Origin of the sequence: Nonomuraea rosea, from assembly GCF_039539705.1 — a bacterium.
GTDB classification, from domain to species: Bacteria; Actinomycetota; Actinomycetes; order Streptosporangiales; family Streptosporangiaceae; genus Nonomuraea; species Nonomuraea rosea.
Map to the genome: position 1 here is coordinate 1 of NZ_BAABDQ010000052.1, position 90,933 is coordinate 90,933.

Here is a 90,933-nt window from a genome sequence, read left to right on the forward strand (position 1 = left end):
CGCCGCCGCCTGACTCGAACGCCGGAGGCTTGCTGTGGTGCCCCCCTTCGGCCTCGTCCTCCACGGTGAACTCGCCGCTCTGCCAGTCGGGGGCGTACAGCGGCGGGAACCGGTGGATCTGGTCGGCGGGCACGTGGAAGCCGGTGTCGGTCATGCCCAGCGGCTCGAAGATGCGCTCGCGCAGGAACGTCTCGAACGACTGGCCGGTGACCCGGGCGACCAGCACGCCGAGCACGTCGTCGCTGAGGTTGTACATCCACCGCTCGCCGGGCTGGGAGGCCAGCGGGAGCGTGGCCAGGCGGCGCATCCACTCATCCGGGTCCGAGCCCGGCAGCAGCCAGCCGTCCTCCTGGCCGTAGACCCCCCGCTCGAAGAACGCCCCCATGATCGGGGCGGTCTTCGCCGTCAGATCCAAGCCCAGCCCGCACGTGGAGGTCAGCAGGTCGCGTACGGTGATCGGCCGGCGCGCGGGGACGGTGTCGTCCAGCGGGCCGTCGGGCCGCTTGAGCACCTGCCGGTCGGCGAGCTCGGGCAGCCACCGATCGACCGGGTCGTCCAGCCGCAGCCGGCACTCGTCCAGCAGGACCATCGTCGCCGACGCCGCGACCGGCTTGGTCGTGGAGGCCATCCGGAAGATGGTGTCGCGGCGCATCGGCGCGCCGCCCTCATGGCGCATCGTCCCGAGCGCCTCGACGTGCGTCTCCTCGCCCCGGCCGACCAGGGCGACCAGGCCGGGGATCTTCCCCGACTCGACATGCCGTGCCAGCACCTCACGCACTCTGCGCAGCCCCGCTGCGGAGAAACCGCTCGTTCCCATCATGAATCTCCTTGGTTCTTCATGCATCGCTGAACGTCTGCGACAGTACATTGCATTCATATTTTCGTCAACATGCAGGATTTGATAATCAGCCTGTTCAAGGCCATATATTGCAATGAATATGGAGCTGATTGCAATAGATGATCAAGACTCGTGTTGCAATGGACTGCGAGTGATTGCATACTGTGCGGACGCGGAAGATGGGAGGCGAGCACCGATGCCCGGAGACAGACTCACCGACGAGGACCGTCGGCACATCGCCGCAGGGCTGGCCGAGGGGCTCGGATACACCGAGATCGGCCGGCGTCTCGGGCGGCCCGGCTCGACCATCATGCGGGAGGTCGCCCGCAACGGCGGACCCGGCGACTACGGGTCGCAGCGGGCGCAGGAGGCCACCCAGGAGCGTGCGCGCCGTCACAGGAAGGCCAAGCCGCCACCGCCGCCGATCGGCGACAGCAGCCATGGACGCGACCCCCAAGCAGTCCAGAACGTCACGGAATCCTTCGCCACACTCCTTGAGCAGCAGGGGATGCCCCGGATGGCGGCCAGGGTGCTGGCCTGCCTGTACGTCACCGACTCCGGCAACCTCACCGCCGCCGACCTGGTCCAGCGGCTTCGCGTCAGCCCCGCGTCGATCTCGCAGACCATCGCCCTCCTCGAACAGCAAGGACTGCTCAAGCGGGAACGAGCCCCCGGCGGGCGCCGCGAACGCTACGTCGTCGACGACGAGCTCTGGGTCCGGTCCACCCTCGCGGCTCTGCAGATGAACGAGACCCTTGCCGCCGCATCGCAGCGCGCGGCGGAGGTCCTCGGGGCCGCGACCCCGGCCGGCGCCCGCTTCAGCGTCGCCGTGGAGTTCCTGCTCCTGGTGAACGCGAGCCTCGGGCAGGTCATGCAGCAGTGGCAGCAGAACGAGGCCGACCGGAGACGCCGGGCACCGGTCATGACCTACCGCGGCTTCCGGCGGGGCCGGTCGGATGGGTGACAAGGGAGCGCGTCAAGATCGCGGAGTGGTGCGCAGCGTTCGCGCAGGGGTCGCGTCAGAACGTCGCCACCCCGATCGTCGTCCGCTTGCCCGAAGCGGTGCGGAACAGCGTTGACGGTGGCCGGGGGGCTGCCCCGGCCACCGATCGGGGATCAGTCGACAGCGGGACCGGCGATGGGCGTGTAGCCGCCGAACTGGCTGCCCGGCTGGCCGTTGACGTAAGGCCGGAAGTTGGACGCCAGCGCGCCGGAGGTCAGGCGGGCCAGCAGGGTCTGGTCGTACGGGCCGCCGTTGGGGGCGGTGGCGAAGGCCGCGGGATTGCCGGTCGCCTCGCCGTCGACCCGCTCGAAGCCGACGACGCGGTCACGGCGGTAGGCGTAGACGGCGTTGTCGGGACCCCGGACGTACAGGAAGTTGGTGGCGAGTGCGATGTCGCTGGTCGCGGTGAGGCCGTCCAGCGGCTGCCAGGTCGCGCCGGTGGTGACGAGGTTCATGGTGTACACCCGGTTGTCCTCGCCCCGGGCCGCGATCTCGTAGGCGTTGATGCCGAAATCGTCGCGGATGGCGATGTTGCTGTTGACCCGCAGGTCGCCGATCGGCTGGAAGGCGGTGGCGGTGTTCGCGCTCACATTGCTGAAGTAGACGCGGTTGTCGCTGCCCCGGACGAAGACGCGGACGTTGAAGGGAAGAGTGAGGAATCCGCGGCTGGCGGTGACGTCGCTGGTGGCGAAGCCGCCGAGGCTGCGCCAGCCCACCCAGGCGCCGTTGCGGCGGACGTTCGTCCACACCGCGCCGTCGGTGCCCCGGGCGAAGAGCTTGACGCTGGCGGGCGGCTCGTCGAAGGCGACGATCGCCTCGACCTCGCCGGTCACGGTCAGGCCGGGCACCGTGGAGTAGCCGGTGACCACGCCGGACGGGGTGATGGTGTTGGTGTAGACCTGGTCATCGGTGCCGCGGACGTAGAACTCGGTACCGGACGTGGTCACCACGACGTTCGGGTCGCCGATGATCACCCCTCCCAGCGACTGGAACGGGCCGAAGACGCCGCCCGAAAACGTGCTGTACAGCAGGGAGCCGTCCGCGCCGCGCGCCGCCACTCCCTTCGCCGACCGGGTGAGGGTGTAGTCGTGGGCCACCCGCGGCGTGCTCAGGTTGGGCAGGTCGGCGGCGTAGGCGGGCGGAGGAGGACCGGCCGCCGCGGCGGGAGAACCGAGGGCCAGCAGGCCCACCGCGGCTGCCAGGGCGACACCCGTCGCAAGCGGCCGGCGCAGCCAATGGCGTAACTGCTTCATCGCAGAGTCCCTTCATCGACTTGGCGAATCGGACTCTGATTCGTCGGCGTCCCACGAGTGGATCAAAATCTTTCGACGGCGGCCCCCGCCGCGCGGGGCCGGTGCGGAATCTGAGCCCCAGCCGGCGCTGGAAACCCCGTGCCGGATCAGCGGCCCCTAATGCGACTTGCTCGCAATTGCGACTTATGGGCAGAATGTGATGTTCGCTCGCATCATGGCCTACCGACCTCTCACCTCCGGAGACTCACCCACATGAGCCGCCCGATCCGAGCCTTGCCGATCATGCGAAGGTCGCTCGTCCTGGCGGCGGCGCTGACGCTGACCGCCTGCTCACCAGCCCCCGTCACCCAGGGGGCCAAGCCGGCGGCGGCGCAGGCCGGCTTCCCCGTCACGGTCGAGAACTGCGGGCGCAAGCTCACCTTCGACAAGCCGCCCGCCAAGGTCGTGACCGGCTACCACCCCTCCCTGGAGACCCTGCTCGCCCTCGGACTGGGCGACCGGATCGCCGGGCGCACGAACTTCGCGGAAAGCCCGTTCCTACCGGGCCAGAAAGAGCAGTACGACAAGATCCCGGAGATCGCGCCGACGATCATGCTCCCGCAGAAGGAGGTCATGCTCGCCCAGGGCGCGGACTTCGTCCTGGACAACGCGATGGCCGGTTTCGACGCCGCCGGCGGCTACGCCACGGTGGAGGAGCTGGACGCGGCCGGCTCGCCGCCGTACATCCTGGGCGGCTGGTGCAGCCCCGAGGAGGTGCTGCGGTTCACCATCGACGACACCTTCACCGACCTGCGCAACCTCGGCAAGATCTTCGGCGTCTCCGACCGCGCGGAGAAGCTGGCCGGCGAGCTGCGGGGACAGCTGGCCGAGGTGAAGAAGCGCGTCGCGGGCCGCACCCCGGTCAAGGTGCTGGCCACCGACGGCGGCAAGGGCCCGGTCAACGCCTACGGCGGGTCCGGGATCACCGACCAGATGATCACCCTGGCCGGCGGCGTGAACGTGCTGGCCGCCGTCAAGGGCGACTACACCGAGGTCAGCGCCGAGCAGGTCAGCGCGTCCCAGCCGGAGGCGGTCCTGGTCAGCGACTACGCCACCCTGCGCGGCGAGGACATGCCGAGCTCGCCGGCCAAGGCCGAAGAGGCGTTCGCCATCGCGAAGAACAGCCCGGCCGCCAAGGACAAGCGCTACCTCGCCCTCCCCGTGGCCGCCCAGCACCCCGGCTACCGCAACATCCTGGCCATCACCGACATCGCCCGCTTCCTGCACCCCGGCGCCTTCACCCAGTGACCAGCACAGCTCGGCAGAGCCCGGCACGGACCGGGCTCGTGTCCAGGAACCGCCGCGCGAGCCGGTTCCTCCTGCTCGTCGTCGCGCTCATCGTCGCCGTCGTCGCCTCGACCTGGCTGGCGGTGAGCATCGGCGCGGTGCACGTCGCCCTGCCCCAGGCGTGGGGCATCGTCGCCGACCGCCTCGTCCCCGGGCTGATGCCCCGCACCTGGACCCCGGTGCAGGAGCAGATCGTGTGGGAGTTCCGGCTGCCGCGCGCGCTGCTGGCGCTCCTGGTCGGCGCCGGGCTGGCGGTGGTCGGGGCCGTGCTGCAAGCCCTGGTACGCAACCCGCTGGCGGACCCGTTCCTGCTCGGCGTCTCCTCCGGCGCCTCGTTCGGCGCGGTGCTCGTGCTGATCCTGGGCGCCTCCGCGCTGGGCGGGCTGTCCCTGTCGGCCGCCGCCTTCGCCGGGTCCCTGCTCGCGCTCGGCCTGGTGTACGCACTGGCCCAGCGGTCCGGACGGCTCACCCCGTCACGGCTGGTGCTGGCCGGGGTGGCTCTGGCGTACCTGTTCCAGGCCGCCTACAGCTACGTCCTGCAAGCCGCGCAGAGCGGGCGGGCCGCCCAGCAGGTGCTGTTCTGGCTGATGGGCAGCCTCGGCGGCGCCCGCTGGCACCTGCTGCCGCTGCCCGCCGTCGTCCTGGCCGCCGGGGTGACGTACCTGCTGCTGCAACACCGCCCGCTGAACGCGCTCGCCGCCGGGGAGGAGACGGCCGTCTCGCTCGGCGTGAACGTCAACCGCTTCCGCCTGACCCTGTTCGTGCTGACCTCGCTGCTGGTCGGCGTGCTGGTGGCCACCAGCGGCGCGATCGCGTTCGTCGGCCTCATCGTGCCGCACACCGCCCGCCTGCTCGTCGGCGCCGACCACCGCCGCGTGCTCCCCGTCACCGCCCTGCTCGGCGCCGTGTTCCTGCAGCTCGTGGACATCGCCGCGCGCACCGTCAACGCCCCGCAGGAGCTGGCGCTCAGCATCGTCACCGCGCTGTTCGGGGTGCCGTTCTTCCTGTGGCTGCTGCGCCGCCGCTCCGTCGACCGGGCGGTGAGCGTCACGTGACACCCGGCTCTTCAAGCGTGAAGCTCGACCTGAACGGCGTGTCCGTCGCGCTCGACGGCACCCCGATCGTGCACGAAGCCGACCTGCTCGTGGCCGACGGCGAGTTCGTCGCCCTCGTCGGCCCGAACGGCTGCGGCAAATCCACCCTCCTGCGCACGATCTACCGGGCCCTGCGGCCGTCGGCCGGGCTCATCGCCGTGGACGGCGACGACGTCCACCGGCTGCCCGCCCGCCAAGCCGCGCGGCGCACCGCCGTCGTCGCCCAGGAGACCCCCGCCGACCTGGACTTCACCGTGGCCGAGATCGTCGCCATGGGACGCACCCCGTACCAGGCCGACGCTCGCGCGGACGAGGACCTGTGCGCGCGGGCGCTGGAGCGCGTCGGCCTGACCGGCGCCGCCTGCCGGATCTTCGCCACCCTGTCCGGCGGCGAGAAACAACGCGTCCTGCTCGCCCGCGCCCTCGCCCAGCAGACCCGCCTGCTCCTGCTCGACGAGCCCACCTCCCACCTCGACATCCGCCACCAGCTGGAGATCCTGCACCTGGTACGCGAGCTCGGCATCGCCACCCTGGCCGTCCTGCACGACCTCAACCAGGCCGCCGCCTTCTGCGACCGCCTCTACGTCATGAACGCCGGCCGCATCGTCGCCGGCGGACCCCCCGGCCAGGTCCTCACCCCCGAGCTGATCTCCCAGGTGTACGGCGTCCGCGCCGCACACCGCACCCAGCTCGTCTTCGAACGGCTCAAGGAGGAGCAGTGATCAAGCGGCCGCCTCACCGGACGCGGCGGGTGGCACCCAGGTAGAGCAGGCACAGCAGGGCCAGCCCGGCGCACGCGGCGAGGGCCGTGGACGCGCCGGCGGGCAGCAGGAGACCGCCGAGCGCGGTGCCGAGGGCGATCCCGGCGTACAGGGCGGAGGCGTTCAGGCCGATGACCACGGCGGTCTCCTGCGGCGCCGCGTTGATCAGCCGGACCTGCTGCGCCGGGGTCTGGAACCAGGTGGTGGCGCCCCAGGCCACCATGAGCAGGGCCGTCAGCGGCAGCCAGTGCGCGCTCGCACCCGCCGCCCAGGCGGAAGCGGCGAGGGTGACGGTGAGCCCGGCGAATCCGATGGCCTGGACGGGGATGGGGCCGTACCGGTCGACCTGCGCCCCGGCGATCAGGTTGCCCAGGACCGCGCCGACGCCGTACAGGAACAGCAGCCACATCTCCTCCTCCGTACCGGCTCCCAGCGCGTGCAGGACGGGGACGGCGAAGGCGTACAGCCCGTAGCCGGCGGCCAGGCCGGCGACGGTGAGCGGCAGCACCGCGAGCACGGCCGGGTGGCGCAGCGCGGTGAGCCTGCGGCGCAAGGGGATGCGGGGGCTGCCGGGCAGGGCGGGCATGATCGCGCGCACGCCCACGGCGCCGGCCGCGCACAGCGCGGCGACCAGGCCGAGCGCCGCCCGCCAGTCCAGCGCCCGCTCGGCCAGGTTGCCCAGCGGGACGCCGAGCGCGGTGGACAGCGTCAGCCCGCCGATCACCACCGACAGCGCCCGGGCCCGCTGCGCGGGTGCGACCAGCGACGAGGCGGCGGCGCCCGCGTTCGGGGTGAACGCGGCCGCGCCGGCGGCCGCCAGGACGCGCGTGACCATCAGGACCGGGAAGTTCGGGGCCAGCGCCGAGCCGAGGTTGGCCAGTGCGAGCACGACGAGCGCGCCGGCCAGCAGGGTGCGGCGTGGCATCCGGGCCAGCACGGTGGCCAGGATCGGTGACAGCACCGCGTAGGTGATCGCGAACACCGTCGCCGACTGCCCGGCGGCGGCGACCGAGACGTGCAGCGACTCGGCCATGGCGGGCAGGAACCCGGCGACCACGTAGGCGTCGGTGCCGACGGCGAACGTGCCGAGCGCGAGGATCCGGGTGGAGCCGAGGCCACGCGGATGACGATCTATCGGGATATTCGACATCCCCATTCCTTTCACAAGAGTGCCCGGAGGCCTGGAACCGTGCTGTCAGCCGGGCATGCTCAGGTAGTTACGGCGAGCTCGCGCGGCCCCCGAGGGACTGCGTGCCATCAGGTCGGCGATGGTGTGCGAGGCGAGTTCGCGCCGCCAGGCCAGCTCCGCGCCGCGCATCACGACCGAGATCCCGCAGGGGTGCGCGAACTCCTGCCCGGCGCCGCGCCCGCCCTCTCCGCGCTGCCGGATCTCGGCGCAGCGGAACGCGTCCGTGGCGCCCTCCAGCGCGGTGACCACGTCCATCACCGTGATCCGCTCAGGCGGGCCGGCGAGCGACCATCCGCCGCGCGCCCCTGGGCTCGACGTCAGGATCCCTGCCTTGGCCAGCGCCTGGAGGCGCTTCTTCAAGTACTCCTGCGGCAGGTCGAACCATCCGGCCAGCCTGCGGATCGACACGGGGGCTTCGTCGCTCAGCCAGCCGAGCGTGACACAGCAGTGCAGCCCCCATTCGACGCCCTCGCCCATACGCATAACCGGGACTATACACATCCCGGTTCAGCCCAGGTCCGCGGGGCCGCGCTCCAGCGCGAGCTGGAGCGCGGCCTTCGAGAGAGGAGCCCGGTCTACACCTCATCGCCGATCGAGCACTCCGCGAGGATCATCGTCCACGACGCGGCGGGCAGCCGCGCCGTCAGCCGGTCACCGTCAGCCTGTACGGTCAGCGGCTGCGGAAGGGCCTCCACCCGGTGCGGGTCGTCCCCGGCGGCGATCACCGTGGCCGACACCGGCCGGACCGCCGCCGGGAGCCGGGCGGTGAGGTCGAGGTCCTGGTCGGGCGACCGGTTGACGGCGAACAGCGCCACCCGGGACCCCTCGACGGTGGCCACCGCGGACAGCGCGGGCGCCTCGCCGTACCGTTCGGTCTCCAGGAGCGGCCCGGACGGCTCCACCCGCAGCACCATGCCGCGCGCGTGCCGGGCCGTCAGCGCGAACGGGTGGAAGATCGTCTGGCGCCAGGCCGGGCCGCCGGGCTCGGTCCTGATCGGCGCGATGATGTTGGCGAGCTGCGCCTGGCAGGCGATGCTCACCCGGTCGGCGTGCCGCAGCAGCGTGATCAGGAAGTCCCCCACCACCACGGCGTCGGCGGCGGTGAAGGTGTCCTCGATCAGCTCGGGCGCCTCCTGGAACGGCAGGCGCTCGCGCCCGGCGAACCGGCTCTGGTACCAGACGTTCCACTCGTCGAAGGACAGGTTGATCTTCTTCTTGCGCCGGAGCTTCGCCCCGATGTGGTCGGCCGTGGCCACGATGGCCGAGATGTAGCGATCCATGTCCACGGCGCTGCAGAGGAAGCCGGGCAGGTCGCCGTTCTCCTCGTAGTAGTTGTGCAGCGAGAGGTAGTCGACCGCGTCGTAGGCGTGTTCGAGGACGGTGGCCTCCCACGCGCCGAACGTCGGCATCCCGCTGTTGGAGCTGCCGCACAGCACCAGCTCGATGCCGGGGTCGACGATCCGCATGGCCTTGGCGGTCTCGTTCGCGAGCCGTCCGTACTCGTGCGCGGTCTTGTGGCCGATCTGCCAGGGTCCGTCCATCTCGTTGCCGAGACACCAGAGCTTGATCCCGTACGGGTCGGTCACTCCGTGTTTGACCCGCAGGTCCGACCACTGCGTCCCCGAGGGGTGGTTGGCGTATTCGAGCAGGTCACACGCCTCCTGGAGGCCCCGGGTGCCGAGGTTGACGGCCATCATCGGCTCGACCCCGGCGGCCCGGGTCCAGGTCATGAACTCGTTGAGCCCGAACGCGTTCGTCTCGATCTGCCGCCAGGCCAGGTCCAGCCGGGAGGGGCGGTCGGGGCCGACGCCGTCCTCCCAGCGGTAGCCGGAGACGAAGTTGCCTCCCGGGTAGCGGACCACGCTCACGCCCATCTCGCGGGTCAGCTCCAGCACGTCGGTGCGGAAGCCGTTGTCGTCCGCCGCCGGGTGGCCCGGCTCGTAGATGCCGGTGTAGACGCACCGGCCCATGTGCTCGACGAACGAGCCGAACAGGCGCCGGTCGACGGGGGCGATGCGGAAAGAGGGGTCAAGGGTCAGGTGTGCTTGCGGCACAGGTCAGGCTCCTCGGTAGACGCGTACGTAGTCGAAGTCGGCGTTGACGGCCGGCTGAGCCCCTCCGTGGGCGACCAGGCCGATGCGCACGGCCGTGTCCTTGGGGAAGGTCCACACGCCGCCCCAGGTCCATGTCTTGCCGTCGCGGCTGGATCCGGCGCGGAACTCGTGCTCCCCGTTGGCCGGGTCCACGTGGTGCGCCAGCCGCAGCCAGGTGGTCTTGGCGGGCGGGCCGACGATGTTGCCGCCGTAGGACAGCCGGTCGGCGAAGGTCAGCTCGCGGCCGTACTCGACCTGGCGGGTGTTCCAGATGGCGACCTGGGACAGGCGGGCGAAGTCGTCGTCGGAGGCGTAGGCGACCAGCCCGGCCTGCTGGTAGTTGCGTACGGCGTCCTCGCCCAGGTCGAGCGTGACCTTGGTCTCCACGACGTAGTCGCCCTTGGGGGCCTCGCGCAGCAGCACCGACGCCTTGTTGCCGGCCCCGACCAGGTCGGCGCCCTGAACGGGCCAGCGCAGCACGCCCTCCTCGCTCCTGGCCGCGGCGTCCTGCCGCACCCAGGTCCAGCCGGAGCCGATCGGCCCGTCGAACTCGTCGGCGTCCAGCAGCCTGCCCGTACGCGGCGTCGGCACCGCCTTGGTGACGGCCTTGAACAGCGGGGCGGCGGAGACGTTGTCGAAGTCGGCGCCCCCGTCGGCGACCAGCCCGATCGGGCCGTTCGCGCTGCCCGTGACGGTGACGCTCGCCCGCGGGTCACGGAGCCGGTCCTCGGTCACCTCGGCGGTGATCGTCCGTCCCTTGACGGTGACGGCCAGGTTGTGCCAGGTCGCAGCCCCGCCGGGCAACGCCACCGTACGGGACGCACCGCCCGAGGCAAGCGTCAGCCCGTCGCGCGAAACGACCGCGGTCGTCCCGCCTATGCGAATCCCGGCGGACTTGTCCGTCTTGAGGTCGGTCTCGACGCGGACGTCCCCGCCGAGCGACTTACGGCTGACAAGCGTGCCCTGGCCACGGACATACCCATCCTGTACGGTCCAGCCGGCCGTGTTCCGCCAGCCCGACAGATCGCCCGCGAACCGGTCGTCCACGACCCCGCGGGTCACCGGCGTCTCCCGCGACCGCTCGGAGGGCCCGGCCCCCGCGCGCACGGCCGGCCAGCCGTCGATCCAGTCCAGCCGGTCCAGCAGCATGGGCCGCTCGTTGATCCCGTACGGCTCGTCCAGGAACGGGTCGCTTCGATCGATGGCGTGGTAGAGCATCCAGTCCTGACCGGAAAGGTCGGTGAGCTGGGCGTGGTGGCCGGTGCCGATGAAGCGGTTGCCGTTCTGGTCCAGGACAGGGGTGCCACCGGCGCGCGAGGCCAGCAGCGGCACGCCCTCGCGGTCGGTGAACGGCCCGCGTGGGCTGGTCGAGCGCCCGGCCAGCACCGAGTAGCCGGTGGTCGGCCCGGCGCAGCAGTTCGCCGAGGAGCCGAGCAGGTAGTAGTGGCCGTCGTGGCGCACCACGTACGCGCCCTCGAACTTGTTGTCGATCGCGACCTGCTGCGGCTGCCCGGTGGCGTGCAGCCCGTCGGCGGACAGCTCGGTCACCCACAGGCCGCCGAAGAACCCGCCGAAGTACAGGTATTTGCGCCCGTCCACGTCGGTGAACTGCGCGGGGTCGATCGTGTTCCAGTGCGCGTTGCCCGAGGGGCGCGGGGCGACGACCGGGGCGTCGATGTGCGTCCACGGCCCGGTCGGCGTGGGTGCCGTGGCGGCGCCGATCGAGTAGTCCCAGTTGGCGGGCGTGCTGGCGGTGTCGGTGACGGTGAAGTACATGACGTACCGGCCGTCGAGGTAGCGGATGTCCGGCGCCCAGAACAGACTGCCAGGGGCCGCGTACGACGGCAGGTTGCCCGGCCCGAACGCGTCGCCTGCGTAGGTCCAGTTGACCAGGTCGCTTGAGCGGGCGATCGGCAGCCGGTGCAGGACCTTCTCGCCTTCGCGCAGCGGGTCCGACGTGCCGTAGGAGTACCAGTAGCCGTCCTGCCCGCGGATCACCGCGGGGTCGGCGAACGTGTCGGAGAAGGAGTTCGACACCGGATTGGTGAAGAGGGAGAGGATCAGCGTGGCGATGACAGCCAAGTGCATAGATCAGCCTTTCAGGCCGCTACGAGAGATGCCTTCGATGACGTACCGCTGGGTCAGACTGAAGAGGATCAGGACGGGGATGCCGGCCAGCACCGCGCCCGCCATGATCACCGGATAGTGGATCGTGTACGCGCCCTGCAGGATCGACAGGCCCGGCGGCAGCGTGAAGTACTCGGGACTGAAGATCACGTAGATCGGCCAGATGAAGTCGTTCCAGTTGGACAGGAAGCTCAGCACGGCCAGCGTGGCCAGCGCGGGCCGCGACAGCGGCAGCGTGATCCGCCAGAAGATGTGCCAGTGGTTGGCGCCCTCCATCAGCGCGGCCTCGTCGAGCTCACGGGGCAGCCCGACGAAGAACTGCCGCAGGAAGAACACCCCGAACGCGCCCGCCGCCCCCGGCACGATGAGCGCCGTCAGGCTGTCCAGCCAGCCGAGCTGGTCGACGATCAGGAACTGCGGGATGAGGAAGACGAACCCCGGCACCAGCAGCGTGCCGACGATCATCCCGAACATCAGCTTCTTGCCGCGGAACTCCAGCCTGGCCAGCGCGTACGCGGCCAGCGACGACACCACGAGCACCAGCAGCATGTGCCCGGTGCCGGCGATGAGACTGTTGGCGAACCAGCGCAGCACCGGCGTGTCCGTGGTGCCCTGGAAGACCGTCCCGTACGCGGACGTCGTCGGCTCGGCGGGCAGCAGCGTGGGCGGCACCCGGGTGGCCTCGGTCTGCGTCTTGAACGACACGCCCAAGGCCCACACCAGCGGCCCCACGAACAGCACGGCGAGGGCCAGCAGGCCCGTGTAGCGCTTCATGACCGGGTCCTGAACAACCGGAAGTTGGCCACGCTGACCAGGATCAGCAGCAGCGTGAGCAGGTAGCTCATGGCCGAGGCGCTGCCCATCTTGTACTCCCTGAGCCCCTGCTGGAGCAGGTACATGATCGCGGTCCGCGTCTCCCCGCCCGGCGACCCCTGGGTCAGCAGGTACGACTGCCCGAACATGTTCGCCGAGGCCAGGATCGTCGTCGTCACCACGAACAGCGCGACGGGCCGCAGCCCCGGCAGCGTGACGTGGACGAACTCGCCCCACCGCCCCGCGCCGTCCACTTTCGCCGCGTCGTACAGCTCGCGCGGGATGTCCTGCATCCCGGCCAGGTAGATCACCGCGTTGAACCCGAGCGTCCACCAGACCGTCACCCCGACCAGCGCGATCCAGGCCCACGGCGTCGCGGTGGTCCAGGGGATCGGCGTGCCGAGTATCCAGTCGACCAGGCCGAGGTTCGGGTCGAGCAGCAGCCGCCACATCAGGCACACCACCGCCACGCCCAGCACGAACGGCGCGAAGAACAGCCCCCGGAACAGCGTCCTGCCCCGGAAGGGCCGGTTGAGCAGCAACGCCACCCCGAGCGGCAGCACGACCAGGAACGGCACGCTGAACACGGTGAAGATCCCGGTCGCCCGCATCGACATCCAGAAGTCGCCGTAGACGGGCGACTGGCCGTCGAACAGCGCCGTGTAGTTGTCCAGGCCGACGAACGGCTTGCCTTCGAGCAGGTAGTCCCAGTCGTGCAGGCTCACCCAGATCCCGAACAGGGCCGGGGCCAGCACGAACACGGAGAACAGGATCAGGTACGGCGCCAGGAACAGGTACGGCGTCGCCCTGCCCGACCGGGGGACGCGCACGTCCCGCATCGGCGCCTCCTCCGCCGCCCGCTTCGCCGAGATCGCGACCATCAGGCGCCGTACTTCTTCCGGTTGGCCTCAAGGATCTTGTCGGCCTTGGCGGCGGCCTCCGTGAGCGCGTCCTTGGAGCTCTTCTTGAGCAGGATCGCCGCGTTGATCGCCTGGTCGACGACCGCGGAGGCGTCCCCGATGCCCGCCACCGACGGCAGGAAGTACAGGTTGTCGATCTGGGTGCCGATCGTGGCCTGCTCCTTCAGCGCCGCGAACTCCGCGCCGTCGCGGATCGACTTGCGGGCCGGCACCTGGCCGCCCTTGGCCCACTCCAGCGAGTGGCCGCTGATCCAGTTGATGAACACCTTGGCCGCGGTCAGCTTGTTCTGGTCGGCCGTACGCTGCTTGAACACCACGAACTGGTGCGAACCCGCCCACGCCGCCGGTTTCGCCCCGATCTGGGGAAGCGGCGCGACACCCCACTCCAGGTCCTTGATCTCCTTGAGCGTGTTGATGGACCAGATGCCGTTCCAGTTGAACGCGGCCTTGCCGTTCTGCAGGGCGATGAAGTCGGCGTCCTGGCCGACGTTCTTGGGGCTGTAGCCCTTGTTGACGAGCTCGACGAGCCAGGTCAGGGCCTGCACGCCGGGGTCCTCGGCGAAGCGCGAGACGCTGGCGTCGTCGGCGAAGAGCTGGCCGCCGTTCTGGTAGAGCAACGTCCCGAACTGCATGCTCCCGGTGAACGGGAACGGCGTGGCCCAGTGCCCCTGGATGCCCGCCTTCTTCAGCGCCTCCAGCGCCGCCAGGTACTCCTCACCGGTCTTCGGCGGCTGCTCCGGGTCGAGCCCGGCCTTCTTCATGACCGTCTTGTTGTAGAACATGCCGAGCGGGTGCACGTCGAGCGGGATCGAGTAGCGCGCGCCCTTGTAGACGCCGGCCTTCCAGACCGGCGGGGAGAAGTCCGCCTCGGTGAGGCTGAGCGCGTTGGCCACGTCGTCGAGGGGCAGGACCACCTGCCGGGCCGCGTTGGTGGCGACGCTGTCGACGTGCATGATGCCGAGGTCAGGGCCTTGACCTGCGGAGACGGCCGCGGGGACCTTCGCGTAGTAGTCGGCCCACTGGTAGACGTTCATCGACACCTTGATGTTCTGGTGCTCGGCGTTGAACTGGTCCACCAGCTTCTTCATGACCGGGCCGTCGCCGCCGGTGAAGCCGTTCCAGAACTTCAGCGAGACCGAGGGACCGGTGTATTCGGTGGGCGCCGCCGTGGTGACCGGCGCCTGCGCCTGCTTGGGGCCGCCGCCTCCGCCGCAGCCCGCCGCGCCGATGGCCAGCGCACCGAGGCCCAGACCCAGTGCGCGCCGCCTGGAGAGGTTGTCGAGGGACATCCAGATCACTCCTGCCCGTGAGGTTACGGACGTTGTACATCGTTGGTTCCAACGTTGTAAATTGCCTGGCGCCAGTTCGTTACATCGTTGTAAACCAGGTAGGGTTCCGGTGGCGAAGGGGGCATGGTGCGGCCGAGGCTGAAGGACGTCGCCGAGCTGGCCGGGGTGTCGATCAAGACCGTGTCCAACGTGGTCAACGACTATCCCCATGTCAGTGGGGAGACGCGCGCCCGGGTGGAGGCGGCGATCGCCGAGCTCTCCTACCGGCCGAACCTGTCGGCGCGCAGCCTGCGCGCGGGCCGCTCAGGCGTGGTCGCGCTGGCGGTGCCCGACCTGGACAACCCCTACTTCGCCGAGCTGGCCACGAACGTCATCGAGGCGGCCGACCGGCGCGGCTGGACCGTGCTCATCGACCAGACCCAGGGCGACCGGGCCAAGGAACGCGTGGTGATCTCCGGGATCCGCGACCACCTCATCGACGGGCTGCTGTTCAGCCCGCTCGCGCTCACCGGCAAGGACCTGGCCGGGCGCGACGAGCGTACGCCGATGGTGCTGCTCGGGGAGCGCATCGGGACGGGCCGCTCGCCGTACGATCACGTCGGCATCGACAACGTGGCCGCCGCGCGGGCGGCCACCCTGCACCTGGCCGAGCGCGGCAGGCGCCGGATCGCCGCCATCGGCGTGCAGCGCACGGCCGCCGCCGCGACGGGCCGCCTGCGGCTGAAGGGCTACCAGCAGGCGCTCGCCGAGGCCGGCCTCCCCGCCGACCCGTCACTGGTCGCGCCGGCCGCACGCTGGGGGCGCGCCGACGGCGCCGAGGCCATGAGCCGCCTGCTCGACTCCGGCGCGCCGGACGCGGTCTTCTGCCTCAACGACACGCTCGCGCTGGGCGCCCTGCGGACGCTGCTCAAGCGGGGGTACGAGGTGCCGGGCGACGTGATGGTGATGGGGTTCGACGACATCCAGGACGGCCGGTTCGCCACGCCCACACTGTCGACCGTGGCGCCCGACAAGGCGCTGATCGCGCAGTCGGCGGTCGACCTGCTGGCCGAGCGGCTGAGCGGCGGGACGGACAAACCACACGAGGTGTGCGTGCCACATCGGCTGGCCTTCCGGGAGAGCACGGATGCGCCCGCCCGCGACCCGGGGCTCAGCGGGCCGGCGTGATCGGGATGATCGTCCCGTCCGCGGCGAACTCCATCCGGTCGAGACGAACGGAAAGCGCATTCCCCGACCTCTTGACAGCCCTGATGGTTACGTAAACACTCGGCGGCAACACCCCGGAAACATCGCCGCAATCGGATCCCGCCCCATCTCCGCCGCTGGATCCACGGCTGGCTGTTAGCGCTAACAGCGCATTTTCCTAGGAGGCCGAGAACGATGAGACCAGCCTTACGCCGGGCGGCCGCCGCCGTCCTGCTGATCGCCGCCACCCTCGCCGCCCGGCCGGCCGCGCCCGCCCAGGCCGCCCCGGTCACCATCACCAACGGCACCCAGTTCCGCGACACCGCGGGGAACGTGGTGCACGCCCACGGGGGCGGCGTGCTGAAGTCAGGCGCCTACTACTACTGGTTCGGCGAGAACCGCAACTCCGACAACACCTTCCGCGCCGTCTCCGTCTACCGGTCGACCGACCTGCTGACCTGGGAGTTCCGCCGCGACGTCCTCACGCGTACATCGAACTCCGAGCTCAACGTCGCCAACATCGAACGGCCGAAGGTCATCTACAACAGCTCCACCGGCCGCTACGTGATGTGGATGCACAAGGAGAACGGCACCGACTACGGCGAGGCGCGGGCCGCCGTCGCCTCATCGGCGACGATCGACGGCGACTACACCTACCACGGCAGCTTCCGCCCGCTGGGCCAGCACATGTCACGCGACATCACGCTCTTCAACGACAACGGCACGGCGTACATGATCTCGGCGGCGGACGAGAACTACGACCTGCACATCTACCGGCTCACCGCCGACTACCTCAACGTCGCCTCGCTGGTCGGCAACTTCTGGAACGACGCCCATCGCGAAGCCCCGGCGATGTTCAAGCGGGGCTCGACGTACTTCCTGCTGACCTCCGCGGCCACCGGCTGGAACCCGAACCAGGCCAGGTACGCGACGGCCGCCAGCGTCTCCGGCCCGTGGACCGGATGGACCAACACCGGCGACGGCACGACCTTCGGCTCCCAGCCGGCGTACGTCCTGCCGGTGCAGGGCACCTCGACGACGAGCTACCTCTACATGGGCGACCGATGGGCGGGCGCGTGGGGCGGGCCGGTGAACGACTCGCAGTACGTGTGGCTGCCGATCACGTTCCCGTCCGCGACGAGCATGAGCCTGAGCTGGTCCCCGCAGGTCACGATCGACGCCGCGACCGGCGTGATCACGGGCTCCGGCAGCACGCCGTCGTACCGGATCACGGCCCGGCACAGCGGCAAGGTGATGGACGTCGTCAGCGCCTCCATGGCGAACAACGCCGAGGTCAAGCAGTATCCGTGGAACGGCGGCGGCAACCAGCAGTGGCAGTTCCAGGACGCGGGCGGCGGCTACGTCCGGCTGGTGAACCAGAACAGCGGCCGATGCCTGGACGTCGCCGGCGGCTCGACCGCGGACGGCGCGAACGTCATCCAATACACCTGCGGCTCCGCCACGAACCAGCAGTGGCAGTGGGTCGCCACCGGCGGCTACTTCCAGCTCCGGGCCCGGCACAGCGGCAAATGCCTGGACGTGTCCGGAGCCTCGACCGCCGACGGGGCCGACATCCAGCAGTACGCCTGCGGCAGCGGCACCAACCAGCAGTGGACCCGCACCTCCTGACCCACCGGAGCGACCATGACCTCCATCCTGCGGCGGACGGCGCTGATCGGCCTGGTCGGCGCCCTGCTGCTCGCCCTCGGCCTCATCGCCTTCGAACGTCCCGCCAGGGCGGCCGACCCCTACACCGCCTATCTGATGGCGCACTTCACCGGCGAGAGCGCCAACGGCGAGCAGATCTACTTCGCCACCAGCACCGACGGCCTGCACTGGAGCGACCTCAACAGCTCGCTGCCCGTCCTCACCTCCCACCTCGGCGAGCTGGGGGTCCGCGACCCCGCCATCGTCCGCTCGCCGGCCGGCGACCGGTTCTACCTGATCGCCACCGACCTGCGCATCGCCGCCGGCAAGGGCTGGAGCGTCGCTCAGCACGACGGCAGCACCTCGCTCGTCGTATGGGAGTCGCCCGACCTCGTCACCTGGTCGGCGCCACGCCTGGTGAACGTCGCCGGGGCCATCCCCGACGCCGGCTGCGCGTGGGCGCCCGAGGCGATCTACGACCCGGCGACCGGCGACTACGTCGTCTACTGGGCGACGATCTCCCCGCGAAACGGCGTCGACAAGGCCCGCATCTACTACTCCCGCACCCGCGACTTCCGCACGTTCACCGCGGCGCAGCTCTCCATCGACCGGCCCGGCACCCAGGGCATCATCGACACACAGATCCTGGAGATCCCCGGCAGCGTCGGCGGCTACCGCTACGTCCGCGCATCCGGCGACGGCCAGATCACCATCGAGGGCAGCAACCAGATCCTCACCGGCTGGACCCGGCTCGGCGACATCTCCCACCTCGGCTACACCGGTGCGCAGGTCGAGGGCCCGATCCTGCACCAGTACAACGGCCGCAACGAATGGGGCCTGTGGGTCGACCAGTACGCCGCCGGCCGCGGCTACCTCCCGCTGACCACGACCAACCTCGCCGCTCCCGGCGGCTACCGCGTCCGCGCCGCCTCGGAGTACGCGCTCGGCGCCAGCCGCAAACGGCACGGCTCGATCATCGGCATCACCCAGGCGCAGCTCACCGCACTACAGGCCAAGTGGGGCGGCCCCGCCTCGGCCGGCACCCAGCGCCTGCAGTCGGCCAACTTCACCGACCGCTACGTACGGCACAGCGACTTCGACGTCCGCATCGACCCGAACGTGAGCCCGCCGGCCGACTCGCAGTGGCGCATCGTCCCGGGCCTGGCCGATCCGGCGGCGGTGTCGCTGGAGTCGTCGAACTTCCCCGGCTGGTTCCTGCGGCACTCCAGCTACGACTTCGTACTGGCCAAGCACGACGGCAGCGCCGCCTTCCGCGGGGACGCCACCTTCCGCCGGGTGGCGGGCCTGGCCGACTCCTCGGCGGCGTCGTTCCAGTCGTACAACTTCCCCGACCGCTACCTCCGCCATTCCAGCTACCTGCTCCGCCTCGACCCGATCAGCACGGCCACCGGCCGGGCCGACGCCACCTTCCGGATCACCAGCTGATGCCGGGGTCCCGGCTGCTGGCGGAGCAGGTGGTCACAGGCTGACGATCTCGTCGATCCGCAGCTCCCCTCGGGCGCTGGCCACCCGGGCGCCGTCGGCGTCCCGGGTGAGGGTGCCCCATCCCGTCGGGAGCAGCAGCGGCCACCGACCATGCTCGCGCGGCGCCAGCGTGAGCCGACGGCTCACGGCGTCGTAGGAGGCCCCCGCCAGGGCGTCGAGCACCGACCAGCCGGCCATGGCGCGCACGTAGTGGTCGCCGCACTCGATCTGGTTGTACGGGTTGCGCCGCGTGCCGTCGTAGCGGCGCCACAGGCCGTGGAGGATCGTCCAGGCCTCTTCCTCCAGCCCCTCCCAGAGGCAGTGCGCGGCGACCTGGTACTCGCTGCCGGTCCACACCTCGTCGCAATAGCGCGTGGGCACGGCGGGCCGGCCGCCGCGCGGCCAGGTGCACATGAGCAGGCCGGTGTCGTCCTCGTCGGCGAAGACCCGGTAGGGGTGCTCGAAGGAGCGGAAGCTTGCTCGGGATGAGCTCCTTCGCATGGCCGGGCGCGTCGGTGACCGCGCTGCTGAAGGACATGCCGTCGCCGAGACTCCGGTCGGTGCTGCGCAGCAGCACCTGGCTGCGCCAGTCGCCGCCGTTGCCGCCCGGCGACTGCCAGGAATGGCCACGAAAGCCCTCCTATGAGATTCCGCACAGGTGCACATGCATGCCGAGCTCGGCGAAGGCCGCTGCCTTGGCGGTCAGCGCGCGGCCGGCGCCGTCCGCGTCGTCGGCGTAGGCCACGTTGAGGTGGTTGGCCCGGTGCCGGGCCATGAACTGGTCGCGGGAGACGCCGTGCAGGACCGCGTGCATGATGGGCCACTGCGGGGTGGTGGCCTGGAGTCTGCGCTCGGTCTCCTCCTCGGGCAGCTCGACGACGGTCGCGCGGCCGAGGTCGGCATGCAGTGCGCCGTCCATGACGAACACCCGCGACCAGACGATCTCGCCCGGCTTGGAGACGCCGCTGAGGGTGCCGCCGCCGAGGGGAAAGTACATCGGCGGCTGCCGCATGCTCCACGAGCGGTCGTACCCGCCGTTGTGCGAGGCGGGGACGGCGCCCGAGATCTCGAAGACCCAGACGAACCGTCCGTCGTACTCCTCTCCCCAGCGCACGTCGTGCAGGGTGGTGGCCGGGTCGAGGCCCATCGCGGTCCACAGGCGGTTGGTGATCAGGGCGTCGACGGCGACGCCCTCGTCCACCTCGTTGAAGTGCGGCAGCGGCCGGCCCGGATAGAGCTCGCGGGATCCGTCGCGGCTGAGCACGGGTGGGCGGGCGACGTTGTTGAGCAGCCCTTCCGCCAGGTCGCTGGCCGGGACCACGTCCTTCAGGCCCTGCTGGTACTGGATCCCCACGGCGTCGAGGCCGAAGTCGTCGGCGATGCGCAGGGCGGCGATGTACATCTTGAGCTGGCTGGTCAGCTGCGCCTCGGTCAGCTCGGTGGCCTCGTCCGTACCGAGATGAAAGGTCAGGCCCGCCTCGTCGAGCCAGGTGCGGGCCTGCCGGGCCTCCTCGTCCCCGACCCTGAGCATCTCGGCGACGAGTGCGCTCTGCGAAAGCCGCTCCTTGTAGATGCCGAGCGGATTGAGCAGCTCGTCGTCGATGATGGCGTTGTACATCCCCATGCAGCCTTCGTCGAAGACGCCGATGATCGCCTTCTCGGTGGCGAGCTGCCTGGCGACGGCCTTGCCGAGGGCGACCTCCACGCCGCCGTCCGTGTGCTGGTAATCGGTCACGTGGGCGATGTCGTGGTGCAGCTCTCCGCTGTCCAGCCAGGTTTTCAGGCCGTGCCGGGACCAGGCGTCGGTGAAGTCCTCGCTCCACAGCACCGAGTACGGCCGGCCTGCCTTGGTCAGGCTCCCGGCCAGGTTGAGCAGGCCGACCAGTCCTGGCCACTGGCCGCTCCAGTTGGCCACGATCAGCACCGGGCCGCGATGGCTGCGCAGCCCGGCCAGCACGTGGTGGCTGTACTGCCAGACCGCTTCGGCCACGATGAGCGGCGCGTCGGGCGGCAGCGTCTTGAACACCTCGATGCCGGCGCGCTGGCTGTCGATGAAGCCGTGGCCCTTGGCGGGGTCGACCTCGTGACCGCGCCGTACCGACCAGCCGAGGTCGCGAAGTGCTTCCGTGAGGTGGGCTTCCAGCCTTTCCTGGACCGGCCAGCAGGTCTGGTTCGCGCTTTGCCGCAGGTCACCGCTGGCGACGGTGTAGACGACGCCGGACTCCGCCGCGGGTGGCTCGATCAGCTGGGGGAACTGGTACATGTCTGCCCTTCATCGATGCCGACGGTCGGCGAGGTCGTGCACGAGGCGTACCGTGCTGGGGTAGAGCTGCCGGTAGAGGCCGTCCGACGGAGGTGGCCCGGATCTCCTGCGGCATGCCGGTGATGTCGTGCCGACGTCGTAGAGCGGCGTGCACTGGCTGGCCGAGTGGTGGTCGAGCAGATAGGCGCCGGTGAGCTTGCGCACCAGCCAGGAGCTGGGCATGTACAGCCGGCGCGCCTTCGCGTAACGCTCTGGCTCCTCCTCGGCGACCCATGCGATCTTGGGTCCTGCGGCCTGGCTCGACAGGTCGGATCCGCACCTGCGGCGGATCTCGGCCGCGCCCAGTTCTCGTTCGAGCCTGCCGATCTGCCGGGTGGAGCGGGTGTCGACGCCGTAGAGGATGGCGGGCCGCACCGGCTCGTCCCCGGCGTCGGCGAGCAGGACGCACGGGCCCATGCCGCTCACCCCGACCGCCCCGACCTCTGCGTCGCGGCACAGCTGGCGGGCCAACCCGGCGAACTCCTGCCACCAGACCCGGGCGTCCATCTCGAGCCGCCCGGGGGCCGGCCGGTCCACGGTGTGCTCGCGTACTGCCGATCGCTGCACCGTGCCGTCCAGGCCGACGAGCATGCCCTTGCTGCTGGAGGTGCCGATGTCGACGCCGAGCACGTACATAGCAACCCCTGAGAAATCGATTGCTGATGCGCAGACGCTAATGAACCCTGTGGTCGTAGTCAACAGTGCCGCGCTGTCAATTCCGCCGGGCCGCTGCGGCCAGGCGCGCGGAGTCACGCCGCTCGCCGTCCGTCGAACGTCGGGAACGCGTTGCGGCCCAGGTCGCTCGCGGGTTGAGGCGCGACTGCCCGAACGGTGCGGCTCACGCCGACGTCAACGCCGGCTGTTGACCGCACGGTCGACCGGCACCGTCGGCGCGCAACATCCTCGATCGTCTGTCGTGGATGATGAAGCGAAAACCAGCAATCGATTACTCAGGTGAGACAGCATCACTGTCGCGCGCGGGCTCGCGCTCCGCCGACTGCGGGTAAGCGGGCCTTTCGGGTCATGGCTGCAGGGGATCGACCGGCGCGCGGGTCAGCGGGGCCGGACCGCCGTCGGGCGCGGCGGCCGGTGCGGCTTTGTCGGCCGCGGTCTTCGCCGTGCTCTGTGGTGTCGTGGTCTCGGCCGGGGTCTCGGTCGTGGCGTGTGCGGCGGTGGCCAGGGTGGTCAGGATGCGTTCGGCGTCGGTGAGCAGGCTGCCGCTGGCGGCCCAGCCTTGCGGGCGGTTGACTTGCCCGTCGCGGATCTGGTCGGTCATCTGCCCCTGGATGGCCTCGGTCTGGGCGCGGGCGGTCTCCAGCACGGTGTCCATGGGGGTCTCGAGGTCGTCCTCATGATCGGGGCGGGTGGCGGTGGTGATCACGGCAGCCAGGGTGTCGAGCAGGTCGGCGTAGTCGCGGGCGAAGTCGATGCTGATCCAGGCGGTGGCCGAGTCCACGCCGGGGCGTTGGTCGATGTGGGCCAGCGCGCGGACGATGGCGTGCACGTGCGTCCCGGTCTGGGTCATCGCCGCCAGCAGCGGGGTGTAGTCGCGCAGGCCGGACTGGCGCAGCCGGCGCAGGTTGTAGCGGCGGCTCTCGACGCCGTCGGCGATCGCCCGGCGGGCCTGGGCCAGGTGGCGGTCCAGCTCGGTGGCGCGGCGCTGCCACTCCGGCAGCTTCGACAGGTCGCAGTCGTGGCGCAGGCCGGTCGCGATGTCCTGCAGCAGGGTGACCGCTTCCCGCCCCAGATGACGCACGGCCCGGTAGGGGCGGCGCTGGTACAGCGGCGGCCACAGCAGCACGTTCACGCCCGCCCCGGTCAGCGCTCCCGCCGCGGTGGCCAGCACGTACCCGGCCAGGTAGCGGTCTTGGGAGGCGGCGCCGAACGACAGCAGCAGCACCGCGGTGGTGGCCACGTCGGAGCCGTGCCGGCCCATACGGTGCCAGCGGGAGGCGATCAGCGCGGGCGGCACCACCAGCAGCAGGCTGAGCGCGTTCAGACCGATCAGGTGGCCGATGCCGCCGGCCAGGAAGACGCCCGCGGCCACCGCGATGACCCGCCGGAGCCCGTTCGTCAACGTCCGGTACACGGTCGCGTGCACCATGATCACTGCGGTGGCGGGGGCGATCCACACCGTCTCATCGGCCAGCAGCCGATCGGCGGCGAACCACGCCAGCACGGCCGCCACCGTCGCCTTGGCGATCTGCCGGGCCTCGAACCGCTGCGGTGAATCCGGCTCGCCCAGGCCGGCCAGCTGGACGCGCATGTAGCGGAGCTCACGCCGGGCCGCGGCGCCGGCCTTCCGATACAAGCGATCAATCATGAACCGACATTTCCCCACCTTCTGCACCTTGGCAAGGGCCGGGAAATCGGCAGGAGAAGCGGCCGCGGCCCTCGGATGGTGCGGAACCACGGCCCGATCGTCGATGCCCGGGCAGGTGAAGGCCGCTCCGCTACCCGGCGCGGTAGCGCAGACCCGGGAGTGCTCGGCATCGCCGGAACGGCGCCGAGCGATGTCCGGCCTGACGCCATCCTTGGTCAGGTCAGGTCAGGTCAGGGCACCCAGCGCTTCCTCCAGGCTGTCGTACAGCGGCAGGACCTTGGCCAGGCCGGTGATCCACATGATCTTGGTGCGGGAGTAGTCGACGCCGATCAGGGCGAACGCGCCGCCAGTGGTCTGGCTGTCCTGCCAGTGGTGAATGATCAGGCCCAGGGCACGCGAATCCATGAACGTGACCCCGGACAGATCGAGGATCATCGACGGACCGGCCTGGGACAGGTACTCGGCGAACTGCTCGCGCCGAGTGGCATCCAGGAACCCCTCGACCGTGACCACGGCGATCTCGCCCACGAAGGACGTCGCCAGGTGTAACGTCGCAGATCCTAGGTCGTCCTCGGCAGACATCATCACGGCGCCATCGTATGCTCGATGAACGCAGGGCCGGACGCGTCTGGAGATCTCTGTTCGAGCTCGGACCGATCACGACCGGGGCGCAATCCGGCCCATCGGCGCCGCCTCGCGTTTGCTCACCTTGTGCGGGGATAGCGGGGCGGTTTGTGTTCCTCCCATCATTGCCTGAGTGGACGCAGCGATCATGAACATGGAGTTCGAGCTCCGGTGTCCCATCAGCGCAGACCTGGAGCTCATCCGCGCCCTGGTCCACGCCCATGCCCGCCGCGGCGGGCTACGGGGTGCGCGGTTGGAGGATCTGGTGATCGCGGTCAACGAAGCGGTCACCAACGTGCTCGACCACGGCGGGGCCGCCGGCATGGTGATCGTCCGCAACAGCGCCGAGGCCGTCGTCGTGGACATCGTCGACTTCGCCGGCCGGCTGAGTCATGAGCATCTGGCCGCGGCCAAGATCGATCCCACCGGTTCCCGGGGGTTCGGCCTGTGGGTGATCCAGCACCTGTGCGACCGCGTCGACCTGGAACAGAGCGACCAAAGCTCACGCCTGCGGCTGCACATGTGCCACCGCTCACCTGGAGACTGCCTGCCATGCCCGCGGCCAGGGCAGGAGGACTCTCGGTGGTAGGGCGTGCGGTCGATGCGTTCCCTGGCCGGCGGCGGCGACAGTTCCTGCCCTGGCGATTCCCGGCAATCGAGAACGGCCTCAAGAAGTGTGCGTCAAACGCCCTTCAGAACACGATCAAGTGCCGCCCGGCCTGCGGGTCCCCAGTTCGGCTTGCCGCCGGGGAGGCCCCGATCTCCGTTCTGCCCCATGAGCATGAGGAAGAGGCTCTTCATGGCGGCCAGCCCGCGGGCGCGCCTGATCGTTGCCTCGTCCGCGTGCGCGTACGCGTCGAAGAACCGTACGGCCGTGCCCGCGGGGAGCAGCAGCCACGCGGCGCCGAGGTCCCACGCCGGATCGCCGGCGAACAAGGCACCGAAATCGACCACGCCAGAAAGCGTCCCGTCCGAGACGACGACATTTGCGGGATGGAGGTCACCGTGCAGCCACATCGGCGGGCCCTCCCACTCGGGGGCCGCGACGGCATCGGCCCAGACGGCCCGGACGGCGCGGACATCGCCGACGGCGTCGGGGTCGATGGCCTGCAAGAACTGCTCGAAGCCGCCCGTGCACCTCTTGGGGTGAGCGCCGAGGTCCGAGCTGGCCGGGGCCTCGGCGGGCGCCTCCACATGGAGCGCCTGGAGGAAGCCCGCCAGCGTGTCGGCCGCGTGGGCGCCGCGGCTGATCGAGCCGTGGTCCAGCGGCTCGCCGGGAACCCACGTCATCACGGTCCAGTGCTTGGGGAAGCGCTCGGACGGTTCGCCGAACCGCACCGGGGTCGGCACCGGGAGCGGCAGGCGCGGGGCCAGCACGGGTAGCCATCGCCGCTCCTTGAGCTGGAGCTCCGGGGTGGGGTCCATACGCTGCATGCGCACGGCCAGCTCGTCCCCGAGACGCCACATTTGGTTGCCCCAGCCGCCCGCCACCTCGCGGATGGCCAGCCCTGCAAGGTCTGGATGTTGCTCCCGCAGCAAGCCGCGGACCAGGTCTGCGGTGATCTCGAGCTCAGCGTCGGTCATGCCAAGTCACAGTACTGAGGCGGCAGGCGGAGCGGCTCGTCTGGCTCCGCCGGCAACTCGCCCGAAGCGCTCGGCCGGCCCATGCGTGCGAGCCGGACGAGTCCGCTTCCGCACCGGCTCGGGTCAGTACCGGCGGCTCAGGCCGACCGCAGGCAGAAGGGGTGTCCGGCCGGGCTGGCGTAGACCCGGCCGCCTTTCTGTGATGCGGGGCCGGCGTCGTCCGTGGGCTGCAGCCGGCGTGCACCTGCCTCGATCGCCAGCCTGTCGGCGGTTGCGAGGTCGTCCGTCGTCAGATCGACATGCATCTGCTGCGAGTCGCCCTGTGGCCACGCCGGGGGGACCTGCCCCGGAGCCCGCTGGATCACGAACACCGGGAACCCGTCGGCCCGCAGGAAGTGGTGAGTTGCGGTCTTGGCGATCGTGCCGCCCAGCAGCCGGTGCCAGAACGCGCTCTCGGCCTCCGGTTCGGCGGCGTCGATGATCACTGCGCTGAGACTGATGTTCATGTTGTTCTCTGTCCTTTCCCTTGCCTGCTCTGGGCCTACACCACCGGGATGATGCCGCCGTCGACCCGGAACTCGGCTCCGGTGAGCCATTTGGCGCGGCCGGAGGCGAGGAACGCGATCATCTCGGCCACGTCCTCGGGGTCGCCGGGCCGGCCCATCGGCACGTTCAGGTGATTCACGATCTGCTGCCGTACCTCCTGCACGCCGACGCCTTGCCGATCGGCGAGGTGCCGGAGGTGCTCGACGGCGCCTTCCGTGGCCACGAAGCCCGGCAGGACGCACACCACGCGCACCCCGTGCTCGCCGACCTCGGTCGCCAGTTCGCGGCTGTAGGCGTTGAGCGCCGCCTTCGCCGCCGCGTAGGACGCCTCGGTGCGCTGGGGCAGGCGACTGGCGATCGACGAGACGTGCACGACCACGCCGGAGCCTCGCTCGACCATTCCCGGCACCAGGGCCCGGTCGAGCCGGACGGCACTGAGCAGGTTGATGTCCAGGTCCGCCTGCCACGACTCGTTGGAGCGCTGCAGCGTCGGCGCCGGGGCGCTGGCGGCGCCCGCATTGTTGACCAGTACGTCCACTCCGCCCACGCTGTCGAGGACCCGCCGGCCGAGCTCGGCCACCCCCTGTCGCGTCGCGAGGTCGGCGGGGATGAAGGTGGCGGGCAGATCCTTGGCGGGTGCGCTGCGGGAGGCGGTCAGCACGGTTGCGCCCGCGGCCGCGAATCGCCGGGCGGTCGCCGCGCCCAGGCCGCGGCTGCCGCCGGTGACCAGCACGCGAAGGCCGCGCAGGCCCTCTTCCGGGTACGTCATGGGAGCACTCCTTCGATAAAGTGAACCGGACTCCGGAAACTATACATAAGCGGAATCGGACTCACCTTATGGAGGTACTGGTGCCGTCATCACGTCCGCTGCGCGCTGACGCGCGGCGCAACCGCGAGGCGCTCCTGGCCGTGGCACGGGAGGCGTTCCGCACCGGTGAGGCCGACGCCCATGTGGAAGAGATCGCCCGGCGAGCCGAAGTGGCGGTCGGCACGTTCTACCGCCACTTCGAGACACGCGAAGCCCTCATCGAGGAGGTCTATCGCCAGGAGGTCGCCGAACTGTGCGCCGCACCCGCGCACCTCCTTGACCGGCACGCGCCCGACGAGGCGTTGCGCCACTTCCTGCTGCTGCTCGTGGAGCACGCGGCCGTGGGCAAGGGCATGGCGGTCGCGCTGGAGAGCATCATGGCGACGGATTCACCGATCTTCGACGACGCCCGCACACAGATGGCGCAGGCTCTCGATCAGCTCCTTCAGGCCGGCACGGCAGCCGGCACCATCCGTGGCGACGTCAGCGGACGCACACTGCTGCGCGCGCTGGGCGGCATCTGCGGCATGCACGCCACCGAGGGCTGGCAGAACGAAGCCGTGCACATCACGGCGATCCTCTTCGACGGCCTGCGTTTCGGCGCACAGAACGCGGACTGAGCCGACGCGCGTCGCACTGACCAGGCGATTCGCTACTACTGGGGTGGATGGCGCGGCCGGTACGCCACGGCGGGCGGCCCGACCTGGGCGGGCACGCAAAACCCCACCCGGCACACCCGGGTGGGGAGTTACGGTGTCGCAGGTCGGCCGCGTTCAACCGTGGGCAGCAGCGGCTGCGCGTCAGTGGCGGACGCCGCGCCTGCCGTACAGGCCGACCACCAGGATGACGCCGACGGCGGCGACGGCGATCTGAAGCAGCAACTCGATCCAGTCGATCCCGCCGGTCTCCGCCACGCCGAAGGCGCCGGCGATGAAGGTGCCGATGAAAGCGGCCACGATGCCGACCACGATGGTCAGCCAGATCGGGATGTGCTGCTTGCCGGGAACCACCAGGCGGCCCAGTGCGCCGATGATGGCGCCGATGACGATGGCGGTGATGATGCCGGTGACGGTCATGCAGGACTCCTAAAGATGGGGGGTAAAGCTGAGCATTCGTCTGCCCTGCAGAGGTCCGTGCACACCTCACCCTCACCTGCGAGACCGGGACGACACCTCAAGACTCAAGGTCACGGCGCACAGGAAGCCGGCAAGAACGGGAGGAAATTCGCCGTCTCCACCCCGGACCGCTTCAGCGGCGCCCTTGCGCCAGGTGATCCTTCTTCTAAGTTACGGCCTGCTGGACGAGCAGGAGCCGGCCGAGCCGGCCCCGCTCCCCCCGAAGGTGATCGCCACACGGTCCGCTTCGAGGGCGTCGGCTTCAGCCACGACGGGCGCCACAGCGTGCTGGACGGGGTCGACCTGGAGCCGGCCTCCGGCACGGTGACGGCGCTGGTCGGCCCCAGCGGCGCGGCAGGCCGGAGTGCCGGAAGTGGGTTTCAGCGCCCGGCCATCTTCATGTGCGCCGCCCCGTACGGTCTCCGGCCACGCCGACGCGCGGTCCGCACGCTCGGCGAGCCCACCACATATCTTGACGTACAACATCAGATCGACGTGCTGGACCTGCTGGTCCAGCTCAACCGCGAGGAGGGACGGACCATCGCCGTCGTACCGCACGACCTCAACCCGACCTGCCGCCACGCCCACCACCTGATCGCCATGCGCAAGGGGCGGATCATCGCGCAGGGAGCCTCGATGGTCGTGCCCATCGGCCGGCACCTCCGGTTCTGAGCCGCCGATGTCCATCAACTTCCATCACTCGGACGAACGCGACCCCATGACCCGTGGCCGGATCATCGGCGAACGCTGGCGCGAGGCCATCCACGGCACGGCCAAGGACTACGACTGGCTCTTCGAGGCGGCCGAGCTGGACCGGCACACCGTGCGCACCATCGCCGAGCAGGGCTGCGAGCTGCTGCACGGCTGGGCGCCCGAGCTCGCCGGAGAGCTGGCGGGCGTGGCCCGCGGCGCCGGCCTGGAGCTGTGGCGGGTCGCGGCGCTCAACTGCCGCACCGAGATCCTGGTCAGGGGCCGGATCGCGGGGCTGAAGGAGTGTACGGCCGCGGCCTGGCTGCCTCCGGGCGAGCCGCCCAGGGCGTTGCAGACCTGGGACCGGATCCCGTCGATCAGCAACTTCACCGTCCTGCGGCACACCTCGCCCGAGGAGCTGACGGTGACCTGGGACGGCGAGCGCGCGGACGGCTGGCTGGAGGTCGCGGTATGAGCTGGGACATCGCCGCCACGGGACAGCCGTCCCGCGAGATCTCCTTCACCACCTCAGAAGGCACCTGGATGAGCGTCGCCGTCACCCCCGACGGCGAGACGATCGTCTTCGACCTGCTCGGCGACCTGTACGCCATCCCCGCCGCGGGCGGCACGGCGACGCTGCTCCAGGGCGGCCCCGCCATGCACCGCATGCCGTGCGTGAGCCCCGACGGCCGCGAGATCCTCTACCTGAGCGACGCCGACGGCGACGACAACCTGTGGGCCTGCGCCATCGACGGGTCCGGGCCGCGCCAGCTCACGTGGGAGACCGACGCGATCCTGACCGACCCCATCTGGGGCCCGGACGGGCGCAGCGTGATCGCGCCCGCCATCTTCCGCGCCCACCTCAAGCTGTTCTCGTCCCAGATCCGCCTGTACGAGGGGCCCGGATCGGGCCGGCTGCTGGTGGACGTGCCGTCGAGCGGACGTGACGTGCTGGAGCCGGCGCTCTCCCCCGACGGCGCCTGGCTCTACTACAGCGAACGTCTCGTCAACCCCAAGATCTACGTGGACGCCAACCACGCCAACTTCGCGATCCGGCGCAGGCGGCTGGAGGACGGCCACACCGACACCGTGGTCGGCGGGTTCGGCGGCGCCATCAGGGCCGCGCTCTCGCCCGACGGAACCCAGCTCGCCTTCATCCGGCGCGTCATGGACAAGACGGTGCTGTTCCGGCTGGATCTCACCAGCGGCCGGCAGCAGCCGGTCTTCGACGGCCTCGACCGCGACAACCAGGCCGTCTGGGAGATCCAGGGCAACTACTACCCGAGGTTCTCCTGGTTCCCCGACAGCCGTCACGTCGCCATCTGGGCGGGCGGCGGGCTGCGGCGCATCGACATGGTCAGCGGCGGGCACACGCCGATCCCGTTCACCGCGGAGTGCCGTCACACGCTCATCGAGCCGGTCCGCGTCCGTCACGACCTGGCGCCGGACAAGGTGGTGGCGCGCGCCGTACGCCACCTGGCCGTCGCGCCCGGCGGGCAGGATGTCGCCTTCACCGCGCTCGGCCGCCTGTGGCACACCACGCGCGGCAAGGACGCCGTGACCCCCGTTGGCGACCACACCCTGCACGCGAACGAGCCCGCCTACAGCCGCGACGGCCGCCTGCTCGCCTACGTCGAGTGGGACGACGAGCACGGCAGCGTGCTGCGGACCTGCCGGCACGACCGCTGGGACGAGCCCGTCGAGGTGACGGCCTCCACCGGCGTCCTGCGCCAGCCCGCCTTCAGCCCCGACGGGACGCTCATCGCCTACCGGCTGCAGGAGCACGACGTCCTGCTCGGCGGCTCGCCCGCGCGCCCCGGCCTGTACGTCGTGAGCACCGCCGGCGGCGAGCCCCGCCACCTGGGCCCGGCGGACGACGCCCCGGCCTTCTCCCCCGACGGCTCCAGGATCTACGCGACCGTCGTCGACTCCTCGGGAGCCGAGCCGGTCGAGGTGCTCTTCAGCGTCGGCCTGCGGGGCGGGGACCGCAGGGAGCACGCGCGCACGGCCGACGTCGACACCTACGAGCTGCGGCTGAGCCCCGACCGCAGGTGGCTGGCCTTCCGGCACGCCAGCGAGTACCACGTGATCCCGTACCGGGAGACCGGTCACGTGCTGCAGGTCACGGCGGACACCCGCGAGGTGCCCTGCCACCGCCTGACCGATCACGGCGGGTACGCGCTGACCTGGGCCGCCGACGGCCGCAGCGTGCACTGGGCGGTCGGGCCCGAGCTCCACATGCGCGAGTGCGGCGAGTGGGAGCTGCCGCAGGCCCCCGCACCCGTGAACCTGAGCGTGGACGCCGACGTGCCCGGCGGCTGCGTGGCCCTCACCGGCGGCACCGTGATCACCATGCGCGGCGAGCAGGTGCACCGGCCGGGAACCGTCGTCGTCCGCGGCAACCGCATCGTCGCCGTCGGCCCGGCCGGGGACGTCGAGGTGCCCGCGGACGCCACCGTCGTCGACTGCGCCGGAACGACCCTGATGCCCGGTCTCGTGGACGGCCACGGGCACATCGACGGCGGCAACGGCAACGGCGTGACCCCGCAGAAGCAGGCCGCCCGATACGCCGCCCTGGCCTTCGGCGTCACCACGAACTTCGACCCGTTCCCCTCCGAGCTGCCGAGCTTCGAGAGCACCGAGACCACCCAGGCCGGGCTCACGCTCGGCCCGCGCTGGATCGGCACCGGCTCCGCCATCCACGGCCGCCCGCACAACGCCTTCCACCTCTACAACCCCATCGACACCTACGAGGACGCCGCCGGGGTGATCCGGCGGAAGAAGGCCCTGGGCGCGCTCAGCGTCAAGAGCTACAAATGGCCGGGCCGCCGCCACCGGCAGATGCTGGTCAAGGCCGCCCGCGAGCACGGCGTCAACATCGTGGTCGAGGGCGAGACGCACTTCTACCACAACATCAGCATGATCTTGGACGGCCACACCAACCTGGAGCACAACCTGCCGGTCGCCACGCTGTACGACGACGTGGTGCAGCTCATGGCCCTGGCCGGGGCGTCGAACACGCCCACGCTCATCGTCGCGTTCGGCGAGCTGTTCGGCGAGAACTACATGTACCAGCGGACCGAGGTGTGGAAGGACCCCCGCGTCCGCACGTACGTGCAAGCCTGCCTGAGCGGCTACAGCCCGCTCAACACACCGTACGGGGCCCCGCCCTACGCCCGCGCCATGACCACGATCCACGTCGCCGACGAACTGTACGAGATCGGCGTCCTGGCCGTCTCCCGCTCGATCAACCGGCTGGACCAGGCCGGGGTGCGGATCAACGCCGGCTCCCACGGGGAGATCCCCGGCCTGGCCATGCACTGGGAGATGGCCCTGCTGGCCGCGGGCGGGATGCCGGCGCACCGGGTGCTGCGGGCGGCCACGATCAACGTCGCGGACAGCCTCGGCGTGGGGCACCAGATCGGCTCGCTCGAACCCGGCAAGCTGGCCGACCTGATCGTGCTGCGCGACGACCCGCTCGACGACATCGCCAACTCGACGTCGGTGACGATGACGATGGTGAACGGGCGGCTGTACGACGCCCACTCGCTCGACGAGATCGCGCCGCGACGCAGGCCCAGGACGAAGTTCTCCTGGGAGACGCAGGACACGCACGGCATCGACTGGTCAGCGGCATGGGGCGGAGGGTGCTGCCTGTGACCTCCTGCGCAGCGACGCGTGCCGCCTGAACGGCCTGGCCACGATCCCCGGCGTGAGCTTCGCCTGAGGACAGGTCCTAGGCTGGCGGGGGTGACGGGATCGGCGGCGGGCGCGCGGACGCAGGAGCAGATGCGGCAGCGGAACCTGAGCGAGGTGCTGCGGCGCGTCCACAAGGACGGGGCGGTGTCACGGGCCGCGCTCAGCCGCCGGATGGGCCTCAACCGCAGCACCATCATGGACCTGACCGCCGAGCTCACCGCGGCTGGGCTCGTCCGCGAGGGCGTCCCCACCGGGCGGGGCCGCGCGGGGCGGCCGTCCATCGTCGTCATGCCCGAGCAGGAGACGCTGTACGGGCTCGCGTTCGACGTCGCCGTGGATCGGCTGCTCGCGGCCCGTGTCGGGCTCGGCGGCCGGATCCTCGACCGCCGAGCGGCCGTGCGCACCCGCGCCGGGGCCGACCTGGAGGACGTCGTCGGCGTCCTCGCCGCCTTCGGCCGCGAACTGGCCGCCGGAGCCGGTCCTGGCGCGTTGTGCGTGGGCGTCGGCGCGTCGTACTGCGGGTTGATCAGGCGCGCCGATGGCACGGTCCGGTACGGGCCGCACCTCGGCTGGGTGGACCAGGCGTTCGGCGCGGAACTCGCCGCCGGGCTCGGCCTCGGGCTTCCCGTCGAGGTGGGCAACGAGGCGCACCTGGGCGCGATCGCCGAGCACGTACGCGGCGCGGGAAGCGACGTCGACAACCTCATCTACCTGCACGGGGACGTCGGTGTCGGCGGCGGGATCATCGTCGCCGGGAAACTCCTGGACGGCGACGCGGGCTACGGCTGCGAGCTCGGGCACATGCTGGTCAACCCGTTCGACGGGCGGCCCTGCCTGTGCGGGTCGCGCGGCTGCCTGGAGGCCGAGGTGGGGGAAGAAGCGCTGCTCGAATACGCGGGACGGTCCGACGACCTCGTCGGACGCGACGGCATCCGGGCCGTCGTCGCCCTCGCCGGGAGCGGCGACGCCCGGGCGCGGGACGCCCTCGACCGCGTCGGCGACTGGCTCGGCGTCGGCGTCGTCAACCTCATCAACCTGTTCAACCCGGCGCTCGTGGTCTTCGGCGGGATGCTCCGCGACGTCTACCCGGGCGCCGCGCCACGTGTCCGCGCCCGGATCGACGCGCATGTCCTGCCGGTGTCGCGCGAACGTGTCCGCCTGGCCGTGACGGCCCTCGGTGACGACACCACGCTCGCCGGGGCTGCCGAGCTCGCCTTCGCCGGCCTCCTGGACGACCCCCTCAACACCCTGGCCACCCTCCGCTGACGCGTGTTCACGACGACCAATGTGCGCACTCCGGACCTCGGCGGCGTGGCTAGCACCGGAGACCTGACCCGTACGATCGTCGAAGCCCTCGGAAGGAAGCATGAGCGTCCCGCTGCCCAGCACGTTCCGGTCCCGCACCATCGACGCGGACGGCGTCGCCATCCACGCGGTCGTCGGGGGCGACGGGCCGCCCGTGCTGCTACTGCACGGCTACCCGCAGACGCACCTGATCTGGCACGACGTCGCGCCCGCGCTGGCGGCCCGGCACACGGTCGTGCTGACCGACCTGCGCGGGTACGGCGACAGCGCCAAGCCGGCGCCGGTCACCGACGACCTCTACTCCAAGCGGGCGATGGCCCGCGACCAGGTCAGCGTGATGCGGAAGCTGGGGTTCGACCGCTTCGCCGTCGCCGGACACGACAGGGGCGCGAGGGTCGGCCACCGGATGGCCCTCGACCACCCCGGCGTCGTCCAAGCCCTCGCCGTCCTGGACATCGTGCCGACCCGGCACACGTTCGCGCATGCCGACGCGGCGTTCGGCCTCGGCTACTTCCATTGGTTCTTCCTGGCCGCCGGCCATGGGATTCCCGAGCGGCTGATCGGCAACGACCCGGAGTTCTGGATTCGCAGCCGGATGACGGCCCGGCATTCCGGCGGCGCCGCCTACGACGAGACCGCGGTCCGCGAGTACGTCCGCTGCTTCTCCGACCCCGCCGCGATCGCCGCCTCCTGCGCCGACTACCGGGCGGCGGCCGGCGTCGACATCGAGCACGACGACGCCGACGCGGCGGCGGGCAGGCGGGTGCGCTGCCCGGTGCTGGCGCTCTGGGGCGAGCACGGCTTCGTGGGCCGTACGTACGACGTCCTGGAGGTCTGGCGCGCCTACGCCGAAGACGTCACCGGTGCGGCGCTGCCGAGCGACCACTACCTGCCGGAGGAGGTGCCGGCGCTCGTCGCGGCGGAGCTGGAGGCGTTCCTGGCCAGGGCGTGAGGCAACCGCCCCGGCCAGGCCTTGCGGGCCGGCCGTGAGCGGCACACCGGTCAGGAATCGAGAAGCGCGACCCTCGATCCGCGCCTAGCGTTACCTGCATGAACGTCACTGTCCACGCGGGCTTCCTGCCGCACGACGACCCGGGCCTCGAAGGAGAAACGCGCCGATGAGCGCCGAATCGAAAGCCGGCGAGAAGAACAAGCAGGGCGAGTCCTCCGGAGCGGGATTCTCCGGGGAAGAGCGTGCCGCCATCAAGGAGCGTGCGGCGGAGCTGCGGGCGGACGCTCGCCACAGCCGGAACGCGGACAAGGCGGCGGCCGACGAGCGGGCCGTGCTCGCGAAGATCGCCGAGATGGCGCCGCCCGACCGCGCCCTGGCCGAGCGCGTGCACGCCATCGTCACGGCCGCCGCTCCGGAACTGGCGCCGAAGCTGTGGTACGGCCAGCCCGCCTACTACAAGGAGGGGAAGGCGGTGTGCTTCTTCCGGAGCGGGCAGGTGGACAAGGAGCGCTACTCGTCGCTGGGATTCAGCGCGCAGGCGAACCTCGATGACGACGACGGCATGTGGCCGACGGCCTACGCCCTGACGGAGCTGAGCAAAGCCGGCGAGGCAGCGATCACGAGGCTGGTCAAGAAGGCCGTGAGCTGAGGGTTCCGGGATCGAAGATGATCTCCTCCCTCGTCCCCGCGCTCCCCTATCGGGAGATCTGCCCGTCCACGACGGCGCGCGTGCCGTGACGCCTGAACGTGCATCGTTTCCGCGCCCGGCTGTTCATGCTGACGCGTCCCAGCCGGCGGGGCCCGGTCTGCCCGGACCCCGCCGGCGGCGTGCGACGGCTCAGCCGGAGAAGAGCGCGCTGTGCACGTCCACCGGGTTGGCGGCATCGCCGGTGGAGACGCCGTACACGGCCGTGAAGGCGTTGCCGACCGAGACGAGGCCGGTGTAGTCACCGAGCAGGCGTCCCACGCTCGTCAGCGGGAGCTTCCGCGCGTCGAACGGTCCCTCGATGTGCTGCTCGCGCCACGACCCCGGCTTCGCGCAGTTGCTCGAACAGGTCACGGCCCACAGGTCGGTGGGCAAGGTGGCCGCGTCGGGCGTGTTGTTGCGGAAGTCGTAGTACGTGACCGCCACGGTGCCCGTCTTGGACGCGGCGACGACCGGTACGGCGGCGGAGCCGGTGGGTGTCTTGTCCAGGCGGATCGGGGTGGACCACGTCTGCCCGCCGTCCGCCGAACGCGAGTAGGACACGTGGAAGGTGCCGTCGGCCTCCTGGCTCTGCCAGACGGCGCTGACCACCTGGCTGCCCGGCTGGGTGGCCAGCAGCGGCAGGGAGGCGTTGCGTATCGGGTCACCCGAGTTGTCCGGGTCCGGGATGCGGGGGCCCACGGCGAGCGGGGCGGGGACGTTCAGTGTCGGCGCCGACCAGGTCTTGCCGCCGTCGGTCGAGCGGATGACCTGGGTGGAGCCGTCGGTGATCGTCTCGTGGTGCATGGCGATCAGCAGCGTCCCGTCCGGGAGCGGCACCAGCTGGGTGCCGATGACGCCGCTGTTGGTGGGCACGTCGTACACCTTGCTCGTGGTCCAGGTGCGTCCGTCGTCGGTCGACTTGGCCAGGTAGACCGGCTGCACCCAGTTCGGCGTGGTGCTGGTCGACTGGTCGTCGATGCGGTCCCACACCGCGTAGACCACTCCCGGGCGGTACGGGTCCGCGGTCACCGTCGGGCGGTCGTTGAAGAAGCGCGGGTTGTCGTCCCGCTGCAGGGTGGTCGGCGCGGCCCAGGTCCGGCCGCCGTCGCCGGAGCGGGCCACCAGGATGGCGGTCACGTCGCCGGCGCGGGACATCGACAACGACGCGGCCACCGCGGCGCCGGACGGCGTGATCGTGACCCAGTTGTCCGTCGTGACGGCGTAGTCCCCGCCGTTGGCGCTGGTGCCGCCGTTGCACTGGGAGAAGGCGGGCAGGTTCGTGGACTGCTGCCAGGTCAGGCCGTAGTCGTCCGACACGGCGGTGACGGCGCCGTTGCTGCCGTAGCGGTTCCAGCGATCCTGCTGGTACACCGTGACGAGGTGCTGCGGCCGGTTCGGGTCCCGCGCCACCGTGGGCAGGACTTCGGTGTTGGAGTTCAGGGTGTAACCGTCGGCCGGGGGGAGCCCGCAGTTCGCGGGCAGCGGGCTGGTACCTGAGACCGGCCGTACGATGGCGGGTCCGCCGGTCGCGGCGTCGTCCGCGGTGGCGGGCTGCGCGACGGTGCAGGCCAGCAGAATGGCCGCGGCGGGTAACAGAGCCCTGGAGCGTCGGATCACGAGCATTCCTCATCTTTGCTGTGTTGATGAAGACGTCACCGGCTCGCCGGGGGAACTTCTCCGGCGTCAGGCGTACGACGCAGGGAAGGTTACAGGTGCAAGATCAGTTTCGTCCGCCGAATGATCACAAAGACCTCTAAGCTGCTTCTGACCTTCGCTTTTGTTGCGACCGCCAAGCTGACCAGCCCCTCGACAAGGAGCCGGGACGCAGTCAGGGCGATGAAGGCCGACTCATCCATTGACCTTCGGTCATGAAGAAAGGCAAGATCTCGCCTTACGGTTCCCGGCCGCCATTCGGCGCGCCACCGTGGGTGGTTGATCGGAGGAAATGTGCCTTTATCCAGCGTTATGGTGACGGGTGTCCTGCTGGCGGGCTTGGTGACCGCCCCGCCGGTCGCGTACGCGGCTCCCGGCGAGGAGCTGCACGCCTTACGCACCGTCACCGGCCCCGGCGGTGTCACGCACGTCCACTACGACCGCGTCTACCAGGGATTACCCGTGCTCGGCGGCGACGTCATCGTGCATGGGGATCGGGCCGCCGAGAGCCGTACCCTCTCGCCGCTGACCACCCTGTCCACCACGCCTCGGTTGTCCGGCCCGGCCGCCGCCACGATCGCGGCCAAGCGCTTCCCGTACCGGCCGAGCGGCTCGCCGCGGCTGGTGATCGAGGCGCTCGGCGACGACGCCGCCGCCCGCGTGCCCGCGCTGGCCTGGGACGTGCTGCTCACCGGCACCCGGCCGGGCGGCCTGCCGACGGCCCTGCACGTTCTCGTTGACGCCGCCACCGGCGCGGTGCGCACCACGTACGACGATGTGCAGGCCGACACCGGCCACGGCTTCCACTCCGGCGACGTGCCGCTCACCACCATGATCTATTCCGACGAGCCGAACCGGAAATACCTGAGGGACCCGAGCCGGGGCAACTTCGCCACCTACGACGCCGACACCCGCCGCTTCTACACCGACCCCGACGGCGACTGGGCGGACGGCACACCGACCCATCCGCAGACCGCCGCCGTGGACGTGCAGTGGGCCACCGCGGCGACGTACGACTTCTACAAGCAGACCTTCGGCTACACCCTCCTCTACAACTCCGAGACCTCGGACGGGCCCAGCACCTTGTACGCCGGGGTGCACGAGGGCGACAACCTGTCGAACGCCTACTGGAGCGCGCAGTGCCACTGCATGCGCTTCGGCGACGGCGACAGGACTCGCACCAACTCCTACACCTCTCTCGACGTGGTCGCCCACGAGGCCACCCACTCCGTGATCGCGCGCACCGCCAAGCTCGCCTACACCGGCGAGGCCGGCGGGCTCAACGAGGCCACCGCCGACATCGCGGGGAACCTCGTGGAGTTCTTCGCCGCCAACCCCGCCGACGAGCCCGACTACCTGGTCGGCGAGAAGGTGTGGAAGGCCGGGCCGTTGCGGTACATGGACCGGCCCAGCAGGGACGGCGTGTCCGCCGACTGCTGGTCGCCCGCCGTCGGAAGCCTGGACGTGCACCGCTCCTCCGGCGTCGGCAACCACGCCTTCTACCTGCTCGCCAACGGCAGCGGCACCTCGGACTGGGGCGACAGCCCGACGTGCGACGGCACGACCGTCACCGGCGTCGGCCGCGACACCGCCGCCCGCCTGTGGTTCCACGCGCTGACCGCACAATGGACATCGGCGACCGGCTACGCCGAAGCGCGGGCCGGGATGCTCGCCGCGGCCACCGAGCTGTATGGGCAGTGCGGCGCCGAATACCGCGCCGTACAGGCCGCTTGGTCGGGGGTCGCGGTGACCGGCGCCGACCAGCCCTGTCCCTGACCGGCCCGGCGGCAGGTGGCTCATCCTGCGCCGAAGCCGGTCACCCCGCGCGACAGGTCGAACTGATGGATCCGGGTCAGCGGCCACGTCTCGTACGGGAAGGTGCGCAGCCCGGCACCGTCGAGGCACTCGGTCACGCCCTCGGCGCGTAGCCGCCCGGCCAGCAGCGCGGTCAGCCGATCGGCCTCGTGCGGACGCGCCGCCTGCAGCGGGACGAGCTCGTCCGGATCGGCGGCGAGGTCGAACAGCAGCCGGTGCCCGCCGTTGGCCAGCCAGATCAGCTTCATGCCGCCCTGCCGGACCATGGCCTTGAACCGCCGGGTGCCGGGTCGCCCGTGGTAGCCGAACAGCGTCTCGCGGGGCGGGGCCGTCCCGGTCAGCAGGCCGAGCAGGTCGCCGCCCTGCCGCAGCTCCGGCTCCCCCGCGGCGGAGGTGGCCAGGCCGAACAGGTCGGTCAGGCAGACCAGCTCGGACCGGCGCTCACCGGCCGCGATCCGGTCCGGCCAGGAGATCAGGAACGGCACCCGGGCGGAGGCCTCGAAGAAGCTCTCCTTCTGCCAGCCGTGGTGGTCGCCGAGCAGGTCGCCGTGGTCGGCGAAGAAGCAGATCACGGTGTTGCCTGCGTCCGGTCTTCGTTCGACGGCGTCGAGCAGGTCGCCGATACAGGCGTCGATGTAGCTGATCTCGCCGTAGTAGCGGGCCTTGAGCGTCCTGGCCCGGTGCGGGTCGACGTCCTCGGCGTAGACGAGGTGGTTCATCCACGGGATGTGCTGGTCGAGATGGTCGATGGCGCGGTCGCCGCACACCGGGTCGGGCATCTGGTCCGGGTCGTACATCCGGTTGTAGGGCAGCGGCGGGGCGAACGGCGGGTGGGGGCCGATGTAGGACACGACGCCGAACCAGGGCCGTCCGTCGTCGTCGCCCAGGAGCCCGATCGCCTCGCGGGTGGCCCAGGACTCGACGGTGCAGTCCGCCGGCAGCGGACTGAGCTGCGGCATGTAGTACATGTCGGTCCGCTCGCCCATCAGGGCCTCGATCCAGTCGTACTCGGGGTGCTCGCGTGCGATCCAGGAGGCGTACGCGTCACCGGCCCGCTGCTCGGGGGTGCCGTAGAACTCCTCGCTGTGCCGCTGCACGTCGTAGCCGAGCGGCGCGTCCCACGGCGTGGTGTGGAATTTGCCCACTCCCCAGGTGCGGTACCCGCGCTGCCGCATCGCCTCGGCGAGGTACGGGCCGCAGCGCTGCCGGATATCGGCGTGCCCACCGGCCGGGACGCTGTTGTCGTACACCCCGGTGCGGGTCGGCTCGCAGCCGCTGCGCAAGGTGTAGCGGGCCGGGACGCACACCGGGGTGGTGGAGTACGCGTTGTCGAAGACGGTGCCGCGGGCGGCCAGCCGGTCGAGGTTGGGCGTCGCGACCCCGGCGTTGCCGAGCGCCGCGATCGTGTCGAATCTCTGCTGGTCGGTCATGACGAACAGCACGTTCGGGCGAGTGGCCATGAAGGGGGTCTCTCCTGTCGGGACGATCGGCGGGTCGGCGGTCATCGCGTCGGGGACGGCAGCAGCCTGGCCCGATCGCCGCGCAGGGCCCTTTCTCGGGCGTTCCAGTCCTCGACCAGGCCCAGGTCGGTCAGCAGCCGATCGGCGGGCGCGAAGGTGTCCCCGGCCTGCGCCAGCAGCGCGGCGAGCCGGGCGTCGGCCTCGGCGACCCGGCCGGCCGAGGCCGGGTCCGTGGCCAGGTTGTCCCGTTGCCAGGGGTCGGTGACGTCGTCGAACAGCAGCCAGGGAAGGCCGTCGGCGGTACGCGCGTAGGTCAGCTCCTCGGTGATCAACCCTCGCCATTCGCCGATGCCCTGGTCGTAGCCGTTGTCGAAGCTGACCCAGTTGCCGATGAGCAGCTCTGGACGCAGCGGCGCACCCGACCGGAGCTCGTCGCTCAGGTCACGGCCGTAGGCTCCGATCGGGGGCAACCCGACCAGTCCGAGCAGGGTCGGCGCCAGGTCGACCAGGCCGAGCAGGCCGGTGGGCCGGGACGCGGGCACACCGGGCCCGTCGATCACCATCGGCACCCGGACGGCCTCGGCGTACGGGCTCTGCTTGGCCCGCAGGCCGTGCGCCCCGAGCAGGTCGCCGTGGTCGGAGGTGACCACGATGATCGTGTTCCGGCGGAGCCCGAGCCGGTCCAGCTCCGCCACGATGCGGCCGACCTGCGCGTCCACGGCGGTGATCGCGCTGTAGTAGAGCCGCTGCGTCTCACGCTGCCCGGGGGTGCCGGGCGTGTTCGGCGGCGGCCGCAGCAGGTCAGCCGGATAGCCGGTCCGCAGGCGCTCCGGGACCGAGTCGTACGGGTCGTGCGGCGGGTTGTAGGAGACCGTGAGGAAGAACGGGCCGTCCTGCTCCCCCAGGAACTCCACCGCGAGGTCGGTCTGCACCTCCGGCTCGTAGCCGGTGAAGTCGACCCTGGATCCGTCGCTGTCGTAGTAATGCCCGTCGAGGTGATCGTGGGAGCAGTCGACGCCGACGTAGCGCCCGATTCCCGGTCGTGCGGCCGGCTGCACCCATTTGTCCCTGGGCAGCCCGGCCAGGTGCCATTTGCCGATCCAGCCGGTCTGGTAGCCGGCGCCGGACAACGCCGTGGCCAGCGTGTCCAGCTGCGGGGTGAGCGGCAGGTCGTTGGCGACCACGCCGTTCTGGTGGGGCAGGCTGCCGGTGAGCAGGCTCGCCCGGCTCGGCCCGCAGACGGGCGAAGTGGCGCGTCCCCCGGCGACGGCGGCGCCGCCGGCCGCCAGCCGGTCCAGGTTCGGGGTGCGGACCTGGGAGGCTCTGCCCCTGGTGTCGTCGAGCCAGCCCTGCTCCTGTCCACGCCACTGGTCGGCGAGCAGGACGACCACGTTCGGCGCTGTCACGCCCGGAACTCCTGCGGGTCGAGGTCGCCGCGCTGCACGGCGGCGTCGTAGGCGGCCTGCATGCGCTGCCGCATCCCGGTGAGCGCCGGTTCGAGCGCCGCCGACGGGTCGAGCAGCAGCTTCTCCACGGTCTGGTCGACGCTCTCGCCGTCCACCTGGAGCAGGCCGCTCGGCGTCTTCGGCCACTGCCGGTCCAGCTCGCCCGGCCTGAACTGCTGCAGGAGCGCGTTGTCCTTGATCGCCGCCGAGTCCCAGACGGTGCCGTTCAGCGGAGGCGCCGCCTTGGCCGCCAGTGCCTGCTGCACCGCGTCGCCGACCATCACCTCGAACACCGCCGCGGCCTTCTCGGGGTTCTGCGAGGTCGAGGAGATCGCGTACGGGTAGCCGGCGTTCATCGGCGAGCGCACCAGCTTCTGCCCGTCGGGCACCGGCAGCGGGGCCGCGACCGCCTTGACCTTGCTGCCCAGGTCGGCCAGCGAGGAGACGATCGCGCTGCTGGTGATGTACATGCCGGCCTCGCCCTTGCCGAAGGCGTTGATCGCGACGTCGGCGGCGAGGGTCGCGGCGCCGGGGTAGGCCGTCTTGTCGGTGATCATGGCCCGGTAGAGCTCCAGCAGCGGCGCGTACTTGGCCGGCTCGTACGTCTGCGTGGCCGCGTTGAACAACCCGAACTGAGCCAGCGCCGCGTCCCCCGCCATGATCGGGACGTCGACGCTCCACTGCCGGAACCCGGTCGCCTTGATCGGGATCAGCATGCCGAACGCGTCACCGCCGCCGGCCTTGGTGATCGCGGCGGCGGCACGCCGTACCTCGGAGAAGGTCGCCGGCGGCGCGTCAGGATCCAGACCGGCCTTCTCGAACAGGTCGGCGTTGATCACCATCCGGTTGGTGAACGCGGTGGTCGGCACCGCGTACGGCACCCCGCCCCACACCAGTTCCGAGTTCTTCTGGTGGTACGGCGCGGCCTTGTCCAGCACGGCCTTGCCGACCAGGTCCGGCAGCGGACGGACCCACCCGGCCGCGACGAACGCGCCCAGTTGCGCCGAAGGGCTGTGGAACAGGTCAGGCGCCCGCTTGGTCTGGAAGCCGAGCCGGACGATCTCCTCGTACTTGTCCGTCGCCTGCGGCTCGTACCGCACCGCGATGCCGCGGGACCTGCCCTCCTTCTCGTTCCAGACACGGAAGAACTCCTGCCGGGCCTTGGCGTGCGCGCCGGCCCGGTCCCAGATCACGATCGTGGTCAGCGCACCCGGATCGGCGGACCCGCTGGAGGGCCCGCTGCCGCAACCGGCGAGGGAGAGCGCGGCGCCGGCGGCGAGCGTGCCGAGGAAACCGCGACGGGTCAAGACGGGATCGGTCATCGGAGGGCCTTTCTCAAGCGGCCGGAAGCGATCCGGCCGGTGGCATGGGGGTCGCGGGTCTTGGCGGCGCGGTCGCACAGCGTCGTCACGACCCTCGCCGTGGCCGCCGGCAGCGCGATCAGCAGAAGCGGGCCCGCGTAGGGCACCTTCGTCACGAAGAAGGGCGCCGCGGCGGCGGCGACCACCGTCGCCGTCGAGGTCAGCGCCAGCTCGATCCGCGACAGCGCCAGCAGGTAGGCGATGCGGAGGGCCGCGACGGCACGTCCGCCGGTCCGTTCGAGCAGCACCACCGACCAGGGGGCGACCAGCAGCCAGGTCGCCGCGGCCACCACGCTGGTGGTGAGCACCAGCCAGCCGTACGCGCCGCCGGGCGAGGGCCCGAGCAGGCCGACGAGCACCAGGGCCGCGACGGCGAGGTGACAACCGGCCAGCCGCAGGGCGCCCGGCAGCCGGGAGAGCACGAACCGCAGCGTCTCGCCGGGTCCGAGTGCGGCCTCGCCGGCGGCGAGCCGGCGTTGCTGGACGATCAGCCACTGGCCGGCGGCCGGGGCGGTGATCAGGGGCAGGCTCAGCAGCAACCAGCAGCAGCTGGTCCAGGCCCAGGACCACCAGCGGGACCAGCCGCGCAGCAGGGCGCCGTCCACGGCGAACAGGGTCATCCCTTCACCGACCCGTCCGTCCAGCCGCGCACGAAGTGACGCTGCAGCACGATGAAGATCACCACGATGGGCAGCAGCGCCATGTTCGCCCCCGCCAGCACGGTGTTGTACGGCGTCATGCCCTCGGCGGCGTCGTACTGCAGCGCGCTCACCCCCACGACGAGGGTGCGCAGGTCGGGTGCGGCCAGGGAGAACACCAGCGGCACCTGGTAGTTGTTCCAGGAGGCCTGGAAGCCGAGGATCACGGTGGTGGCGAGGATGGGCCGCATCATCGGGAACGCGATCCGCCAGTAGGTGCCGAACAATCCGCAGCCGTCGACGCGGGCGGCGTCTTCCATCTCGGTGCCGAGGCCGAGCACGAACGCCTTGATCAGGAAGATGTGCACCAGCATGATCCCGGCGAGCTGGACCAGCGCGATGCCGAGCAGGTTGTCCAGGCCGAGGGCCTGGGCGATCACGTACTGGGGGTAGAGCGTCGCGGTGGTCAGGCCGACGAACAGCGTGCCGACGTACAGACCCTCCAGGAAGCGCTGGCCGCGCAGCCGCCTGCGCGCCAGCACGTAGCCGGTCATGCTGGAGGCGAGCGTGTCCAGCAGCACGACGGTGGCCGTGACGACGAGGCTGTTGACGAAGTAGCGGGAGAAATTGGCCGTGGTCCACGCCTGCACGTAGGTGCCCCACTTCCAGACCTGGGGCAGGATCCCGCCGTCCCTGCTGAGGATCTGCTCCAACGGCGACACCGAGGCGAACAGGCCGAAGACCAGCGGCGAGAGCATGATCAGCGCGGCCGCCGTCAGCACCGCGTGCAGCAGCACGGTGCGGGGGCGGACGCGGCGTCCGCGGCGGGCCGGCACGTCCGGGGCGGCCGTCGTCCTGCCGGGCGTTTCCGTGATGACGGGGGTGCTCACGCCGGGGTCCTCCCGCTCCGGTTGATCCGCAGGTAGGCCACGGAGATGAGGCCGACGATCACGCTCGCGGTGACGCCGAGCGCGGCGGCGTACCCGATCTGGGGCACGGATTCCGGTTCGAAGAAGAACCGGTAGAGGTAGGTGAACATGACCTCGGTGCTTCCGGCCGGACCGCCGTCGGTGAGGGTCTTGACCAGGTCGAAGCTGCGCAGCGTCCCGATAATCGAGATCAGGACCACCACGCGCGTCACCGGGGCCAGCAGCGGCAGCACGATGTGCCGCAGCGTCGACCAGTGGCCCGCGCCTTCCAGCGCCGCGCTTTCCAGCAGCGCGTTCGGGATCGTCATCATGCCGGCGAAGAAGAGCAGCAGGTTGATGCCGAGGTGGGTCCACACGCCGACGCCGATGAGGCTGCCGAGCGCGCTGCCGGCCTCGCCCAGGAACCGGATCGGCGTCTCCAGCAGGCCCGACCCGGTGAGCAACTGGTTGACCGGCCCGCCGGTCTCCCTCAGCAGGAAGACGAAGATGATGCCGACGATCGCCGGCGACAGCACGTGCGGCAGGAACAGGATCGTCCGGTACACGGTGCCGCCGCGCACCCCGCGGAAGAACACGTAAGCCAGCACCAGGGCCAGCGGGATCTCGATGAGCAGCCGGCCCGCCCCGAACTTCAGCGTGGTCAGCACCGCCAGCCACCACTGCTCGTCGCCGATCATCCGCTGGTAGTTGGCCGTGCCGGTGAACTGCGGCGGCGAGAACCCGTTCCAGCGCTGGAAGCTGAACCAGAAGAGCCAGCCGATCGGCAGCAGCGCGAAGGCGAGATACGGCAACAGGCTCGGCAGCAGCATCAGGCGGCCGACACCGTCCTCGCGTCGATGCCATTGCGCGCGAGGTGGCTTGAACTGTCGTGGAGATCGGACAACTGCGGACATCCGTGCCCCTTCCGTGGTCGAGTCCGCCGACCTGAGCTCGCGGCTGATCCGGCCTGGCAGACTCGGTCCGGAACAATTTAGATCGATCTAAACAGCGGGTCAACAATACCCATAAAAACCCATAGGTCAACTTGGGATTAGCGGGTCAGTGACAGCCGCAGGACGCGCGGGCGTGAATCTCGGGTGCTGGCGGGGTGTCCCGGCCCTGGATCGCCATCCCCATCTCGGACAGGAGCACCCGGCCGCACACCCGGCCCAGCTCGACCGGATTCGTGGCGATGCTGCTGATCGACGGGTTCCACATCGCCGACTGGTGCAGGTCGTCGATGCCGAGCACCGCGCAGGGCCTCTCCCCGGGCGTCCCCTGGCTCAACGCCTTGACCAGGCCGTAAGCCACGTTGTCGCTGTGACACAGGACCCCGTCGGGCGGCGGCCCGGCCGTGAGCAGCTCGGTGGCGCGCCGGTAGGCGGCGTCCGTCGTGGCCTCGAACGGCTCCGACCAGACCGCGTCCCACCCGGCGCCGGCCTCGGTGACCGCCCGCTGAAAACTCTCCATCCGGCCGACCCGCGGCGAGGCCAGCGGATCACCGCCGAAGTAGGCCACCCGGCGGCAGGCATGGACGTCCAGCAGGTGCGCGGCGCCGAGCCGCCCGATGGCCGCCTCGTCCGTGCCGACGAACGGGAGATCCACTCCGTCGAGACGCCGCAGCAGCAGCACCGTCGGCAGGCCGCTGCGGCCGATGCCCGCGAAGTCGTCCGCGGTCGAGGTCAGCGCCGGGATCGAGACCACGCCGGCCGCCCGGTGCTCGACCAGGGAACGCAGGATCTGTCCCTGCAGGTCCGTCCGGTCGACCGTATTGGCGATCATGACGAAGTAGCCGACCTCGCCGAGCACCTCCTGCACGCCCAGCGAGACCTCTGCGACGAACGGGTTCATCACGTCCGGCATCACCAGCCCCACCAGATCGTTGCGCTGGGTCCGCAGATTGGCGGCGGCCTGGTTGTAGATGTAGCCCAGCCGCTCGGCCTCGGCCAGAACCGCGCTCCGCGTCGCCGCCGACACCAGCGGGCTGTCGCGCATCACCAGCGAGACGGTGGCCCGCGACAGACCGAGCGAGTTGGCCACGTCGATCATCCGTACCCGCCGCGCTCCGGGCCGGCCGCCTTCTTGCATGTCCCGCCTCCCGCACCGCGCCGTCGTCGCCTGAGCGGACTCCATGATCATCGCGTGCTCGGGCGGCCTCAGGATAGCCCGATACCGGTGGACCCGCCTGGCGCCGGCCGCGAAGAGGCCGGAGCGCGGTCAGCGCAGCGTCTGTGTCCCGATGACGGACAGCACCTGCAGCTTCTCGTAGCTCTCGCTGCCGGGACCGGCGGTGTAGACGAGCAGCGCGTGCGCCTGGCCCGGATCGATCAGCCTCTGGCAGCTGACCAGGACGGCCATCCCGGCCGCTTGACCGGGGTAGCCCTTGGCGGGTCGCCGCCGGCCGCGGTGTGGCGGCGCGTTCTCAGGTCTGCCCCGGAGTGCGCGGCAGGGTGGCGGTATAGGCCGCCCAGTCCGCCGGATGCGCCATGCTCTTCCGTACGGGCACTTTCTGGACTTTGCCCGGCTTGTCGATGACGATGCGGTTGCCTTCCATGCGTGGGCTCGCGTCTTTGGGAATAGCGAATCTGCGCTCAGCCGGGCCGAGGAGGGCGGCCACGACGATCGCCTGAGATTCGACGCGGAAATACGTCCGCCGCAGATACAGGCCGCCGATCCCGAGAGCCATCAGCCCGACGATGATCAAGGGGCTGAACGCGCCGAGAAGGAGAAGCCACACCTGTAACAGGGTCACGATCACGCCCAGTGTCAGGAATATCCAGCCCATGAGCGGGTTGTAGCGGACCTTCATCAGGCACCCGTCCTTCGTCCAGGACTCCGAAGCCCTCATGATCCTTGGTGACGATTCATGTGGCAACCAGGGATTCGTCCCGCACGCGTTCAAGCCGGTGCTGATGCTCACCCGGCCCGGCCGGAGCTCAGAGCCGGCTGCTCACCCCGCGGATGAGCTTGCGCAGCATCCAGGTGCCCAGGCCGCCGGGCACGGCGACGGCGCCGCGCAGCGCCCACTCGCTCTGGGTCAGGGCCGCGCGCGGTCCGCCGGTCGCGACGGCCTGGGTGGCCAGCGCCGAGGCCAGCCGCGCCTGCCGCCGCCGGCTCCGCTCGTACGCGCTCAGCGCCCCGGCGGGATCCGGCCCGGCGCTGGCCAGGGCGCGCAGCAGCGCCGCGACGTCTTCGAGCCCCTGCCCGGCCCCTTGCGCCAGCATGGGCGGCATGGCGTGCACCGCGTCACCGATCAGGACGCTGCGCCCGCGCCGCCAGCGGAGCGGGGCGCGGTGGCGGCGGTGCGGGAACAGCTCGATGTCCTCCTCCGTCAGCGTCTCCAGCAGCTCGGGGACGGGCGAGCCCCACGAGCCGTACCGCTGCCTGAGCGCGGCGAGCGCGACGTCCCGGCGCTCGCGGCCGTCGCCGGGGCGCAGGTGGAAGTCGATGAGCCATTGCACCATGCCGTCGCCCGAGGGGTTCATCCCGAAGTCGCCCCGAGGGCCGAGGAACAGCAGCGCCCGCGACCCGGGGTCGAAGGGGGCCTTGATCAGGCCCTGCCAGGTGGCCGTGCCGGTCGGGCGGGCGGGCTGGGAGCCGAAGAGGGCGGTACGGACCTGGGAGTTCACGCCGTCGGCCCCGATGAGCAGGTCGCCCGTGTACCGCGTGCCGTCCTCGGTCTCGACCCGTACCGACCGGCCGTCGTCGTGCAGGCCGGTGACGCGGGCGCCGAAGCGGTAGATGTCGTCCGGCAGCCCTTCGGCGAGCCGGTCGAGCAGGACCCGGCGGGGCAGCGACACCACCGGGGCGCCGAACTCGGTCGCCAGCCGTTCCAGGTCCATGACCATCACCCGGCGTCCCCGGGAGCTGCGGACCTCGATGGCCTCCAGGCGCTGCCCGGCCCCGTCCATCCGGACGCCCAGATCGTTCAGCACGGTCGTGCCGTTGTGCCAGATCATGATCGCGTATCCGGTCTCGCGTAAGGCGGGCGACCGCTCCAGCACCGTCACCTCGTGCCCGGCGGCGAGGAACCCTCTGGCCGCCGCCACCCCCGCGATGCCGGCGCCCGCGATGAGTACGCGCATCCCATCCCCTACGGCTAGTAGTACTACTAGATGTAGAGCATAGGCGGGATGATCGCCGGGCCGGGCTCCGGGTGCGGCTCATGCCGGCCTCCGGGGCGCTCCGGCGATGTGGACGCGGCCTGCGCATATGGCCGATCATGGGGCAATGTCGCTCCACACGCACCAGGCCGATCTGTTCGAGAGCTCAAGGGGTCGCTTGGAGGCGATCGCCTACCGGCTGCTGGGATCGGCCGGTGATGCGGAGGACGCGGTGCAGGATACGTACCTGCGCTGGCATGCGGCGGACCGGGACCGGATCGAGACGCCCGAGGCGTGGCTGACGAAGGTGCTCACCAATCTCTGCCTCAACCAGCTCACCTCGGCGCGGGCCAGGCGGGAGACCTACGTGGGGCAGTGGCTCCCGGAGCCGGTCCTGGACGGAGATCGGATGCTCGGTCCCGCCGACACCTTCGAGCAGCGCGAGTCGGTCTCCATGGCGATGCTCACCCTGATGGAGCGGCTGTCCCCCAATGAGCGCGTGGTGTACGTGCTGCGCGAGGCGTTCGGGTACGCGCACCGCGAGGTCGCGGAGATCCTGGACATCACCGAGTCGAACTGTCAGCAGATCTACCGGCGGGCCAGGCAACATCTGGCCGTCGAGCGATCCCGTACGGAGATCGACGCGGTCGCCGCGCGGAAGATCGTCGAGGAGTTCCTCGCCGCGGCCCTCAGCGGCGACACGGAGCCACTGATCCGGCTGCTCGCCGACGACGCGGTCAGCCTGGCCGACGGCGGCGGCAAGGTCGTCGCCCGCAGGACCCCGGTCATCGGAGCGATGGGCATCGCGAAGTACCTGCGTGCTCTGTTCGAGCCGACCGATGCCAAGCGAGCCCTCGTCAACGGCAGCCCCTCCTTCTACGCCGTCGTCGTCAACGGCGGTCCCGCCATGCTGGCCGCGGTCGGCGACCGGGTCATCGGCGTGTTCTGCCTCGATGCGACCCCCGAGGGTCTGGCGTCGCTCCACATCCACATCAACCCGGACAAACTCCAGCGCATCGCGCACCAGTGGGCGGCCGCCGGACCCCAGCGCCCGCTGGTGGAGAATTGGTGACCCAGATCACACTCGTCAGCTGTCAGGGTTCGTGCGCCTGTCCGGTTCAGGAGGTGGAAGCAACCAGATAGGAGCGAGTCCATGAAGCACCGCATCGTCGTCCTGGGAGCCGGGTACGCCGGAGCCAACACCGCCGGTCGCCTCGCCAAGCGGCTGCACCGCGACGACATCGAGATCACCTTGGTCAACGGCGACCCGGAGTTCGTCGAGCGGGTGCGCATGCACCAGCTCGCGAGCGGGCAAGATCTGCGGCTCCGCCCACTGAGCGACCTCTACGCGGGCACCGGCGTACAGGTCCGGACCGCGCGAGTCACCGCCGTCGACGTGGAGGGCAAGACCGTCGACCTCGGCGGTGAGACCCTCGCCTACGACACCCTCGTGTACGCCTTGGGCAGCGCCATCGCCGATCACGGCGTCCCCGGTGTCGCAGAGCACGCCTGCAACGTGGCCGGCAAGCAGGCCGCGCTCCGGCTGCGGGCGCGCCTGGGCGAGGCGAAGCCCGGTGAGACCGTGCTGATCGTGGGCGGCGGCCTGACCAGCATCGAGGCGGCCACCGAGATCGCCGAGGCCCACCCGGATCTTGAGGTCGCGATCGCCGCCCGCGACCGCGTCGGCGGCTGGCTCAGCGACAAGGCTCAGCGCCACCTGCGCGGCGCCTTGGACCGGCTCGGCATCACGGTCCACGACCATACCGACATCACGGCCGTCGAAGCGGACGGCGTGGTCACCGATGCGGGCAGCAGGATCCGGGCCCAGGTGACCGTGTGGACGGCGGGTTTCACCGTGCACCCGATCGCGGCGGCCTCCGCCCTTGAGGTGTCCGACGGTGGCCGGATCGTCGTCGACGCCGGCATGCGATCGGTCTCGCACCCCGATGTGTACGCCGTCGGCGACGCCGCGCTCGCCGAAGGAGCGGATGGCAAGCCGCTGCGGATGTCCTGCGCCTCGGCGAACCCGATGGCCTGGCTGGCCGCCGACGTCATCGCCGCGCGCCTGACCGGTCGCAAGGTTCCCGAGACCACGATCGGCTACTCCTTGCAGTGCATCAGCCTCGGACGCCGCGATGGAATCATCCAGCGCGTGACCCCCGGCGATCAGGTCACGTCCACCGTCTACACGGGCCGGACCGCCGCCCGCATCAAGGAGCTGATCTGCGCCAGCGCGGCCTGGAGCGTCTCCCATCCGACCATGCTGATGCCGAGCCGCCGCCGCCACCTCGCGGTCACCGCCGCGGCGGAGACGCGGCCCCTCGCCCGGTCGTGACGAACGGCGCCGCCGTCCCCTTATCCGCCTTCCTTGCCCTGACGTCCCTCGTGCCGGCGGGATCGCTCACATGGCCTGCGCAGGGCGCCCTCCGGTCATAAGAGGCTCAGCCGCAGTGCACGTTGTTGAGCTTGACGCTCGTCCATGCCGGGGAGATTCCCTCTACGTCGATACACTGGCCGGGCGCCGAGACGTACACCGGGCCGGCGTAATACTGGTAGTTGTCGGCGTCGCTGTCTTTCCCGCTGCCGCGGCCGGGTTGCCGGTCGGCGACACGCGCGGGGTGACCGTACAAACGACGCTTGTTAATCACGACATAGCATGACGTAATGGGCATTTCGCAGCTCTCCACAGATGCGCGGCAGCGGCGCAGTTCCGAGATGCGCGCGTTCCTCCGGTCGCGGCGAGCCCGGGTGACGCCCGCTGACGTGGGCATGCCGGCAGGTGAGGGCCGCCGTACGCCCGGGCTGCGGCGGGAGGAGGTGGCGGTGCTCGCCGGCGTGGGAGTGTCCTGGTACACCTGGCTCGAGCAGGGACGCGACATCAACGTCTCCGCCGACGTCCTGGACGCCGTCGCCAGGGTGCTGCGCCTGGAGCCCGCCGAGCGCGAGCACCTTCACCTCCTCGCCGGCCTCAACCCACCGCAGGCGGCGCCGTCCGAAGGCCGGGTCCCCGATGCCGTGCGGCGACTGCTGGCGGGCTGGCTGCCGCGGCCCGCGTACGTCATCGACCGGCACTGGAACGTCCTCGCGGTCAACCGTGCGGCGGAGATCGTGTTCCAGTGCACCGAGTACGACCACAACTGCCTGGTCAGCTTCTTCACCAACGCCCGCTACCGTGCGGCGGTCGTGGACTGGCACGACGCGGCACGGGCGATGGTCGGCCTGTTCCGGGCAGACGCCGCCCGCTACCCGGACGATCCCGAATTCGGCCGCCTGGCCGCCGACATGTGCGCCGCGAGCCCCGCCTTCGCCGAGATCTGGGCGGAACTCCCCGTAGGCGGCCCCACCCACGGCACCAAGGCCCTGACGATTCCCGGCCTGGGGACGCTGACCTTCGAGGCCACCACCCTGCCGCTGCCCGAGCTGCCCGGCCACCGCCTGTCGCTGCACACCCCCGCACCCGGGACGGGAACGGCGGAGCTGCTGGAGCGCTTGGTGGTGGTGTCAGACCCAGGTTCAGCCGACACTGCCGCGTAAGCTCGCACCGCACGAGGATCGCCGGCATGGAGCGATTCACGAACAAGACGGTTTTGATCACCGGCGGCACCAGCGGCATCGGGTTCGCGACCGCGCGCAGACTCCTCGACGAGGGCGCGTACGTCGTCATCACCGGCCGCGACCAGGCCCGCCTCGACACTGCGGCAGAACGCCTGGACTCCGAGCGGGTCCTGCCCGTCCGCGCCGACGTCAGCGTCGACGCCGACCTCGACCTCCTCGTGCGACGCGTCGAGACCTGGCGTGGCACCCTCGACGCGGTCTTCGCCAATGCCGGAATTGCCGACTTCAGACCAGAGTTCACCCCGAAGGACTTCGACCACACCGTCGGAATCAACTTCAAGGGAGTGTTCTTCACGATCCAGAAGGCGCTGCCGCTGATCGGCGACGGAGGCGCCGTCGTCATCAACGCCTCCTGGACCCTGCACCGCGGCCTCCCTGCGGCCTCGATCTACGCCGCCAGCAAGGCTGCCGTGCACAATCTCGCCCGCACGCTCGGCACCGACCTCGCGCAGCGTGGCATCCGCGTCAACTCCGTCAGCCCCGGCTACATCGAGACCGAGATGTACCGGTCCGCCATCGACCCCGGCGCGGAGTCCCGCATCACGGCGGAGGTGCCGCTCGGCTCGCTCGGCCACCCGGACGATGTCGCCGCCGCCGTCGCCTTCCTGGCCTCGGACGACGCGTCGTACATCACCGGTCAGGACCTCGTCATCGACGGCGGCCTCGTGGCAGCGGCACCCCTCGGGCTGCGCCTGTGACAGCCGTGGCCTGCGAACCTCCAGCATGTCTGATGTGGCAGGGAAGAAGGCCTCGCACTGTCGCCGAGCCCTGAACACGACCGGATGACCACGATCGCCGCCTGGTCGCTGGCCCACGGCTTCACCAGCCTGTGGCTCAGCGCCGCCCCGCCGGAAAGCACCGGCGGAGACCCGGAGGCCCTGTCTCGTAACTCGATCGGGCGGATTCGTTAGGGTGTTCGAATGCCGGCACAGCGCACCCTGCTGCCGCGCTCGGCACCGGCCGCTTCGGACCAAGTCGTTCGCCTCGGTCGCCGTGGGGCTCGCGATCGCCGACGGGCTGCTCTCGCTGGACGATCGGGTGGTGGACGTGTTGCCCGACCACGTCGCGGGGTCGTGGCCGTGGTGCGCCGGCCGGGGTGGCGCGGCTCACCAGGCGCTGATCTCCACGGTGACGGCCGGCACCAGCTCGTTGCGCAGCGCTTCCAGGAACGTGACGATCTCGGCGGCGACCGAGCGGTGCTGCAGGTCGTTGAGCACATCGTGGTGGGCGCCGCGCACGACGGTGAGCCGCGCCTTCGGCAGCGTCTTGGCCGCCCGCGCGATCACGTCACGGTCCGCCAGCGGGTCGGCGTCCCCGACCAGCAGCAGGTGCGGGATCCCGGCGGCATTCTCGTACGCCGCGTCCAGCAGGTCCTGGGGCACGGCGCCGGCCAGTGCGCCGCGCTCCACGGCCGCGTCGCCGGTCAGGACGCCGCGGTGGGTGGGACAGTGGGTCCGGATGTCCAGCTCGTCCTCCCACCCGTCGCCGGTCCGCGAGCCGTTGCCGGGCAGGCCCGCGAGCACCGCCGCCTGCGGCCACCAGGCCGCCGCCGAGGAGCCCGTGGCGACCAGGGCGGCGAGCCCGGCGGCGCCCAGGTCGGCGCCCACCAGCACCGGCGGACGCGGCAGGCCGTCCGGAGTCTCGGCCGCGATGCCTTCGACGGCCGCCGACAACCGCCGGGCGAGGGCGTCCAGGAAGGGCGCGACGGCCGCCGGGCCGGCGGCCGGCAGGTCCACGACCCGCACCCGGTACGCGTCATGGGCGAGGCGCGAGCCGAAGCGCGCGTAGGTCGCGCGGGTCTCGCCGCGGCCCGGCACGACGACGACCGTGCCTCTGGTCCGCAGCCCGTCGGGGACGTGGTGGTCGGTGCTCTGCGTCATGTCACACTCCGGTGATCTGAGGGGAACTGGACTGGGCGCGCACTTCGTCGCGCAGGGCCCGCCGTAGCTCGGGGTCCGGCGGCCGCTCGTCCCTGATCGACGGCACGGACGTCACGAGCAGGCGGGTGTACGGGTGCCGCGGGGCCAGCAGGATCTCCTCCGTGGTGCCCGTCTCCACCACCTGCCCCTGATAGAGCACGACGATCCGGTCCGCCACGCCGCCGAGCGAGCCGAGATCGTGCGTGATCAGCAGGACGCCGATGTCGCGCGTGTCGCACAGGCGCAACAAGAGCTCGAGGATCGTGATGCGCGTCGAGGCGTCGAGGGCGCTGACCGGCTCGTCGCAGATCAGCAGCCGCGGTTCGACCGCGATCGCACGGGCGATCGCGACACGCTGCCGCTGGCCGCCGGAGAGCTCGCCGGGGTGCTTGGGCAGCAGGTCGAGCGGCAGGGAGACGAGCTGCGCGACGTTCCGCGCGGCGTCCTGCAGCTCGGCGCGACCGTACCCGCCGCGCACGACGAGACCCTCGATCAGCGTGTCGAACACGGTGCGTTCGGGGTCGAGGCTGCGCAGCGGGTCCTGGAAGACGTACTGCACGGCGCCGCTGCGGCGGAACGCCCGCAACGCACCGCCGCGCAGCCCGCCGGTCTCACGCCCGTCGATCGCGACGGTGCCGCTCCGCGCCTGCACCAGGCCGAGCACGGCCCGGGCGAGCGTGGTCTTCCCCGAGCCGGTCTCGCCGATCAGCCCGACGATCTCACCCGGTGCCACGGTGAGATCGACGCCGTGCAGGATCCCGGTGCGCTTGCGGCCGAGTGCGACGTGCAGGCCGGAGACGTCGAGCAACGCGGTCATCGCCGGCTCCTCTGTTCACGCACCCGGTCGATCCCGAAGCGCTCGTGGTTGTCGATCAGCTCACGCGTGTACGGATGACGCGGCGCGCGCAGCACCTGCCGGGTGGGCCCCGCCTCGACGATGCCGCCGTCGCGGAACACGTGGACCGTGTCGCACATCTGCGAGATCACGGCCAGGTCGTGGGAGACGACGATGAGGGTGAGCCCTCTGTCGCGGCGCAGCTCGGTCAGAAGTTCGAGCACCTCGGCCTGCACGGTCACGTCGAGAGCCGTGGTCGCCTCGTCGGCGATCAGCAGCTCGGGCTCAGCGGTGATCGACATCGCGATCAGCACCCGCTGCAGCATCCCGCCCGACAGCTCGAAGGGATACTGCGCGTAGACGTGCTCAGGGCGGCGCAGCCCCATGGCGTGCAGCAGCTCGACGGCCCGGTGCCGCGCCGCCCGGCGGGCCAGCCCGACCTTGACGCGGAGCACCTCGGCGAGCTGCGCCCCGACGGTGATCGACGGGTTGAGGTAGGAGGCGGGATCCTGGAACACGGCCGCGAGATCGGTGCCGCGCAGGCGCGCTCTCCCGGCGGCCGGCAACGTGGTCAGCTCGGTGCCTCGCAGGCTGATCTCGCCCCCGGTGACCTCGACGCCGGCGGGCAGCAGCCCGAGGACGGCGCGGCAGGTCAGGGTCTTGCCGCTGCCGGACTCGCCGACCAGCCCGACGGCTGAGCCGCGGGGGATGCCGAAATCCACTCCGTGCACGACCTCGGAGCCGTCGGCGACGCTTATGCGCAGCCCGCGCACCGACAGCAGCGGCTCACCGCCGAGCTCGCCCGCGGCAGCCGCACGAACCGCCGTCGCGCGCTCAGGTGAGACGGACACACGGTCAGGTGAGACAGACACGGCGTCAGGTGAGGCGGACACGGCGCGCTCCTCTTCTCGTCAGCTTCCGCGCGCGCCCGTGGTCGCCGCTGGTGTCCCTGATCGCGTCGGCGAGCACGTTGAGTGCGCCGACGGTCGCCATGATGAACAGGGAGGGGAACACGGGGCCGTACGGCCGCTGCGTCAGGTAGCCGAGGTCACTCGCGACGATGCCGCCCCAGGTGGGCTCGGGCGGCACGACGCCGATGCCGAGGAAGGTCAGCGACGAGACGATCAGGAGGCCGCCGGCGGTGGCGTTCGCGGTGGTCACGATGAGCGTCGGAAGGATCTTCGACCACACGTGCGTACGCAGCACCCGCCACGTCGAGGCCCCGAACAGCTGCGCGGCGGTCACGTACTGCGCGTTCGCGTGGCCGAGGGCGGCGGCCCGGGTGATGCGGTAGAACGACGGCGCGAGCAGGATGCCGACGGCGATCATCGCCTGGTGGACGGCGTTGCCGAGCAGCGCGGCCACCGCGATGGCGAAGATCAGGAAGGGCAGCGCGATGAGCCCATCCATGACCCGCAGCGTGATCCATTCGTAGACGCGCGCCCGAGGTACACGGAGGTGATGCCCGGCACGACGCCGATGACGAGAGCGATGCCGACGGCCTCGAAGGCGGTGAACACCGACCGCGGCGCGCCGCCCAGGACGCGGCTCAGGACGTCGCGGCCGAGATAGTCGGTGCCGAACCAGTGCGCCGCGCTCGGCGGCTGGAGGATCTCGGCGCTGTTCTTCAGCGGGTCGTACGGCGCGAGGAACGGCCCGAACACCGCGAGGAGGAGCACGGCCGCCAGCACGATCGCCGCGATGGCGCCCGCGCGGGTACGCAGGGCGTCGGTGATGGTCCTCATATCTCCCTCCGGGCGGCGGGGCGCAGCTTGACCAGCAGGACGTTGACGAGCGCGGACGAGATCAGCACGACGCCGATCGTCACGAGCAGGGCCCCTTGCACGACGGGCACGTCACCCCCGAGCGCCGCGGTCTTGGTGAGCTCGCCGATGCCCGGCAGCGCGAACACGGTCTCGACGATGACGGCTCCGCCGATGAGCCGCGGCACGTGCATGCCGAGCACGGCGACCGCGGGGCCGGCGCCGTTGCGGAGCGCGTGGACGAGGACGATGCGCCATCCCGGCAGGCCCCGCACCTGCGCCCCGACGATGTAGTTCTCGTGAAGAGTGTCGGCCATCCCGGTCCGCAGCTGGCGGGCGACGTCCGCCGCGGCGTCCAGGCTCAGCGACACGCTCGGCAGCAGGAGGAAGCTCGCCCACGTCAGCAGCCCGTCGGACGGGGGCGCCCAGCCGCCCGAGGGCAGCACCGGCACGAGCAGCGAGAACACCGTGATGAGGGCGATCGCGGCGACGAATCCGGGGACGGTGGCCAGCACGGAGGTGACGACCGTGACGGTGCGGTCCAGCCAGCCGCCCTGCCGGACGGCGGCCAGGATGCCGAAGACGCCGCCGAGCACGACGGCGATGAGCAGTGCCCCGACGGCCACGGACAAGCTCACCGGCAACCGCTCGGCGATGCTCTGCGCCACGGGGATCTTCGTGAACCAGGACGAGCCGAGGTCACCGTGCAGGGCGTCCCACAGCCACAGCACGTAGCGCAGCAGCAGCGGCTTGTCGAGGCCGAACACCTCGCGCATTCTCGTCACGTCGGCCGCGGTGGCGGAGTCGCCGAGCACGACCGAGGCGGGGTCCTGTTCCGTCAGTCCGCCGAGCATGAAGGTGATGAAGGTGGAGACGAGCAGCACAGGGACCGCGATCAGCAGGGCGCGGCCGAGGGCGGTGACGGCTGACAGCACGGGTCCGGACGAGATGCCTGCCACCCGGCCGGCTCCGTCACGCACGTTCAGCGGGGTCATGACGGCTCCGTCACTTCTCTACCCAGACGCCCTCGAAGCGCTGGATGTCCACCCAGTTCTGCAGGCCGTGCACCTTCGGGCTGTGCGCCGTGAAGCGCGTCACCGTGAACAGGAACACGTTCGGCATGTTCGTCACCGCGATCTTGGTGGCGTCCTGGATCGCCGCCGGGTAGGCGGGATCGGTCAGGGGGTAGCCGCTCGCCTTCACGACCGCGGCGGGCAGCGCCGCGGGGGTGGTCTTGCCGAGGTTCATCAGGCCCTGCGCTCCGAACAGCACCTGCAGCGCCTGCACCGGCGACTGGCGGGCGTTGAACTGGTCGAGCACGAACGGGTATCTGCGCGTGATGTAGTTGTTGACGCCCGGCGTCTGAACGGTGAGCGTCGTGCGGATGCCGGCGGCGTTCAGCTGCTGCTGGATCAGCTCGCCGACAGGGTCGTCCGCCTTGCCCAGCGCGAGCTGGATGTCGACGCCGTCCGGGTAGCCCGCTTCGGCCAGCAGCTGCTTCGCCTTGGCCGCATCGTGCGGGTAGAGGTTGTCGAGCTCCGGGTCGTAGGCGACGTAGCCCTTGGGGAACGGCTGCCAGACCGGCTGGCCGTACCCGAAGTTGGCCGTTTCGACCAGTGCCTGCCGGTCGATCGCCGTACTGATCGCCTGGACGACCTTGGGGTTGTCGAACGGCTTCACGGTGTTGTTCACGTCGAGGACGCGGACCGGCAGCACATTGGCCGTCTCGACCGGGAATCCGGCGGCCTTGACCCCGCCGACCTGTGACGCGGTGAGGTCGGCGACGTCGAACTGACCCGACTGGAGGCCCGCGACCGCGACGGCCGGGTCGGGCGTCGGCTTGAGGATGAGGTTCGTGACGAGGATCTTGTCCGCGTTCCAGAACGCGGGGTTCTTCACCAGCGTCGCCTGCGACCCGGGCACGTAACTCCGCACGATGAAGGGTCCGGCGCCGACCGGCTGGGTGGCCAGCTTCGCGGCGTCCTTCGACGCCGCCGGGCTGACGATCTGCCCGGTCTTGCCGGACAGCAGCAACGGGATCTGATGGTCCACCTGGGTGAGATGCAGCGTCACGTCGGTGGCGCTGTCGGCGGTGATGCTCTCGACGGTGGCCAGCTGCGGCGCGATCGTCGAGTCCTTCGCGGTCTTGCCACGTTCCAGGCTCGCCTTGACGGCGGCCGCGTCGAGCTTCGTGCCGTCGGAGAAGGTCAGGCCCGGCCGGAGGTGGAAGGTGACCGAGCGGCCGTTCTTGGCGTACGTCCACGACCGCGCGAGGCCGGGCTGGGCCTCGCCCTTCGCATTCACCTCGGTGACTCCCTCGTAGGCGAGAGTCAGCGCGTGGACGTCGTTGCCGACCGCGGAGGTCACCGGATCCCAGGTCGACGGCAGCGACCATCCCCAGGTCAGGGTGTCGCCGCGCTGGCCGGCGGCGGACACCGCGGTGCCGTCGGACGAGGACGCGCCGCTGACCGAGGCCCGGGAGGCGCAGCCGGTGACCACGAGCGCCGCGACGGCGGCGATGCCGGCGGCCTTGCTCACTCTCATCACGTCTTGTCCTGGCCCTGTCCTGCCCCCACGGCGGTGCGGGCTTCTTCTCGGGCGGCCGCGCCGGACCGCAGCAGCGGGACGAGCTCCTTGCCCCAGTCACGCACGTCCTGCAGCGGGTCGAATCCGCGGATCAGGAAGCTGCGGATGCCGAGGTCGTGGTACTTCAGCAGGGCGTCGGCGACCTGCTGGGGCGTGCCGACCAGAGCGGTCGAGTTGCCGCCGCCGTCGCTCAGCTGAGTGACGCCGAACCAGAGCCGCTCGTCGTGCACGAGCTTCTCGTCCGCCTCCTCCTTCAGCCGCCTCGCACCGACCGCCGTGTTCTCGCCGCGCCCGATCCGCCACGTCCCACCACCGCCTTGTGCGAGGTTGGCCTCGAAGGCGCGGCGGATTCCCTCGGCCTTCTCCCAGGCCGCGTCCTCCGTTTCGGCCACGATCGGGCGTACGGACAGAGAGAAGCCGATCTGGCGGCCGTGCCGCGCGGCCTCGTCGCGGATCAGTTCGATGCGTTCGCGCGTCTGCGCCAAGGGCTCACCCCACAGGGCGTAGACATCGGCCCAGCGGCCGCCCACCCGGATCGCGTCGTCGGACTGCCCGCCGAAGAAGATCGGCACCTGCCCATGCGGCTTGACCGAGCTGAACGCACCCTCGAAGCGATAGAACTCCCCCTTGTGGTCGAAGGGTTCGTCCGAGGTGAGGGTGCGCCGCAGCACCTCGATGAACTCCGCGGTGCGCCGGTAGCGAGCCTCCTTGGCCGCGAAATCTCCGTCGCGCCGCTGGTCGGTGTCGCTGCCGCCGGTGATGTGGTGGATCGCGACGCGGCCGGCGCCGGTCAGGTTGTCCAGTGTCGCCAGCTTCCGCGCGGTCAAGGTGGGCTGGATGAATCCGGGCCGCTGGGCGATGAGAACGCCCAGGCGTTCGGTGTTGTAGAGCACGTGGGCGGCCGCGGCGAAGCCCTCGGGCGAACTGGCGCTGTGAGCGACGAGCGCGCGGTCGAAACCGGCCTCCTCGTGAGCTCGGGCGAAGTCGGCAAGGTAGCCGGGGTCGACGACCGTCCCCCGCCAACCGGCGCTTTCCGAGCCGTGGGTGGTCGAAACCATCCCCAGGATCTGGATCGACAATGTGCGAACCTTTCAAAGGTGTGGACTGAGGCCGTTCGGAACGGTGGGCGCTATCGTGTCTGGATCGCGGTGGCCGGCTGGTTCACATCCATCAGGCTGCGGTCTTGGCCGGCGGACTGTCCAACGACGCTTTCTAATCACGGTCGATCACCTCACGTGATAAATCCCCTTACATCAGGTAGGTATAATAGGTATACTCGGGGCATGAACCGTACGCTGGACATCGCCCCGTTGCGCAGCTTCGTCGCTGTCGCCGACGCCGGTGGCTTCCAGCGCGCCGCCGATGCCCTGCACCTCAGCCAGGGGGCGGTGAGTCAGCATGTCCGCCGGCTGGAGTCCGCGATCGGCCGCCCGCTGGTGGAGCGGCGCGGCCGCGGCTCCCGGTTCACCGCGGACGGCGAGAAGCTGCTGAGCCAGGCGCGCGGCATCCTGGCGCTCCACGACGAGGTGCTGCAGAGCTTCGGCGGCGAGGCCCGGGGGACGATCGTCATCGGCTCGACCGAGCATGCGGCGGCCCAGTTGCTCCCGCACCTGGCGACCACCCTCGACCGGTCGGCACCCCGCTACGGCGTCAAGTTCCGGCTCGATCGCGGGACCAAACTTCGCGAGAGCTTCGCGACAGGACGCATCGACCTGGCCCTGCTCATCGGCCCTGCCGACGACCCGCGCGCCACGCCGGTCGGCGACCTGGGCCTCGCCTGGTACTCCGCTCCCGGATGGACGCCCCCGAGGGCGGGCGAGCCGCTTCCGGTCGTCGCCTTCGACAATCCCTGCGCACTTCGCGATCGTGCCCTCGCGACCCTGTCGCACCACTCGATCCCGGTCGCCATCGCCGCTGAGGCCAACCAGCTGGCCGGCGTGCAGGCCGCCGTCAGCGCCGGTGCGGGCGTGGCGCTGCTGGCGACCCTCGGGCAGACCCCGGAGGGCCTCGTGGCCTGCGACGATCTGCCGAGGCCGGAGCCTCTGCCGCTGGCGCTGTGGACCCGCCAGGGTGTCGCGCCGGCCGTCTCCGAGCGCGTGTCGGACGCGCTCCGCCGCCTGCTGACGACCCCGGTCCTGACCGGGGTGCCACCCTTCGTCCTCGCCAAAGGAGCCTGATGCCTGTCCAGCCGTCCGACCCGACCGGCCTCGCTCGTACGCCCAGCGGCGTCCTTGTGCCCGCCGGCATCGACCCGTTCCACCGGACTTTGCACCATGTCGCCCCAAGCGGCCTGATCGGCCAGACCTCTCAGACCTCGGGGATGAAGCGGCTCGAGGCCATCAGCGGCAAGACGGTCGGCGCCGAGAGCCTCTGGATGGGCCAGACGCATGTCGCCGCGTCGATGACGTCGGGCAACCACCACCACGGGGCATCCGAGACCGCGATCTACGTCGTGTCCGGGCACCCCGCCTTCGTCTTCCTGGACGTGGAGGGCGACGAACCAGTCGAACACCGGATCCAGACCGGTCCCGGCGACTACATCTTCGTGCCGCCGTTCGTCCCGCACCGCGAGGAGAACCCCGACCCGGAGACCGAAGCCGTCGTCGTCATCGCCCGCACGACCCAGGAAGCGATCGTCGAGAACCTCGACGGGCTCGACTGGTCCGAAGTCAAGATCCGCTGAGCTGACCGACGCCATGGACATCCCCGCCGCGCAGGTGCGCGCGCTGCTGCTGAGCCGCGACGAGGTCGTCATCGCCGACGTCCGCGAAGAGGCCGTGTACGCGCAGGGACACCCGCTGTGGGCCGCCAACTTCCCCCTCTCCCGGCTGGAGCCGGACGCCTGGCGGCGCATCCCCCGCCGGGACACCCCCATCGTCGTCTACGGCGACGCGAACGCACCCGCGCATCAGGCGATCAGCGTGCTGCGGCAGCTCGGCTACTCCCGGGTGCACGCGCTGCTGGGCGGGCTCGACGGCTGGATCGCCTCCGGCGGCGAGGTCTTCCAGGACGTCAACGTGCCCAGCAAGGCGTTCGGCGAGCTGGTCGAGTCGATCAACCGCACGCCTTCCCTGACCGCGCGGCACGTACAGGCGCTCATCGACTCCGGCAGGCCCCCCGTCATCGTCGACGCGCGCCGCTTCGACGAGTTCAGCACCATGAGCATCCCCACCGCCACCAGCGTGCCCGGCGCGGAGCTGGTGCTGCGCATACGCGAGCTCGCCCCCGACCCCGCCACCCCCGTCGTCGTGAACTGCGCCGGACGCACCCGCAGCATCATCGGCACCCAGTCCCTGATCAACGCCGGCCTGCCCAACCCCGTGGCGGCGCTACGCAACGGCACCATCGGCTGGACCCTCGCCGGGCAGCGACTGGACCACGGAGCGACCAGAACGGCGCCGCGCACCGTGGCGGAGTCACACCGTTCCCTCGCCCGCGCCGGGGCCCGCACCATAGCCCGGCGCGCCGGCGTCACCTTCATCCGTGCGACCGACCTCCCCGGCCTGCACCGCCCTGACCGCACCACCTACGTCTTCGACGTCCGCTCGGCGGCCGAGTTCGCCGGCGGGCACCTCGACGGCTCCCGCCATGCCCCCGGCGGGCAACTCGTCCAGGAGACCGACCACTACGCGCCGGTGCGCGGCGCCCGCATCGTCCTCGTCGACGACGACGGGGTCCGCGCCGCGATGACCGGATCGTGGCTCGCCCAGATGGGCTGGGAGACCTGGGCGATCAGTCCCGCCGCCCCCGGGGATCTCACCCGGCAAGGCGAGGAGCCCGCTCCCCTTCCGGAGCCGCCGCAGGTCGACACCGTCGACGCGGCGACCCTGCGCACCTGGCTGAGCACCGTCCGGCCCCGTACGGTCGTCATCGACGTCGCGCCCAGCCGGGACTACGCCGCCGGGCACATCCCCGGCGCCTGGTACGCCATCCGGGCGCAACTGCCCGCCGCGCTCGGCGCGATCGGCCCCGCGGCCCGGTTCGTGGTCACGTCGCCGACCGGCGTGCGGGCGCGCTTCGCCGCGGCGGACCTGCGCCGGCTCACCACCGCGCCGGTGTTCGCCCTGGACGGCGGCACGGCGGCCTGGCGCGCCGCCGCACCACCGGAACCGGACCGGGCACTGGAAACGGACCCGGCGCTGGAATCGGACCCGGCGCTGGAAACGGACCCGGCGCGCTACGCGGTCGATCCGGCCGACCGGTACCGGCGCCCGTACGAGGGCGCTGACAACGCCCGGACGGCCATGGAGGCGTACCTCGCGTGGGAGTTCGGTCTGGTCGAGCAGCTTGAGCGGGACGGTACCCACCACTTCCGGGTGGTCCAGTGAGCCGTGCCGGCCGCCTCGATGGAGACCCTTGAGGTCAGGGCGTGACTCGGTCGTTGTGCGCGCAGCCCGGGGCGGAACGGCCGGCGACGCCGGCGAGCACCAGGTCGACCTCCGCCAGCGAGTCCTCCAGCGCGGCCCGCTGGTCCGTGGCGCGCGCGATGTCCAGGGCGCTCTCGCAGATCCCCCCGTACAGCAGCGAGGTGGCCGGGCCCAGCGGCCGGTCGGGGATGCACCCGGCCTCGACCGCGATGGCCAGCCCGCGCCGCATCTGCTCCTTGCATCCGGCCTGGATGTCGCGCATGGCGGCCCAGTCGAGCGCGCCCGGCGCCTCGACCAGGGTGATCTGGCGGACGGCGGGCTCCAGCGAGGCCTCCAGCAGGGCCCGGCAGCCAGCGGACATCCCGTCCCACGGGTCCCGCCTGGCCTGGAACGCCTGCCGGACGACCACGGCGAGCTCCTTCTGGTCGGCGGCGTAGACCTCGCGGAAGATCTGCTCCTTGTTGCTGAAGTGGTGGTAGAACGCGCCGCGTGTCACACCGGCCCTGGCGCAGATCGCGTCCAGCGAGGTTGCGGAGAAACCGTCGCTGATGAACAGCTCACGCGCCGCCGCGACCAGGGCGCCCGTGGTCGCCCTGGTGCGTTCCTGCTGGCTCCGTCGCGCACTCGTGTTCGTTGTCATCCGCGTGTCCCTCCTGCCTGAACCCGAGGATAGAAGAACATCCGCGGCGCAGGTGTCACCGGTGTGCTCTCACGTCGGGCAGGGGCAGGGCTATGACGTCAACGCGCCGCCCTTTCCGCACGCTCTCGCCAGGCCGCGAACTTCGCCGCCGCGGCCTCGGTGGACAATCCGAGTTGCTCGCACATCTGATGGAAGTCGAAGAAGAACCGCTCGTGGGCGATCAGCTCGTCGCGTACGGTCCAGTGGCAGGCGAACGGCAGTGCGAAGGACCGGCCCGTGGGCTCGATCCCCACCAGGCTCTCCACCATGGTGGCCCGCACCGTCCCGGCGCCGATGACCAGATCACCGGCCTCGACCAGATACTCCAGCTCCACCCCGTAGTCGGGGAAGGTGCGCAGGAACGCGGTGTTCTGCCGGGCTACCTCGTCCAGGCCGGTCGCGACGGCCTGGAAGGCGATCGTCTCGAAGACGACGTCCGGCCGGCAGTACCGCATCGCCGCCCGGACGTCGGCGCGGCTCTTCGCTCGCGCGTAAGCCTGTACGACCTCAGTCGGTGTGGGTGGTGTCTCCGGCATTCCCGACTCCTCGTTCGACGCCGACTCTGTTTCCCGCGTTTCCCGCTGACCCTGTCTCACGCCGGCTCGCTCTCACACCGGCTCGCTGACGGCGAGCACGACCTTGCCGGTGGTCCGGCCGCCGGCGACGAGATCGTGCGCCCTGGCCGCCTCCGCCAGCGGGAAAACCGCTTCGACGTGCACCTTGAGCAGCCCCTTGGCGACGAGGCCGGTCAGCGCTTCCAGCCCCGCGCCGTCGGGGTCGACGAGGTAGGCCACGGCGCGCACGCCGAGCTCGCCGGCGCGCTCGTACAGCCCGGGGGTCCACGCCGCCTGCCCGCTGACCAGGACACCGCCGGGACGCAGGCATTCCAGCGCCTTGAGCCCGGCTTCGCCGCCGAACATCTGGATGACGACGTCCATGTCGCGCGCCGCGGCGGACACCTCCGTCGTGGTGTAGTCGATCACTTCGTCCGCGCCCAGTCCGCGGACGAAGGCGTGTTTGGCGGCGCTGGCGGTGCCGGTCACATGGGCGCCACGGGCCTTGGCGATCTGGACCGCCAGGTGCCCCACGCCGCCGGCCGCGCCCGCCACGAGGACCCGCTGTCCCGGGGCGAGGGCTGCGACCTCGGTGAGCATCTGCCACGCCGTCAGGCCCGCCAGCGGCAGCGCCGCCGCCTCGGTGAAGCTCATTCCCTCCGGCATCTGGGCGAGATGGCGGGCGGGGGCGGTGACGTACTCGGCATAGCCGCCCGCCGCGCGCGGGAACCACGGCATGCCGAACACCAGGTCGCCGGGCTGGAACCGGGTCGTGCCGTAGCCGGTCCGCACCACCTCCCCCGCGATGTCCCAGCCGTTGATGAACGGCAGGTCGAGCACCCGGTTGTACGCCTGACCCCGGCTCGTGTACACGTCGACCGGATTGACCCCGGCCGCAGCGACCTTGACCAGCACCTCGCCGAACACCGGCTCCGGCGCCGCCATCTCGACCAGCGCCATGGCCGCGGTCTCTCCCCATGCCGATTGCCGTATCGCCCGCATGAGCGCCCCTCTTTCGGGAGTGATGACGCCAGGGATAATACATACATACATCATGTATGTAAATGCGAGGCGGCACTCACCGATGAGGACGGCTTGGCCGAAGGGCAGAACCGGCCGCTGGACCCGGTCCTGTTCATCGAGCTACGGGATCATTTCTGGCTCTCCGCGATCTTCGTGCCCGCCTCGGCCTGCGGCTGACGCACGTCCGCGCTGCTACGCAGGGTGATCGGCTTGAGCAGCAGCGCGGCGACGACACCGACAGCGGCGACGACGGCGGAGATGAGGAAGACATGCCCGGTGGCGTCGCCGTAGGCGGTGGCTCGTGACACGCCGTCGGCCGTACCGGCGCCGACCTGGCGGGCCAGGACCGCGCCGAGCACGGCGACGCCGACGGTGCCGCCGAGGGAGCGGAAGAACACGACGGTGGCGCTGGCGGCGCCGATGTCGGTCAGCGCGACGGCGTTCTGCACGACGAGGACGAAGTTCTGCAGGGTCAGGCCGACGCCGGCGCCGACGAGCACCATCGCGCACCCGATGAGCAGCATGGGCGTGCGCTGGTCGAGCAGGCCGAGGATGACGAAGCCGGCGGTGAGGCTGACGGCTCCGGTGATGAGGAACGGCTTGAGCTTTCCGCTACGGGAGACCAGCCGGCCGCCGACGATCGAGGCGACCAGGATTCCGGCCATCATCGGGATGGTGAGCAGACCGGCCTCGGTGGGGGTGTGGCCGCGGCTGATCTGGAAGTACTGGGTGAGGAAGACGGTCGCGCCGTACATGGCGGTTCCGGCGGCGAGGCTGCCGAGGATGGCGAGGGCGGTGGCGCGTTGCCGGATGATGCGCAGCGGCACAATCGGCTCGGCGACCCGGGATTCGACCCAGAGTGCGACGCCGAGCAGCAGGATCGAGCCACCGACCATGGCGGCGGTCTGCCACGAGGCCCACGCGAAGGCGTCGCCGACGAACGAGACCCAGATCAGCAGGAGGCTGACACCCGCGGTGATGAGCGTGGCGCCCCAATAGTCGATCTTCACGTTGTCGCGGCGGTAGACCGGCAGCCGCAGGGTCAGCTGCAGGATGATCAGCGCGAGGATCGCGACGGGGATGCCGACGAAGAAGCACCACTGCCAGCCCAGCCACGAGGTGTCCACGATGAAGCCGCCCAGCAGCGGGCCGCCGATGGTGGAGATCGAGGTGACGCTGGACAGGTAGCCGGCGTAGCGGCCACGCTCCCGGGGCGAGACCAGCGCGCCGATCGCGATGTTGACCAGGGTCTGCAGTGCGCCGACGCCGACGCCTTGCAGGGCGCGGGCGGCGATCAGCTGCCCGGCGTCCTGGGAGAAGCCGGCGGCGATCGAGCCGGCGACGAAGATCAGGATGGCGATCTGGACCAGTGCCCGCTTGGAGAACAGGTCGGCGAGCTTGCCGAAGATGGGGGTGGCGACGGTGGCGGCCAGCAGGGTGGCCGTCACCACCCAGGTGTACTGGGTGGGGGAACCGTGCAGGTCACCGAGCATGCGCGGCAGCGCGGTGGTGACCACGGTGCTGGCCAGCGTCGAGACGAACAGGGCGAGGAGCAGTCCACTGAGCGCTTCGAGGATCCGCCGGTGGGTCATGTCGGGGGCGGAGGTCATGGAGCGGTCTCCTCGGGCGGCAGCAGTAGCACGCTGCCGTCGCCGTTCGCGGCGATGACCAGGGAGCCGTCCGCCGTGGCCGCGATGCCGGCGAACGGCCGCGGCATTCCGGGCAGCCCGGGCGGTACGAACAGGCCGGGTTCCGGGCCGCTCAGGCCGGCCGCGGACGCGACCGGCAAGGAGTCGGCCTCGACCACGACATCGCCGGTGGCGAGGTCGAGGGCGAGCAGCCGGCGGTGGGTGGTCTCGACGACGTACGCGGTGCCGTCGTGGACGGTGATGCCTTGCGGGGTGCCGAGCCCGTCGGCGAGCAGCACGGGTGCGCCGAGTTCGACGCGGTACACGGCGGCGAGCTGCTCGTCGCTGACGTAGCAGCGCTGGTCGGCGTCGACGGCCACGCCGACCGGGCGGCCGAGGCCCTCGGCCAGCACGCTGACCTGGTCGTCGTGGTCGATGGCGACGACGCGGCCGGCGCCGGACTCGGCGACCACCAGGGTGCCGTCGGCGCGTACGGCGATGCCCAGCGGCCGGTTCAGGCCTTCGGCCCTGGTCCGCATCGTGCCGGAGCGGCGATCGTAGGTGCGTACGTGCCCGTACTGGGAGGTGGTGTGGAGCAGGTCGCCGTCGGCGGCGACGCCGTGCACGAAGTTCACCAGCTCGGTGGTGGTGACGTCCTCGTCCGGCCGGCTGGCGGGCTGGGCGAGGCGGTAGTGGTCGGCCACGTGGATGCCGCCGCCGAGATCGACGCTCACCCCGAAGGGCCCGCCGAGGCCGCGGGGCACGATCTGGCGGGTACGTCCGTCGGCGGCGAGCTCGGCGACGCCGCCATGCGCGTAGCTGGAGACGAACATCCGGTTGTCGGCGTCGAAGGCGGCGTTGTCCAGGGCGTTGAGCTCGCTGACGATGGCGGACCGATCACCGGTGCCGGTCAGGTCGACGCGCGTGACGATCCCGGTCGCGCCGCGGGAGAGGACCAGCAGGGCGCCACCGCGGTCGAAGCGCACGGCGACCGGATCCGGGACGTCCGCGGCCACGAGCTCCGGCTCGCCGCCGTCGAGCGGGATGCGGAACACCTCGCCGGTGAGCATGTGGGGGTAGTAGAGCCGCCGGTCCGGGCCGAGTTGCATGGCGTTGCCCATGGCGAGGCCCGCGGTGAGCACCGTGGGCTCGTCGCCGGCCGTGGACAGCTCCAGCAGGCGTCCGCCCGGGATCATCTCGTTGGCGAACACCCGCGTGCCGACGCAGGCGATGCCGTTGGGTGCGGTGATCTCGTCGGTGACGAGCGTGAAGGTCCCGGCCGGGTCGCGTCGCCACACCCGGCCCGGGACCAGGTCGGTCACGTACATCGCGCCGTCGGTGTCGAAGGCGAGGTCGTCGGGCGAGTGCAGCGGCCCGTCCGGTGGCACGACCACCTCGACGTCGCCGGTGGCCAGGTCGACGGCGCTGATCTGCCCGGCGAGGAACTGGGCCACGTACAGGCGTCCGTCGGGTCCGAAGGCCATGCCGTTCGATCCCCACAGCGGGCGCGCCCGGATCAGACGCTCGACCTTACGCCGGTTCAGCGGCTGCCCGCTCAGGGGTCGCCCGCTCGTCGGCTGCCCGCTCAGGGGGCGCCCGCTCATCGGCTGCCCGCTCGTTGGCCGACCGCTCATCGGCTGCCCGCTCGTTGGCCGACCGCTCATCGCTCGCCCGCCAGAACCTCGTCCATGCCGCCCTCGGTGCGCCAGCGGCGCAGCAGGTCGTGGAAGGCGACCGGGCCGGGCCCGTACGTCTGGCTGCCCGGTCGGGGCTTGCCCTCGTTGTTGTAGTAACCGGGGGTGCATTCGGCCTGGAACCGGCTGTTGTCCGGTGCCAGCTCCCGGATGGTGGCGACCCACGCGTCCTCGGCCTCGCTGGTCGGCTCGACCACGTCGGCACCACGCCGGCGGGCCTCGGCGACCACGGCGCCGATGTGGGTGGCCTGCTCCTGCAGGATGTGCACGAAGTTGACCGCGGAGGCGTTCTGCAGCGGGCCCAGGTGGAACAGGTTCGGGAAGCCGTGGCTGTAGCAGCCGTGCAGCGTGCGCGGGCCGGCCTTTCGCCAGGTGCCGAGCAGGGGCGCGCCGTCCCGGCCGTGCACCGGCAGCGCGCCGGAGACGATGCCGGAGACGCCGACCTCGAAGCCGGTCGCGAAGATGACGCAGTCGACCTCGTACTTCTGCTCGCCGACCACGACCGCCGACTCCGTCATCGCGGTGATGCCGCCGTGGTCGGCGGTGTCGACCAGGGTGACGTTGGGCCGGTTGAACGTCTGCAGGTAATAGTCGCTGAAGGTGGGCCGCTTGCACATGTAGCGGTACCAGGGCTTGAGCAGCTCCGCGGTGGCCGGGTCGGCGACGATCTCGTCGACGCGGGCGCGGATCTGGTTCATCTTCTGGAAGTCGGCGATCTCGTCGAGGTGCTCGCGCTGCTCGGGTGACAGGGCGGTGTCGACGGTGCCGGCCAGCAGGTGGCGTTGCAGCCGTGCGGTACTGGTCCAGCCGTCGCCGATCAGGTCCTGTTCGGCGGAGCCTCCGGTGACGACGGTGAGGAAGTTCTCCATCCGTTCCTGCTGCCAGCCGGGCTTGAGCGAGGCGGCCCAGGACGGGTCGGTGGGGCGGTTGTCGCGCACGTCGACCGACGAGGGGGTGCGCTGGAAGACGTACAGGTGCTGGGAGTCGCGTCCCAGGTGCGGGATGACCTGGATGCCGGTGGCGCCGGTGCCCACGACCGCGACCCGCTTGCCGGCGAGCTTGTGCAGGCCGCCGCTCTGGTCGCCGCCGGTGTAGCCGTAATCCCAGCGGCTGGTGTGGAAGGTGTGCCCGCGGAACGTCTCGATGCCCGGGATGCCGGGCAGCTTCGGCTGGGCCAGAGTGCCGGAGGACATCACCACGTAGCGGGCACGGAAGTCGTCGCCGCGGTCGGTGCGTACCTGCCATTCGGCCGCGGTGTCGTCCCAGCGCAGCTCCGTGACGCAGGTGTGGAACATTGTGTCGCGGTACAGGTCGTAGAGCTTGGCGATCGCGACGGCATGCCGGCGGATCTCCTCGCCGGGCGCGTATCGCATGGTGGGCAGGTAGCCGACCTCTTCGAGCAACGGCAGGTAGATCGATGACTCGATGTCGCAGTGAATGCCCGGGTAGCGGTTCCAGTACCAGGTGCCGCCGAAGTCGCCGGCTTCGTCGAGCATCCGGATGTCGTCCACGCCGGCCTCACGGAGCTTGGCCCCGGTGAGCAGCCCGCCGAAGCCGCCACCCACCACCAGCGCCTCGACCCGGTCGCGGGCCGGTTCCCGCTCGACGCGCTCGGTGTATGGGTCGGCGGCGTAATAGCCGAAGTCGCCGCGGGCGCCCTGGTATTGGGCGTTGCCGTCGGGCCGCAGCCGGCGGTCACGTTCGTGGCGGTACCTGGCGCGTAGCGCGTCCGGGTCGAAGCCCAGCTCCGCGACTGAGAGGTGGGGAGGCGGCGTCGAAGAGTGGTGCATGAATGCCCTTCCGATTCGGGGACCGCTAAGTCATCGCCGAGCCTGGGAGAACGGCACGGGGAATCGCCGGCGCAGAGCCGATCGGACGGGGCGGCAGACACGTTCCGCAGCGGAGGGATGAGGATTGCCCCGTCCGAGAAAAGCTAACCGAAGTTAGAAAATTAAGTCAAATGACTGCCTCAAACCCCGGTTGCCGGCGCCAGATACAGCCCTTCGATGGCATCGATCAGCTCGGCGGCCGTGGCCGACCACGCCGCCCTGGCCGCGTCCGCGTCGGCGGGCAGTGTGCTCTCGCGACGGGCACAGGTGTGCACGAGCAGCGTGCGTGCCATGTCGTCGCGCCGGCGGCGCAGCTCGGGCGAGAGCGCCGGCAGGCAGCGGTGCAGGCCGCCGACGACCGCGTAGAAGTTGGGCGCGTCGTGCAACCCTGCGGCCGCCAGCTCGCGTAGCTGCGGTTCTGTCATGATCTGAGCGGCGAGCCTGGCATACCAGCTCGGGGTTCCCAGGCTGCTCAGATGCTCGGTGAACGGCAGCACGACGCACGCGACCCAGTCGCGCAGATCCGTGCTGTCACGTCTGGCCCGCAGCAGGTGATCCCGCATCCGCTCCATCTGCGTGGTGTGGTGCCCGACGATCGCGTGCAGCAGGTCGGCCTTGGTGCCGAAGTGGTAGCCGACGGCGGCGTTGTTGCCCTGACCTGCGGCTTCGCTGATCTGGCGGTTGGAGACCGCGAACACCCCGTGCTCGGCGAACAGGCGCTCGGCGGTCAGCAGGATCCGGCTCCGCGTCTGACCCGCCTTCGCCGTGGTCCTGTCTGCTGCCGGGTCCGTACGCGCCGCCGAGGCCGCCGAGGCCGCCCCGATGGTCGCCGTACCCGCCGCGGCCAGCGCGAACATCTGGTCGAGGATCTCGAACAGCCGCGCGGGGCCGCCCTCGGAATCCCACGCCATGAAGCTCTCCCGGACGCAGACGAGCGCCATGCTGCTCATCGCCCTGGCGCGCAGGCCGGTGATGCCGCGATCGCCGAGCCAGCCGAGGATGGACTCCTCGAAGTGCATGTTGGCCAGCAGGAGGTAGCGGTTCAGCTCGGGCTGGCCGGCCAGGATGCGCCGCCGCGCGGACACCGTCCGGTGCTCCGCGGTCAGGTATGCCTTGAGTGCCCTGGTCAGGGCCACCCACGGGTCGGCGCCGACCTCCCGCGCGAGCAGGTCCGCGACCTGGGCCGCCTCGCCGAGTGCCGGGTCGAACAGGGCGCCCGCCTTGGTGTCGAAGTGGTTGAAGAAGGTGCGCCGGGACACGCCGGCGGCGGCCGCGATGTCGTCGATCGACACGGCGTCGAATCCGCGCTGCTCGAACAGGGTCAGGGCGGCCTGACGCAGCCGGTGCCAGCGTCCGGCCTTGTCTGCGGCGACAGTGGTCCGGGTGCCCGGGGACGTGGAGGTCACCCCTAGACAGTAGGACCTCAGCGTGCATGGTGCATCTGCACTGAGTGCAAACGACGTGGCGTGCCGCGTCCCGGTCAACGACTCCTGCGAGTGGTACGCCGAGCCGGTCGACTTCAACCTCGTGAGCGGCGTACCGGCATGGTCGCCCCCTCCTCCGAGCGGTTCACCATCCATCCGGGAGGCGGCAGGGGCGCCGTCAACCGGCCCCAGAGCCGGCCACCCGGGCGTTCTGACACGGACATGCCGCTGCCGTCGGGCGGACACCTTGACAGGTCAGGATCGGCACGCGTAAAGATCCTCAGAAAGGGGCCAGCATGTCCGCACGAGATCGTGCCGCCGTCCGACCATTACCCGGTGATCGCGCACCTGAAGATCGGCGGGCAGGCGTAACGACGTCACCACTGTGCGTCCGGCCCGCGGTGGTGACCGCGGGCCGTCTTCGAACGGCCCCTCAGCGTCTGACCCCGGGACCGTCGGCTCGCGCCAGCCGGTATTGGGTGGGCGTCACGCCGTACGAGCGGGTGAACCAGCGGGTGAGGTGGGCCTGGTCGGTGAAGCCGACGTCGCCGGCGACCAGGGCCGCGGGGTGCCCCCTGGCGAGCAGGCGGCGCGCGGCACGCAACCGCAGCAGGCGCTGATACTCGCTCGGCGCCAGCCCGTAGGTCGCCAGGAAGGCCCGATAGAGGGCGTACCGGCCGGAACCGGTCCAGGCCGCGAGGTCGTCGGCGCTGATCGGGTCGGTGTAGCAGTCGTCGATCAGCTCGCGCGCCTTCGCGGCGAGCCGCGCGGCGGCCGGCGCACCGGGAAGGGCGCCCGGGAGCGCGGGCGTACGGGCGGCCAGCCGCGCGAGGGCGGCGACGGCGGCGTGCAGCAGCTCGTCGCGTTCGAGCGGGCCGGCGCCGTTCGACAGCGCGGTGTGCAGCCTGCGCAGCCGCGCCGCGAGAACGGGAGAGTCGACGACCGGGGCGGCGAACAGCGGCAGCCCGGCCGGGCGCCGCGTCACGTCGGCGAGGACGTCGGAGATCAGCTCCTCGCCGATGTGCACGATCCGGTAGGTGAATCCCAGCTCATGGGCCGCATGCCCGTCGTGCACCTCGTCCGGGTTGAACGCCATGACCATGCCGGCCGCGCTCGTGTGCCCGGCGCCGCGGCAGGTGAAGGTCTGCGCGCCGTGCTCGGTCACGCCGAAGGAGTAGGTCTCGTGGCTGTGGCGGTGATAGCGGTGCCGCAGGAAGCTCGCGTGCATCGCCTCCAGCGGCATCTCGGCCGAACGCCAGTACGTCGCCCACTCCCGGTCGTCGCCGGTCATCTCGTCATCACCTCGTTCCGTCCGCGGACATGAGTGCGGCGCACGAGCCTACAAGACCCGTTTGCCGGTCAGCGCCCAGCATGTTCCCTACCAGCGCGTTTTGGGCGCGGAAGGACGCGTTGCGGAGGGGCATCCATGGCGGGCACGACGACAGGCGGCACGACGACGGCAGGTACGGCCGGCACCCGGCCGTACCTGCTGCTGGCCACGACGATGCTGCTGTGGGGCGGCGGCTTCAGCAGTTCCAAGGTCATCGTCGATCACCTGTCCCACTCCGTGGTCGCGGTGTTGCGGTTCGGCGGCGGTGCCCTGGCGCTGCTGGTCGCGCTGCGGCTGTCCCGGCGGGGCGGCGACGGCGACGGGCACCCGCGGTCGCCGAGGCGGTCGCCAGCGCGGGACTGGGTGCGGGCGGCCGCCGCGGGGGTGCTCGGCGTCTTCGTGTACAACCTGCTGTTCTTCTGGGGGCTGTCGCTCGCGCCCGCGATCGACGGGAGCGTCGTCGTCCCCGTCATGAGCCCCGTGCTCACCACGGCCTTTCTGCTGCTCACGCGGCAGGACAAGGCGTCGGCGGCGCGAGTGGCGGGGCTGGCCTGCGGGGCGGCGGGCGCCGTGATCTTCTTCGTGGGGTCGGGCGGAGCCGCGGGCGGGGGCCAGGCCCGGCTCGCGGGTGATCTGCTGTTCCTGCTCAGTGCGGGCTGCTGGGCCGGGTTCACGCTGCTGGGACGCCGCGTCCTGGCCGGGATCGAGCCGCTCCGGGCGACGGCGTACGCGACGGCGAGCGGGGCGGTGCTGCTGGCGCTCTACAGCGCGCCGGCGGCGGTCGAGGTCGCCTGGGGGGAGGTTCCCGTCCACGTCTGGCTGAACGTCGTCTTCGTGGCGCTCGGCCCGACCGCGGTGGCGAACGTGCTCTACTACCGGGGCATTCAGGACGTGGGGCCCGCGTCGGCGTCCATCATGATGTTCCTCGTGCCCGTCGTCGGGACCGCGTGCTCCGGCCTGTTCCTGGGCGAGTCCTTCGGCGCCGTGCAGGCGGCCGGAGCGGTGGTCCTGCTCGTCGGAGCCGTCCTCGCCGTCACCCAGGGCAGGCTGCCGAAACGGCGCCGCGCCGTCACGATCAGCCGGTGAGGCTCTCGTACGCGGTCCCGTTCACGCTAGGCGCGGAAGGGCCCTTGCGCACAGTCCCCACGCGGTGGAGAAACCTCTATAGCAGCGATCATCCGCTGTATATGGTTACAGCGTGTTCACGCTCCAATCCCTGCTGCGCCGCGCCGCGCTCGAGCTCCGTGTGCTGGTGCCCGGCGACCCGGGCGCGCTGGAGGCGCCCGTCGCCTGGGTGCACAACACCGAGCTGCCCGACCCTTCGGCCTACCTGCGTGAAGGGGAGCTCGTGCTGACGAACGGCCTCTGGATCGGCCAGGTGCCCGCAGCGCGGTTCGTCCAGAACGTCAAGCGGGCCAAGGCCGGCGGCATCGTCTTCGGCCTGCGTGCCGAGCTGCCCGGCACCCCCGGCGAGCTGATCGAAGCCTGCCGCGCGGAAGGGCTGCCGCTGCTGGAGATCTCCGTCGCGGTGCCGTTCACGGCCGTCTCGAAGGCCGTGGCCGACCTGCTGGCCGACGAGCGCAAGCAGTCGCTGGTCGGCATGGTGCGCCGGGGCGACGCCCTGGCCACGGCGATCTCGCGGGGGGCCGGTGCGTCAGGCGTGCTCGACGTCCTGCGACGGGAGCACGACCTGCCGCTGGCCGTGGTCGACAGGATGGCGCGTTCGCTCGCGGTGGCCGGCGCCACCCTGGACGTTGACCAGTTGCAGGCCGTGGCCGCAGCACTGGCCAGGAAGCCGCCGGCTCTGGAGGTGGAGCTGGGGGGCGCGGGGCTCGCGGCGTTGTTCCCGGTGGGCGCCGTCGGTGACATCGACGCGGCTCTCATCTGCCTGCGCCCGTTGCGCGAGCTCACGACGCCCGAGCGCCAGGCCCTTGAGCAGACGGCTCGCTTCCTCAGCCTGGAGGTGGCCAAGCAGCAGGCGGTCCAGGGGATCGAGATGCGCTTCGCCGGCGAGCTCCTGGAGATGATCCTGTCGGGAGGCTGGCGGGCGGCGGAGGTTCCCGGCCGGTTGCGCGCCTTCGGCGTGGATCCGGACGGTCCGCTCGCGGTGTGCGCCGTGGCGTTCGCGGGCGGCGAGGCCGCGACCCTGTACGGGCTCGCCGAGGTGATCGGGGAGTTCTTCGCGGCCGAAGGGGTGCCGGCGGTGGTGGCCGGCGGCTCGCAGGACGTCGTCGCCGTACTGCCATGGCGAAACCCCGAGCCCGAGCTGCCGATGCTCGCCCAGCGCCTGGCGGGCAGCGTCGAGCGGCGCTTCCCCGGCCTGCGCCCGGTCGTCGGCCTCGGCGGGCTCGCCGCCCACGCGGCCGAGCTGCGTCCCCAGCTCCTGCAGTCCAGGGAGGCCTGCCGCGTGCTGCGGCGCACCCGCACGGGTCCTTCCGTACGGGCCTTCGCCGAGCTGGGCACGCACCGGCTGCTCCTCGGGCTGCTCGACACCGAGACGCTGCGTCACTTCTCCGGCAGCCTCCTCGGTCCGCTGAAGGACCATGACCGGCGGCGGGGCGGCGAGCTTGAGCCGACCCTGCGGGCGTTCCTCGATCACGACGGGCAATGGGCGGCGACGGCCGCGGCGTTGCACGTCCACGTCAACACCCTGCGCAACCGGCTGGCCAGGATCACCGAGCTGACGGGCAGGGACGTGGCGCGTACGGAGGATCGGGTCGATCTGTTCCTGGCGCTGACCATCGAGGCGATGGACTGGGCTCAGCCCGGATAGACCTCCGGGTCCACCACCGGAGGCCGCGGCCGGCGCACGGTCAGGCCGTCGTCGGCGGCGGCCCGCCCGGCCAGGTCGCGGCAGCGGGCGAAGGACACGTCGGCGCAGCTCAGCGCGTACTCCAGGAAGTGCCGCAAGGCCAGAGCCCGGCCGGGGCGGCCGGACAGGAAGGGGTGCACGCACAGGTTGCACAGGCCGCCGTAGTGACGCATCCCGTCGAGCTCGGCCCGCCACAGCTCCACCACCTTCGCCGGGGACTCGATGACGGAGCCGATGTGCGGTGCGGGCAGGTAGGCGTACTGCTCCCAGTCGTCGAGCGACCAGTGGACGGGCAGTTCGACGATCTCCCCGGCGGGCGTGGCTATCTTGTACGGCTTGTCGTCCCCCATGAGGGAGGAGTCGTAGCGCAGGCCGTACTCCGCCACCAGGTCGGCGGTCTGCCAGGACGCCTCCCAGAGCGCCGCCCGATGGCCCTGGATCTCGATGCCCTGGCCGTCGAACACCGCCAGCGCACGCTCGAAGTCCGCGCGTTCCTCCGCGGCCGTCATCGACGTGGGCGGCCGGTGGCTGTAGGAATGGTGTGCCACCTCGTGGCCGCGCTCGACGATCGACGGGGCGAGCGCGGGGCGGTGCTCGGCGACCCAGCCGGGCACGAAGAACGTGGCGGGCACGTCCAGGTCGTCCAGCAGGTCCAGGATGCGGGGCAGACCGACGTCGGGACCGTACGCCTGGTGCGACATCGTGCTCGCGTGGCCGGCGAAGCCGCCGCCCTGGGCGAGCACCGGTGTCTCGGCGTCCACGTCGAAGGTCAGCGTCACGACCGCGGCGGACCGGCCACGCCAGCCGCCGCGGCCCTCTCCCCCGTCCCGGAGCTCGTCTCGGCGCTCGTCTCGGCGCTCGTCTCGCCTGGGCGTGGTCAAGCCGGCACTCCGTCCGCCGGCCGCCACAGGCGGGCGTTGCTCAGCGTCGCCATCGGGTGCAGCATCCGGTGGTCGAAGGCCGCCATCGGCAGCCCCTGGGCCAGTCGCCGCGGGAAGTCCGGGTTGGCCAGCGCTCCCCTGCCGAGGGTCAGGACGTCCGCGTGACCGTCCCGCAGCACCATGGCCGCCTGGGCGAGGTCGTGCATGCCGCCGTTGGCCAGCACGGGCAGTCCCGTCACCTTGCGGGCCAGGCCCGTGATCGTCATCTGCCCGTCCAAGGTCGCGGTCTCCACCCAGTCTCGTCCTTCGCTGGCGATGTGCAGGTAGCTCGCGCCCGCTTCGGCGAGCGCGGCGAAGATGGTCTCCCCGTCCCTGGAGCCGCCGGCCCATCGGTGCGTGAAGTCGTTGACCTTGCCCTGCGACAGGCGGATCCCGACGCAGAAGCGCGGCCCGACCTCCGCGCGGATGGCGGAGACGATCTCTGCCGCCAGTCGTACCCGGTTGGCGACCGGCCCACCGTAACGATCGTCGCGCCGGTTGGTGTAGTCGGTCAGGAACTGATCCACCAGGTAGCCGTTGGCGCCGTGCACCTCGACCCCGTCGAAGCCCGCCCGCCGGGCGCGTACGGCCGAGGTCACGAAGCCGCGCACCACCTGGTCGATGTCGTCCTGGCTCATCGCGCGCGGCGCCGGCCAGCTTCCGTGCCCGCCGTACTCCGGCATCTTCTCCCCGCGCGGCGGGACCGCGGACGGCGCCGCCGTGTCGTCGCGGTAGCGATTGCCCTGCGACAGCGCGCCCGCGTGCATGAGCTGGACGATCACCGACGCCCCTGCGTCATGCACCCGTCCGGCGATCTCCGACCAGGCGGCCTCATGGCGATCGCTGACGATGCCTGGCTGGTTGAGATAGCCCTGGCTGTAGAGGGTGTCGGTATAGGTGCCCTCGGTCAGGACGAGCGAGAAGCCGCCGTCCGCGAAGGCCGCGTAGTAGTCGGCCATCTCCGTGGTGGGCGTGCCGTCCGCGGCGGCGGAGACCCTGGTCATGGGTGAGACCGCCAGCCGGTTGGCGAGGTCGAGCTCGCCGATGCGCTCCGGGCGCAGGGCGGGGTGCTGGATATCGTTCATCGTTCACTCACTCCTCAGAAGGTCGATCGCCAGCGGCGTGGGCTCGTGCCCGTTGATCCCGACCAGCTCCTGCGGGCACGCCGAGACCACGAACACGCAGTCCATCGCCGCCTCGAAGGTGATCGCGTCACCGGGCCGGCTGATCGCGGTCAGCCAGCTCAGCCGGCCGTCGTCCGCCACCGGGATCCGCATGAACACGTTGACGGGCTGCGGAGTCACCGCCACGGCCAGCCCCAGCCCCGCCAGGCTCCTGGCCAGGTTGTCCGCGCAGGAGGCGTGGAACCCGGCCACCCCCAGCGCGCGGTAGCGTTCCGGGTCGCAGGCGGCGATGAGCATGTCATGCCGGCCCGGCGAGGTGTCGCCCACCAGGGTGAGAATGGGCCTGCGCCGGTCGGTGACGAACCGCTCCCCGTGCGCCGGGAACAGGCGGCTGGTGGCGGCCCGGGTGTGTGACGCGCTGAGGTGCTCGTTCACGTCCTGCGCGGCGAAGGCGAACACGTCGCCGACCTGACCCCCTTCGAGGTCGGTGACGCGTACGCGCTGACCGGCTCTGACCTGGACCGCCCGTCCCTCGCGGGCGGGCACGATGACTGGCATACCGACAGCCAACCAGCCGGGCCGCCGACGTGGCCATGGAGATTCATCCAGCTTCCGGTCTGGAAGATGGATGAACCTCTACCGACCCTCTCGCGACGGGCGGTAGCGGGCCACCTCGCAGATCCACTCCACGTTGGCGTGCGGAAGCGCGAGGTAGGCGCAGGCGACCTTGCTGGCCGCCCGCGCGGCCCCGTGGGACAGGCCGAGGCGGCGGTAGACGCCGGGGAGCGCGCGTGCGGCCCGCTGCAGGTCGGTGGCGCGCTCGGCGATGCGGTCGATCACCCAGGAGACGGCGGCCGGGGAGGACAGCCCGAGGTGGTGCCGGGCGGCCAGGACGTAGTTGGACAGATCGGCCTCGTGCTCGTCCTTGTCCAGGGTGAGCACGTCGTTCACCCAGGTCGAGACGTCGTTGGCGGCGTCGGCGAGGTCGCTCCAGGCCGGCAGGCTCATCAGGTCCTCGGACAGCTCGGTGCCGAGGACGGCCTCGCCGGCGTCGAAGATGAACGAGGCGGAGGCGACCCGGCGGTGCGGCGGATATTCGGCCAGCGGGCTGAACCGCCCGGTCCGCCTGATCTCGATCTCCCACTGGGTGCTGCGGCGGTTGAGCTCCAGATGAGCGCGGAACCGGTCGCGCCAGGCGGGGCCCATCCCCGTCGCCGTGACCTGCCAGAGCTGGGCGAAGGCTCGTTCCATGGGGTCGGCGTGCGCCGGCGCGTGATCGTGGTCGACCACGTGGAGCAGCCGGGCGTAGGTACGGTCGATCTCCTGCGGGGCGGGCCGGGCGCGTTCGTCCCAGTGATCGTCGAGCAGCACCGCCCAGGTGAGCCATTGGGCGAACAGCACGAGCTTGTCGTCGCTGGAGTCGGTGAAGACCCGCCCTGCCATGCGATGCCCGCCGATGCCGTGCAGCCGCCGCCGGGCCGTGGCGTCACCGGCCAGCCCGGCCTGCCCGGCCCAGCCCAGCACGCGCCGGCCGGCGGCATCGGCACGCGGATGCATGCGGCACCGGCCGACCAGGGCGGGAACCCGCTGGAGAAGGGCATGCAGATGAGGCCGGGCGTCGGCCGGTGCGGTCATGAGGCGGGGAGCCTGCCGAACAACAGGTTGCCGATCGCGCTGGGGTCGTCGGAGGTGTAGTAGTCGCGCGCGGCGTGCAGCAGCTCCTCACGGCTGAGCACGCCGTCGCCGTCGAGGTCGAGCGCCGCGAAGGCGTGCTCGCAGTCCTGCTCGGACCGGCCGAAGGCCTCGTGCACCAGCAGGAACTCCTGCGGCGTGATGAGACCGTCGCCGTCGGTGTCGGCCAGCGCGAGCACCGCCTCGATCGCCGGGCTGAAGACCGGCTCGAAACGGTCGCCGTCGATGAACGAGGCGATCACCGAGGCCCGGTACTCGTCCGGGGCGATGCGGCTGTCACCGTCGAGGTCGGCCGCGGCGGCGAGGGTGTTCCACAGGATGTCGAAGGTGTCGGCGACCCGCCGGCCCTGCTCCCCGGCCGGCGAGGCGCCGAAGCCGGTGAGCAGCCGGGCGCCGAGGCCCTGCAGGTCGTCACGCGTGATGGCGCCGTTGCCGTCGACGTCGATGTAGCCGAACGACCGGTCGATCTTAAGTATCTGCAGGTCAGTAGGCATACGCCGCCTTTCGCCGAGAAAAGGGAGCCGTGGGCACGACTCCCGGCAATCACCTTATGCATTTGCCCGAACACTCTATGTATCCATCAGGTGACAAGATCCTTGCCCGAAACGGCCGGCCTCCCCGCTTCGAGGTTCGTGAAGCGGGGAGGCCGGGGGTCACTGCGGCCAGGGGGTCACTTCAGGCCGTACGCCCTGTGGACGGTCTGCTCGACGGTGTTGCCCTCGGCGTCGGTGGCCTGGGCCCTGAGGCCGACGGCCCCCGTCGTGAGCGACAGCGTGGGCGGCGTGATGGTGGCGTGGCCCGAGGCCGAGACGCGGACCGGCGTCCAGTGCGCGCCGTCGTCGAACGTGACCGACAGCTTCATGCCGGTCACCTTCGCGTCCCGCGCGGCGTAGGAGCCGTGATAGCCGGTGACGGTGATCCGGTGCGACGTGCCCGCCTTGATCCGGTTGTCCAGGTCGAGCGGCACGTCGTAGCGGAGGTTGAGCCGCCTGACCGGCTCGCACGGCGCCAGCTTGCCCGTGGCGAACCAGGCCAGGCAGAGCCCGTCGTCCGTGCTGGTCATCCCGCCGGTCGGCCGCTTGGAGCGGAACGTCCACGCGGTCTCGACGTCCTTGGCGTACAGCTGCGACGGGTTGGGGGTGTGGAAGGCGTCGGTGAGCCGGTAGGCGGCGTCCTGCTCGGGGAGCGTGAACGTCGGCACGATGATCGCGAAGATGGCGAGCACGATCGTGGCCTCGACGAGCGGCACCTCCTGCCCGTCGCGGTACAGGTGCATCTCGTCCTTGCCGCCGTGCTTGTCGCTCTGGAAGTTGGCGTTGTACGCGAACGCCTCCTGGTGGTTCGGCACCGGCCCCATGACGGGTAGCGCCGCCATGAACATGTCCTCGGTACGGCATGGGAAGCACTGCGCGGTGCCGGAGCGGAGCACCGCGTCGGAGACGACGACGTTGCCCGGCACGCGGGGCTGGACGCCCCACGCCTCGGTACGCGAGCCGGCGGAGTCGAAGATGTCCACGGCCGTCGCCGACAGCGCGCGCTTGCCGTAGTAGCCGGCGCCGTCGTCGTAGGTCATGGTGTTGGACCGGGTCCAGACGACCTCCGGCGAGAGCGGCCCCACGTACTCGGTCAGCGTGGTCTGCGAGCGCACGGTGTGCTCCATGGACCACACCCCCGAATACCTGACCGGCTTGATCATTCCCGCCGAGGTGGACAGCGTCGCCTGGCCGGGCCGGTCGGCGTGGAAGCGGTCCTCGATCCGGCGCAGGTCGCGGGCCTTGACCGAATAGTCGAGGTCGGAGGGCACCCTGCCCTGCTCGGGGAGCATCAGCGAGTACAGGTAGGGCGTGGTCACGACGCCCTCCGCGCTGACGGTCACCGGCCGGCGCCCGGCCAGGGCGGCCAGCGCCCGCCCCTCCTCGGCCGGCAGGCTCATGGTCGGGACCGGGTAGGAGGGCCAGCTTCGCGCGGGATCGAGGAAGGGCCGCCCGGCGGCCCCGTAGCCGAGGACCGCGACGGCGCCCGCCGCCTGGGCGGCCTTGACCCGGTCCAGGGCGTTGCCCGAGCAGGTCGTGGCCGGGCAGAGGTCCCCGAGGTCGAGCAGGACCAGCTTGCCGCGCACGTCCAGGCCGCCGAGATCGGCGCCCTGGCCGGCCACGACGAGTGGGAGCCGGCTGCGGCCGTCGAGCTTGAGCGTGCTCGGCTGCAGGTCGCGGTAGCGCGGGGTGAGGCGGGGGCCGCCGTCCGCCTTCATGGTGACGGCGGGCGCGCCGAGCTGGTAGCGGCCGGTGAGGGTGAAGGTGCCCTGGGTGACCTTGCGGGTGGGCAGCAGCAGGTAGTCGTCGAACCCGTACGCCGGATACAGGGACCGCACGTCGAGGTAGTTCTCGTCGTTGGCGGCGATGCGGCGGAAGGCGTACTGGGAGAGCCGGACCTCCGAGTCGCGCGGCGTCTTCACCGTCACCTTGTGCGCCTTGCGCAGGTCGAGCGTGACCGTGGTGTCCCGGGTGAGCTCGATCTGCGGGTCGGCCGGCAACGACTGGAGCCACTCGCCGTCCGCGCCGCGCCAGGCCAGCGCGCTGACCACGGTGTAGGTGCCGGGGTAGATCTGGGCCTCGGTCTCCGCGCCGGTGGCGGGGAGGTAGGAGGCCTGGAGGTCGTCGCGGTCGTCGGTGCGCATGAACAGCCACGGGATCTCCGTGTTGTCACTCGCCCCGTCGGGCAGCACCAGCTTGGCCCGGACGGTGATCTTCTTCGGCTCGACGAACGCGCCGACGGCCGTGTTCACCTGGACCTCGCCGTTCGAGGCCCGGACGAAGCCCTCGTACCAGGTGTCGGAGCCCGAGGGGCCGAACGTGACGGTGACCGGCGCGGTGCCGTGCGCGGGGACGGTGACCGTGTCGCGGTCGAGGGTGAGCGTGTCCGGCGGCGTGCCGCCCCGGTGGGCCTTGATCCCGCTGCTCAGGGTGAGGGTGACGGGCTGGTCGCCGTCGTTGGTGTAGGTGAGGGTCTTGGCGACCGGGCCGTTCTGGGGCGAGGGCAGGAAGCCGAAGTCGATGCCGCCGGAGCCGCGTACCTGCTGCTTGACGGCGCGGGCGACGTCGACGCGCCCGGCGCCCTGCTCGTAGGAGTCCTGGCCGTCGCCGTGGGCGGTGCTGGTGAGCGCGGTCTTGAGCTGGAGGTTCGTCCAGCCGGGGTGCTGCTGCGCGAGCAGCGCGGCGGCGCCCGCCACGTGCGGGGTGGCCATCGAGGTGCCGGACGCCGTGGTGTAGCCGTCCTCGGCGGGCGTCCCCATGGACGTGCCGTGAGCGCGCGCGGCGACGATGTCCACGCCCGGGGCGCTGATGTCGGGTTTGAGGCTGTAGTCGACGAGGGTCGGGCCCCGGCTGGAGAAGGGGGCCAGGGCGTCCGAGCGGTCCACCGCGGCGACGGTGAGCGCCGAGGCGGCGGTGCCCGGCGAGCCGATCATGCGGCTCTTGCCGTCGTTGCCCGCGGCGACCACGAACAGCGCTCCCGACTCGGCGGTGATCTTGTTCAGCGCCTGGTCGAGCGGGTTGTCCGGCCCGGGGCAGCAGCCGCCGAGGCTCATGCTGATCACGCGGGCCCGCTGGGCGGCCGCCCACTGCATGCCTTCGATGACGTCCGATTCGAGGCCGCTGCCGTAGTTGTTGAGCACCTTGCCGACCAGCAGCGACGCCTCGGGGGCGACGCCCCGGTACTTCTCGCCGTTGCCCGCGATGATCGAGGCCACGTGGGTGCCGTGGCCGTGCCCGTCCTGGGCGCTGGACTCGGAGCTGAAGTTCTGGCTGGCGGCGATCCGGCCGGCCAGGTCGGGGTGGGTGGCGTCGATGCCGGTGTCCAGCACGGCCACCTTGACGCCGGCGCCCTTGAGCCCGGCGGCCCACGCCTCGGGGGCGCCGATCTGCTTGACGCTCTGGTCGAGGGAGACCTGGATCCTGCGGTCGAGCCAGATCTTCTGCGACGCCGACCTGGCCGTGGCGACCCCGGCCCAGAACTGGCCGGCCGCCTTCTTGTCGATCTTGACGGCCGCGCCGTCGATGCTGGCCAGGGTACGCGCCCCGGCGGCGCGCTGCTGCGGCCCGTGCTGGACGATGACGGGCAGGGTGGGGCTCTCCGCGTCGGAGTAGCCGTTGCCCGCCAGGTACGCCACGTCGAACAGGCCCTTGTCGAGCCGTCCCGCCGACACCTGGCTCATGACGTCCGTGGGGTAGACGTAGTAGGCGTCGCCCTCGCGTACCGAGAGGAAGAACACCGGCGTGCCGCCGGGCCGTTCCGCCGGCTCGATCTGCACCTGCGGGCCGCCCTGGTCGGTGGCATAGGTCACCACGTCGCCGGTGATCAGCGTGATCTTCTTCTGGGGCTCCTCCGCCGTCCCGGCGGCGGCCGCGGCGATCGGCGGAGCGGGAGGTGGGGCCGGCGCGGCCATCCCGGTGGAAAGCAGCACGCCTAACGCGACAAGCGACCGACCGATCATGCTTCTCCTCAGAGATCATCGCTATCCGGGGGAACCATGACATATGGCAGTCAAGTCGTGAAAGACGGTAGTGAGTCCTCTTCCCGCCATGTGCGGAAATAGGACATGCTGGGGGCGTGCTGGAGATCATTGGGCTCTCGTACGCCGGGCAGGCCCTGTACGAGGCACTGGTGGAACGCTCGCCCGCCACGCTCGCCGAGCTGGGGCACGCCGCCTCCACGGCCGCCGACCTGGAGGAGCTCGGGCTGATCACCCGGCTGCCCGAAGACCCGCCGCGGTACGTGGCGGTCTCCCCCGGGACGGGGCTGGACGCGCTGATCCGGGCGCGCACCCAGAAGCTGGCCGCGGCCCGCCACCGCGCCGCCCAGCTCACGGCCCGTTTCCACCGCTCGGTGCCGGACCGGGACCCGGCCGAGCTGGTGGAGGTGGCGATCGGCCAGGACGCGGTGAGCCGGTGGTTCCAGCGGCTCCAGGAAAGCGCGCGGCGGCAGATCCGGGTCTTCGACACGCCGCCGTACGCGACGCCCGCGGGCGGGAACGCCGTGGAGTTCGAGCTGCTGGAGCGGGGTGTGGAGTATCGGGGGCTGTACGACAGGCGCGCCCTGGAGGTGCCGGGGACCCTCTCGCTCATCACCCGCTACGTCGCGGCCGGCGAACAGGCCAGGGTCGGCGACGTGCCCGTCAAGCTGGCACTGAACGACCACCCCATGGCGATCATGCCGTTGCACCACGACCGGCACGCCGTGGAGTCGGCGCTGGTGGTGCACGATTCGACGCTGCTGGACGCGTTGTCGGCGCTGTTCGAGATGTACTGGGAGCGCGCGGTGCCGCTGCAGGTCCGGCACGGCCGCCTGGCCGAGGCGACGGGGCCCGCCGACGCGCAGCGCGATCTGCTCCCGCTGCTCGCCGCCGGGCTGACCGACGCGGCCGTCGCCGCCCACCTCGGCTGGAGCGACCGCACCGTACGCCGCCACGTCCACGCGCTGATGGTCCAGCTCGACGCCCGGACCCGCTTCCAGGCGGGCTACCAGGCGGTCCTTCGCGGCTGGCTGGACCCGTGACGTCGCTGGGCGCCATCGGGCTCGGGCCCGACGAGGAGGCACTGTACGAGCTGCTCCTGGACCGCTCCCCCGCCACCCTCGGCCAGCTCACCGCCGCCTGGCCGCGCGCCGACCTCCGGCCCCTGCTGGCGGCGCTGGAGCGCAAAGGGCTGCTCAGCACCTCACCAGGACCCCCGCCCGCCTACACCGCCGTCGCCCCGGAGATCGCGCTCGACGTCCTGCTGCTCGCCGCCGAGCGCGACCTGCTCCGGGTCCGGGAGCGGGCCCGCGCGCTGGAGGAGGTGTTCCAGGAACGCGCGAGGGAGCGTACGCCCCCGGTGGTCGTCGAGGTGGTCACCGGCCGGCGCGCGGTCGAGCAGCGGCACGCCCAGATCCAGTACGCGGCCAGGCAGCAGCTCCGCTGCCTGTCCAAGCACCCCTACTTCGACCCGCTGGGCAGCGTGGCCGCCCAGCACGAGCTGCTCGAACGGGGCATCACCAGCCGCCTGATCTACGAGCGGGAGTTCGTGGCGGCCGAGGGCGCGCTGCGGCAGATCGAGGAGATGGTCGAGGCCGGTCAGCAGGCGCGGGTGCTGCCCGAGCTGCCGATGAAGCTGTACGTGGTGGACGACCGGCTGGCGCTCCTCCTGCTCAGGCACGAGCCGGCGGACGCGCTGTCGGCACTGGTCATCCATCCGTCGGGGCTGCTGGAGGCGTTGATCCGGCTGTTCGAGGGCCTGTGGCAGCGGGCCTTGCCGTTCAGCCCGACCTCATCGGCCCGCGACGCGTCACGGGGCTCGCGGGACTCGCGGAACTCGCGGAGCTCGCAGGACTCTCGGGACGATGCGCGGCTGGTCGCGCTGCTGTTGTCGGGGCTCACCGACGAGGCCATCGCCCGCCAGCTCGGCATCGGCCACCGTACGGCCGAGCGCCGGATCGCCGGCCTGATGGCCCGCCTCGGCGCCCGTACCCGCTTCCAGGCCGGTGTCCAGGCCGCCCGCAACGGCCCTCGGACGGAACCCCATGATTCATGATCTTGACAGCAGACCATGGGAGCCCGTCAGCCGCCGAGGCGGGACTCGAAGATGAGCTCCCAGGCACGCTGCCGGGCGCGGGCGACCGCTCCCAGCAGCACCCCGCTGTCGCCGAGCGCGCTCGCGACCACCCGCGGCCGTGGCGGGGCTGCTCGCGGGGGCCGTGACGATCCTGTCCGCCGACCGGGACGCGCCGCTGCTGCTCGCGCCGGGGATCAACGTGCTGGCAGGTGAGGCGCGAGCGGCCTGCTCCAGCACGAAACTGCGGATTGATGACCGCTTCCGGCTTTCGTATAGAGCGCGTCGGGTAGGGGCAGGCGCATGGCCACACTCATAGACCGGGTACGCGCGTATCTGCGCAGCCCCAAAGGCAGAGCGAACGTGGAAAAGGCGAAACGAATGGCCCGCGACCCCCGCAACCAGCAGAAGGCCCGGCGTTTTCTGGAGCGGTTCAGGGGGCGGCGTCACTGACGTGGTGAGGCCAGACTGGCGTGCCACGGGTTAAGTGACTGCCGATCGCGGCGCGCGCGGGCTGCGCTCGGATCTCGGACGTCTGGACGTGCTGGTCAACAACGCCGAACGCTCACCGCTCGGGGCCACGAGCTGCAGTTCGCCGCCAACCACCTCGGCCACTTCGCGCTCACCGGCCAACTGCTCGACCTCCTGGCCAACGGCGACGACCCCCGCGTGGTCACGGTCACCTCGGCCAGCCACCGGCAGGGAAAGATCTTCTTCGACGACCTGACCGGCGCGCGCACATACTCGCCCATGAGGTTCTACAAACAGTCCAAGCTCGCCAACGCCGCCTTCGGCTGGGAGCTCCACCGGCGGCTCACCACGCAGCGTGCTGGCCCACCCCGGCTACATCTCCACCAACCTCCAGACCAGCGCGCCGGTCGGCATGGTGAAGCTTCTGTTCGGCCGCATTCTCGCGCTTGTCGCCCAGTCCCCCGCCCAAGGGGCGCTCCCCCAGCTGTACGCGGCTACCGCCCCTGGGCGTCGAGAGCGGGCACTTCATCGGCCCCGGCGGCCCGGCCGAGCTGCGCGGCGCACCGTCCTGGAGCTGCGCGGCGCCGAGCCGCAGATCCCGCCCAGGCGTTGAGAGCCAGATGTGCGTGGCCCAGCAGGGACAGCGTGAAACGCGGCCGGGGCCCGCACCTTTGCAGGTGCGGGCCCCGGACGTGTGGCTTGTGCCGTGTCAGGCGGGACGGATGTTCTCCGCCTGCGGGCCCTTCTGGCCCTGGACGACGTCGAAGGCCACCTTCTGGCCCTCGTTCAGCTCACGGTAGCCGCCGGTGGCGGCGATGTTGGAGTAGTGGGCGAAGACGTCGGCGCCGCCGCCATCCTGCTCGATGAAGCCGAAGCCCTTTTCCGAGTTGAACCACTTGACGGTTCCGGTTGCCATATCGATCTCCTCTTGATGGCTGGGAGACGGAGCCCGCGTCTTACGGGTCCCGTGTCGCTTGGATGAAGCCCACCCGGAGATGACCGGCAAAAAAACAAAAAGCGCACCTGCAGAGTTCGTCAGGTGCGCACAAGTCTTTAATGGGTACCACAACTGCAACACCACAAACTATACACGATCCGCAGCGGTCCATGCAAACGAGGCCGCCCGCCATCGGCTGTCTTCCGCGCCTACGAAGCCGGGAACACCGCCTCCTGCTGGATCCGCGCTACCACGTACGTGACGGGAAGCTTCTTGGCGGCGGCCGCCGTGGCCGCGTCCTGGGCGTCCGCACGAGCGTCGTCCAGGTTCTGGGCGCTGTAGGTGTAGGTGCCGTGAACGGACAGGAGACCATCGCCGTGGTTGAACTCCAACACGACGAACTCGGTTCCGGAAAGCAGGCCGTCGATCACGGGGATCTCCTTCGGCTGGGAGGAAGCGCCTTCAGGGTAAGCCCGCCGCCGCGAACCTCCCAGGGACTCATGCCAGGCCCTGGACCCGGCCATCGTCAGGAACCTCTCCTCCCACGCTCAAACGCCTGGTCAGCCAGGGCATGGACACGTAGTCGCCATCGATGCGGAACACATGACGAAGTCGTGGGATGAACAGGAAGCAGAACGTCCGGAATCGGCTCTAGCCTGACGTCCTGACCGAGTTCCGTCCTCGCCGAAACGCGCTGAAGAAAGAGAACTGATCATGGATATCCTGCTCATCGCCGGTCTGTGGCTCGACGGATCCGCGTGGGACGACGTCCTGCCCGCCCTTGAGGCGCTCGGCCACCGGCCCGTACCGATCGCCCTGCCCGGGCAGGGTGACGGGTCCGCCTCGGCCACTCTCGACGACCAGGTGGCAGCCGTGCTCGCCGCCGTGGAGTCGGCGTCGGCGTCGGGAAAGCCCATGGTGGTGGGGCATTCCGCCGCTTGCACCCTGGCCTGGCTGGCCGCCGACGCGTGCCCTGAGCGGGTCGCCAAGGTCGCGTTCATCGGCGGCTTCCCGGCCGCGGACGGGCAACCCTACGCCGACTTCTTCGAGGTGGAGGACGGCGTCATGGCCTTCCCCGGCTGGGGTCCGTTCGAAGGACCGGACTCAGCCGACCTCAGCGACGAGGCAAGGAGCGACTTCGCCTCCGCGGCGATTCCCGTCCCTGCCGGGGTGACGAAGGGCGTGGTACGCATGACGGACGAGCGACGGTTCGACGTACCCGTCCTCGTCGTGTGCCCCGAGTTCACCCCCGCCCAAGCTCAAGAGTGGATAGCCGCCGGTGACGTGCCCGAGCTGGCCAAGGTCAAGCACCTTGACTATGTGGACATCGACTCGGGCCACTGGCCCATGATCACACGACCTGCCGAACTCGCCCGGCTCCTGGCCGCCGCGGCCCCTGAGGTCTGACACGGCTACCGGCCATCACTCCTTGCTGATCAGCCGGAGCGATCCCGCGTGATCGGGCGCGGTCGCTCGGACAGCAGGCCGCGCCCGCCGGCCCGGCCTCCCGCACGGCGCTCGTGCTGCGGCTCATAGGCGCGGGTCAGGGTGGTGGAAAGCGGAAACCCCGGCGCTGCTCGCGTGTGGCGAGGGGTGCCGGGGTGGGTGGTCGGTTTGGGCTGTGGTTGTGCCGGGGTGGGTTCGGGTGGGTGGTCGGTTTGGGTGGTGGTTGTGGTGTCAGGCGGTGGCTCCCAGGGCGAGGGCGGCGATCACGGGGACGAGGTAGAGGATGGGGTAGGCGACGGTGGTGTAGGAGCGGGCGCGCAGGACGGTGATGACGGCGCCGGTGAAGTAGAGAACGAGGCCGGCTCCGGCCAGGATGCCGATGACGGGGACGAGCAGGCCGGCCAGCAGGCCGGCTGCTCCGGCGGCCTTGGCGGCGCCGAGCCAGGGCCACCATGCGGCCGGGACGCCGTAGGAGGCGAGTGGTTCGACGACCCAGGCGGCGCGGGTGAGGACGGCGTAGGCGGAGAAGGCGACCCAGGCGGCGGCGAGCACGGTGACGATGGTGTGGATCATGTGGGGTGTTCCTTGCTTCAGTGACGCTGGGCCGGGGCCGCAGCGGCGTGATCGGTGAGTCCGTCACTGCCTTGACCCGCCGCCCT

The 90,933-nt window shown here is 71.0% G+C and carries 85 protein-coding genes; 30 read left to right on the forward strand and 55 right to left on the reverse strand.

Annotated elements, in window-relative coordinates; translation table 11 throughout:
• Window positions 1-820 (reverse strand): serine hydrolase domain-containing protein (locus ABEA43_RS59380; protein ID WP_345576884.1); only part of this gene is annotated, 820 nt, incomplete at its 3' end.
• Window positions 821-1,034: 214 nt separating this feature from the next.
• Here ABEA43_RS59380 and ABEA43_RS59385 point away from each other — a divergent pair.
• Complete coding sequence (locus ABEA43_RS59385; RefSeq protein ID WP_345576886.1) at window positions 1,035-1,802, forward strand: GbsR/MarR family transcriptional regulator; 768 nt, start codon at window positions 1,035-1,037, stop codon at window positions 1,800-1,802.
• 152 nt (window positions 1,803-1,954) lie between these two features.
• Here the strand turns inward: ABEA43_RS59385 and ABEA43_RS59390 are convergent, their stop codons facing one another.
• On the reverse strand, window positions 1,955-3,094 hold the full coding sequence (locus ABEA43_RS59390; RefSeq protein ID WP_345576888.1) for a DUF8189 domain-containing protein: 1,140 nt from the start codon (window positions 3,092-3,094) through the stop codon (window positions 1,955-1,957).
• A gap of 252 nt (window positions 3,095-3,346) precedes the next feature.
• Between ABEA43_RS59390 and ABEA43_RS59395 the strand changes: the two genes are divergently transcribed.
• From ABEA43_RS59395 to ABEA43_RS59405, 3 genes are read left to right on the forward strand one after another with little or no spacing between them, the layout of a single operon-like run.
• Window positions 3,347-4,381, forward strand: a complete 1,035-nt coding sequence (locus tag ABEA43_RS59395; RefSeq protein WP_345576890.1) for an ABC transporter substrate-binding protein — start codon at window positions 3,347-3,349, stop codon at window positions 4,379-4,381.
• A 38-nt stretch (window positions 4,382-4,419) separates the two neighbouring features.
• Window positions 4,420-5,475 (forward strand): FecCD family ABC transporter permease, encoded by a 1,056-nt coding sequence (locus ABEA43_RS59400; protein ID WP_345576892.1) that lies wholly within the window; start codon window positions 4,420-4,422, stop codon window positions 5,473-5,475.
• 17 nt (window positions 5,476-5,492) lie between these two features.
• Window positions 5,493-6,236, forward strand: coding sequence for an ABC transporter ATP-binding protein (locus ABEA43_RS59405; protein ID WP_345576894.1), 744 nt, complete (start codon window positions 5,493-5,495; stop codon window positions 6,234-6,236).
• Window positions 6,237-6,249: 13 nt separating this feature from the next.
• On the opposite strand, the gene ABEA43_RS59410 is transcribed toward ABEA43_RS59405, so the two are convergent.
• The 7 genes from ABEA43_RS59410 to ABEA43_RS59440 form a co-directional block, all read right to left on the reverse strand.
• The gene (locus tag ABEA43_RS59410; protein ID WP_345576896.1) at window positions 6,250-7,425 is read right to left on the reverse strand and encodes an MFS transporter; all 1,176 of its coding nucleotides are present in this window, start codon (window positions 7,423-7,425) and stop codon (window positions 6,250-6,252) included.
• A gap of 45 nt (window positions 7,426-7,470) precedes the next feature.
• The gene (locus ABEA43_RS59415) at window positions 7,471-7,947 is read right to left on the reverse strand and encodes an RrF2 family transcriptional regulator (protein ID WP_345576898.1); all 477 of its coding nucleotides are present in this window, start codon (window positions 7,945-7,947) and stop codon (window positions 7,471-7,473) included.
• Between the two features lie 92 nt (window positions 7,948-8,039).
• On the reverse strand, window positions 8,040-9,518 hold the full coding sequence (gene arfA, locus ABEA43_RS59420; RefSeq protein WP_345576900.1) for an arabinosylfuranosidase ArfA: 1,479 nt from the start codon (window positions 9,516-9,518) through the stop codon (window positions 8,040-8,042).
• Between the two features lie 3 nt (window positions 9,519-9,521).
• Window positions 9,522-11,645, reverse strand: coding sequence for a family 43 glycosylhydrolase (locus tag ABEA43_RS59425; RefSeq protein ID WP_345576902.1), 2,124 nt, complete (start codon window positions 11,643-11,645; stop codon window positions 9,522-9,524).
• A gap of 3 nt (window positions 11,646-11,648) precedes the next feature.
• Window positions 11,649-12,458 carry a carbohydrate ABC transporter permease gene (locus ABEA43_RS59430; RefSeq protein ID WP_345576904.1) on the reverse strand — a complete coding sequence of 270 codons (810 nt, stop codon included), beginning with the start codon at window positions 12,456-12,458 and terminating at the stop codon, window positions 11,649-11,651.
• Complete coding sequence (locus ABEA43_RS59435) at window positions 12,455-13,378, reverse strand: carbohydrate ABC transporter permease (RefSeq protein ID WP_345576907.1); 924 nt, start codon at window positions 13,376-13,378, stop codon at window positions 12,455-12,457. The genes ABEA43_RS59430 and ABEA43_RS59435 overlap by 4 nt, the downstream gene beginning before the upstream one ends.
• Window positions 13,378-14,706 (reverse strand): ABC transporter substrate-binding protein, encoded by a 1,329-nt coding sequence (locus ABEA43_RS59440; RefSeq protein ID WP_345576909.1) that lies wholly within the window; start codon window positions 14,704-14,706, stop codon window positions 13,378-13,380. Before ABEA43_RS59440 ends, ABEA43_RS59435 begins: the two co-directional genes overlap by 1 nt.
• A gap of 123 nt (window positions 14,707-14,829) precedes the next feature.
• Here ABEA43_RS59440 and ABEA43_RS59445 point away from each other — a divergent pair, with 123 nt between their 5' ends.
• From ABEA43_RS59445 to ABEA43_RS59455, 3 genes are all read left to right on the forward strand, one after another.
• Complete coding sequence (locus ABEA43_RS59445) at window positions 14,830-15,873, forward strand: LacI family DNA-binding transcriptional regulator (RefSeq protein ID WP_345576911.1); 1,044 nt, start codon at window positions 14,830-14,832, stop codon at window positions 15,871-15,873.
• Window positions 15,874-16,086: 213 nt separating this feature from the next.
• On the forward strand, window positions 16,087-17,520 hold the full coding sequence (locus tag ABEA43_RS59450) for an RICIN domain-containing protein (protein ID WP_345576913.1): 1,434 nt from the start codon (window positions 16,087-16,089) through the stop codon (window positions 17,518-17,520).
• A 15-nt stretch (window positions 17,521-17,535) separates the two neighbouring features.
• Window positions 17,536-18,984: a glycoside hydrolase family 43 protein gene (locus tag ABEA43_RS59455; RefSeq protein ID WP_345576915.1), complete on the forward strand. Its 1,449-nt coding sequence runs from the start codon at window positions 17,536-17,538 to the stop codon at window positions 18,982-18,984.
• Window positions 18,985-19,017: 33 nt separating this feature from the next.
• Here ABEA43_RS59455 and ABEA43_RS59460 read toward each other — a convergent pair whose 3' ends face one another.
• The 5 genes from ABEA43_RS59460 to ABEA43_RS59480 all read right to left on the reverse strand — a co-directional run bounded on the left by ABEA43_RS59460 (window position 19,018) and on the right by ABEA43_RS59480 (window position 24,233).
• A complete protein-coding gene (locus ABEA43_RS59460; RefSeq protein WP_345576917.1) occupies window positions 19,018-19,524 on the reverse strand; it encodes a GH116 family glycosyl hydrolase in 507 nt (168 codons plus the stop codon).
• A gap of 139 nt (window positions 19,525-19,663) precedes the next feature.
• Complete coding sequence (locus tag ABEA43_RS59465) at window positions 19,664-21,286, reverse strand: hypothetical protein (RefSeq protein ID WP_345576919.1); 1,623 nt, start codon at window positions 21,284-21,286, stop codon at window positions 19,664-19,666.
• A gap of 9 nt (window positions 21,287-21,295) precedes the next feature.
• Complete coding sequence (locus ABEA43_RS59470; RefSeq protein WP_345576921.1) at window positions 21,296-21,961, reverse strand: FGGY family carbohydrate kinase; 666 nt, start codon at window positions 21,959-21,961, stop codon at window positions 21,296-21,298.
• A 385-nt stretch (window positions 21,962-22,346) separates the two neighbouring features.
• On the reverse strand, window positions 22,347-23,648 hold the full coding sequence (locus ABEA43_RS59475; protein WP_345576923.1) for an FUSC family protein: 1,302 nt from the start codon (window positions 23,646-23,648) through the stop codon (window positions 22,347-22,349).
• Window positions 23,649-23,873: 225 nt separating this feature from the next.
• Window positions 23,874-24,233, reverse strand: a complete 360-nt coding sequence (locus ABEA43_RS59480) for an STAS domain-containing protein (RefSeq protein WP_345577051.1) — start codon at window positions 24,231-24,233, stop codon at window positions 23,874-23,876.
• 172 nt (window positions 24,234-24,405) lie between these two features.
• On the opposite strand from ABEA43_RS59480, the gene ABEA43_RS59485 reads away from it, so the two are divergent.
• Window positions 24,406-24,861, forward strand: coding sequence for an ATP-binding protein (locus ABEA43_RS59485; RefSeq protein ID WP_345576925.1), 456 nt, complete (start codon window positions 24,406-24,408; stop codon window positions 24,859-24,861).
• A 92-nt stretch (window positions 24,862-24,953) separates the two neighbouring features.
• On the opposite strand, the gene ABEA43_RS59490 is transcribed toward ABEA43_RS59485, so the two are convergent.
• The 3 genes from ABEA43_RS59490 to ABEA43_RS59500 form a co-directional block, all read right to left on the reverse strand.
• Window positions 24,954-25,856 (reverse strand): aminoglycoside phosphotransferase family protein, encoded by a 903-nt coding sequence (locus ABEA43_RS59490; protein WP_345576927.1) that lies wholly within the window; start codon window positions 25,854-25,856, stop codon window positions 24,954-24,956.
• A 137-nt stretch (window positions 25,857-25,993) separates the two neighbouring features.
• A complete protein-coding gene (locus ABEA43_RS59495; protein ID WP_345576929.1) occupies window positions 25,994-26,362 on the reverse strand; it encodes a VOC family protein in 369 nt (122 codons plus the stop codon).
• Between the two features lie 35 nt (window positions 26,363-26,397).
• Window positions 26,398-27,171 (reverse strand): oxidoreductase, encoded by a 774-nt coding sequence (locus ABEA43_RS59500; RefSeq protein WP_345576931.1) that lies wholly within the window; start codon window positions 27,169-27,171, stop codon window positions 26,398-26,400.
• Between the two features lie 80 nt (window positions 27,172-27,251).
• Between ABEA43_RS59500 and ABEA43_RS59505 the strand changes: the two genes are divergently transcribed.
• Complete coding sequence (locus ABEA43_RS59505) at window positions 27,252-27,830, forward strand: TetR/AcrR family transcriptional regulator (RefSeq protein ID WP_345576933.1); 579 nt, start codon at window positions 27,252-27,254, stop codon at window positions 27,828-27,830.
• Window positions 27,831-28,010: 180 nt separating this feature from the next.
• Here the strand turns inward: ABEA43_RS59505 and ABEA43_RS59510 are convergent, their stop codons facing one another.
• Window positions 28,011-28,286 carry a GlsB/YeaQ/YmgE family stress response membrane protein gene (locus ABEA43_RS59510; RefSeq protein ID WP_345576935.1) on the reverse strand — a complete coding sequence of 92 codons (276 nt, stop codon included), beginning with the start codon at window positions 28,284-28,286 and terminating at the stop codon, window positions 28,011-28,013.
• A 324-nt stretch (window positions 28,287-28,610) separates the two neighbouring features.
• Here ABEA43_RS59510 and ABEA43_RS59515 point away from each other — a divergent pair, with 324 nt between their 5' ends.
• From ABEA43_RS59515 to ABEA43_RS59540, 6 genes are all read left to right on the forward strand, one after another.
• Window positions 28,611-28,997: a hypothetical protein gene (locus tag ABEA43_RS59515; protein ID WP_345576937.1), complete on the forward strand. Its 387-nt coding sequence runs from the start codon at window positions 28,611-28,613 to the stop codon at window positions 28,995-28,997.
• A 7-nt stretch (window positions 28,998-29,004) separates the two neighbouring features.
• Complete coding sequence (locus ABEA43_RS59520; RefSeq protein ID WP_345576939.1) at window positions 29,005-29,490, forward strand: C45 family peptidase; 486 nt, start codon at window positions 29,005-29,007, stop codon at window positions 29,488-29,490.
• Entirely contained in the window at window positions 29,487-32,675 is a 3,189-nt protein-coding gene (locus tag ABEA43_RS59525) for an amidohydrolase family protein (RefSeq protein ID WP_345576941.1), read from the forward strand. The genes ABEA43_RS59520 and ABEA43_RS59525 overlap by 4 nt, the downstream gene beginning before the upstream one ends.
• 81 nt (window positions 32,676-32,756) lie before the next feature.
• Window positions 32,757-33,980 (forward strand): ROK family protein, encoded by a 1,224-nt coding sequence (locus ABEA43_RS59530; RefSeq protein ID WP_345577052.1) that lies wholly within the window; start codon window positions 32,757-32,759, stop codon window positions 33,978-33,980.
• Between the two features lie 100 nt (window positions 33,981-34,080).
• Window positions 34,081-34,971 carry an alpha/beta fold hydrolase gene (locus tag ABEA43_RS59535; RefSeq protein ID WP_345576943.1) on the forward strand — a complete coding sequence of 297 codons (891 nt, stop codon included), beginning with the start codon at window positions 34,081-34,083 and terminating at the stop codon, window positions 34,969-34,971.
• 166 nt (window positions 34,972-35,137) lie between these two features.
• Window positions 35,138-35,620, forward strand: a complete 483-nt coding sequence (locus tag ABEA43_RS59540; protein ID WP_345576945.1) for a DUF1801 domain-containing protein — start codon at window positions 35,138-35,140, stop codon at window positions 35,618-35,620.
• Window positions 35,621-35,809: 189 nt separating this feature from the next.
• Here the strand turns inward: ABEA43_RS59540 and ABEA43_RS59545 are convergent, their stop codons facing one another.
• Complete coding sequence (locus tag ABEA43_RS59545) at window positions 35,810-37,276, reverse strand: sialidase family protein (RefSeq protein ID WP_345576947.1); 1,467 nt, start codon at window positions 37,274-37,276, stop codon at window positions 35,810-35,812.
• Between the two features lie 348 nt (window positions 37,277-37,624).
• Here ABEA43_RS59545 and ABEA43_RS59550 point away from each other — a divergent pair, with 348 nt between their 5' ends.
• Window positions 37,625-39,088, forward strand: a complete 1,464-nt coding sequence (locus tag ABEA43_RS59550) for a M4 family metallopeptidase (RefSeq protein ID WP_345576949.1) — start codon at window positions 37,625-37,627, stop codon at window positions 39,086-39,088.
• Window positions 39,089-39,108: 20 nt separating this feature from the next.
• Here ABEA43_RS59550 and ABEA43_RS59555 read toward each other — a convergent pair whose 3' ends face one another.
• The 10 genes from ABEA43_RS59555 to ABEA43_RS59600 all read right to left on the reverse strand — a co-directional run bounded on the left by ABEA43_RS59555 (window position 39,109) and on the right by ABEA43_RS59600 (window position 49,024).
• Entirely contained in the window at window positions 39,109-40,587 is a 1,479-nt protein-coding gene (locus ABEA43_RS59555) for a sulfatase family protein (RefSeq protein WP_345576951.1), read from the reverse strand.
• 41 nt (window positions 40,588-40,628) lie between these two features.
• On the reverse strand, window positions 40,629-41,993 hold the full coding sequence (locus ABEA43_RS59560) for a sulfatase-like hydrolase/transferase (protein ID WP_345576953.1): 1,365 nt from the start codon (window positions 41,991-41,993) through the stop codon (window positions 40,629-40,631).
• Complete coding sequence (locus tag ABEA43_RS59565; protein ID WP_345576955.1) at window positions 41,990-43,354, reverse strand: ABC transporter substrate-binding protein; 1,365 nt, start codon at window positions 43,352-43,354, stop codon at window positions 41,990-41,992. The genes ABEA43_RS59560 and ABEA43_RS59565 overlap by 4 nt, the downstream gene beginning before the upstream one ends.
• Window positions 43,351-44,013 carry a hypothetical protein gene (locus ABEA43_RS59570; protein ID WP_345576957.1) on the reverse strand — a complete coding sequence of 221 codons (663 nt, stop codon included), beginning with the start codon at window positions 44,011-44,013 and terminating at the stop codon, window positions 43,351-43,353. The genes ABEA43_RS59565 and ABEA43_RS59570 overlap by 4 nt, the downstream gene beginning before the upstream one ends.
• Entirely contained in the window at window positions 44,010-44,921 is a 912-nt protein-coding gene (locus tag ABEA43_RS59575; RefSeq protein WP_345576959.1) for a carbohydrate ABC transporter permease, read from the reverse strand. Before ABEA43_RS59575 ends, ABEA43_RS59570 begins: the two co-directional genes overlap by 4 nt.
• Window positions 44,918-45,769 carry a carbohydrate ABC transporter permease gene (locus ABEA43_RS59580; RefSeq protein ID WP_345576961.1) on the reverse strand — a complete coding sequence of 284 codons (852 nt, stop codon included), beginning with the start codon at window positions 45,767-45,769 and terminating at the stop codon, window positions 44,918-44,920. Before ABEA43_RS59580 ends, ABEA43_RS59575 begins: the two co-directional genes overlap by 4 nt.
• Before the next feature lie 229 nt (window positions 45,770-45,998).
• A complete protein-coding gene (locus ABEA43_RS59585) occupies window positions 45,999-47,027 on the reverse strand; it encodes a LacI family DNA-binding transcriptional regulator (protein ID WP_345576963.1) in 1,029 nt (342 codons plus the stop codon).
• A gap of 129 nt (window positions 47,028-47,156) precedes the next feature.
• Window positions 47,157-47,297 (reverse strand): hypothetical protein, encoded by a 141-nt coding sequence (locus ABEA43_RS59590; RefSeq protein WP_345576965.1) that lies wholly within the window; start codon window positions 47,295-47,297, stop codon window positions 47,157-47,159.
• Window positions 47,298-47,361: 64 nt separating this feature from the next.
• Window positions 47,362-47,748, reverse strand: coding sequence for a hypothetical protein (locus ABEA43_RS59595; RefSeq protein WP_345576967.1), 387 nt, complete (start codon window positions 47,746-47,748; stop codon window positions 47,362-47,364).
• Window positions 47,749-47,875: 127 nt separating this feature from the next.
• Window positions 47,876-49,024 carry an FAD-dependent oxidoreductase gene (locus ABEA43_RS59600; protein WP_345576969.1) on the reverse strand — a complete coding sequence of 383 codons (1,149 nt, stop codon included), beginning with the start codon at window positions 49,022-49,024 and terminating at the stop codon, window positions 47,876-47,878.
• Window positions 49,025-49,169: 145 nt separating this feature from the next.
• Between ABEA43_RS59600 and sigJ the strand changes: the two genes are divergently transcribed.
• Both sigJ and ABEA43_RS59610 read left to right on the forward strand, forming a co-directional pair.
• Window positions 49,170-50,114 (forward strand): RNA polymerase sigma factor SigJ, encoded by a 945-nt coding sequence (gene sigJ / locus ABEA43_RS59605; RefSeq protein WP_345576971.1) that lies wholly within the window; start codon window positions 49,170-49,172, stop codon window positions 50,112-50,114.
• Window positions 50,115-50,195: 81 nt separating this feature from the next.
• Complete coding sequence (locus ABEA43_RS59610; RefSeq protein ID WP_345576973.1) at window positions 50,196-51,377, forward strand: NAD(P)/FAD-dependent oxidoreductase; 1,182 nt, start codon at window positions 50,196-50,198, stop codon at window positions 51,375-51,377.
• Window positions 51,378-51,483: 106 nt separating this feature from the next.
• Here the strand turns inward: ABEA43_RS59610 and ABEA43_RS59615 are convergent, their stop codons facing one another.
• Window positions 51,484-51,690, reverse strand: a complete 207-nt coding sequence (locus tag ABEA43_RS59615) for a hypothetical protein (protein ID WP_345576975.1) — start codon at window positions 51,688-51,690, stop codon at window positions 51,484-51,486.
• A 16-nt stretch (window positions 51,691-51,706) separates the two neighbouring features.
• Between ABEA43_RS59615 and ABEA43_RS59620 the strand changes: the two genes are divergently transcribed.
• The 3 genes from ABEA43_RS59620 to ABEA43_RS59630 all read left to right on the forward strand — a co-directional run bounded on the left by ABEA43_RS59620 (window position 51,707) and on the right by ABEA43_RS59630 (window position 53,568).
• Complete coding sequence (locus ABEA43_RS59620) at window positions 51,707-52,576, forward strand: helix-turn-helix transcriptional regulator (protein WP_345576977.1); 870 nt, start codon at window positions 51,707-51,709, stop codon at window positions 52,574-52,576.
• 26 nt (window positions 52,577-52,602) lie between these two features.
• Window positions 52,603-53,355 carry an SDR family NAD(P)-dependent oxidoreductase gene (locus ABEA43_RS59625; protein WP_345576979.1) on the forward strand — a complete coding sequence of 251 codons (753 nt, stop codon included), beginning with the start codon at window positions 52,603-52,605 and terminating at the stop codon, window positions 53,353-53,355.
• Between the two features lie 84 nt (window positions 53,356-53,439).
• Window positions 53,440-53,568: a hypothetical protein gene (locus ABEA43_RS59630; protein WP_345576981.1), complete on the forward strand. Its 129-nt coding sequence runs from the start codon at window positions 53,440-53,442 to the stop codon at window positions 53,566-53,568.
• A 195-nt stretch (window positions 53,569-53,763) separates the two neighbouring features.
• Here the strand turns inward: ABEA43_RS59630 and ABEA43_RS59635 are convergent, their stop codons facing one another.
• Genes ABEA43_RS59635 through ABEA43_RS59670 form a run of 8 tightly spaced genes read right to left on the reverse strand, consistent with a single transcriptional unit; the run spans window position 53,764 to window position 60,839 of the window.
• Entirely contained in the window at window positions 53,764-54,537 is a 774-nt protein-coding gene (locus tag ABEA43_RS59635) for an alpha/beta hydrolase (RefSeq protein ID WP_345576983.1), read from the reverse strand.
• A gap of 1 nt (window position 54,538) precedes the next feature.
• On the reverse strand, window positions 54,539-55,393 hold the full coding sequence (locus ABEA43_RS59640) for an ABC transporter ATP-binding protein (RefSeq protein ID WP_345576985.1): 855 nt from the start codon (window positions 55,391-55,393) through the stop codon (window positions 54,539-54,541).
• Window positions 55,390-56,262: an ABC transporter ATP-binding protein gene (locus tag ABEA43_RS59645; protein WP_345576987.1), complete on the reverse strand. Its 873-nt coding sequence runs from the start codon at window positions 56,260-56,262 to the stop codon at window positions 55,390-55,392. Before ABEA43_RS59645 ends, ABEA43_RS59640 begins: the two co-directional genes overlap by 4 nt.
• Window positions 56,263-56,287: 25 nt before the next feature.
• Window positions 56,288-56,821, reverse strand: a complete 534-nt coding sequence (locus ABEA43_RS59650; RefSeq protein WP_345576989.1) for an ABC transporter permease — start codon at window positions 56,819-56,821, stop codon at window positions 56,288-56,290.
• A complete protein-coding gene (locus ABEA43_RS59655) occupies window positions 56,791-57,156 on the reverse strand; it encodes a hypothetical protein (RefSeq protein WP_345576991.1) in 366 nt (121 codons plus the stop codon). The genes ABEA43_RS59650 and ABEA43_RS59655 overlap by 31 nt, the downstream gene beginning before the upstream one ends.
• On the reverse strand, window positions 57,153-58,169 hold the full coding sequence (locus tag ABEA43_RS59660) for an ABC transporter permease (RefSeq protein WP_345576993.1): 1,017 nt from the start codon (window positions 58,167-58,169) through the stop codon (window positions 57,153-57,155). The genes ABEA43_RS59655 and ABEA43_RS59660 overlap by 4 nt, the downstream gene beginning before the upstream one ends.
• Before the next feature lie 10 nt (window positions 58,170-58,179).
• Window positions 58,180-59,718, reverse strand: a complete 1,539-nt coding sequence (locus tag ABEA43_RS59665) for an ABC transporter substrate-binding protein (protein ID WP_345576995.1) — start codon at window positions 59,716-59,718, stop codon at window positions 58,180-58,182.
• Window positions 59,718-60,839, reverse strand: a complete 1,122-nt coding sequence (locus tag ABEA43_RS59670; protein ID WP_345576997.1) for an LLM class flavin-dependent oxidoreductase — start codon at window positions 60,837-60,839, stop codon at window positions 59,718-59,720. The genes ABEA43_RS59665 and ABEA43_RS59670 overlap by 1 nt, the downstream gene beginning before the upstream one ends.
• A 204-nt stretch (window positions 60,840-61,043) precedes the next feature.
• Between ABEA43_RS59670 and ABEA43_RS59675 the strand changes: the two genes are divergently transcribed.
• From ABEA43_RS59675 to ABEA43_RS59685, 3 genes are read left to right on the forward strand one after another with little or no spacing between them, the layout of a single operon-like run.
• Window positions 61,044-61,937 carry a LysR family transcriptional regulator gene (locus ABEA43_RS59675; protein ID WP_345576999.1) on the forward strand — a complete coding sequence of 298 codons (894 nt, stop codon included), beginning with the start codon at window positions 61,044-61,046 and terminating at the stop codon, window positions 61,935-61,937.
• Window positions 61,937-62,443, forward strand: a complete 507-nt coding sequence (locus tag ABEA43_RS59680) for a cupin domain-containing protein (RefSeq protein ID WP_345577001.1) — start codon at window positions 61,937-61,939, stop codon at window positions 62,441-62,443. The genes ABEA43_RS59675 and ABEA43_RS59680 overlap by 1 nt, the downstream gene beginning before the upstream one ends.
• Window positions 62,444-62,456: 13 nt before the next feature.
• Window positions 62,457-64,088, forward strand: coding sequence for a rhodanese-like domain-containing protein (locus ABEA43_RS59685; protein ID WP_345577003.1), 1,632 nt, complete (start codon window positions 62,457-62,459; stop codon window positions 64,086-64,088).
• Between the two features lie 34 nt (window positions 64,089-64,122).
• Here the strand turns inward: ABEA43_RS59685 and ABEA43_RS59690 are convergent, their stop codons facing one another.
• The 8 genes from ABEA43_RS59690 to ABEA43_RS59725 all read right to left on the reverse strand — a co-directional run bounded on the left by ABEA43_RS59690 (window position 64,123) and on the right by ABEA43_RS59725 (window position 74,249).
• The gene (locus tag ABEA43_RS59690) at window positions 64,123-64,767 is read right to left on the reverse strand and encodes a TetR/AcrR family transcriptional regulator (protein ID WP_345577005.1); all 645 of its coding nucleotides are present in this window, start codon (window positions 64,765-64,767) and stop codon (window positions 64,123-64,125) included.
• A gap of 98 nt (window positions 64,768-64,865) precedes the next feature.
• Complete coding sequence (locus tag ABEA43_RS59695; RefSeq protein WP_345577007.1) at window positions 64,866-65,342, reverse strand: ester cyclase; 477 nt, start codon at window positions 65,340-65,342, stop codon at window positions 64,866-64,868.
• Window positions 65,343-65,414: 72 nt separating this feature from the next.
• Window positions 65,415-66,320, reverse strand: a complete 906-nt coding sequence (locus ABEA43_RS59700) for an NADP-dependent oxidoreductase (protein WP_345577009.1) — start codon at window positions 66,318-66,320, stop codon at window positions 65,415-65,417.
• Window positions 66,321-66,511: 191 nt separating this feature from the next.
• Window positions 66,512-67,993 (reverse strand): MDR family MFS transporter, encoded by a 1,482-nt coding sequence (locus tag ABEA43_RS59705; RefSeq protein ID WP_345577011.1) that lies wholly within the window; start codon window positions 67,991-67,993, stop codon window positions 66,512-66,514.
• On the reverse strand, window positions 67,990-69,495 hold the full coding sequence (locus ABEA43_RS59710) for an SMP-30/gluconolactonase/LRE family protein (protein WP_345577013.1): 1,506 nt from the start codon (window positions 69,493-69,495) through the stop codon (window positions 67,990-67,992). Before ABEA43_RS59710 ends, ABEA43_RS59705 begins: the two co-directional genes overlap by 4 nt.
• Window positions 69,496-69,671: 176 nt before the next feature.
• Entirely contained in the window at window positions 69,672-71,495 is a 1,824-nt protein-coding gene (locus ABEA43_RS59715; protein WP_345577015.1) for a flavin-containing monooxygenase, read from the reverse strand.
• A 179-nt stretch (window positions 71,496-71,674) separates the two neighbouring features.
• The gene (locus ABEA43_RS59720) at window positions 71,675-72,940 is read right to left on the reverse strand and encodes a TetR/AcrR family transcriptional regulator (RefSeq protein WP_345577017.1); all 1,266 of its coding nucleotides are present in this window, start codon (window positions 72,938-72,940) and stop codon (window positions 71,675-71,677) included.
• A 451-nt stretch (window positions 72,941-73,391) separates the two neighbouring features.
• Window positions 73,392-74,249 (reverse strand): AraC family transcriptional regulator, encoded by an 858-nt coding sequence (locus tag ABEA43_RS59725; protein WP_345577019.1) that lies wholly within the window; start codon window positions 74,247-74,249, stop codon window positions 73,392-73,394.
• Window positions 74,250-74,384: 135 nt separating this feature from the next.
• Here ABEA43_RS59725 and ABEA43_RS59730 point away from each other — a divergent pair, with 135 nt between their 5' ends.
• Both ABEA43_RS59730 and ABEA43_RS59735 read left to right on the forward strand, forming a co-directional pair.
• The gene (locus ABEA43_RS59730) at window positions 74,385-75,374 is read left to right on the forward strand and encodes a DMT family transporter (protein WP_345577021.1); all 990 of its coding nucleotides are present in this window, start codon (window positions 74,385-74,387) and stop codon (window positions 75,372-75,374) included.
• 112 nt (window positions 75,375-75,486) lie between these two features.
• Window positions 75,487-77,061 (forward strand): PucR family transcriptional regulator, encoded by a 1,575-nt coding sequence (locus ABEA43_RS59735; protein WP_345577023.1) that lies wholly within the window; start codon window positions 75,487-75,489, stop codon window positions 77,059-77,061.
• On the opposite strand, the gene ABEA43_RS59740 is transcribed toward ABEA43_RS59735, so the two are convergent.
• The 6 genes from ABEA43_RS59740 to ABEA43_RS59765 form a co-directional block, all read right to left on the reverse strand.
• Window positions 77,049-77,981 (reverse strand): polysaccharide deacetylase family protein, encoded by a 933-nt coding sequence (locus ABEA43_RS59740; protein ID WP_345577025.1) that lies wholly within the window; start codon window positions 77,979-77,981, stop codon window positions 77,049-77,051. The two genes, ABEA43_RS59735 and ABEA43_RS59740, sit on opposite strands and share 13 nt — an antisense overlap.
• Window positions 77,978-79,105: an oxidoreductase gene (locus ABEA43_RS59745; RefSeq protein WP_345577027.1), complete on the reverse strand. Its 1,128-nt coding sequence runs from the start codon at window positions 79,103-79,105 to the stop codon at window positions 77,978-77,980. Before ABEA43_RS59745 ends, ABEA43_RS59740 begins: the two co-directional genes overlap by 4 nt.
• A gap of 3 nt (window positions 79,106-79,108) precedes the next feature.
• Window positions 79,109-79,702, reverse strand: coding sequence for a DUF1989 domain-containing protein (locus ABEA43_RS59750; RefSeq protein WP_345577029.1), 594 nt, complete (start codon window positions 79,700-79,702; stop codon window positions 79,109-79,111).
• A 78-nt stretch (window positions 79,703-79,780) separates the two neighbouring features.
• Window positions 79,781-80,779, reverse strand: a complete 999-nt coding sequence (locus tag ABEA43_RS59755; RefSeq protein ID WP_345577031.1) for a terpene synthase family protein — start codon at window positions 80,777-80,779, stop codon at window positions 79,781-79,783.
• Complete coding sequence (locus tag ABEA43_RS59760) at window positions 80,776-81,330, reverse strand: EF-hand domain-containing protein (protein WP_345577033.1); 555 nt, start codon at window positions 81,328-81,330, stop codon at window positions 80,776-80,778. Before ABEA43_RS59760 ends, ABEA43_RS59755 begins: the two co-directional genes overlap by 4 nt.
• A 176-nt stretch (window positions 81,331-81,506) precedes the next feature.
• Window positions 81,507-85,328, reverse strand: coding sequence for a S8 family serine peptidase (locus tag ABEA43_RS59765; RefSeq protein WP_345577035.1), 3,822 nt, complete (start codon window positions 85,326-85,328; stop codon window positions 81,507-81,509).
• Between the two features lie 116 nt (window positions 85,329-85,444).
• Here ABEA43_RS59765 and ABEA43_RS59770 point away from each other — a divergent pair, with 116 nt between their 5' ends.
• The 3 genes from ABEA43_RS59770 (at window position 85,445) to ABEA43_RS59780 (ending at window position 88,504) form a co-directional block, all read left to right on the forward strand.
• Window positions 85,445-86,389 (forward strand): transcriptional regulator, encoded by a 945-nt coding sequence (locus ABEA43_RS59770; RefSeq protein ID WP_345577037.1) that lies wholly within the window; start codon window positions 85,445-85,447, stop codon window positions 86,387-86,389.
• Window positions 86,386-87,402, forward strand: coding sequence for a hypothetical protein (locus tag ABEA43_RS59775; RefSeq protein WP_345577039.1), 1,017 nt, complete (start codon window positions 86,386-86,388; stop codon window positions 87,400-87,402). The genes ABEA43_RS59770 and ABEA43_RS59775 overlap by 4 nt, the downstream gene beginning before the upstream one ends.
• 844 nt (window positions 87,403-88,246) lie before the next feature.
• Complete coding sequence (locus ABEA43_RS59780) at window positions 88,247-88,504, forward strand: hypothetical protein (RefSeq protein WP_345577041.1); 258 nt, start codon at window positions 88,247-88,249, stop codon at window positions 88,502-88,504.
• A 96-nt stretch (window positions 88,505-88,600) separates the two neighbouring features.
• On the opposite strand, the gene ABEA43_RS59785 is transcribed toward ABEA43_RS59780, so the two are convergent.
• Window positions 88,601-88,807: a cold-shock protein gene (locus ABEA43_RS59785; RefSeq protein WP_345577043.1), complete on the reverse strand. Its 207-nt coding sequence runs from the start codon at window positions 88,805-88,807 to the stop codon at window positions 88,601-88,603.
• Window positions 88,808-89,037: 230 nt separating this feature from the next.
• Entirely contained in the window at window positions 89,038-89,259 is a 222-nt protein-coding gene (locus ABEA43_RS59790; RefSeq protein ID WP_345577045.1) for a hypothetical protein, read from the reverse strand.
• 283 nt (window positions 89,260-89,542) lie between these two features.
• Here ABEA43_RS59790 and ABEA43_RS59795 point away from each other — a divergent pair, with 283 nt between their 5' ends.
• Complete coding sequence (locus tag ABEA43_RS59795) at window positions 89,543-90,235, forward strand: alpha/beta fold hydrolase (protein WP_345577047.1); 693 nt, start codon at window positions 89,543-89,545, stop codon at window positions 90,233-90,235.
• 270 nt (window positions 90,236-90,505) lie between these two features.
• Here the strand turns inward: ABEA43_RS59795 and ABEA43_RS59800 are convergent, their stop codons facing one another.
• The gene (locus ABEA43_RS59800) at window positions 90,506-90,847 is read right to left on the reverse strand and encodes a DoxX family protein (protein ID WP_345577049.1); all 342 of its coding nucleotides are present in this window, start codon (window positions 90,845-90,847) and stop codon (window positions 90,506-90,508) included.
• Between the last annotated feature and the right edge of the window lie 86 nt (window positions 90,848-90,933).

What these genes read in the sequence shown, in the direction of transcription:
- ABEA43_RS59385 (WP_345576886.1), top strand. Translation starts at nt 1,035, where the DNA reads ATGCCCGGAGACAGACTCACCGACGAGGACCGTCGGCACATCGCCGCA.
- ABEA43_RS59390 (WP_345576888.1), bottom strand. Translation starts at nt 3,094, where the DNA reads ATGAAGCAGTTACGCCATTGGCTGCGCCGGCCGCTTGCGACGGGTGTC.
- ABEA43_RS59395 (WP_345576890.1), top strand. Translation starts at nt 3,347, where the DNA reads ATGAGCCGCCCGATCCGAGCCTTGCCGATCATGCGAAGGTCGCTCGTC.
- ABEA43_RS59410 (WP_345576896.1), bottom strand. Translation starts at nt 7,425, where the DNA reads ATGTCGAATATCCCGATAGATCGTCATCCGCGTGGCCTCGGCTCCACC.
- ABEA43_RS59415 (WP_345576898.1), bottom strand. Translation starts at nt 7,947, where the DNA reads ATGCGTATGGGCGAGGGCGTCGAATGGGGGCTGCACTGCTGTGTCACG.
- ABEA43_RS59425 (WP_345576902.1), bottom strand. Translation starts at nt 11,645, where the DNA reads ATGCACTTGGCTGTCATCGCCACGCTGATCCTCTCCCTCTTCACCAAT.
- ABEA43_RS59430 (WP_345576904.1), bottom strand. Translation starts at nt 12,458, where the DNA reads ATGAAGCGCTACACGGGCCTGCTGGCCCTCGCCGTGCTGTTCGTGGGG.
- ABEA43_RS59435 (WP_345576907.1), bottom strand. Translation starts at nt 13,378, where the DNA reads ATGGTCGCGATCTCGGCGAAGCGGGCGGCGGAGGAGGCGCCGATGCGG.
- ABEA43_RS59440 (WP_345576909.1), bottom strand. Translation starts at nt 14,706, where the DNA reads ATGTCCCTCGACAACCTCTCCAGGCGGCGCGCACTGGGTCTGGGCCTC.
- ABEA43_RS59445 (WP_345576911.1), top strand. Translation starts at nt 14,830, where the DNA reads ATGGTGCGGCCGAGGCTGAAGGACGTCGCCGAGCTGGCCGGGGTGTCG.
- ABEA43_RS59450 (WP_345576913.1), top strand. Translation starts at nt 16,087, where the DNA reads ATGAGACCAGCCTTACGCCGGGCGGCCGCCGCCGTCCTGCTGATCGCC.
- ABEA43_RS59455 (WP_345576915.1), top strand. Translation starts at nt 17,536, where the DNA reads ATGACCTCCATCCTGCGGCGGACGGCGCTGATCGGCCTGGTCGGCGCC.
- ABEA43_RS59460 (WP_345576917.1), bottom strand. Translation starts at nt 19,524, where the DNA reads ATGCGAAGGAGCTCATCCCGAGCAAGCTTCCGCTCCTTCGAGCACCCC.
- ABEA43_RS59465 (WP_345576919.1), bottom strand. Translation starts at nt 21,286, where the DNA reads ATGTACCAGTTCCCCCAGCTGATCGAGCCACCCGCGGCGGAGTCCGGC.
- ABEA43_RS59470 (WP_345576921.1), bottom strand. Translation starts at nt 21,961, where the DNA reads ATGTACGTGCTCGGCGTCGACATCGGCACCTCCAGCAGCAAGGGCATG.
- ABEA43_RS59475 (WP_345576923.1), bottom strand. Translation starts at nt 23,648, where the DNA reads ATGATTGATCGCTTGTATCGGAAGGCCGGCGCCGCGGCCCGGCGTGAG.
- ABEA43_RS59480 (WP_345577051.1), bottom strand. Translation starts at nt 24,233, where the DNA reads ATGATGTCTGCCGAGGACGACCTAGGATCTGCGACGTTACACCTGGCG.
- ABEA43_RS59490 (WP_345576927.1), bottom strand. Translation starts at nt 25,856, where the DNA reads ATGACCGACGCTGAGCTCGAGATCACCGCAGACCTGGTCCGCGGCTTG.
- ABEA43_RS59495 (WP_345576929.1), bottom strand. Translation starts at nt 26,362, where the DNA reads ATGAACATCAGTCTCAGCGCAGTGATCATCGACGCCGCCGAACCGGAG.
- ABEA43_RS59500 (WP_345576931.1), bottom strand. Translation starts at nt 27,171, where the DNA reads ATGACGTACCCGGAAGAGGGCCTGCGCGGCCTTCGCGTGCTGGTCACC.
- ABEA43_RS59510 (WP_345576935.1), bottom strand. Translation starts at nt 28,286, where the DNA reads ATGACCGTCACCGGCATCATCACCGCCATCGTCATCGGCGCCATCATC.
- ABEA43_RS59520 (WP_345576939.1), top strand. Translation starts at nt 29,005, where the DNA reads ATGTCCATCAACTTCCATCACTCGGACGAACGCGACCCCATGACCCGT.
- ABEA43_RS59525 (WP_345576941.1), top strand. Translation starts at nt 29,487, where the DNA reads ATGAGCTGGGACATCGCCGCCACGGGACAGCCGTCCCGCGAGATCTCC.
- ABEA43_RS59535 (WP_345576943.1), top strand. Translation starts at nt 34,081, where the DNA reads ATGAGCGTCCCGCTGCCCAGCACGTTCCGGTCCCGCACCATCGACGCG.
- ABEA43_RS59540 (WP_345576945.1), top strand. Translation starts at nt 35,138, where the DNA reads ATGAGCGCCGAATCGAAAGCCGGCGAGAAGAACAAGCAGGGCGAGTCC.
- ABEA43_RS59550 (WP_345576949.1), top strand. Translation starts at nt 37,625, where the DNA reads ATGGTGACGGGTGTCCTGCTGGCGGGCTTGGTGACCGCCCCGCCGGTC.
- ABEA43_RS59555 (WP_345576951.1), bottom strand. Translation starts at nt 40,587, where the DNA reads ATGGCCACTCGCCCGAACGTGCTGTTCGTCATGACCGACCAGCAGAGA.
- ABEA43_RS59565 (WP_345576955.1), bottom strand. Translation starts at nt 43,354, where the DNA reads ATGACCGATCCCGTCTTGACCCGTCGCGGTTTCCTCGGCACGCTCGCC.
- ABEA43_RS59570 (WP_345576957.1), bottom strand. Translation starts at nt 44,013, where the DNA reads ATGACCCTGTTCGCCGTGGACGGCGCCCTGCTGCGCGGCTGGTCCCGC.
- ABEA43_RS59580 (WP_345576961.1), bottom strand. Translation starts at nt 45,769, where the DNA reads ATGCTGCTGCCGAGCCTGTTGCCGTATCTCGCCTTCGCGCTGCTGCCG.
- ABEA43_RS59585 (WP_345576963.1), bottom strand. Translation starts at nt 47,027, where the DNA reads ATGCAAGAAGGCGGCCGGCCCGGAGCGCGGCGGGTACGGATGATCGAC.
- ABEA43_RS59590 (WP_345576965.1), bottom strand. Translation starts at nt 47,297, where the DNA reads ATGGCCGTCCTGGTCAGCTGCCAGAGGCTGATCGATCCGGGCCAGGCG.
- ABEA43_RS59595 (WP_345576967.1), bottom strand. Translation starts at nt 47,748, where the DNA reads ATGAAGGTCCGCTACAACCCGCTCATGGGCTGGATATTCCTGACACTG.
- ABEA43_RS59600 (WP_345576969.1), bottom strand. Translation starts at nt 49,024, where the DNA reads ATGCGCGTACTCATCGCGGGCGCCGGCATCGCGGGGGTGGCGGCGGCC.
- sigJ (WP_345576971.1), top strand. Translation starts at nt 49,170, where the DNA reads ATGTCGCTCCACACGCACCAGGCCGATCTGTTCGAGAGCTCAAGGGGT.
- ABEA43_RS59610 (WP_345576973.1), top strand. Translation starts at nt 50,196, where the DNA reads ATGAAGCACCGCATCGTCGTCCTGGGAGCCGGGTACGCCGGAGCCAAC.
- ABEA43_RS59620 (WP_345576977.1), top strand. Translation starts at nt 51,707, where the DNA reads ATGGGCATTTCGCAGCTCTCCACAGATGCGCGGCAGCGGCGCAGTTCC.
- ABEA43_RS59625 (WP_345576979.1), top strand. Translation starts at nt 52,603, where the DNA reads ATGGAGCGATTCACGAACAAGACGGTTTTGATCACCGGCGGCACCAGC.
- ABEA43_RS59630 (WP_345576981.1), top strand. Translation starts at nt 53,440, where the DNA reads ATGACCACGATCGCCGCCTGGTCGCTGGCCCACGGCTTCACCAGCCTG.
- ABEA43_RS59635 (WP_345576983.1), bottom strand. Translation starts at nt 54,537, where the DNA reads ATGACGCAGAGCACCGACCACCACGTCCCCGACGGGCTGCGGACCAGA.
- ABEA43_RS59640 (WP_345576985.1), bottom strand. Translation starts at nt 55,393, where the DNA reads ATGACCGCGTTGCTCGACGTCTCCGGCCTGCACGTCGCACTCGGCCGC.
- ABEA43_RS59650 (WP_345576989.1), bottom strand. Translation starts at nt 56,821, where the DNA reads ATGGATGGGCTCATCGCGCTGCCCTTCCTGATCTTCGCCATCGCGGTG.
- ABEA43_RS59655 (WP_345576991.1), bottom strand. Translation starts at nt 57,156, where the DNA reads ATGAGGACCATCACCGACGCCCTGCGTACCCGCGCGGGCGCCATCGCG.
- ABEA43_RS59660 (WP_345576993.1), bottom strand. Translation starts at nt 58,169, where the DNA reads ATGACCCCGCTGAACGTGCGTGACGGAGCCGGCCGGGTGGCAGGCATC.
- ABEA43_RS59665 (WP_345576995.1), bottom strand. Translation starts at nt 59,718, where the DNA reads ATGAGAGTGAGCAAGGCCGCCGGCATCGCCGCCGTCGCGGCGCTCGTG.
- ABEA43_RS59675 (WP_345576999.1), top strand. Translation starts at nt 61,044, where the DNA reads ATGAACCGTACGCTGGACATCGCCCCGTTGCGCAGCTTCGTCGCTGTC.
- ABEA43_RS59680 (WP_345577001.1), top strand. Translation starts at nt 61,937, where the DNA reads ATGCCTGTCCAGCCGTCCGACCCGACCGGCCTCGCTCGTACGCCCAGC.
- ABEA43_RS59685 (WP_345577003.1), top strand. Translation starts at nt 62,457, where the DNA reads ATGGACATCCCCGCCGCGCAGGTGCGCGCGCTGCTGCTGAGCCGCGAC.
- ABEA43_RS59690 (WP_345577005.1), bottom strand. Translation starts at nt 64,767, where the DNA reads ATGACAACGAACACGAGTGCGCGACGGAGCCAGCAGGAACGCACCAGG.
- ABEA43_RS59695 (WP_345577007.1), bottom strand. Translation starts at nt 65,342, where the DNA reads ATGCCGGAGACACCACCCACACCGACTGAGGTCGTACAGGCTTACGCG.
- ABEA43_RS59700 (WP_345577009.1), bottom strand. Translation starts at nt 66,320, where the DNA reads ATGGCGCTGGTCGAGATGGCGGCGCCGGAGCCGGTGTTCGGCGAGGTG.
- ABEA43_RS59705 (WP_345577011.1), bottom strand. Translation starts at nt 67,993, where the DNA reads ATGACCTCCGCCCCCGACATGACCCACCGGCGGATCCTCGAAGCGCTC.
- ABEA43_RS59710 (WP_345577013.1), bottom strand. Translation starts at nt 69,495, where the DNA reads ATGGCCTTCGGACCCGACGGACGCCTGTACGTGGCCCAGTTCCTCGCC.
- ABEA43_RS59715 (WP_345577015.1), bottom strand. Translation starts at nt 71,495, where the DNA reads ATGCACCACTCTTCGACGCCGCCTCCCCACCTCTCAGTCGCGGAGCTG.
- ABEA43_RS59725 (WP_345577019.1), bottom strand. Translation starts at nt 74,249, where the DNA reads ATGACCGGCGACGACCGGGAGTGGGCGACGTACTGGCGTTCGGCCGAG.
- ABEA43_RS59730 (WP_345577021.1), top strand. Translation starts at nt 74,385, where the DNA reads ATGGCGGGCACGACGACAGGCGGCACGACGACGGCAGGTACGGCCGGC.
- ABEA43_RS59745 (WP_345577027.1), bottom strand. Translation starts at nt 79,105, where the DNA reads ATGAACGATATCCAGCACCCCGCCCTGCGCCCGGAGCGCATCGGCGAG.
- ABEA43_RS59750 (WP_345577029.1), bottom strand. Translation starts at nt 79,702, where the DNA reads ATGCCAGTCATCGTGCCCGCCCGCGAGGGACGGGCGGTCCAGGTCAGA.
- ABEA43_RS59755 (WP_345577031.1), bottom strand. Translation starts at nt 80,779, where the DNA reads ATGACCGCACCGGCCGACGCCCGGCCTCATCTGCATGCCCTTCTCCAG.
- ABEA43_RS59760 (WP_345577033.1), bottom strand. Translation starts at nt 81,330, where the DNA reads ATGCCTACTGACCTGCAGATACTTAAGATCGACCGGTCGTTCGGCTAC.
- ABEA43_RS59765 (WP_345577035.1), bottom strand. Translation starts at nt 85,328, where the DNA reads ATGATCGGTCGGTCGCTTGTCGCGTTAGGCGTGCTGCTTTCCACCGGG.
- ABEA43_RS59785 (WP_345577043.1), bottom strand. Translation starts at nt 88,807, where the DNA reads ATGGCAACCGGAACCGTCAAGTGGTTCAACTCGGAAAAGGGCTTCGGC.
- ABEA43_RS59795 (WP_345577047.1), top strand. Translation starts at nt 89,543, where the DNA reads ATGGATATCCTGCTCATCGCCGGTCTGTGGCTCGACGGATCCGCGTGG.
- ABEA43_RS59800 (WP_345577049.1), bottom strand. Translation starts at nt 90,847, where the DNA reads ATGATCCACACCATCGTCACCGTGCTCGCCGCCGCCTGGGTCGCCTTC.